100 protein-coding genes, 5 tRNA genes and 3 pseudogenes (2 of these 108 cut by a window edge) are annotated in these 112,574 nt (G+C 72.2%); 61 read left to right on the forward strand and 47 right to left on the reverse strand.

Annotation, left to right across the window (positions count from 1 at the left end; translation table 11 throughout):
* Positions 1 to 423 carry the 5' portion of a LacI family DNA-binding transcriptional regulator gene (locus ACIRQF_RS15620; protein ID WP_376627387.1) on the reverse strand. 684 nt of this gene lie to the left of the window's left edge, so 423 of the gene's 1,107 nt are visible here — the first part of the coding sequence; its start codon is at positions 421 to 423; its stop codon lies off the left edge, out of view.
* 426 nt (positions 424 to 849) lie between these two features.
* Between ACIRQF_RS15620 and hisC the strand changes: the two genes are divergently transcribed.
* Positions 850 to 1,938, forward strand: coding sequence for a histidinol-phosphate transaminase (hisC, locus tag ACIRQF_RS15625; RefSeq protein ID WP_382477422.1), 1,089 nt, complete (start codon positions 850 to 852; stop codon positions 1,936 to 1,938).
* A 100-nt stretch (positions 1,939 to 2,038) separates the two neighbouring features.
* Here the strand turns inward: hisC and ACIRQF_RS15630 are convergent, their stop codons facing one another.
* Positions 2,039 to 2,419, reverse strand: a complete 381-nt coding sequence (locus ACIRQF_RS15630) for a cyclophilin-like fold protein (protein WP_404092499.1) — start codon at positions 2,417 to 2,419, stop codon at positions 2,039 to 2,041.
* Between the two features lie 205 nt (positions 2,420 to 2,624).
* Between ACIRQF_RS15630 and ACIRQF_RS15635 the strand changes: the two genes are divergently transcribed.
* Genes ACIRQF_RS15635 through ACIRQF_RS15650 form a run of 4 tightly spaced genes read left to right on the forward strand, consistent with a single transcriptional unit; the run spans position 2,625 to position 10,696 of the window.
* Positions 2,625 to 4,130 (forward strand): cytochrome ubiquinol oxidase subunit I, encoded by a 1,506-nt coding sequence (locus ACIRQF_RS15635; RefSeq protein WP_404092501.1) that lies wholly within the window; start codon positions 2,625 to 2,627, stop codon positions 4,128 to 4,130.
* A gap of 18 nt (positions 4,131 to 4,148) precedes the next feature.
* Entirely contained in the window at positions 4,149 to 5,153 is a 1,005-nt protein-coding gene (gene cydB / locus ACIRQF_RS15640; protein WP_376627394.1) for a cytochrome d ubiquinol oxidase subunit II, read from the forward strand.
* Positions 5,154 to 5,211: 58 nt separating this feature from the next.
* Complete coding sequence (gene cydD / locus ACIRQF_RS15645) at positions 5,212 to 8,964, forward strand: thiol reductant ABC exporter subunit CydD (protein ID WP_404092505.1); 3,753 nt, start codon at positions 5,212 to 5,214, stop codon at positions 8,962 to 8,964.
* 19 nt (positions 8,965 to 8,983) lie between these two features.
* Entirely contained in the window at positions 8,984 to 10,696 is a 1,713-nt protein-coding gene (locus tag ACIRQF_RS15650) for a GAF domain-containing protein (protein WP_382477428.1), read from the forward strand.
* 207 nt (positions 10,697 to 10,903) lie between these two features.
* Here the strand turns inward: ACIRQF_RS15650 and ACIRQF_RS15655 are convergent, their stop codons facing one another.
* From ACIRQF_RS15655 to ACIRQF_RS15685, 7 genes are all read right to left on the reverse strand, one after another.
* On the reverse strand, positions 10,904 to 11,770 hold the full coding sequence (locus tag ACIRQF_RS15655) for a Cof-type HAD-IIB family hydrolase (RefSeq protein ID WP_404092508.1): 867 nt from the start codon (positions 11,768 to 11,770) through the stop codon (positions 10,904 to 10,906).
* 149 nt (positions 11,771 to 11,919) lie between these two features.
* Positions 11,920 to 12,822 (reverse strand): LLM class flavin-dependent oxidoreductase, encoded by a 903-nt coding sequence (locus ACIRQF_RS15660; RefSeq protein WP_376627402.1) that lies wholly within the window; start codon positions 12,820 to 12,822, stop codon positions 11,920 to 11,922.
* 46 nt (positions 12,823 to 12,868) lie between these two features.
* Positions 12,869 to 13,330: a hypothetical protein gene (locus tag ACIRQF_RS15665; RefSeq protein ID WP_404092511.1), complete on the reverse strand. Its 462-nt coding sequence runs from the start codon at positions 13,328 to 13,330 to the stop codon at positions 12,869 to 12,871.
* A gap of 95 nt (positions 13,331 to 13,425) precedes the next feature.
* Positions 13,426 to 13,971 (reverse strand): RNA 2'-phosphotransferase, encoded by a 546-nt coding sequence (locus ACIRQF_RS15670; protein WP_404092514.1) that lies wholly within the window; start codon positions 13,969 to 13,971, stop codon positions 13,426 to 13,428.
* 107 nt (positions 13,972 to 14,078) lie between these two features.
* A complete protein-coding gene (locus ACIRQF_RS15675) occupies positions 14,079 to 15,008 on the reverse strand; it encodes a MerR family transcriptional regulator (protein WP_404092516.1) in 930 nt (309 codons plus the stop codon).
* A gap of 97 nt (positions 15,009 to 15,105) precedes the next feature.
* Positions 15,106 to 16,887 carry an SDR family oxidoreductase gene (locus ACIRQF_RS15680; RefSeq protein ID WP_404092519.1) on the reverse strand — a complete coding sequence of 594 codons (1,782 nt, stop codon included), beginning with the start codon at positions 16,885 to 16,887 and terminating at the stop codon, positions 15,106 to 15,108.
* Complete coding sequence (locus ACIRQF_RS15685; RefSeq protein WP_382477440.1) at positions 16,884 to 17,750, reverse strand: M24 family metallopeptidase; 867 nt, start codon at positions 17,748 to 17,750, stop codon at positions 16,884 to 16,886. The genes ACIRQF_RS15680 and ACIRQF_RS15685 overlap by 4 nt, the downstream gene beginning before the upstream one ends.
* 231 nt (positions 17,751 to 17,981) lie before the next feature.
* On the opposite strand from ACIRQF_RS15685, the gene ACIRQF_RS15690 reads away from it, so the two are divergent.
* The 4 genes from ACIRQF_RS15690 to ACIRQF_RS15705 are packed head-to-tail and all read left to right on the forward strand — an operon-like array spanning position 17,982 to position 21,500.
* Complete coding sequence (locus ACIRQF_RS15690) at positions 17,982 to 18,947, forward strand: ABC transporter ATP-binding protein (protein WP_376627655.1); 966 nt, start codon at positions 17,982 to 17,984, stop codon at positions 18,945 to 18,947.
* Entirely contained in the window at positions 18,944 to 19,858 is a 915-nt protein-coding gene (locus tag ACIRQF_RS15695) for an ABC transporter permease (protein ID WP_382477443.1), read from the forward strand. Before ACIRQF_RS15690 ends, ACIRQF_RS15695 begins: the two co-directional genes overlap by 4 nt.
* Positions 19,855 to 20,766 (forward strand): ABC transporter ATP-binding protein, encoded by a 912-nt coding sequence (locus tag ACIRQF_RS15700; RefSeq protein WP_376627415.1) that lies wholly within the window; start codon positions 19,855 to 19,857, stop codon positions 20,764 to 20,766. The genes ACIRQF_RS15695 and ACIRQF_RS15700 overlap by 4 nt, the downstream gene beginning before the upstream one ends.
* Before the next feature lie 14 nt (positions 20,767 to 20,780).
* Positions 20,781 to 21,500 carry an ABC transporter permease gene (locus ACIRQF_RS15705; protein ID WP_376627417.1) on the forward strand — a complete coding sequence of 240 codons (720 nt, stop codon included), beginning with the start codon at positions 20,781 to 20,783 and terminating at the stop codon, positions 21,498 to 21,500.
* 34 nt (positions 21,501 to 21,534) lie between these two features.
* Here ACIRQF_RS15705 and ACIRQF_RS15710 read toward each other — a convergent pair whose 3' ends face one another.
* On the reverse strand, positions 21,535 to 22,725 hold the full coding sequence (locus ACIRQF_RS15710) for a CynX/NimT family MFS transporter (protein ID WP_404092879.1): 1,191 nt from the start codon (positions 22,723 to 22,725) through the stop codon (positions 21,535 to 21,537).
* Positions 22,726 to 22,904: 179 nt separating this feature from the next.
* A complete protein-coding gene (locus ACIRQF_RS15715; RefSeq protein ID WP_404092524.1) occupies positions 22,905 to 23,591 on the reverse strand; it encodes a FadR/GntR family transcriptional regulator in 687 nt (228 codons plus the stop codon).
* 135 nt (positions 23,592 to 23,726) lie between these two features.
* Between ACIRQF_RS15715 and lpdA the strand changes: the two genes are divergently transcribed.
* Together lpdA and ACIRQF_RS15725 are read left to right on the forward strand one after the other, a co-directional pair.
* On the forward strand, positions 23,727 to 25,130 hold the full coding sequence (gene lpdA / locus ACIRQF_RS15720; protein ID WP_382477447.1) for a dihydrolipoyl dehydrogenase: 1,404 nt from the start codon (positions 23,727 to 23,729) through the stop codon (positions 25,128 to 25,130).
* 127 nt (positions 25,131 to 25,257) lie between these two features.
* Positions 25,258 to 25,863, forward strand: coding sequence for a rhomboid-like protein (locus tag ACIRQF_RS15725; RefSeq protein ID WP_404092527.1), 606 nt, complete (start codon positions 25,258 to 25,260; stop codon positions 25,861 to 25,863).
* An 84-nt stretch (positions 25,864 to 25,947) separates the two neighbouring features.
* On the opposite strand, the gene ACIRQF_RS15730 is transcribed toward ACIRQF_RS15725, so the two are convergent.
* From ACIRQF_RS15730 to ACIRQF_RS15770, 9 genes are all read right to left on the reverse strand, one after another.
* Entirely contained in the window at positions 25,948 to 26,754 is an 807-nt protein-coding gene (locus ACIRQF_RS15730; protein ID WP_382477451.1) for an HAD family hydrolase, read from the reverse strand.
* Positions 26,751 to 28,040, reverse strand: a complete 1,290-nt coding sequence (serS, locus tag ACIRQF_RS15735) for a serine--tRNA ligase (RefSeq protein WP_376627426.1) — start codon at positions 28,038 to 28,040, stop codon at positions 26,751 to 26,753. The genes ACIRQF_RS15730 and serS overlap by 4 nt, the downstream gene beginning before the upstream one ends.
* A 618-nt stretch (positions 28,041 to 28,658) precedes the next feature.
* Complete coding sequence (pheA, locus tag ACIRQF_RS15740) at positions 28,659 to 29,594, reverse strand: prephenate dehydratase (protein ID WP_376627428.1); 936 nt, start codon at positions 29,592 to 29,594, stop codon at positions 28,659 to 28,661.
* A 41-nt stretch (positions 29,595 to 29,635) separates the two neighbouring features.
* Positions 29,636 to 30,922, reverse strand: coding sequence for an iron uptake transporter deferrochelatase/peroxidase subunit (gene efeB, locus ACIRQF_RS15745; protein WP_404092530.1), 1,287 nt, complete (start codon positions 30,920 to 30,922; stop codon positions 29,636 to 29,638).
* A gap of 4 nt (positions 30,923 to 30,926) precedes the next feature.
* Entirely contained in the window at positions 30,927 to 32,918 is a 1,992-nt protein-coding gene (locus ACIRQF_RS15750) for a copper resistance CopC/CopD family protein (protein ID WP_404092533.1), read from the reverse strand.
* Between the two features lie 24 nt (positions 32,919 to 32,942).
* The gene (locus tag ACIRQF_RS15755; protein WP_404092535.1) at positions 32,943 to 33,416 is read right to left on the reverse strand and encodes a copper chaperone PCu(A)C; all 474 of its coding nucleotides are present in this window, start codon (positions 33,414 to 33,416) and stop codon (positions 32,943 to 32,945) included.
* On the reverse strand, positions 33,413 to 34,126 hold the full coding sequence (locus tag ACIRQF_RS15760; RefSeq protein ID WP_376627435.1) for an SCO family protein: 714 nt from the start codon (positions 34,124 to 34,126) through the stop codon (positions 33,413 to 33,415). The genes ACIRQF_RS15755 and ACIRQF_RS15760 overlap by 4 nt, the downstream gene beginning before the upstream one ends.
* A gap of 42 nt (positions 34,127 to 34,168) precedes the next feature.
* Complete coding sequence (locus ACIRQF_RS15765) at positions 34,169 to 34,924, reverse strand: YcnI family protein (RefSeq protein WP_376627437.1); 756 nt, start codon at positions 34,922 to 34,924, stop codon at positions 34,169 to 34,171.
* A gap of 143 nt (positions 34,925 to 35,067) precedes the next feature.
* Positions 35,068 to 35,868, reverse strand: a complete 801-nt coding sequence (locus tag ACIRQF_RS15770) for a hypothetical protein (RefSeq protein WP_404092539.1) — start codon at positions 35,866 to 35,868, stop codon at positions 35,068 to 35,070.
* Between the two features lie 218 nt (positions 35,869 to 36,086).
* On the opposite strand from ACIRQF_RS15770, the gene ACIRQF_RS15775 reads away from it, so the two are divergent.
* Positions 36,087 to 36,527, forward strand: coding sequence for an ATP-binding protein (locus ACIRQF_RS15775; protein WP_376627441.1), 441 nt, complete (start codon positions 36,087 to 36,089; stop codon positions 36,525 to 36,527).
* A 73-nt stretch (positions 36,528 to 36,600) separates the two neighbouring features.
* Here the strand turns inward: ACIRQF_RS15775 and ACIRQF_RS15780 are convergent, their stop codons facing one another.
* Positions 36,601 to 38,070, reverse strand: a complete 1,470-nt coding sequence (locus tag ACIRQF_RS15780; RefSeq protein WP_404092541.1) for an aminopeptidase P family protein — start codon at positions 38,068 to 38,070, stop codon at positions 36,601 to 36,603.
* A 132-nt stretch (positions 38,071 to 38,202) separates the two neighbouring features.
* Positions 38,203 to 39,600 carry a PP2C family protein-serine/threonine phosphatase gene (locus tag ACIRQF_RS15785; protein ID WP_404092544.1) on the reverse strand — a complete coding sequence of 466 codons (1,398 nt, stop codon included), beginning with the start codon at positions 39,598 to 39,600 and terminating at the stop codon, positions 38,203 to 38,205.
* A gap of 493 nt (positions 39,601 to 40,093) precedes the next feature.
* Between ACIRQF_RS15785 and ACIRQF_RS15790 the strand changes: the two genes are divergently transcribed.
* Positions 40,094 to 40,948: a bifunctional DNA primase/polymerase gene (locus ACIRQF_RS15790; RefSeq protein ID WP_404092546.1), complete on the forward strand. Its 855-nt coding sequence runs from the start codon at positions 40,094 to 40,096 to the stop codon at positions 40,946 to 40,948.
* A 468-nt stretch (positions 40,949 to 41,416) separates the two neighbouring features.
* A complete protein-coding gene (locus tag ACIRQF_RS15795) occupies positions 41,417 to 41,776 on the forward strand; it encodes a hypothetical protein (RefSeq protein ID WP_382477465.1) in 360 nt (119 codons plus the stop codon).
* A 207-nt stretch (positions 41,777 to 41,983) separates the two neighbouring features.
* Here the strand turns inward: ACIRQF_RS15795 and ACIRQF_RS15800 are convergent, their stop codons facing one another.
* The 3 genes from ACIRQF_RS15800 to ACIRQF_RS15810 form a co-directional block, all read right to left on the reverse strand.
* Positions 41,984 to 42,970, reverse strand: coding sequence for a DUF5926 family protein (locus ACIRQF_RS15800; RefSeq protein WP_404092548.1), 987 nt, complete (start codon positions 42,968 to 42,970; stop codon positions 41,984 to 41,986).
* 348 nt (positions 42,971 to 43,318) lie between these two features.
* Positions 43,319 to 43,924 carry an ATP-binding protein gene (locus tag ACIRQF_RS15805; RefSeq protein WP_389750744.1) on the reverse strand — a complete coding sequence of 202 codons (606 nt, stop codon included), beginning with the start codon at positions 43,922 to 43,924 and terminating at the stop codon, positions 43,319 to 43,321.
* 73 nt (positions 43,925 to 43,997) lie between these two features.
* Positions 43,998 to 44,819 carry a glycerophosphodiester phosphodiesterase gene (locus tag ACIRQF_RS15810; RefSeq protein ID WP_404092551.1) on the reverse strand — a complete coding sequence of 274 codons (822 nt, stop codon included), beginning with the start codon at positions 44,817 to 44,819 and terminating at the stop codon, positions 43,998 to 44,000.
* Positions 44,820 to 44,967: 148 nt separating this feature from the next.
* Here ACIRQF_RS15810 and ACIRQF_RS15815 point away from each other — a divergent pair, with 148 nt between their 5' ends.
* Complete coding sequence (locus tag ACIRQF_RS15815) at positions 44,968 to 46,551, forward strand: trypsin-like peptidase domain-containing protein (protein WP_404092553.1); 1,584 nt, start codon at positions 44,968 to 44,970, stop codon at positions 46,549 to 46,551.
* 289 nt (positions 46,552 to 46,840) lie between these two features.
* Positions 46,841 to 46,925, forward strand: a tRNA-Ser gene (locus ACIRQF_RS15820).
* A 145-nt stretch (positions 46,926 to 47,070) separates the two neighbouring features.
* Here the strand turns inward: ACIRQF_RS15820 and ACIRQF_RS15825 are convergent.
* On the reverse strand, positions 47,071 to 47,415 hold the full coding sequence (locus ACIRQF_RS15825; protein ID WP_404092555.1) for a hypothetical protein: 345 nt from the start codon (positions 47,413 to 47,415) through the stop codon (positions 47,071 to 47,073).
* A 241-nt stretch (positions 47,416 to 47,656) separates the two neighbouring features.
* Between ACIRQF_RS15825 and ACIRQF_RS15830 the strand changes: the two genes are divergently transcribed.
* Together ACIRQF_RS15830 and ACIRQF_RS15835 are read left to right on the forward strand one after the other, a co-directional pair.
* Complete coding sequence (locus tag ACIRQF_RS15830) at positions 47,657 to 47,929, forward strand: hypothetical protein (protein ID WP_404092557.1); 273 nt, start codon at positions 47,657 to 47,659, stop codon at positions 47,927 to 47,929.
* 2,190 nt (positions 47,930 to 50,119) lie between these two features.
* Positions 50,120 to 50,205: transfer RNA gene (locus tag ACIRQF_RS15835), tRNA-Ser, on the forward strand.
* A gap of 148 nt (positions 50,206 to 50,353) precedes the next feature.
* Here the strand turns inward: ACIRQF_RS15835 and ACIRQF_RS15840 are convergent.
* Positions 50,354 to 50,800 (reverse strand): SCO4225 family membrane protein, encoded by a 447-nt coding sequence (locus tag ACIRQF_RS15840; protein WP_404092559.1) that lies wholly within the window; start codon positions 50,798 to 50,800, stop codon positions 50,354 to 50,356.
* 109 nt (positions 50,801 to 50,909) lie between these two features.
* On the reverse strand, positions 50,910 to 51,881 hold the full coding sequence (locus ACIRQF_RS15845; protein ID WP_404092561.1) for a bifunctional DNA primase/polymerase: 972 nt from the start codon (positions 51,879 to 51,881) through the stop codon (positions 50,910 to 50,912).
* Between the two features lie 364 nt (positions 51,882 to 52,245).
* Here ACIRQF_RS15845 and ACIRQF_RS15850 point away from each other — a divergent pair, with 364 nt between their 5' ends.
* The 9 genes from ACIRQF_RS15850 (at position 52,246) to ACIRQF_RS15890 (ending at position 62,135) form a co-directional block, all read left to right on the forward strand.
* Entirely contained in the window at positions 52,246 to 52,551 is a 306-nt protein-coding gene (locus ACIRQF_RS15850; RefSeq protein ID WP_376627462.1) for a hypothetical protein, read from the forward strand.
* A 405-nt stretch (positions 52,552 to 52,956) separates the two neighbouring features.
* A complete protein-coding gene (locus ACIRQF_RS15855) occupies positions 52,957 to 54,240 on the forward strand; it encodes an acyl-CoA dehydrogenase family protein (RefSeq protein WP_404092564.1) in 1,284 nt (427 codons plus the stop codon).
* A complete protein-coding gene (locus ACIRQF_RS15860) occupies positions 54,237 to 55,223 on the forward strand; it encodes a bifunctional MaoC family dehydratase N-terminal/OB-fold nucleic acid binding domain-containing protein (RefSeq protein WP_404092567.1) in 987 nt (328 codons plus the stop codon). Before ACIRQF_RS15855 ends, ACIRQF_RS15860 begins: the two co-directional genes overlap by 4 nt.
* Position 55,224: 1 nt before the next feature.
* Entirely contained in the window at positions 55,225 to 56,280 is a 1,056-nt protein-coding gene (locus tag ACIRQF_RS15865) for an acyl-CoA dehydrogenase family protein (RefSeq protein ID WP_376627467.1), read from the forward strand.
* The gene (locus tag ACIRQF_RS15870; RefSeq protein ID WP_404092571.1) at positions 56,277 to 56,693 is read left to right on the forward strand and encodes a MaoC family dehydratase; all 417 of its coding nucleotides are present in this window, start codon (positions 56,277 to 56,279) and stop codon (positions 56,691 to 56,693) included. Before ACIRQF_RS15865 ends, ACIRQF_RS15870 begins: the two co-directional genes overlap by 4 nt.
* Positions 56,690 to 57,856 (forward strand): lipid-transfer protein, encoded by a 1,167-nt coding sequence (locus ACIRQF_RS15875; RefSeq protein WP_404092573.1) that lies wholly within the window; start codon positions 56,690 to 56,692, stop codon positions 57,854 to 57,856. Before ACIRQF_RS15870 ends, ACIRQF_RS15875 begins: the two co-directional genes overlap by 4 nt.
* 571 nt (positions 57,857 to 58,427) lie before the next feature.
* Positions 58,428 to 59,273, forward strand: coding sequence for a DUF1906 domain-containing protein (locus ACIRQF_RS15880; RefSeq protein ID WP_404092575.1), 846 nt, complete (start codon positions 58,428 to 58,430; stop codon positions 59,271 to 59,273).
* 397 nt (positions 59,274 to 59,670) lie between these two features.
* A complete protein-coding gene (locus tag ACIRQF_RS15885; RefSeq protein WP_376627475.1) occupies positions 59,671 to 60,237 on the forward strand; it encodes a SigE family RNA polymerase sigma factor in 567 nt (188 codons plus the stop codon).
* 245 nt (positions 60,238 to 60,482) lie between these two features.
* Positions 60,483 to 62,135, forward strand: a complete 1,653-nt coding sequence (locus ACIRQF_RS15890) for a long-chain fatty acid--CoA ligase (RefSeq protein WP_376627477.1) — start codon at positions 60,483 to 60,485, stop codon at positions 62,133 to 62,135.
* Positions 62,136 to 62,407: 272 nt separating this feature from the next.
* Here the strand turns inward: ACIRQF_RS15890 and ACIRQF_RS15895 are convergent, their stop codons facing one another.
* Both ACIRQF_RS15895 and ACIRQF_RS15900 read right to left on the reverse strand, forming a co-directional pair.
* Entirely contained in the window at positions 62,408 to 66,526 is a 4,119-nt protein-coding gene (locus tag ACIRQF_RS15895) for a PAS domain-containing protein (RefSeq protein WP_404092577.1), read from the reverse strand.
* A gap of 331 nt (positions 66,527 to 66,857) precedes the next feature.
* Positions 66,858 to 67,280 carry an SSI family serine proteinase inhibitor gene (locus tag ACIRQF_RS15900; protein WP_376627481.1) on the reverse strand — a complete coding sequence of 141 codons (423 nt, stop codon included), beginning with the start codon at positions 67,278 to 67,280 and terminating at the stop codon, positions 66,858 to 66,860.
* 303 nt (positions 67,281 to 67,583) lie between these two features.
* Here ACIRQF_RS15900 and ACIRQF_RS15905 point away from each other — a divergent pair.
* From ACIRQF_RS15905 to ACIRQF_RS15915, 3 genes are all read left to right on the forward strand, one after another.
* Positions 67,584 to 67,677, forward strand: a tRNA-Ser gene (locus tag ACIRQF_RS15905).
* 298 nt (positions 67,678 to 67,975) lie between these two features.
* Positions 67,976 to 68,048, forward strand: a tRNA-Arg gene (locus tag ACIRQF_RS15910).
* A 177-nt stretch (positions 68,049 to 68,225) separates the two neighbouring features.
* Complete coding sequence (locus ACIRQF_RS15915) at positions 68,226 to 68,486, forward strand: hypothetical protein (RefSeq protein WP_404092580.1); 261 nt, start codon at positions 68,226 to 68,228, stop codon at positions 68,484 to 68,486.
* A 210-nt stretch (positions 68,487 to 68,696) separates the two neighbouring features.
* Here the strand turns inward: ACIRQF_RS15915 and ACIRQF_RS15920 are convergent, their stop codons facing one another.
* On the reverse strand, positions 68,697 to 69,593 hold the full coding sequence (locus ACIRQF_RS15920; RefSeq protein WP_404092582.1) for a hypothetical protein: 897 nt from the start codon (positions 69,591 to 69,593) through the stop codon (positions 68,697 to 68,699).
* A gap of 388 nt (positions 69,594 to 69,981) precedes the next feature.
* Here ACIRQF_RS15920 and ACIRQF_RS15925 point away from each other — a divergent pair, with 388 nt between their 5' ends.
* From ACIRQF_RS15925 to ACIRQF_RS15975, 11 genes are all read left to right on the forward strand, one after another.
* Positions 69,982 to 70,587, forward strand: coding sequence for a histone deacetylase (locus tag ACIRQF_RS15925; protein ID WP_404092585.1), 606 nt, complete (start codon positions 69,982 to 69,984; stop codon positions 70,585 to 70,587).
* 55 nt (positions 70,588 to 70,642) lie between these two features.
* A complete protein-coding gene (locus ACIRQF_RS15930) occupies positions 70,643 to 71,464 on the forward strand; it encodes a Bro-N domain-containing protein (RefSeq protein WP_404092587.1) in 822 nt (273 codons plus the stop codon).
* A 38-nt stretch (positions 71,465 to 71,502) separates the two neighbouring features.
* Positions 71,503 to 72,399, forward strand: coding sequence for a DUF2797 domain-containing protein (locus ACIRQF_RS15935; protein ID WP_404092590.1), 897 nt, complete (start codon positions 71,503 to 71,505; stop codon positions 72,397 to 72,399).
* A 157-nt stretch (positions 72,400 to 72,556) separates the two neighbouring features.
* Positions 72,557 to 72,892 (forward strand): antibiotic biosynthesis monooxygenase family protein, encoded by a 336-nt coding sequence (locus ACIRQF_RS15940; RefSeq protein ID WP_376627493.1) that lies wholly within the window; start codon positions 72,557 to 72,559, stop codon positions 72,890 to 72,892.
* A complete protein-coding gene (locus ACIRQF_RS15945) occupies positions 72,879 to 73,799 on the forward strand; it encodes an amidohydrolase family protein (RefSeq protein ID WP_404092594.1) in 921 nt (306 codons plus the stop codon). The genes ACIRQF_RS15940 and ACIRQF_RS15945 overlap by 14 nt, the downstream gene beginning before the upstream one ends.
* Before the next feature lie 200 nt (positions 73,800 to 73,999).
* Positions 74,000 to 74,737 carry a response regulator transcription factor gene (locus ACIRQF_RS15950; protein WP_376627497.1) on the forward strand — a complete coding sequence of 246 codons (738 nt, stop codon included), beginning with the start codon at positions 74,000 to 74,002 and terminating at the stop codon, positions 74,735 to 74,737.
* Positions 74,738 to 74,743: 6 nt separating this feature from the next.
* Positions 74,744 to 76,249 carry a sensor histidine kinase gene (locus ACIRQF_RS15955; RefSeq protein WP_404092597.1) on the forward strand — a complete coding sequence of 502 codons (1,506 nt, stop codon included), beginning with the start codon at positions 74,744 to 74,746 and terminating at the stop codon, positions 76,247 to 76,249.
* A 63-nt stretch (positions 76,250 to 76,312) separates the two neighbouring features.
* Entirely contained in the window at positions 76,313 to 77,578 is a 1,266-nt protein-coding gene (locus ACIRQF_RS15960; RefSeq protein WP_404092599.1) for a glycosyltransferase, read from the forward strand.
* Positions 77,575 to 79,827 carry an ArnT family glycosyltransferase gene (locus tag ACIRQF_RS15965; RefSeq protein ID WP_404092602.1) on the forward strand — a complete coding sequence of 751 codons (2,253 nt, stop codon included), beginning with the start codon at positions 77,575 to 77,577 and terminating at the stop codon, positions 79,825 to 79,827. The genes ACIRQF_RS15960 and ACIRQF_RS15965 overlap by 4 nt, the downstream gene beginning before the upstream one ends.
* Before the next feature lie 99 nt (positions 79,828 to 79,926).
* Complete coding sequence (locus tag ACIRQF_RS15970; protein ID WP_404092605.1) at positions 79,927 to 81,450, forward strand: MFS transporter; 1,524 nt, start codon at positions 79,927 to 79,929, stop codon at positions 81,448 to 81,450.
* 35 nt (positions 81,451 to 81,485) lie between these two features.
* Positions 81,486 to 82,295, forward strand: coding sequence for a TetR/AcrR family transcriptional regulator (locus ACIRQF_RS15975; protein WP_404092607.1), 810 nt, complete (start codon positions 81,486 to 81,488; stop codon positions 82,293 to 82,295).
* 119 nt (positions 82,296 to 82,414) lie between these two features.
* Here the strand turns inward: ACIRQF_RS15975 and ACIRQF_RS15980 are convergent, their stop codons facing one another.
* Together ACIRQF_RS15980 and ACIRQF_RS15985 are read right to left on the reverse strand one after the other, a co-directional pair.
* Entirely contained in the window at positions 82,415 to 84,034 is a 1,620-nt protein-coding gene (locus ACIRQF_RS15980; RefSeq protein WP_404092610.1) for an MDR family MFS transporter, read from the reverse strand.
* 42 nt (positions 84,035 to 84,076) lie between these two features.
* Positions 84,077 to 84,520: a MarR family winged helix-turn-helix transcriptional regulator gene (locus tag ACIRQF_RS15985; RefSeq protein WP_389759269.1), complete on the reverse strand. Its 444-nt coding sequence runs from the start codon at positions 84,518 to 84,520 to the stop codon at positions 84,077 to 84,079.
* 225 nt (positions 84,521 to 84,745) lie between these two features.
* On the opposite strand from ACIRQF_RS15985, the gene ACIRQF_RS15990 reads away from it, so the two are divergent.
* Together ACIRQF_RS15990 and ACIRQF_RS15995 are read left to right on the forward strand one after the other, a co-directional pair.
* On the forward strand, positions 84,746 to 84,982 hold the full coding sequence (locus ACIRQF_RS15990) for a hypothetical protein (RefSeq protein ID WP_376627512.1): 237 nt from the start codon (positions 84,746 to 84,748) through the stop codon (positions 84,980 to 84,982).
* A 256-nt stretch (positions 84,983 to 85,238) separates the two neighbouring features.
* On the forward strand, positions 85,239 to 86,465 hold the full coding sequence (locus ACIRQF_RS15995) for a glycosyltransferase (RefSeq protein ID WP_404092613.1): 1,227 nt from the start codon (positions 85,239 to 85,241) through the stop codon (positions 86,463 to 86,465).
* A 22-nt stretch (positions 86,466 to 86,487) separates the two neighbouring features.
* Here the strand turns inward: ACIRQF_RS15995 and ACIRQF_RS16000 are convergent, their stop codons facing one another.
* Entirely contained in the window at positions 86,488 to 87,084 is a 597-nt protein-coding gene (locus ACIRQF_RS16000) for a dihydrofolate reductase family protein (RefSeq protein ID WP_404092616.1), read from the reverse strand.
* Between the two features lie 228 nt (positions 87,085 to 87,312).
* On the opposite strand from ACIRQF_RS16000, the gene ACIRQF_RS16005 reads away from it, so the two are divergent.
* The 3 genes and pseudogenes from ACIRQF_RS16005 to ACIRQF_RS16015 form a co-directional block, all read left to right on the forward strand.
* The gene (locus tag ACIRQF_RS16005; RefSeq protein WP_404092619.1) at positions 87,313 to 87,654 is read left to right on the forward strand and encodes a DoxX family protein; all 342 of its coding nucleotides are present in this window, start codon (positions 87,313 to 87,315) and stop codon (positions 87,652 to 87,654) included.
* 242 nt (positions 87,655 to 87,896) lie between these two features.
* Positions 87,897 to 88,454: pseudogene (locus tag ACIRQF_RS16010) on the forward strand (TetR/AcrR family transcriptional regulator); the annotation flags it as partial.
* 135 nt (positions 88,455 to 88,589) lie between these two features.
* Positions 88,590 to 89,339 (forward strand): annotated as a pseudogene (locus tag ACIRQF_RS16015) (alpha/beta fold hydrolase); the annotation flags it as partial.
* On the opposite strand, the gene ACIRQF_RS16020 reads toward ACIRQF_RS16015, so the two are convergent.
* The 5 genes from ACIRQF_RS16020 to ACIRQF_RS16040 form a co-directional block, all read right to left on the reverse strand.
* On the reverse strand, positions 89,320 to 90,081 hold the full coding sequence (locus tag ACIRQF_RS16020; protein ID WP_404092622.1) for a hypothetical protein: 762 nt from the start codon (positions 90,079 to 90,081) through the stop codon (positions 89,320 to 89,322). The pseudogene ACIRQF_RS16015 and the gene ACIRQF_RS16020 overlap by 20 nt on opposite strands.
* A 166-nt stretch (positions 90,082 to 90,247) precedes the next feature.
* On the reverse strand, positions 90,248 to 91,234 hold the full coding sequence (locus ACIRQF_RS16025) for an RNA polymerase sigma factor SigF (RefSeq protein ID WP_382477525.1): 987 nt from the start codon (positions 91,232 to 91,234) through the stop codon (positions 90,248 to 90,250).
* Between the two features lie 236 nt (positions 91,235 to 91,470).
* Positions 91,471 to 92,316, reverse strand: coding sequence for an RNA polymerase sigma factor SigF (locus tag ACIRQF_RS16030; protein ID WP_365344202.1), 846 nt, complete (start codon positions 92,314 to 92,316; stop codon positions 91,471 to 91,473).
* A gap of 248 nt (positions 92,317 to 92,564) precedes the next feature.
* A complete protein-coding gene (locus ACIRQF_RS16035; protein WP_376627526.1) occupies positions 92,565 to 92,864 on the reverse strand; it encodes a Dabb family protein in 300 nt (99 codons plus the stop codon).
* A 29-nt stretch (positions 92,865 to 92,893) separates the two neighbouring features.
* On the reverse strand, positions 92,894 to 93,058 hold the full coding sequence (locus ACIRQF_RS16040; RefSeq protein ID WP_164986384.1) for a hypothetical protein: 165 nt from the start codon (positions 93,056 to 93,058) through the stop codon (positions 92,894 to 92,896).
* Between the two features lie 656 nt (positions 93,059 to 93,714).
* Here ACIRQF_RS16040 and ACIRQF_RS16045 point away from each other — a divergent pair.
* Positions 93,715 to 97,434, forward strand: coding sequence for a hypothetical protein (locus ACIRQF_RS16045; protein ID WP_404092626.1), 3,720 nt, complete (start codon positions 93,715 to 93,717; stop codon positions 97,432 to 97,434).
* A gap of 273 nt (positions 97,435 to 97,707) precedes the next feature.
* On the opposite strand, the gene ACIRQF_RS16050 is transcribed toward ACIRQF_RS16045, so the two are convergent.
* Together ACIRQF_RS16050 and ACIRQF_RS16055 are read right to left on the reverse strand one after the other, a co-directional pair.
* Positions 97,708 to 98,217: an AAA family ATPase gene (locus ACIRQF_RS16050; RefSeq protein WP_404092882.1), complete on the reverse strand. Its 510-nt coding sequence runs from the start codon at positions 98,215 to 98,217 to the stop codon at positions 97,708 to 97,710.
* A 29-nt stretch (positions 98,218 to 98,246) separates the two neighbouring features.
* Positions 98,247 to 99,002, reverse strand: coding sequence for a GntR family transcriptional regulator (locus ACIRQF_RS16055; RefSeq protein WP_404092628.1), 756 nt, complete (start codon positions 99,000 to 99,002; stop codon positions 98,247 to 98,249).
* A 462-nt stretch (positions 99,003 to 99,464) separates the two neighbouring features.
* Here ACIRQF_RS16055 and ACIRQF_RS16060 point away from each other — a divergent pair, with 462 nt between their 5' ends.
* The 13 genes and pseudogenes from ACIRQF_RS16060 to ACIRQF_RS16120 all read left to right on the forward strand — a co-directional run bounded on the left by ACIRQF_RS16060 (position 99,465) and on the right by ACIRQF_RS16120 (position 109,034).
* The gene (locus ACIRQF_RS16060; RefSeq protein WP_404092631.1) at positions 99,465 to 99,731 is read left to right on the forward strand and encodes a DUF6284 family protein; all 267 of its coding nucleotides are present in this window, start codon (positions 99,465 to 99,467) and stop codon (positions 99,729 to 99,731) included.
* Positions 99,728 to 100,027 (forward strand): hypothetical protein, encoded by a 300-nt coding sequence (locus tag ACIRQF_RS16065; protein WP_404092633.1) that lies wholly within the window; start codon positions 99,728 to 99,730, stop codon positions 100,025 to 100,027. The genes ACIRQF_RS16060 and ACIRQF_RS16065 overlap by 4 nt, the downstream gene beginning before the upstream one ends.
* Positions 100,027 to 100,293, forward strand: coding sequence for a hypothetical protein (locus ACIRQF_RS16070; protein WP_376636872.1), 267 nt, complete (start codon positions 100,027 to 100,029; stop codon positions 100,291 to 100,293). The genes ACIRQF_RS16065 and ACIRQF_RS16070 overlap by 1 nt, the downstream gene beginning before the upstream one ends.
* Positions 100,290 to 101,162, forward strand: coding sequence for a DUF2637 domain-containing protein (locus tag ACIRQF_RS16075; RefSeq protein WP_404092635.1), 873 nt, complete (start codon positions 100,290 to 100,292; stop codon positions 101,160 to 101,162). Before ACIRQF_RS16070 ends, ACIRQF_RS16075 begins: the two co-directional genes overlap by 4 nt.
* Positions 101,159 to 101,497 (forward strand): RRQRL motif-containing zinc-binding protein, encoded by a 339-nt coding sequence (locus ACIRQF_RS16080; RefSeq protein WP_404092637.1) that lies wholly within the window; start codon positions 101,159 to 101,161, stop codon positions 101,495 to 101,497. Before ACIRQF_RS16075 ends, ACIRQF_RS16080 begins: the two co-directional genes overlap by 4 nt.
* 20 nt (positions 101,498 to 101,517) lie before the next feature.
* A complete protein-coding gene (locus tag ACIRQF_RS16085) occupies positions 101,518 to 101,895 on the forward strand; it encodes a DUF6251 family protein (protein ID WP_404092640.1) in 378 nt (125 codons plus the stop codon).
* 78 nt (positions 101,896 to 101,973) lie between these two features.
* Entirely contained in the window at positions 101,974 to 102,183 is a 210-nt protein-coding gene (locus ACIRQF_RS16090) for a DUF6257 family protein (protein ID WP_404092642.1), read from the forward strand.
* Between the two features lie 80 nt (positions 102,184 to 102,263).
* Entirely contained in the window at positions 102,264 to 104,384 is a 2,121-nt protein-coding gene (locus ACIRQF_RS16095) for an FtsK/SpoIIIE domain-containing protein (RefSeq protein WP_404092644.1), read from the forward strand.
* 198 nt (positions 104,385 to 104,582) lie between these two features.
* Complete coding sequence (locus ACIRQF_RS16100) at positions 104,583 to 104,870, forward strand: hypothetical protein (protein ID WP_404092646.1); 288 nt, start codon at positions 104,583 to 104,585, stop codon at positions 104,868 to 104,870.
* Positions 104,871 to 104,955: 85 nt separating this feature from the next.
* Positions 104,956 to 105,912 (forward strand): bifunctional DNA primase/polymerase, encoded by a 957-nt coding sequence (locus ACIRQF_RS16105; protein ID WP_404092648.1) that lies wholly within the window; start codon positions 104,956 to 104,958, stop codon positions 105,910 to 105,912.
* A gap of 185 nt (positions 105,913 to 106,097) precedes the next feature.
* Positions 106,098 to 107,362 (forward strand): annotated as a pseudogene (locus tag ACIRQF_RS16110) (DUF3631 domain-containing protein).
* Positions 107,363 to 107,450: 88 nt separating this feature from the next.
* Positions 107,451 to 107,669 carry an excisionase family DNA-binding protein gene (locus ACIRQF_RS16115; protein WP_404092650.1) on the forward strand — a complete coding sequence of 73 codons (219 nt, stop codon included), beginning with the start codon at positions 107,451 to 107,453 and terminating at the stop codon, positions 107,667 to 107,669.
* An 87-nt stretch (positions 107,670 to 107,756) separates the two neighbouring features.
* On the forward strand, positions 107,757 to 109,034 hold the full coding sequence (locus ACIRQF_RS16120; protein WP_404092652.1) for a tyrosine-type recombinase/integrase: 1,278 nt from the start codon (positions 107,757 to 107,759) through the stop codon (positions 109,032 to 109,034).
* A gap of 65 nt (positions 109,035 to 109,099) precedes the next feature.
* On the opposite strand, the gene ACIRQF_RS16125 is transcribed toward ACIRQF_RS16120, so the two are convergent.
* From ACIRQF_RS16125 to ACIRQF_RS16140, 4 genes are all read right to left on the reverse strand, one after another.
* Positions 109,100 to 109,184, reverse strand: a tRNA-Ser gene (locus ACIRQF_RS16125).
* A gap of 56 nt (positions 109,185 to 109,240) precedes the next feature.
* Positions 109,241 to 109,669: a tRNA adenosine(34) deaminase TadA gene (gene tadA / locus ACIRQF_RS16130; RefSeq protein WP_376627659.1), complete on the reverse strand. Its 429-nt coding sequence runs from the start codon at positions 109,667 to 109,669 to the stop codon at positions 109,241 to 109,243.
* 68 nt (positions 109,670 to 109,737) lie between these two features.
* Positions 109,738 to 110,274, reverse strand: a complete 537-nt coding sequence (locus tag ACIRQF_RS16135; protein WP_376627532.1) for a hypothetical protein — start codon at positions 110,272 to 110,274, stop codon at positions 109,738 to 109,740.
* Positions 110,275 to 110,474: 200 nt separating this feature from the next.
* Positions 110,475 to 110,675 (reverse strand): hypothetical protein, encoded by a 201-nt coding sequence (locus ACIRQF_RS16140; RefSeq protein WP_376627534.1) that lies wholly within the window; start codon positions 110,673 to 110,675, stop codon positions 110,475 to 110,477.
* Positions 110,676 to 110,764: 89 nt separating this feature from the next.
* On the opposite strand from ACIRQF_RS16140, the gene upp reads away from it, so the two are divergent.
* Positions 110,765 to 111,400: a uracil phosphoribosyltransferase gene (gene upp / locus ACIRQF_RS16145; protein ID WP_389759258.1), complete on the forward strand. Its 636-nt coding sequence runs from the start codon at positions 110,765 to 110,767 to the stop codon at positions 111,398 to 111,400.
* A 56-nt stretch (positions 111,401 to 111,456) separates the two neighbouring features.
* Here the strand turns inward: upp and ACIRQF_RS16150 are convergent, their stop codons facing one another.
* Together ACIRQF_RS16150 and ACIRQF_RS16155 are read right to left on the reverse strand one after the other, a co-directional pair.
* On the reverse strand, positions 111,457 to 112,086 hold the full coding sequence (locus ACIRQF_RS16150; protein ID WP_404092655.1) for a LytR C-terminal domain-containing protein: 630 nt from the start codon (positions 112,084 to 112,086) through the stop codon (positions 111,457 to 111,459).
* Positions 112,087 to 112,324: 238 nt separating this feature from the next.
* Positions 112,325 to 112,574 carry the 3' portion of a type II toxin-antitoxin system VapB family antitoxin gene (locus tag ACIRQF_RS16155; protein ID WP_003949502.1) on the reverse strand. Its footprint extends 47 nt past the window's final position, so 250 of the gene's 297 nt are visible here — the last part of the coding sequence; its start codon lies off the right edge, out of view; its stop codon occupies positions 112,325 to 112,327.

Below are 112,574 nucleotides of genomic sequence, written 5' to 3' on the forward strand. Positions count from 1 at the left end.
GACGGTGCCGTCCAGGGCGACGTTCGACCAGACGTCGTGACGGGAGGTGGCGGGGAGGATGACGAGGGCGTAGCCGCGGGCGAGCGCGGCCGAGGTGGCGGCTCTGGCCATCTCCGCGAAGTACGCGAATTCGGTGAAGGTGAAAGGTTCATCCCCGTACGTCGTCACGGTCAGGCCGATGAGGCCCGACTTGCCGGTACGGAGCGTGCGGGCCGCGGCGGACGGGCGGTAGCCCAGCCGGTCTGCGACCTCGCGGACGTGACGGCGGGTGGCGTCCGGGAGCCGGCCCTTGCCGTTGAGCGCGTCGGAGACAGTCGTGATGGAGACTCCGGCGGCGGCGGCCACGTCCCGGATGCCCGCCCGGCCCTGCCGGCTTCCCCGGGTCTGTCCCCGGCTCACCTGGTGCTTCCCTGCTGCTGTCATGGCGAGCCGATAGTAGGGCGAGGGAGGTGGGTCGAGCCGGTCGCATATGCAGGCAGGGACAGGCACGTTTCTGCATGATCGTTAAGCCTCAACCGCCTTGGAAAACAAGAAAGTTCAGGTCACTTGCTTGGGACCAGGAGACCCAGGTGCCCATGCACCTGGCAAGTGGGCGAGGTCTCGAAGAGGTCTCAACTCACCTCTACGGGCGATGCGCGCCACGGCGCTCGCCACCGGCGCGCGCCACCCCGCCGCGCGCTCCCCCGCGAGGCGGCCGTCCGGGATCCGGTGATCACCCGGCCGCCGTCCGGGGCCCCCCCGGCCCTCCGGCGCCGTTGCCGCTCTGTTGTCCACAGGCCATTCGCAGGGGAGGCGAATCCTCATAAGGTGAGGAGTATTGGTGGCAAGGATCGTCGAGGAGGACACACTGTGAGCGAGACCAGCGGGACGAGCCCGAAGCTGCGCGCCGAGCTGGACGGCATCCCCACCTACAAGCCGGGCAAGCCGGCCGCCGCGGGGGGCCCGGTCGCCTTCAAGCTGTCCTCCAACGAGAACCCGTACCCGCCGCTGCCGGGCGTGATGGAGAGTGCGCTGGCCGCCGCCGGGAACTTCAACCGCTACCCCGACATGGCCTGCACAGGGCTGATGGAGGAGCTGGCCGACCGCTTCGGCGTGCCCGTCACGCACCTGGCGACGGGCACCGGCTCGGTGGGCGTGGCGCAGTCCCTGGTGCAGTCGACCGCCGGTCCCGGCGACGAGGTGATGTTCGCCTGGCGCTCCTTCGAGGCCTACCCGATCATCACGCAGATCAGCGGGGCGACCGCGGTGCAGGTGCCGCTGACCGACGGCGATGTGCACGACCTCGACGCCATGGCCGCGGCGATCACCGACCGGACCCGGCTGATCTTCGTCTGCAACCCCAACAACCCCACGGGCACCGCAGTGCGCCGTGCGGAGCTGGAGCGCTTCCTCGACCGGGTGCCCTCCGACATCCTGGTGGTGCTCGACGAGGCGTACCGGGAGTTCGTGCGCGACACCGAGATCCCGGACGGCATCGAGCTCTACCGCGACCGGCCGAACGTGGCGGTGCTGCGGACCTTCTCGAAGGCGTACGGGCTCGCCGGCCTGCGGGTGGGCTTCGCGGTCGCCCACGAGCCGGTGGCGGCGGCGCTGCGCAAGACGGCGGTCCCGTTCGGGGTGAGCCAGCTCGCGCAGGACGCGGCGGTGGCCTCGCTGCGGGCGGAGGACGAGCTGCTCGGGCGGGTCGGCTCGCTGGTGGCGGAGCGCGAGCGGGTCCATGCGGGGCTCGTGGCCCAGGGCTGGACCGTGCCGGACACCCAGGCGAACTTCGTCTGGCTGCGGCTCGGCGAGCGGACCATGGACTTCGCGGCGGAGTGCGAGCGGCACGGCGTCGTGGTCCGGCCGTTCGCGGGTGAGGGCGTGCGCGTCACGATCGGTGAGTGCGAGGCGAACGACCTGTTCCTCAAGGCGGCGGAGGGCTTCCGCAAGGGGAGCTGACCGGTAGGTGACGGTCGGCTGTCAGTCGGCACGTGACGGTCGGCGGTCACCCTCGGTCACGTGACGACCGGCGGTCAGTCGGTCACGTGACGGTCGACGGTCAGTCGGTCACGACTTCCACGCGGATCGGGTCGCCGTCCCTGACGGTGGCCAGGATCCGCGGGTCCCCGTCCAGCGCGCCCATGATGTTGCACGGGCTCGCGAGGCGCGGTTCGTCCCCGAGCGAGATCGGGGTGGGGCCGTAGGGGAGGGCGAGCGCGTCGCCCTCCGTCCAGAAGGCCACCGTGCCCGGTGCGACGACCTGACGGGCGTCGGCTTCGAGCGGCACGGAGACCGGAGTGTCGAAGTAGACCTCCTCGCCCCAGGTCCGGGCGGTGGAGGAGATCGGGAGAGCCCCCGCGAGCGCCTTGCTCGTGGGGGTTTCGTCGATCGTGGCCGTGGTGTGGCCGGCGGGCCAGGAGATTCGTATCCGAAGGGTCATGGCCCGGATTCAACAATATGTTGAAGGTCTTGGGAAGGGGTGACCTTCGGTAGGGGGACCCCCCGGCTGAAGGTACGGATTTCGTATGAGCCATAATGCTTGTGAATGTGAACGCGTTCACAAGCGTGTCCCTGTTTCTCCCTGAATGGGTGGGGCAAACGGGGCAAACTGCCCACGTGACCACGCGATGTAAGGAGAAGATGTCGTGGACCTAGCTCTTGCGCCGGAGACGCTGGCGCGCTGGCAGTTCGGCATCACCACCGTCTACCACTTCCTCTTCGTCCCGCTGACGATCTCCCTCGCGGCCCTCACTGCCGGGCTTCAGACGGCCTGGGTGCGCACGGAGAAGGAGAAGTACCTCAGGGCGACGAAGTTCTGGGGCAAGCTCTTCCTGATCAACATCGCGATGGGTGTCGTCACCGGCATCGTGCAGGAGTTCCAGTTCGGCATGAACTGGTCCGACTACTCGCGCTTCGTCGGCGACATCTTCGGCGCCCCGCTCGCCTTCGAGGCGCTGATCGCCTTCTTCTTCGAGTCCACGTTCATCGGGCTGTGGATCTTCGGCTGGGACAAGCTGCCCAAGAAGATCCACCTCGCCTGCATCTGGATGGTGTCGATCGGCACCATCCTGTCCGCGTACTTCATCCTCGCGGCCAACTCCTGGATGCAGCACCCGGTCGGCTACAAGATCAACGCCGAGCGGGGCCGGGCCGAACTCACCGACTTCTGGCTGGTGCTCACCCAGAACACCGCGCTCAACCAGTTCTTCCACACGATGACCGCGGCCTTCCTGGTCGGCGGCGCGTTCATGGTCGGCATCTCGGCCTTCCACCTGGCCCGCAAGCGGCATGTCTCCGTGATGCGGACCTCGCTGCGGCTCGGCCTGATCACCCTGATCATCGCGGGCCTCGGCACCGCGATCAGCGGCGACCTCCTCGGCAAGGTCATGTTCAAGCAGCAGCCCATGAAGATGGCCGCGGCGGAGGCGCTCTGGGATGGCGAGGCACCCGCCCCCTTCTCCGTCTTCGCCTATGGCGACGTCGAGAAGGGCCACAACTCCGTGGCCATAGAGATCCCCGGCCTGCTGTCCTTCCTCGCGAACGACGACTTCGACTCGTACGTGCCGGGCATCAACGACGTCAACAAGGCGGAGCAGGAGAAGTACGGCCCCGGTGACTACCGGCCGAACATCCCCGTCGCCTACTGGGGCTTCCGCTGGATGATCGGCTTCGGCATGGCGTCGCTGGCCGTCGGAGTCGTGGGTCTGTGGCTGACCCGCAAGAAGTTCATGCTGGCGCCCGGGCTGCGGACCGGTGAGGACGAGGTGCCGCATCTGGTCCTCTTCCGGAACAAGGCGCTCAGCCCCCGCCTGGGCAAGTGGTACTGGATCGTCGCCCTGTGGACGATGCTCTTCCCACTGATCGCCAACTCCTGGGGCTGGATCTTCACCGAGATGGGCCGTCAGCCGTGGGTCGTCTACGGCGTGCTGCGCACCCGTGACGCGGTCTCCCCCGGGACCTCCCAGGGCGAGGTGCTCACGTCGATGATCGTCTTCACGCTGCTCTACGCCGTCCTCGCCGTGATCGAGGTGAAGCTTCTGGTGAAGTACGTGAAGGCCGGCCCGCCCGAGCTCACCGAGGACGACCTCAATCCGCCCACCAAGATCGGCGGAGACCACGACGCCGACCGGCCCATGGCCTTCTCGTACTGAGGCTGAGGAGATCGAGGCATGGAACTCCACGACGTCTGGTTCGTACTCATCGCCGTCCTGTGGATCGGCTACTTCTTCCTGGAGGGCTTCGACTTCGGGGTCGGCGTCCTCACCAAGCTCCTCGCCCGGGGCCGGACCGAGAAGCGCGTGCTCATCAACACCATCGGCCCCGTCTGGGACGGCAACGAGGTGTGGCTGCTCACCGCGGGCGGTGCGACCTTCGCCGCCTTCCCCGAGTGGTACGCGACGCTCTTCTCCGGCTTCTACCTGCCGCTGCTGGTCATCCTGGTCTGCCTGATCATCCGCGGTGTCGCCTTCGAGTACCGCGCGAAGCGGCCCGAGGAGAACTGGCAGCGCAACTGGGAGCAGGCCATCTTCTGGACCTCGCTCGTCCCGGCGTTCCTGTGGGGCGTGGCCTTCGGCAACATCGTTCGCGGTGTGAAGATCGACGCGGACATGGAGTACGTCGGCAACCTCTGGGACCTGCTCAACCCGTACGCCCTGCTCGGCGGACTGGTCACGCTCAGCCTCTTCACCTTCCACGGTGCGGTGTTCGCGGCGCTCAAGACGGTCGGGGACATCCGTACCCGGGCCCGCGCGCTCGCGCTCAAGCTGGGTCTCGTCACGGCGGTCCTCGCGCTCGCCTTCCTCGGCTGGACCCAGGCGGACAACGGCGATGGCTGGAGCCTGGTCGCCCTGCTGGTCGCGGTCGTGGCCCTCGTCGGGGCGATCGGCGCGATCCGGATCGGGCGTGAGGGCTGGTCGTTCGCGCTGTCGGGCGTCACGGTCGCCGCCGCGGTGGCGATGCTGTTCCTGACGCTCTTCCCGAACGTCATGCCGTCCTCGCTCGACCCCGCGTGGAGCCTTACGGTGACCAACGCATCGTCGAGCCCGTACACGCTCAAGATCATGACGTGGTGTGCGGCGATCGCCACCCCGTTGGTGCTGCTCTACCAGAGCTGGACCTACTGGGTGTTCCGCAAGCGGATCGGCACGCAGCACATCGCCGACGCGGCTCACTAGGAAGCGGCCGACTCGCCGAGCTCATCAGCCGGCCCTCTGCCAGGGGAGCATGTTTCACGTGAAACCGATCGATCCGCGGCTCATGCGGTACGCCCAGGCCACCCGCTTCTTCCTCATGGCGGTGGTCGTCCTCGGCCTCGTCGGGGCGGCGCTGATCGTCGCCCAGGCGATGCTCATCGCCGAGGTCGTCGTGGGGGCCTTCCAGAAGGGCCTGTCGGTTTCCGGGCTCACCACGCCCCTGCTGCTGCTCGCCGGAGTGGCGGCGGGGCGGGGCCTCGTCTCCTGGCTCACCGAGCTCGCCGCGCACCGGGCGAGCGCGGCGGTCAAGTCCGAACTACGGGGCCGGCTGCTGGAGCGGGCCGCACGGCTCGGGCCGGGGTGGCTCAGTGGGCAGAAGGCCGGTTCGCTGGCCGCGCTCGCGACCCGGGGCGTGGACGCCCTGGACGACTACTTCGCCCGCTATCTGCCCCAGCTGGGGCTGGCGATCGTGGTGCCGGTGGCGGTGCTCGCCCGGATCGTCACCGAGGACTGGATCTCGGCCGCGATCATCGTGGTGACCCTGCCGCTCATCCCGGTCTTCATGATCCTCATCGGCTGGTACACCCAGGCCCGGATGGACCGGCAGTGGAAGCTGCTCTCTCGGCTCTCGGGCCACTTCCTCGACGTCGTCGCCGGGCTGCCCACCCTCAAGGTCTTCGGGCGGGCCAAGGCTCAGGCCGAGAACATCCGGTCGATCACCACCGAGTACCGAAGGGCGACGATGCGGACGCTGCGCATCGCGTTCCTCTCCTCCTTCGCCCTGGAGCTCCTGTCGACCCTGTCGGTCGCGCTCGTCGCGGTCACCATCGGCATGCGGCTCGTCCACGGCAGCCTCGACCTCTACACGGGGCTCGTGATCCTGGTCCTCGCCCCTGAGGCGTATCTGCCGCTGCGGCAGATCGGGACGCAGTACCACGCGGCGGCGGAGGGGCTCGCGGCCGCCGAGGAGATCTTCGAGGTCCTGGAGACGCCACTGCCGGCCGGTGGCACGGAACCGGTGCCCGTGTCCCTCCGCCTCGACCTCGACCGCGTGACGGTACGGCACCCCGGCCGCACCGAACCCGCCCTGGACGCCGCCACGATCACCGTGGAGCCCGGCGAGACGGTGGCCCTGATCGGGCCGAGCGGCGTCGGCAAGTCCACCCTGCTCGACGTGGTGCTCGGCTTCGTGACTCCGGAGGAGGGCGGCGTCCGCGTCGGCGGAGTGGACCTCGCCTCGCTCGACCTGGAGGAGTGGCGCTCCCGGATCGCCTGGGTGCCGCAGCGCCCCTACCTCTTCGCCGGCACGATCGCCGAGAACGTGCGTCTGGCCCGCCCCGACGCCTCCGACGACGCGGTGCGCCAGGCCCTTCGGGACGCGGGCGCCGACGACTTCGTCGCCGAGCTCCCTCAGGGCACGGACACCCTCCTCGGGGAGGACGGCGCCGGCCTCTCCGCAGGGCAGCGCCAGCGCCTCGCGCTGGCCCGCGCCTTCCTGGCCGACCGCCCGCTGCTCCTCCTGGACGAGCCCACCGCCGCCCTCGACGGCGAGACGGAGGCGGCCGTCGTCGCCGCCGTCCGCCGCCTGTCCGCAGGCCGCACCGTCCTGCTGGTCGTCCACCGCCCGGCGCTGCTCGCCGTCGCGGACCGGGTCGTACGGCTGGCCCCGGCGGGGCCGTCGGAGGAGACGGCCGGCAAGCCGTCGGAAATCCTGGACCGCCCGCACGTGGCCGGGCTCCTGGCCGACGGGACGCCGCTGCCGGCCTCGTCGCCGGAGCCGACCGGGTCCACCGGGGGCGTCGGCGCCGCAGGCACCGCTGTGGTCGCCGAGGACCTCACGGGCACCCCGGAACCGGCCGCCGGCCGCGCGCCGTCGGCGGCCGACAGCGTGACGCGGGGCGCTCCGGTTGCCTCGGGACAGGCTGCCGGGGGATCCGCCCACGGCGCCCCTTCGGGGCGGTCGACGTGGTCGGTCCTCCGACGCGTGCGGGGCATGGCCGGGGAGCTCAAGGGGCGGATGGGACTCGCTCTGCTGCTCGGCAGCCTCGCGCTGGGGTCGGCCGTGGGGCTCATGGCCGTATCCGGGTGGCTCATCTCGCGCGCCTCCGAACAGCCGCCCGTGCTCCATCTGATGGTCGCCGTCACCGCCACCCGGGCCTTCGGCATCGGGCGGGCCGTGTTCCGGTACGCCGAGCGGCTCGTCTCGCACGACGCCGTCCTGCGGATGCTCGCCGACCTGCGCGTCGCCGTCTACCGGCGCCTGGAGCGGATCGCGCCCGCCGGGCTGCGGCGTACCCGGCGCGGTGATCTGCTCGCGCGGCTGGTGCAGGACGTCGACGCCCTGCAGGACTACTGGCTGCGCTGGTCGCTGCCCGTCGGGGCGGCTGTCCTCGTGGGCGTCGGATCCGTGGGGTTCACCGCCTGGCTGCTGCCCGAGGCCGGGGCCGTGCTCGCCGCGGGGCTGCTTTTCGCCGGGGTCGTCGTTCCGCTGGCCGGCGGCACGCTCGCCCGGCGGGCCGAGCGGCAGCTCGCCCCCGCCCGCGGCGCGCTCACCACGACCGTCGTCGACCTGCTGAGAGGCTGCGCCGAACTCACCGTGGCCGGTGCCCTGAAGGGCCGCGTCGAGCGGGCCGCGGCGGCCGACCGTACCCTCACCGGCATCGCCTCCCGGCAGTCCGCCGCGAGCGCGCTCGGCGCCGGGCTCTCGGCGCTGGTCTGCGGCCTCACGGTCGCGGCCGCCGCGTTCGTGGGCGTGCAGGGCGTGCGGGACGGGCGCCTGGACGGTGTCGCGCTCGCCGTCGTCGTGCTGACCCCCCTGGCCGCCTTCGAGGCCGTCACCGGACTGCCGCTCGCCGTCCAGTACCGCCGGCGCGTGCGGCAGAGCGCCGAGCGGGTCTTCGAGGTGCTCGACGCTCCCGTGCCCGTGCACGAGCCGGTCACGCCCGCCACTCCCCCGGCGCACCCGTTCCCGCTGGAACTCGCCGGGCTCTCGGCGCGGCACGCCGAGCAGGACCGGCCCGCGCTCGCGGACTTCCGGCTGACCCTGGAGGCGGGACGCCGGGTCGCGGTGGTCGGTGCCTCCGGCTCCGGCAAGACGACCCTCGCGCAGGTGCTGCTGCGCTTCCTGGACGCCGAGTCCGGCACGTACCGGCTCGGCGGGGTGCCCGCCGGGGAGCTCGACGGGGACGCCGTACGCCGCTTCGTCGGCCTCTGCGCGCAGGACGCGCATCTCTTCGACAGCACCCTCCGCGAGAACCTCCGCCTCGCCCGGACCGGCGCGAGCGACGCCGAACTGCGCGAGGCGCTGCGCCGCGCCCGGCTCCTGGACTGGGTGGACGGACTTCCCGACGGCCTCGACACGCTCGTGGGCGAACACGGCTCGCGGCTCTCGGGCGGCCAGCGCCAGCGCCTGGCCCTCGCCCGGGCGTTCCTCGCCGACTTCCCCGTCCTCGTCCTCGACGAGCCGGCCGAGCACCTGGACCTGGCCACCGCCGACGCGCTCACCGACGACCTGCTGCGGGCCACCGAAGGCCGGACGACCGTCCTCATCACCCACCGCCTGCACGGCCTCGACGCCGTCGACGAGGTCGTGGTCCTGGACCGGGGCCGGAGCGTGCAGCGCGGCACGTACGCGGAGCTCGCGGCCGCCGACGGGCCGTTGCGGCGGATGCTGGAGCAGGAGCGGGCCACCGATCTGCTGCTGACGCCCGCGGACGCCGGCGCGGGCACGGGTGCGGGTGCGGGCGGCGTCGGCGAAGCAGCCACGGACCAGCCGACTTTTCTCGCCAAATAGGACTTACTAGGCTCATCCCATGACCGCCGCCGTGCCGGACGCCCCGGACCCGCTCGAAGCCGCCACCCAGGCCACCCGCAGCCTGCACGGCCTCTCCACCGAGCTCACCGCCCGCGTCCCGCAGCTCCTGGAGGCGATGCGCTCCGTCGGCACCGGCCTCGAACTGACCTCCACGCTCGACCGGATCTGCGAGACGGCGGCCGAGCTCGCCGACGCCCGCTACGCCGCGATCGGCGTCGTGGACGAAGAGGGCGACGGTCTCTCCGACTTCGTCACCTTCGGCGTGGCCGACGACATCGCCCGCCGCATCGGGCACCGGCCCGACGGGCACGCGGGGCTGCTCGGCGCGCTCATCCGGGAGCCCCAGACGATCCGGCTCGCCGACCTGTCGACCGATCCGCGCTCGGCCGGCTTCCCGCCCGGCCACCCGCCGATGCGCACCTTCCTCGGGGTGCCGATCCGGGTCCAGGGCGAGATCTTCGGCAACCTCTACCTCGCCGAGAAGAGCGGCGGCGTCGAGTTCAACGACTACGACGTCCACATGGTCCGGGTGCTCGCGACGGAGGCCGGGATCGCCATCGGCAACGCCCGCCTGTACGAGGCCGCCCGGCAGCGCGAACGGTGGATCGACGGCTCCGTCGCCGTCACCACGGCCCTGCTCTCCGGCGGCGACGCCGACGACGCGCTCACGGTCGTCGCCGAGCAGGCCCGCCGGCTCGCCGACGCCGCGGCGGGCATCGTGCTGCTGCCGGCCGAGGAGGGTGGTCTGGAGATCGTCGCCGTCTCCTCGACCCAGGTGAGCAAGTCGCTCGGCGTGGTGGTCCCGCCCGAGAGTCCGGTGGTGAAACTGCTGATGGAGGGCGAGGCGGTGTTCGTCGCGGACGCCTCCACGGACCCGCGGATGCTCAGCAGTCTGTCCGCGCAGTACGGGCCCGCGATGTTGCTGCCGCTGCAGAGCGGCGGGCGGGTGCTCGGCGCGCTCGCCACCCCGCGGGCGAGCGGGGCACGCCAGTTCACGGAGGCCGAGCGGACCCTGGCCACCCAGTTCGCCTCGCAGGCAGCGCTGGCCCTGATGATGGCGGAGGCGCAGCGGGACCGGGAGCGGCTCGCGGTCTTCGAGGACCGCGACCGGATCGCCCGTGACCTGCATGACCTGGTCATCCAGCGCCTGTTCGCCACCGGGATGATGCTGGAGAGCGCGCAACGGAAGTCGATCGTGCCCGCCGTGCAGGTGGGCGTCGGCAAGGCCGTCGACGAGCTTGACGTGACCATCCAGGAGATCCGGACGGCGATCTTCGCCCTCCAGCAGGGGCCGGCCGAGGCGCCGTCGGGTCTGCGTACGCGCGTGCTGCGGGAGATCAACATGGCGGCGGTGCCGCTCGGCTTCAAGCCCGCCCACCGCTTCGTGGGGGCGGTCGACGCGCTGGTCGGCGACCTCACCGGCAAGAACCTGATCGCCGCGCTGCGCGAGGCGCTCTCGAACGCCTTCCGGCACGCCGGGGCGACCCGGATCGACGTGGTCGTGGACGCGACCGTCTCCCTGCCCGACGGCACCCAGGGCGTGCGGCTCGCGGTCGCGGACGACGGCATCGGCCTTCCCGTCGGCGGCCGGCGCAGCGGCCTGCGCAACCTCGCCCGCCGCGCCGAGTCACTCGGCGGCGCGAGCTGGTGCGGCCCCGGTATCGGAGAGGACGGCGGCGGGACGACGGTGATCTGGGAGGCCCCGCTCTAGGGCGGAGCCGTGTCCTGTACGTCCTCCGTACGCGCTCGGCCGTGGACCTTACGCGCTGGACCCGGGGACCGTACGCGCTCGGCCGTGGACCGTGCGCGCTGGGCGGGGGACCGTGCGCGCTGGGCGGGGGACCGTGCGCGCTGGACCCGGGGACCGTACGCGCTGGGCCCGGGACCGTGCGCCCGGCCCGGCACCGTACGCCCCCGCTCAGACGTTCCGTACGGCTTCCGCCTCGGCGACGAGCTGCTCGATGATCACGGCCACGCCGTCCTCGTTGTTGCCGACGGTGCGGCCGGAAGCCGCGGCGATCACCTCGGGGTGCGCGTTGCCCATGGCGTACGAACGACCCGCCCAGCTGAGCATCTCGATGTCGTTCGGCATGTCACCGAAGGCCGCGACCTCCTCGGGCGCGATGCCGCGCTCGGCGCAGCAGAGGGCGAGCGTGGAGGCCTTCGAGACGCCGAGGCCGCTGATCTCGATGAGCGCGGTAGGGCTGGAGCGGGTGAAGGAGGCCAGGTCGCCCGCGGCCTCGCGGGCGGTGGCGAGGAAGACGTCGGGGTCGAGCTCCGGGTGCTGGGCGAGCAGCTTGATCACCGGGGCCGCGGCACCCGGCGCCTCCTCGAAGAGCAGCTTCTCGGCGGTGGCGACGGTCGCACCCGGGTCGAGGAAGAACGGCGGGTACTCCGGCTCGTAGTGGATGCCGGTGGTGAGCTCGACGGCGAAGGTGGTGCCGGGGGCGGCGGCGCGCAGCGCCCCGACGACCTCGAGGGCGACGGTCCGCTCCAGCGGGCGGACCTCCAGAAACGTTCCACCCGCGTGGAGGTCGACGACCGCGGCGCCGTTGGCGCAGATCGCGAGGCCGTGGCCGTGGACGTGGGCGCTGACGACGTCCATCCAGCGGGCCGGGCGGCCGGTGACGAAGAAGACCTCGATGCCCGCGCGCTCGGCGGCGGCGAGCGCCGCGATCGTCCGCTCGGAGACGGTCTTGTCGTCCCGCAGAAGGGTGCCGTCGAGGTCGGTGGCGATCAGGCGGACGGCCGGGGCTTCGGGGCGCGCGGAGTGGGGTGAGGTCACCGCACCATTCTTCCGCACAATCTGCACGGGCGTGCGAGGGGGCGCACATCTGAGTAGGGCGACGTGGCCCCTGGCGACGCCTCCGCCCCAGCCGTCCGACCGGTCGCCGGTCGCCTCCGGGGCGGAGGGTTCGCTCCGTGGGGCGGAGGTCAGCCCAGCTGCGCGAGCGTCTCCGTGACGATCTTCTCGAAGACGTCCCGGTCGGCGGCGAAGTCCGAGTCGGGGATCGGCCAGTGGATGACGATCTCGGTGAAGCCGAGCTCCTGGTGGCGGCCGGCGAAGTCGACGAAGCCGTCCACGGAGCCCAGGAGCGTGTTCTGCTCCGGGGTGAAGCCGGTGAGCAGGATCTTGTCCAGTTCCGCCACGTCCCGGCCGATCTCCGCGCAGGCCTTGCCGAGCTTCTCGATCTGGCCGCGCAGGGCGGCCAGGGACTGCTCCGGGGTGCCGTTCTCGTAGAGCTTCGGGTCGCCCGTGGTCACCCAGGCCTGCCCGTGGCGCGCCGCCAGCTTCAGGCCGCGCGGGCCGGTCGCGGCGACCGCGAACGGCAGCCGCGGCCGCTGCACACAGCCGGGGATGTTGCGGGCCTCGTCCGCGGTGTAGAAGGCGCCCTGCTGGGTGACGGCGTCCTCGGTGAGCAGCCGGTCGAGCAGCGGCACGAACTCGGCGAAGCGGTCGGCGCGCTCGCGCGGCGTCCAGGCCTCCTGGCCGAGCGCGGTGGCGTCGAAGCCGTTGCCGCCGGCGCCGATGCCGAGGGTGACGCGGCCGCCGGAGACGTCGTCCAGGGAGATGAGCTCCTTGGCGAGGGTCACCGGGTGCCGGAAGTTGGGGGAGGTGACGAGCGTGCCGAGGCGCATCCGCTCGGTCGCCGTGGCGGCGGCGGTGAGGGTGGGCAGGGCGCCGAACCAGGTGCGGTCGCGGAACGAGCGCCAGGACAGGTGGTCGTAGGTGTAGCCGGCGTGGAAGCCGAGCTGCTCGGCCCGCTGCCATGAGGCACGTCCGCCCTCGTGCCAGCGGTCGACGGGAAGGATCACGGTGCTGAGGCGCAAGGTCATACCGACGAGCGTACGTCCGTCGCGGGCGGCCCTGCGGCCCTGTGTGTCACCGCACGTTGCGCGAGAGCCAGGGGGTGAGGGTGTGGCGGAAGACGAGCTCCTTGTACGTCTCGTCGCCGGGCAGCGGGACGATCAGCCACCAGCCCGGGGGGAAGAAACGGCCCTTCACGTGGGCGAGGCCGCCGTGGACGGAGCGGACGAAGGCGGGAGCGGCGTCGCGGGGGACGTCGTCGAAGACGACCCCGTCGACGGTGATCTTCGCGTCGTCCTCGGGGAAGAGCTGGACGCTCACGGACGGGGAGCCGCCGAGTTCGACGTAGGCCTCGTGAGGAAGGGAGCCGTCCGGGTCCAGGACGGCGAGGGCGCCGGCGGAGGTGTGTCGGGAGGTGCGGTCCGCGCCGATGTCGTCGGTGACCGTCATCTCCAGGCCGAACTCCTGGGCGACCGTACGTATCGCCCTGACGGCCGCTTCGGTCGTGGGCAGGTGCGGGTGCTGGTGTCGTCCCATGGTCACGATCATGCCCCAGCCAGGATTCTGCCCGAAACCGGGCAGGTGGTAGGCCGGAGGACCAATCGGCCGGGGAAGCGGTCGGCGGAGGCCGGTCAGCCGGGGAAGCGGATGAACCGCGGGGGTACGGCGTCGGTGAGCCAGACGCCGTTGGCGCTGACGTGGAAGACGTGTCCGGCGCGGTGCATGGCGCCGGCGTCGACGCTCAGCACGACGGGGCGGCCGCGTCGGGCGCCGACCCGGGTGGCGGTCTCCCGGTCGGGGGAGAGGTGCACGTGGTGGCGGGCCATGGGGCGCAGGCCCTCGGACCGGATGGCCGGTAGGGCGGCCGCGACCGTGCCGTGGAACAGGTAGGCGGGCGGTTCGACGGCCGGCAGGTCGAGGTCCACCGGGACGGTGTGGCCCTGGCTGGCCCGGATGCGGGTGCCCTCGATCGCGAAGCGCTTCTTGTCGTTGGCGGCGACCACGTGGTCGAGCTCGGCGCGGGTGATCGGGAAGCCGTGGGCGGCGGCGGCTCTCAGGAGGGCGTCGATCTCGGTCCAGCCGTGCGGGTCGAGCACGAGCCCGATCCGTTCGGGCTGGTGGCGCAGGTGCTTCGAGAGGTACTTCGACACCTTCACGGTGCGTTTCTCGTCATTCATGAAGGCATTGAAGCCCCATGTTTGATCCACAGCCAAGTGGGTTTATCCACAGGCCATTTGGCGATTCTGTGGACAACGCCCTTCTCCACTCAGCCGACTTGGTAAATTCAACCGCTTTTAGCGGGATTTGAGGCAAGAGTATCCAATGTTCTTGTCTGTACTTCTCGTTCGGCGGCCGCCGTGACGAACGCCGCCACGTTCTCCGGGCCAACCAGATGCGCCACAGCCCGAATCGTGTCCGGGGGGAGCGCCACCGAACGGGGCTCGCGGTCGGCCGGCGGAGGTGCGTCGGGCGAGAGGTGGAACTGCAGATGGCGGGTGGCGAAGAGGCGCATCGCGCGCGCAAGTTCGGCGTCCACGGTCTGCTGCGCGAGCGGCCGGAGCCGTCGCACCAGGGTCGCCGCCTCCGCCGCATCCGCATCCGTCGGCGGCCTGTGCTCCAGATAGCGGGCGAAAACGTGCTCCGACGTGAACTCCAGGAAGCGGGCGGCGATGTGCTCGACCTGACCGCGAAGTTCCCTCAGGTGCCCGGTGATTGCCGCCAGCGGAACACCAGCCGCGTACAACTCGGCCGCCACCGCCAGTTCTTGCGGGCTCGGTACGAGGTACTCCTCGGCGTCCCGGTCCGGGATGCGTTCCAGGACCCCGAGCTCGATCGCGTCCCGCACCGCCTCCTCGTCCGGCTCGCCGCCGAAGCGCGCGTCCAGCTCGGCCCGTGAGATCCGGTCGGCCTCCTCGTCCGTCCACGGGCCGTCGACCTCGGCGACCAGGCCGAGCACCCCGCCGAGCCCGCGCCCGGCGTCCCAGGCCTCCAGGAGCTCCTTGATGGAGGCCAGGGTGTAGCCGCGGTCCAGCAGGTCCGCGATCTGTCGCAGCCGGGCGAGGTGCGCGTCCCCGTACACGTTCGACCGGCCGCGCCGCTCCGGTCGGGGCAGCAGGCCGCGGTCCTGGTAGGCGCGGATGGTCCGGACCGTGGCCCCGCTGTGATGGGCCAGATCCTCGATCCGGTACTCCGGCTGTGCTGACTGCTCGGACAAACCCGCTCCCACCGACCGTTCCCTCCACCCCGACGCCCAGGGCCCTGCTGCCAGGGATCGTACGACCGCCCCGCCCCGAGAGCCCCGCGAGGAGCCCCTACGCCGGCGGCTGCCAGCGCGCCAGCGCCCGCAGCGCCCCCGGGGCCAGCCGCGCCAGCAGATGCGCGCCCCGGGCCTCCGGCGTGACCGGGACCACGGCCTGGTCGTGCAGCACCGCGCGCAGGATCGCGTCCGCGACCTTCTCCGGCGGGTAGTTGCGCAGCCCGTAGAGCCGCGAGGCCTTCTTCTGGCGCCGCTTCTCCTCCGCCTCGTCCGTGACGCCGGCGAACCGTGCGGTCGCGGTGATGTTGGTGTTCACGATGCCCGGGCAGATCGCGGAGACCCCGATCCCCTGGTCCGCGAGCTCGGCCCGCAGGCACTCGCTCAGCATCAGCACCGCCGCCTTGGACGTGCTGTAGGCAGGCAGGGCGCGCGAGGGCTGGAAGGCCGCCGCGGACGCCGTGTTGACGATGTGGCCGCCCTGGCCGCGCTCGGTCATCTGTGCGCCGAAGACCCGGCAGCCGTGGATCACGCCCCACAGATTGACGTCGAGGACCCGCTTCCACTCCTCGCTCGTGGTCGCGAAGAAGGAGCCGGTCAGGCCGATCCCCGCATTGTTGACCAGCACGTCGACCACGCCGTACTCGCTCGCCACCTTCGCGGCCAGCTTCTCCATCGCCGACTCGTCGGCGACGTCGACGGTCTCGCCCCAGGCCTCGGGAGCCCCGATGAGCCGGGACATCTCCGCTGTACGGGCCGCGCCCTCGGCGTCCCGGTCCACCGCGATCACCCGGGCGCCCGCCTCGGCGAAGGCGAAGGCGGTGGCCCGGCCGATGCCGCTGGCCGCGCCGGTCACCAGGACCAGCTGGCCACCGAAGCGCTCCGCGTACTCCGGGCGCACCTCGCTCCTCGCCGTCTTCGGCGCCCTGGCCGCCGGGTCCTCGTTCGTCTCGACGAACTCGGTTATCCAGGCGGCCAGTTGATCGGGGCGGGTGCGCGGCACCCAGTGCTTGGCCGGCAGGGTCCGCCGGGTGAGGTCCGGCACCCAGTCGGCCAGGTCGTCGTAGAGCCGCTCGGACAGGAAGGCGTCGCCGGTCGGCGTGATCAGCTGCACGGGCGCGTGGGCGAAGGCATCGGCCCGCGGGCGGGAGAGCCGCGCCCGCACGTTGTCCCGGTAGAGCCACGCGCCGTGCGCCGCGTCGCCGGGCAGGGACGCCGTGGGGTAGTCGCCGGCCGGGACCCGCTCGAGCCGCTCCAGGATCTTCGGCCAGCGCCTGCCGAGCGGCCCGCGCCAGGCGAGCTCCGGCAGCACCGGGGTGTGCAGCATGTACACGTACCAGGACTTGGCGCCCTGGCCGAGGAGCTGACCGACCCGGCGCGGGGTGGGCCGGGCCATCCGGCTCTTGATCCAGTGTCCGAAGTGGTCGAGGGACGGGCCCGACATCGAGGTGAAGGAGGCGATCCGGCCCTCGGTGCGCGGGACCGTCACGAACTCCCAGGACTGCACCGAGCCCCAGTCATGGCCGACCAGGTGCACCGGGCGGTCCGGGCTGACCGCGTCCGCGACCGCCAGGAAGTCGTCGGTCAACTTCTCGAGCGTGAAACCGCCGCGCAGCGGGGCCGGTGCCGTCGACCGGCCGTGCCCCCGGATGTCGTACAGCACCACGTGGAACCGCTCGGCGAGCCGGGCCGCGACCTCCGACCAGACCTCCTTGGAGTCCGGATAACCGTGCACGAGCAGCACCGTCGGCCGGCCCTCGTCGCCCAGCTCGGCCACGCACAGCTCTATCCCGCCCGTACGGACCCAGCGCTCCCGCACCCCGTCGAGTCCCGCGATCATGCCGTCCCCTCCTCGTTCCAGCGCCGCACGTGCGGCAGGTCGTCGTCCAGCCAGAACGCGCTCTGCTCGGGGTCCCGGGAGTCGGTGACGACCAGGATCTCCTCGAACTTCGCGCCCGTGCCCCGGAATCCGAGGTGCGGCTCGACCGCCCACAGGCCCGGCACGGGCGGGTGGTCGGAGAACGTGTACGGCGACCACAGCGGAGACCAGCCGTCCCGGTGGCCGTGCAGGGCGTCGCTCGCCAGGCCCTTGAGGGACTGGGTGCCGAAGCCGAACAGGGTGGGCGCCCAGCGGCGCTCCTTCACCCGGTCGATCCTGTGGGCAATGACGCCGAAGGGATAGGCCCGGTGCCGGTTCGCGTACCCCTGGCGGACCATGAGCCGGTCCACGTCCTCGTAGATCTCCCGCAGTGTGCGGCGCTCCCGCACCTCGCGCAGGATCAGCTCGCGGTGCTCCCTGAGGTCGGCGAGCAGCTTGTCCTGGACGGGGTTGAGGCCGAGGGAGCCCGAGTAGCCGATGTCGGCCGTGTAGCCCTTGTAGACCGGGGCCATGTCCAGGATGAACGGCATCCCGGGCTCGAGGCGCCGGTTCGTCGGGAAGAACTGGAGGGGGATCTTGAAGTCGACGAAGGCGGTGCGGTCCCCGAACCAGGCGAAGGGCCGGTGGAACCAGTCCTTCACCCCGCGCTCGTACAGCCACTCCCGCTGCATCCGGGCCGCCTCGCGCTCGGTCACGCCCGGCTTGAGCTGTGCCGCGACGGCCTCCGCGCACGCGTACGAGAGCCGCTGCACCTCTCTGAACCCGCGGAGCTCCGCGGTGAGTTCGCGCGTCACCGCCGCGCCCGCCGTACCGACCGATGCCATGCCACCCCGCCCGTCCTGTGTGACCGTCCGGATGCGCTACGCGTCCGTAACTTGACATCGATGAATGTGACAATGCTCGGCGGCTGCGTCAAGGGGTGTGCACGGGCCTGTGGAAAACGAGACCTTGGTCGCTGCTCCCCCTACGGGCGTGTACGCCTGGAGTCGGACAAGAATCAAGCCGTTGGGCTGACGCTTGCCGTGACGCACGCCACTACCGTCGGAGGCGTGACTGTGATCGCCACCGAAAGCCTCAGCAAGCGGTTCCCCCGGGTGACCGCTCTCGACCGGCTCTCCCTGGACATCGGGCCCGGTGTGACCGGACTGGTGGGTGCCAACGGAGCCGGCAAGTCCACGATGATCAAGATCCTTCTTGGTCTGTCCCCGGCCACGGAGGGCCGCGCCGAAGTCCTCGGACTCGACGTGGCGACCTCCGGCGCCCAGATCCGCGAGCGCGTCGGCTACATGCCGGAGCACGACTGCCTGCCGCCCGACGTCTCGGCGACCGAGTTCGTCGTGCACATGGCGCGTATGTCGGGCCTGCCCGCGACCGCCGCCCGCGAACGGACCGCGGACACCCTGCGCCACGTCGGCCTGTACGAGGAGCGCTACCGCCCGATGGGCGGCTACTCGACCGGCATGAAGCAGCGCGTGAAGCTGGCGCAGGCCCTCGTCCACGACCCGCAGCTGGTGCTGCTCGACGAGCCGACCAACGGCCTCGACCCGGTCGGCCGTGACGACATGCTCGGCCTGATCCGGCGGGTGTGGACGGACTTCGGCATCTCGGTCCTCGTCACCTCGCACCTGCTCGGCGAGCTGGAGCGCACCTGCGACCACGTCGTCGTCATCGACGGCGGCCGGCTGCTCCGCTCCAGCTCCACCAGCGACTTCACCCGCAGCACCACGACCCTCGCGGTCGAGGTCACGGACTCGGACGCCCACCCCGACGGCACGGAGGCGCTCCGCGCCGCCCTCACCGCGGCGGGAATCACCCTGCACGCGGGTGTGGAGGACGGGCTGCCGGGCGCCGGTCACATCCTGCTCCTGGAGGCCGCCGGCGAGGACACCTACGACCTCGTCCGGGACACCGTCGCCGGCCTCGGCCTCGGTCTCGTCCGCATGGAGCAGCGCCGCCACCACATCGCCGAGGTCTTCAAGCCGCAGGCCGAGCAGCAGGAGGAGGAGGTGGCGGCGCGATGAGTTCCCCGACCCCCGACACCGTGCAGGGCCCCGAGGCCACGCAGATCCACAACATCGGCTACCGCGGCTACGACGGCCCGCGCCTCGGCCGCTCGTCCGCCCGCCGGGCGCTGTTCTCGCAGTCGCTGCGCGGCGCCTACGGACTCGGCCGCAGCGCCAAGTCCAAGGTGCTGCCGATGCTGCTGTTCGCGGTGATGTGCGTGCCCGCGCTGATCATCGTCGCGGTCGCCGTCGTCACCAAGTCCTCGAAGCTGTCGATCGAGTACACCCAGTACGCGATCTTCCTCCAGATGGTGATCGCGATCTTCGTGGCCGCCCAGGCCCCGCAGTCGGTCTCCCGCGACCTCAGGTTCCGGACCGTACCCCTCTACTTCGCCCGCCCGATCGAGCGCGTGGACTACGTGCTCGCCAAGTACGGGGCGATGGCCTCCGCGATGTTCGTCCTCACCGCCTCCCCGCTGCTGATCCTCTTCATCGGCTCGCTGCTCGCGAAGATGGACTTCGCCGAGCAGGCGCAGATGCTCGGCCAGGGCCTCGTCTCCGTGATGCTGCTCTCGCTGCTCTTCGGCGGCATCGGCCTCGTCATGGCGGCCCTCACCCCGCGCCGCGGCTTCGGCGTCGCCGCCGTCATCGCCACCCTGGTGATCTCCTACGGGGCGGTCTCCACCCTTCAGGGCATCGCCTACGGCACCGACAACGTCGGCGCCGTCAAGTGGATCGGCCTGTTCTCGCCGATCACCCTCATCGGCGGAGTGCAGGACGCCTTCCTCGGCGCGCCCACGGCCGCCCCCGGCGGGGAGGCCGCGGCACCCGGCACCGCGGTCGGCGTGGTCTACCTGCTGGTCGTCCTCGCACTCATCGCCGGCTCGTACGGTGTGCTGATGCGCCGCTACCGAAAGGTCGGGCTGTGACCTCGCTCAACATCGACCACGCCTCCCGCTGGTTCGGCAACGTGGTGGCCGTCAACGACGTCACCATGACCGTCGGCCCCGGCGTCACCGGTCTGCTCGGCCCCAACGGAGCAGGGAAATCCACCCTCATCAACATGATGGGCGGCTTCCTCGACCCCTCCACCGGCACCGTCACGCTCGACGGCGAGACGATCTGGCGCAACGAGTCGGTCTACAAGAAGATCGGCATCGTGCCCGAGCGGGAGGCGATGTACGACTTCCTCACCGGCCGGGAATTCGTGGTCGCCAACGCCGAGTTGCAGGGCCTGGGCGACAAGGAGGCCCAACGGGCCCTCGCCACGGTGGAGATGGAGTACGCCCAGGACCGCAAGATCGCCACGTACAGCAAGGGCATGCGGCAGCGCGTGAAGATGGCCTCGGCCCTCGTCCACGAACCGTCGGTGCTGCTGCTGGACGAGCCCTTCAACGGCATGGACCCGCGTCAGCGCATGCAGTTGATGGACCTGCTGCGCCGGATGGGCGCCGAGGGTCGCACGGTGCTGTTCTCCTCGCACATCCTCGAGGAGGTCGAGCAGCTCGCCTCGCACATCGAGGTGATCGTGGCCGGACGCCACGCCGCCTCCGGCGACTTCCGCCGCATCCGCCGACTGATGACCGACCGGCCGCACCGCTATCTCGTCCGCTCCAGTGACGACCGGGCCCTTGCGGCCGCGCTGATCGCCGACCCGTCGACGGCCGGCATCGAGGTCGACCACAAGGAGGGCGCCCTGCGCATCCAGGCCGTGGACTTCGGCCGGTTCACCGAGCTGCTGCCCAAGGTCGCCAAGGAGCGCGGCATCCGGCTCCTGACGGTCTCGCCCTCGGACGAGTCCCTCGAATCCGTCTTCTCGTATCTCGTAGCGGCCTGAAAGGAGCCTGACCGATGTACAACCCCACCGTCGCCCGGCTCACCTACCGGGCCCTCCTCGGCCGCCGGCGAGCGCTGATCCTCTTCGCTCTGCCCGCGATGCTGATCGTGATCGCCGTCGCCATCCGCATGTTCAACGGCGCCGACGACCAGGTCGCCGCCGACGTCCTGGGCGGCTTCGCGCTGGCCACGATGGTGCCGCTGATCGGCGTGATCGCCGGTACCGGTGCGATCGGCCCGGAGATCGACGACGGCTCGATCGTCTACCTCCTGGCCAAGCCGGTGAAGCGTCCGACGATCATCGTCACCAAGCTGTTCGTCGCGGTCGCCGTGACCATGGTCTTCTCCGCCGTACCCACCCTGATCGCCGGCTTCATCCTCAACGGCAACGGGCAGCAGGTCGCGGTCGCCTACACCGTGGCGGCCCTGGTGGCCTCCATCGCGTACAGCGCGCTGTTCCTGCTCCTGGGGACCGTCAGCCGGCACGCGGTCGTCATCGGCCTGGTCTACGCCCTCGTCTGGGAGGCCCTGTTCGGCTCCCTGATCGCGGGCGCCCGGACCCTCAGCGTCCAGCAGTGGGCGCTCGCCCTCGCCGAGAAGGTCACCGGCGACAGCCTCATCACCTCCGAGGTGGCCCTGCCGACCGCGGTGGTGCTGCTGCTCGCGGTGACCGTGGGGGCGACCTGGTTCGCGGGTCGCAAGCTGCGCACCATGACCCTCGCGGGCGAGGAGTAGCCCACCGGTTGCGGCCACCGGAGCCGTACGGGACTCAGACCGTACGGCTCCGGGCCGCGAGCAGACCCACGGCGAGCGCCGCCGCGCACACGCCGAGCACCGCGAGGATCGGCGGCGTCCAGGAGCCCGTCGCCTGGTGCAGGGCGCCGGCTGCCAACGGCCCCGCGGCGGCCATCAGATAGCCCACGGTCTGGGCCATCCCGGAGAGCCGGGAGGCGGTCACCGCGTCGCCCGAGCGCAGCACGATCAGGGTGAGCGCGAGACCCACCGCCCCGCCCTGGCCGACGCCGAGGAGTGCCGCCCACAGCCAGGCGCCCTGCACCGGGGCGCTCATGAGGCCGGCGTAGCCGGCCGCGACCAGGCTCGTCACCAGAACGATCAGCGGGCGCTGGCTCCGCATCCGGCCGGCCAGCAGCGGCACGGCGAAGGCACCCACCACCTGCAGCAGGTTGTTGAAGGCGAAGACGACACCCGCCTCCGACCGGCTCATCCCCTCGTCCGTGAAGATCGTGGGCATCCAGGCGATCAGGACGTACGTCCACAGCGACTGCAGCCCCATGAACAGGGTCACCTGCCAGGCGAGCGCCGACCGCCACACCGAACGGGCCGGCTCCGCCGGCCCCGCGGCCCGCACCTCGCGTCCCCTCCGGCCCCGGGCGATCAGCACCTGCGGCAACCAGGCGAGGGCGGCCACCGCCGCCAGCAGCGACCAGGAGCCGAGGGAGGCCTGCCAGCCGCCCAGCGCGCGTTCCAGGGGCACGGAGGAGGCGGCGACCAGCGTCGCGCCCGCGATCATCGCGCCCGTGTAGACCGAGGTCATCGACGCGGCCCGGTCCGGGAAGTCCCGCTTGATCAGGCCCGGCATCAGCACGTTCAGGAGGGCGATCGCCGTGCCGACCAGCACGCCGCCGCAGTAGAGAGCGGCCGCCGACGGCAGGACCCGCACCAGGATGCCGACCCCGAGCAGCAGCAGCGCCCCGAACAGCACCCGCTCGGCGCCGAGACGCCGCCCGAGCCAGGGCGCCACGAGCGCACCGAGGCCCAGGAACAGCACCGGCACCGATGTCACCAGGGAACTCGCCGCCGAGGACAGCCCGTAGCTCTCCGACAGCTCGCCCACCAGCGGCGACACGCTCGCGAGGGCGGCGCGCATGTTGAGGGAGGCCAGCACGATGCCGACCAGGAGCACCACCGGGTGCGCGAGCAGCGCCCGCCGGGCGGCCATGCCCGCGACGGGGGTCCGGACGGCGGCCTCCGCGTCCACCGGAGGCCTCGACGCGTACGTGGTCGACCCGTACGTGCCCGACTCGTGCCTGCCCGGTCCGGAGGTGCCCGGTCCGGACGGCCCCGGGGCGGCCGCCCGCGCTTCGGGCCGCCGCGTGTCGGGGGCCTTCGCGTCCGGGGTCACAGGGCCTCGCCCTCCCGCTCCAGTGCCGCGAGCGTCTCCATCGGCAGCCGCAGCAGCTCCCGAGCCCCCGCCTCCGCGGCCTCCGCGTCGCCCTTCTCGACGGCCACGACGACGGCCTCGTGCAGGTCGATGTCGACCGGCGGCATCTCCCGGTCGCCGAGCGCGTCCACGAGGACCTCGTGCACCTGGGCGGAGAAGAAGCGGTACACCTCGCGGAAGGCCGCGTTGTGCGTGGCCTCGACGACCGCGAGGTGGAAGGCCAGGTCGGCGTCCGCGTCCCGGTCGCCCTCCTCGCGGAGGGTCGTCAGCGCGGCCCGCAGCCGCAGCAGGTCGTGGGTGTCCCGCCGCACGGCGGCGAGCCGCGCCGCCTCGGCCTCCAGGGCGGCCCGCAGTTCCAGGACGTCCCGGGCGCCCGCGTGCCGTACGCCCTGGAGGACGGCGGCCGGGTCGGCAGTGGAGCGGACGAAGGTGCCGTTGCCCTGACGGGACTCCAGGAGCCCGGAGTGCACGAGGACCCGGACGGCCTCGCGGACGGTGTTGCGGCCGACGCCGAGCAGCTGGGCGAGCTCGTGCTCGGTGGGGATGCGGTCGCCGACCGTCCACTCGCCCTCGGCGAGCTGCGCCCGCAGCTGCGCCACCACGGAATCCACCAGCGAGGTCCGCCCCGCCGCCTTCAGTGCCATCGAAAACCCCTATTCGCCCGGTTGCCCAGTCATCCTACAAGTGAGCTCCCTCGCCTCCCCGGCCCGGCCGCAGCGACCGGACTACTGTGGGCTCGTACGTGTGCCGAACACCCTCATCACCCTCGGGAGTCAGTCATGTCAGACCGCTTCGACGTCGTCGTACTCGGAGCTGGCCCCGGCGGCTACGTCGCCGCCATCCGCGCCGCCCAGCTGGGCAAGCGGGTCGCGGTCGTCGAGGAGAAGTACTGGGGCGGTGTCTGCCTGAACGTCGGCTGCATCCCCACCAAGGCGCTGCTGCGCAACGCCGAGCTGGCCCACATCTTCAACCACGAGGCCAAGACCTTCGGCATCAAGGTCGACGGCACGGTCTCCTTCGACTACGGCGAGGCGTTCCGCCGCAGCCGCACGGTCGCGGACGGCCGCGTCAAGGGCGTCCACTTCCTGATGAAGAAGAACGGCATCACCGAGTTCGACGGCCGGGGCACCTTCCTCGACGCGAACACCCTCCAGGTGAACAAGGCCGACGGCACCGCGCAGACCATCACCTTCGACAGCTGCATCATCGCCACCGGCGCGACCCCGCGACTGCTGCCCGGCACCGCGCTGAGCGACCGCGTCGTCTCGTACGAGCAGCAGATCCTCGCCGAGGACGCCCCGCAGTCGATCATCATCGCCGGCGCCGGCGCGATCGGCATCGAGTTCGCCTACGTGCTGAACAACTACGGCACCAAGGTCACCATCGTCGAGTTCCTCGACCGCATGGCCCCCCTGGAGGACGAGGAGGTGTCCAAGGAGCTCGCGAAGCAGTACCGCAAGCTCGGCATCGACGTCCTCACCTCCACCCGTGTCGAGGCCATCGACGAGTCCGGCCCGCAGGTCCGGGTCACGGTCACCGGCAAGGACGGCGCGAGCAAGGTGCTGGAGGCCGACAAGGTCCTGCAGGCCATCGGTTTCGCCCCGAACGTCTCCGGCTACGGCCTGGAGAACACCGGTGTCGCGCTGACCGAGCGCGGCGCGATCGACGTCGACGGCCGCTGCCGCACCTCCGTGCCGCACATCTACGCCATCGGTGACGTCACCGCCAAGCTGATGCTCGCGCACACCGCCGAGGCCATGGGTGTCATCGCCGCCGAGACCATCGCGGACGCCGAGACGATGGAACTCGACTACCCGATGATCCCGCGCGCCACCTACTGCCAGCCGCAGATCGCGAGCTTCGGCTACACCGAGGCGCAGGCCCGCGAGAAGGGCTACGACGTCAAGGTCGCGAAGTTCCCCTTCATGGCGAACGGCAAGGCGCACGGCCTGGGCGACTCCACCGGCTTCGTGAAGATCGTCGCCGACGCCAAGTACGGCGAGATCATCGGCGCCCACCTCATCGGGCCCGACGTCACGGAGCTCCTCCCCGAGCTCACCCTGGCGCAGCAGTGGGACCTGACGGTGCACGAGGTCGCGCGCAACGTCCACGCGCACCCGACCCTCGGTGAGGCCGTCAAGGAAGCCATCCACGGCATCGCCGGACACATGATCAATTTCTGAGTCCGGAACCGTTTCGGGGGTTCTTCTCAGGTTTCCCCCACAAAGGGGTGATAGGCACAGAGATGTGCCGAGCGAATCCCCTTCTCATGCGCCGGGTGGCGAACCGTCCCGACCGATCAGGTCGTGGGTGCGTTCGTCACCCGGTACGCATGTCTGGCTGGCGATCATCACGATCACCAGCCTGGTCATCGCGCTCTCCTCGGAGGGACTCGAGCACTATCTGCTGAACCGCAGCAGCAGCAATCTCTACGAGCTCTCCCGCCATCCGATGCGGGCCCTGCTCGGCAGCGCCTTCTGGATCGAGAACCCGGCGAGCCTGCCCTTCTACGCGGTGCTCTTCGAGCTGTTCCACGCGCCGGTGGAGCGCTGGCTCGGCACCGTGAAATGGCTGGCCGTCGTCACCACCGCGCACGTCGCGGCCACCCTCATCAGCCAGAACGTGGTGCTGGCGGCGATCCAGGACCACGACGTGCCGCGCAGCATGGCGCATGTCGTCGACATCGGGGTGAGCTACGGCCTGGCCGCTTCGGCCGGCATCCTGACCTACCGGCTGCCCCGTCCCTGGCGCTGGCCGTATCTCGTGGGCGCGGTGGCCTTCTTCGCCGTGCCGATGGTCACCGACCACACGTACACGGACCTGGGGCATGCGGTGTCGCTGCTGATCGGGCTGGCCTTCTGGCCGATCACCCGGAGAAAACCGCTGGTGGGGCCGACGAGGCCGGGAGCACACTAGAGGAACGAGAGCGGGGCGGCCGCTTCGAGCGCGCGGAGGCGAACCGCGCGGGCCGCCCCGCTTCCTCGTGCCGAGCAGGTGCTTCTAGTTCTGGAGCAGGCGCTCCAGGACGACGGCGATGCCGTCCTCCTCATTGGATCCGGTGACCTCGTCGGCCACCGCCTTCAGCTCCTCGTGCGCGTTGGCCATGGCCACGCCGTGGGCCGCCCAGCCGAACATGGGGATGTCGTTGGGCATGTCACCGAAGGCGATCGTCTCCGCGGCCTTCACACCGAGCCGGCGGGCGGCCAGCGAGAGACCGGTCGCCTTGCTGAGACCCAGCGGAACGACCTCGACGATCCCGGGGCCGGCCATGACGACGTCGACGAGGCCGCCGACCGTCTCCCGGGCGACGCGGGTCAGCTGGTCGTCGGTGAGCGTCGGGTGCTGCACGTAGAGCTTGGTCAGCGGCGCCGCCCACAGCTCCGTGGGGTCCTCGTACGGGACGTACGGCAGCGGCCCCTCCTGGACCCGGTAGCCGGGGCCGATCAGGACCTCGCCCTCCAGGCCGTCGCGGCTGGCGGCCACGGCCAGCGGACCGACCTCCGCCTCGATCTTGGAGAGGGCGAGCCCGGCGAGCTGCCGGTCGAGGGTCAGGGAGGTCAGCAGCCGGTGCTCGCCGGCGTGGTAGACCTGCGCGCCCTGACCGCAGACCGCGAGTCCCTCGTAGCCGAGGTCGTCGAGGATGTGCCGGGTCCAGGGCACGGCCCGCCCGGTCACGACGATGTGCGCGGCCCCCGCCGCCGTGGCGGCGGTGAGGGCGTCCCGCGTACGGGCGGAGATGGACTCGTCGGCCCGCAGCAGAGTGCCGTCGAGGTCCGTCGCGACCAGGCGGTAGGGGAACGGGCTCACTTGGAGATCGGCTCCAGGACCTCACGGCCGCCGAGGTAGGGGCGCAGCACCTCGGGCACCCGCACCGAACCGTCGGCCAGCTGGTGGTTCTCCAGGATCGCCACGATGGTGCGCGGGACGGCGCACAGCGTGCCGTTCAGCGTGGCCAGCGGCTGCACCGTCTTCTTGCCGTCCTTCTCCTCGCGCATGCGCACGGAGAGGCGGCGGGCCTGGAAGCCGTCGCAGTTGGAGGCGGAGGTCAGCTCGCGGTACTTGCCCTGGGTCGGGATCCAGGCCTCGCAGTCGAACTTGCGCGAGGCGGAGGAGCCCAGGTCGCCGGTGGCGACGTCGATCACCTGGAACGGCAGCTCCAGGGAGGTCAGCCACTGCTTCTCCCAGTCCAGGAGGCGCTTGTGCTCGGCCTCGGCGTCCTCCGGAGCGACGTACGAGAACATCTCGACCTTGTCGAACTGGTGGACGCGGAAGATGCCGCGGGTGTCCTTGCCGTACGTGCCGGCCTCGCGACGGAAGCACGGCGAGAAGCCGGCGTACCGCAGCGGCAGCTTGTCGGCCTCGATGATCTCGTCCATGTGGTACGCGGCGAGGGGGACCTCGGAGGTGCCGACCAGGTAGTAGTCGTCCTTCTCCAGGTGGTACACGTTCTCGGCGGCCTGGCCGAGGAAGCCGGTGCCCTCCATGGCGCGCGGGCGGACCAGCGCCGGGGTGAGCATCGGGATGAAGCCGGCCTCGGTGGCCTGCGCGATCGCCGCGTTGACCAGGGCGAGCTCCAGAAGCGCGCCGACGCCGGTCAGGTAGTAGAAGCGCGAGCCGGAGACCTTGGCGCCGCGCTCGACGTCGATGGCGCCCAGCGCCTCGCCGAGCTCCAGGTGGTCCTTGGGCTCGAAGCCCTCGGCCGCGAAGTCGCGGATGGTGCCGTGCGTCTCGAGGACGACGAAGTCCTCCTCGCCGCCGACCGGCACGTCCTCGTGGACGATGTTGCCCAGCTGGAGCAGCAGCGCGCGGGCCGTCTCGTCGGCCTCGTTCTGCTCTGCCTCGGCGGCCTTGACGTCGGTCTTGAGCTGCTCGGCCTTCTGCAGGAGCGTGGCACGCTCCTCCGGGGAGGCCTTGGGGATCAGCTTGCCGAGCGCCTTCTGCTCGGAGCGGAGTTCGTCGAAGCGGACGCCGGACGACCTGCGCCGCTCATCGGCGGAGAGCAGGGCGTCGACGAGGGCGACGTCCTCTCCACGGGCGCGCTGGGAGGCGCGAACACGGTCGGGGTCCTCACGGAGCAGGCGAAGGTCAATCACCCCACCAGGCTACCGGTGTCACTGGGAGCGGCCCTACTCGATATGGCAATGCGTGGCACTTTGACCGAATTGCTTTATTTTCCCGGTATTTTCCGGTCCCGGGTTTCTCCACAGCAATGCCCAGCGAGGGTGAGTTATCCACAGGCTGTGCGAAAGATCTGTGGACGAGAGGGGTCGACGATCTTCATCGTCATTTTCCCACTCCTTCGAGTGGGAATTGCTCGCTCCAAAGAGTGGCACGTCGGAATGGGGATGACAGTGATTTGTCGACCACGCTCCGCGACCTTGTCGACTTGTCCCCAGGTCGAGAAGCGCGCCTGTGGATAACTTCTGTGGGTAACCGAAAAGTATGCAGGTAGGACCGGTGGTCCGGACCTGTGGACGAAGCGCCGCACGCAGACGGCTGCCGGAACCCGGGAGCCAGGCGGGAGTCGCACCCGGATGCAGGGCAGGAGCCAGGCCCGGGAGGCGGACACAAGGAGGGCCCCGAAGGCCGACACCAGCAAGGCGCCCGGAAGCCGGACACGAGTAAAGGGCCCGGGAGGCAGGCCGGAGCCGGCCCCGCGGGCCCTGTGTCAGGCCGAGGGGCCCGGAGTCACGCCGGAGTCGTGCCGGAGGTCAGGCCCGGCCGTCCTGGACCCGCGCCAGCCAGTCGGAAGCGTCGGTGAACTCGGCGTCCGACGTGCCCCGGCGCAGCGGCCGTACGTCCTCGCGCGAGGCACCCGCCCGCGGGTACGAGCCGAGGAAGCGCACATTCGGGCAGATCCGCTTCAGGCCCATCAGCGCCTCGCCGACCCGCCGGTCCGCGATGTGCCCCTCCGCGTCGACGGCGAAGCAGTAATTGCCGATGCCCGCGCCCGTGGGCCGGGACTGGATCAGCATCAGGTTCACCCCGCGCACGGCGAATTCCTGGAGAAGCTCCAGCAGGGCGCCGGGGTGGTCGTCGCCCAGCCACAGCACGACCGAGGTCTTGTCCGCGCCCGTCGGCGCCGCGGGCCGGGCCGGCCGGCCCACGAGCACGAAGCGCGTCTCCGCGTTCTCGGCGTCGTGGATCTCCGTGACGAGGGCCTCCAGGCCGTACGTCGCCGCCGCGAACTCGCCCGCGAAGGCCGCGTCGAAGCGGCCCTCCTGGACGAGGCGTGCCCCGTCCGCGTTGGACGCGGCCGACTCCCACACCGCGTCCGGCAGATGCGCCCGCATCCAGTTCCGGACCTGCGGCTGGGCGACCGGGTGGCCCGTGACCGTCTTGATCTCCGACAGCTTGGTCCCGGGCCGTACGAGCAGCGCGAAGGCGATCGGCAGCAGCACCTCGCGGTAGATCATCAGCGGCTCGCCCGAGGCCAGCTCGTCGAGGGTCGCGGTCACCCCGCCCTCGACCGAGTTCTCGATCGGCACCAGGGCCGCCGCCGCCTCGCCGTTCCGCACGGCGTCGAGCGCCGCCGGGACCGAGACCATCGGCACGAGCTCCCGCGTCGCGGCCTCGGGCAGCGTACGCAGCGCGGCCTCCGTGAAGGTGCCTTCGGGACCGAGATACGTATACCGGGTGGCTGACATACGGTCACCCTAACGGCCTGGTGCCCCGGGCGGGCTCCCGTTCACGACTCGAGCAGGCGCTGCCCCACGTACTCGCCCTCCGCCGCCCCACCGGGCGCCGCGAAGAGGCCGCTCGCCTCGTGCCGGACGAACGGCGACAGGGCGTCGCCGCGATCGAGCTTGCGCTGCACGGGGACGAAGCCGCGCAGCGGATCCGCCTGCCAGCAGATGAAGAGGAGCCCCGCGTCCGGGGTCCCGTCGCTCGCGATCCCGTCGTGGAAGGAGAAGGGCCGCCGCAGCATCGCCGCCCCGCCGTTCTGTTCGGGGGCGGAGATCCGGGCGTGGGCGTTGTCGGGGATGACGGCCCTGCCGTCCGGGCCGATCTTGTTCAGATCCGGCTCGGTCGTCTCGGTCCCGCCGGTCAGCGGCGCACCGTCCGCCTTCCGCCGCCCGATCACCTTCTCCTGCTTGTCCAGGGACAGCTTCTCCCAGTCGTCGAGCAGCATCCGGATCCGGCGCACGACCGCGTACGAGCCGCCCGCCATCCAGTCCTGGGCGCCGGACGCGCCCTGCGGAACGAAGATCCGCCGGTCGAAGTCGGGCTCCGAGGGCTTCGGATTCCCGGTGCCGTCGACCTGGCCCATGAGGTTCCGGGCCGTCATCGGCTTGGCCGTGGCCCCGGCGGACCGGTTGAAGCCGTTCATCTGCCAGCGCACGCGGGCCGCGTCGCCCGCGTCCTTCTGGAGCGCGCGCAGCGCGTGGAACGCGACGAGCGCGTCGTCCGCGCCGATCTGCACCCACAGATCACCCTCCGAGCGCTTCGGGTCGAGGGCGTCGGAGGAGAAGGCCGGCAGCGGGTCCAGCTGCGTCGGGCGGCGGGCGGCGAGCCCGGTGCGGTCGAAGAAGGTACGCCCGAAGCCGAAGGTCACCGTCAGGGACGAGGGTCCGGCGTCGAGGGCGATGCCGGTGTCGGCGGTCGTGGGCCTGCCCGCCATCATCGCGTTCGCGGTGGCCGACCAGCGGCGCAGGAGCGCGGCGGCCTCCTTGCGGCCCGCGCCCGGGACGAGGTCGAAGGCGACCAGGTGCCCCCGCGACTGAAGTGGAGTGGTGATCCCCGCTTGATGTTTCCCGTGAAACATCACCTCGGTCGCACCGACCGCGGTGAGGGCGGGGGACCCGCCCGAGCCGGAACCGGTGGAGTCGCCCGACACCGCTGCGGAGATCCCGGCCCCGCCGGCCGCGCCGATCACCAGACCGGCCGCGCCCGCCGCACCGACGGTGCCGAGGACGCGCCGCCGGGAGATCTCGAGGTTGTCGTTGCTCGCGGAATTGCTTGCAGCCTTGCTCACGGGTTCAGCCGATCTTCACGTTCTTCTCGATGGTGGTCTGGTCGATGTCGGAGGTGCGGACCGTCACCTGCATCAGCCACTCGCCCGGCATCGGGAGCTGGACCCCGTTGGCGCTCCAGTGTCCGGTCTGGATCCGGTCGGGCAGCACCGGCAGCGGGCCGATGTCCTTCTCCTTGAGGGTGAAGGCGACCTTGATCTCGGGGACGTCCAGCGGGCGTCCGTTGGGCCGCAGCACATAGATGTGGAGCGCGTTGGCGCCGGTGCGGCCGGGATCGAGGGTGAGCTGCACGGTGCCCTTGCCGTCCCCGCCCCCGGTGTCGAAGGGGATGCGGACGTCGATCGGACGGTCGGGAACGGCGGCGGCGCCGGCGGTGGCCCGCCCCTTGCCGGTCTCCTCCTCCGTGCGGGCGGGCTCGGTCGAGGTCAGGACGGTCGTCACGGCGAGCAGCACGACCGCGACGGCGGCCTCGGTGAGCACCGAACGGCGCAGCCCGGCCCGCTCGGGGTCGGCGTCCCGCGTCTTCTTCCGCAGCGCGGTGGCGACGGCGGCCCGCTGCCGCGCGAGCTGCTCGGCCCGCTCGGGATCGCCCCCGTCGCCCCCATCGGCCTCCCGGGCCTCGCCCGCTTCCCGGACGTCGCCGTCGCCGGCGCCGTCGTCGTCGGCTGCCCGGGCTTCCCCGGCCTCCTCCGCGACCCCCTCCAAGGCCTCCTCGGCGACCTCCTCCGAGACCTCCGCGTCCCCCACCGCCGTCGCCGGTTCGGCCAGCCGACGCACCCAGCGCCGCGACACCCAGCCGATCCCCACGAGGACGGCGACCAGGCCGACCTTGACCAGCAGCAGCTGCCCGTACCGGGTGTCCGTGAGGGCCGACCAGGTGCCGACCTGACGCCAGGACTGGTAGATCCCGGTGGCCGCCAGGACGACGACCGAGCCGAAGGCCACCTTCGAGTAGCGCTCGACCGCCGACCGCCCGACCGACGGGGCCCGGTAGAGGGCGACGAGCAGGGCCGTGAGCCCGCCGAGCCAGGCCGCGACGGCCAGCAGGTGCAGGATGTCGACCGGCATGGCGATGCCGGGCTGGAGCCCGGTCGAGGCGTGCTCGGCGAGCGCCCAGGTGCCGGCGATGCCGGCGGCGACGACGGTGCCGCCGAGGGCGAGCCCGAACGTCAGGTCCTTGTGCTCCTTCTCGTCCGTCCGCCGGGCGTAGGCGCCGAAGAGGACGGCCACGAAGAGCGCCGCCGCGCCGAGCAGCAGCAGCCGTGAGGAGAGCGCGGCCCCCGTCTTCGTCTGCAGGACGGCCTGGAGCCCGCCCAGATCGAAGACGTCGCCCAGCTTCCCGGTCTTCGTGTACGGGTGGCGGAGCAGCAGCAGTGCCAGCGTGGCGGCGGTCAGCGTCAGCCAGCCCCGGACCACGAGTCGCTGCACCGGGCGCACGGCCGCACCCCGGGGCCAGCAGACCAGGACGAAGGCGCCGCCGCCGACGAGCACGACGAATCCGGCGTACGAGAGGTAGCGCGCGATCCCGTACAGCGCGCCGACGAGTCCGCCGCCGACCGCCGAGTCGGGGAGGGCGACGGAGGTCTTGGAGGGCGCGCCGACGGAGAAGGTGAAGGCGCCGGCGACCGGGTGGCTGTCGGCGGAGACGGTCTGCCAGGCCACCGTGTAGGTGCCGTCGGGCAGGCCGGGCAGCAGCGCGACCCCGTAGCGGACGACGGATCCGCTGCACAGGTCGCGGATCTCCCCGGTGTCGACTCGCTTCCCCGCCGGGTCGAGGACCCGGATGGAGTCGCCGCTCATGGCGACCTGTTCGGAGAAGGTGAGGTTGACCTCCTTGGGGGCGGTGGCGACCACCGCCCCGTCCTGCGGGTCACTGCCGGTCAGCGCCGCGTGCGCGGACGCGGTGCCCGCGGTGGCGAGCAGCGTGCCGAGGAGCGCGGCGGCGACGAGCAGCAGCCGGGTGAGGGCCGGCCCGAGGCGCGGGGCGGTGGGCGTCATGGGTGTGTCACTCCCTCAAAGAGCTCAGTGCTGCTTGGGGTTGTGGTTGGGCGCTTCGACGGGGAGGTCGACCTTGATGGGGTCGGACTTCTCGAAGTGCAGCTCGACGGAGACCTTCTCGCCCTGCTTCGGCTTGCCCTTCAGCTCCATGAACATGATGTGGTTGCCACCGCGTTCGAGCTTGAGGTCGCCGTTCGCCGGGATGTCGAAGGACTTCACCTGCTGCATCTTCTGGTTCTTCGTCTCGTGCAGCGTGACGTCGTCGGAGAGACCGCTGGTGACGGAGGTGAGCCTGTCGGCGGTGTCACCGCTGTTGGTGATGGTGAGGAAGCCGCCGGCCATGTCCATCACGGGCTGCGGCATGAAGGCGCCGCTCACCTTGAGTTCGGGCTTGCCGGACTTCGCGGAGTCGGACGAGCCGTCGGACGAGCAGCCCGTGAGCGCGAGGGTGGCGGCGAGCGCCACGGTGGCGGACAGGGCGGTGGTGCGGCGGTTCACGGGTTCTCCCCCTTGATGAGCTTCGGCAGGTCCTTGGCGTAGGCGTCGGCGGTGGTGTCCTCGCCGTACAGGACGTAGCCCTGGTCGGTCGTCGGCGAGAAGGCGATCACCTGGGCGCCGTGCATGGACACGACGTCGCCGTTCTTCTCCTTCTTCGGCGGGTCGATCCCGATGCCGATCGAGCGGGCACCGGCCTGGATCGCCGCGAAGTCGCCGGTGAGACCGACGAACGAGGGGTCGCCGGCGGCCGGCAGCCACTTGCCGAGCTCGGCGGCCGTGTCGCGCTCGGGGTCGGTAGTGACGAAGACGACCTGGAGCTTGTCCTGGTCCGCCTTGGGGAGCTGCTTGCGCGCGATGGCGATGTTGCTCATCGTCAGCGGGCAGACGTCCGGGCAGTGCGTGTAGCCGAAGTAGATCAGCGTCGGCTTGCCCTTGGTCTGCTCGCGCAGGTCGTACTTCCTGCCCTTGGTGTCCGTGAGGACCAGGTCGGGCTTGGTGAACGGCCGGTCGAGAACGGTCGCGGCCTTGGTGTTGTCGGAGCCGCCGGAAACCTCGGCGACCGGCGCGTTCGTGCCGCCGGACGCCGGGTCGTCACCGCCGCCGAGACCGACGGCGGCCGTGATGCCGATCGCCGCCACGATCGCGACAGCGGCGACGATCAGCGGGGCACGGCGGCCGGGACGGCCGCCGTCCTTCGTGTTGTCGGGCATGGTGTGTCTTTCGGTCTTGCTGATGAGGGTGGGGAGAGGGCGTCAGGCCGAGCGGCGGCGACCGGCCAGGACGCCGAAGGCGATGCCGGCGAGGCCGACGAGGATGCCGACGACGCCGAGCACCCGGGCCGCGCTGTCGGTCGAGGAGGCGGCGGCCTCCTCGTGCTCGCCGCCCTTGTCGTCGTGCCCGGCCTTGTCACCGGCCTTGTCGTCGGCGGGCGCGGCCGCGCCGCCGTGGTGGTCGGCGGAGGCGGCGGAGAGCTTCAGGACCGGCGCGGGGTTCTCGGGCTCGGCGGCGCCGTCCTTGGGCTCCTCGATCCAGCGCACGACCTCGTTGTTGTCGTAGGTCTGGACGGCCTTCAGGACGAGCTTGTCGGTGTCCTCGGGCAGCTGGCCCAGGGAGAGCGGGAACTGCTGGAACTGGCCGGGGCCGATCTTCGAACCGGCCGCGGTCCAGGTGACCTTGGCGACGGCCTCGTTGATCTTCTTGCCGTGCAGCTCCAGCGGCTTGGCGAGCTTCGCCTTGGTGACCTCGACCTTCCAGCCGGGCACCGGCTGCGGCATCACGGAGGCCAGCGGGTGGTCGGTCGGGAAGTTGACCTCGACCTTGACCGTGGAGGCGTTGTCGCGCTCGTTCGGCACCTTCACGTTGACGGTGGCGTAGCCGCCCTTGGCGGCCTCGCCCTGCGGCTGCACGCTCACGTGCGCGAAGGCGGTGCCCGACAGCAGCAGGACGGAGGAGGCGGCGACGCCACCGGCGAGGGCGGCACGGGTGAGGAACGTACGGGAAACGCTCATGGCAGAAACACTCCAGCTCGGAGGCGAGGTGCGGAAGACATCCGCAGGACAGGGTGTGGCGCGGACCGCACGGTCCCGGACGGATCCGAGGGCGCGCGAAGGGCCGCGGACCCGCTCACCGACAGGGGGTGCGGCGGTCCGCGTCAGGCTGCGAGGACGCAGGGGGCGGCCGGCGGGCCGCGCCTGATCACCGTGTGCTGAAGTGCCTCGGCCACCGGCGGCGGCGAGGGGGCGGAGGCCGTACGGGAGGGGCCGCGCGGTCCGGTGGCCGGAGCGCCCGGCAGTCCGGCGAGCAGGGCCCGTACGAGGGAGAGAGCGGCGCGCAGCGAGCGCACGAGCGCGCACTCGGCGAGCTCGACGGCGCCCTGCGCGGACAGCGCGACGAGCCGCCGGAGGGCGAGGTCGCCGCGGCGCAGCAGCCAGCCGGTGGCGAGCGCGGCCAGCAGGTGGCCGAGCAGCATCGGGAGGCTCGGCACGAGTTCGGCGGTCCGGGCCGTGGCGGTCGCCGCGTCCGTCATGCCGGGCATGTGGTGGTGCGCCCCGGCCGTGGCGGACGCGGGCGCGAGACCGGCGTCGCCGACGATCCGGGCCGCGTCGGAGGGGCTCATCGTGGCCGTGCCGCGGCCGCAGACCAGCTTGGCGGCGAGCCGGAGCAGGGTCTCGTCGGCCCGCGTACCGAGGGCCAGCGGACGCTGCCCGAGCCCGAACAGGACGTGCAGGCCGAGCTGTCCGGCCGTCAGCGCGCCGACGATGGCGGGCAGTGAACGCTCCCGCCCCGAGAACAGCACCGTGACGCCGAAGACGCCGAGGAAGCCGGCGACCACCGACCACAGGGAGATCCCCGCGCAGGCGGCCAGCGCGTGCCCGAGCGCGGACAGCACGACACAGACCGCGGTGAAGACCGCGGCCCTCAGCATGCGTGGCGCGAGCGCGGGGGCAGACATGGCGGGCCCATCATCGCACCAGGCCCGGGCCTCCCATGCGGCAGGTCCGGAAGATCACTCTTGGGCGACTTCGGGGCGACATACACCGGCCTGGTGGTCCGCGCATCCGCCGAACGAGGGCTCTCGGTGCCCTCGGGGGCTTATGGACCACCTCGTCCGGCAATACGTATCGGTATGTCGTGCCGCAGCATGTCGAGCCGCAGCCAGGAGGCTGGAGCATGAGCATCTGGTGGTCCCTCCATCTGCGGCGCGAGGCTGCGAGCGTGCCGCTCGCCCGGCGGCTGCTGCTCGGCACGATGGAGACGGCGGGCGTGGACCCGGACGTCTCCTACGAGCTGTCGGTCGCCCTCACGGAGGCCTGCGCGAACGCGGTGGAGCACGGCGGGGCCCTGGGCCGCGGCGAGTCCTCCGAGGCGTACCGGGTCACCGCCTATCTCGACGGCGAGACCTGTCGCATCGAGGTGGCGGACTCGGGCCCGGGCTTCTCCGGGCAGTCGCCGCCGCCCGCCACGGCGGACGCGGAGAGCGGCCGGGGGCTGCGGCTGATCGAGGAGCTCTCGGACCACGTCCACTTCGGGCGTACCGGACGGGGCGGCGCACTCGTCAGCTTCGACAAGATCATCAAATGGCGCCCGGACGCGCCGCTGGCGCTGACCTAGGGCCCCTAGGCACCGCCCGGAGACGGCACGGGCCCCCACCGACGCCGTCGGTGGGGGCCCGTCACCCGGTGGGTCAGCCCTTCAGGCCGGCCATCCACGCCTCGACCTCGTCGGAGCGGCGCGGCAGCGCCTCCGAGAGGTTCCGGTTGCCGGACTCGGTGACGAGGATGTCGTCCTCGATCCGGACGCCGATGCCCCGGTACTCCTCCGGCACCGTCAGGTCGTCGGCCTGGAAGTAGAGCCCGGGCTCGACGGTCAGGCACATGCCCGGCTCCAGCGTGGTGTCGACGTACGCCTCGGTGCGCGCGGCGGCGCAGTCGTGGACGTCCATGCCGAGCATGTGGCCGGTGCCGTGCAGGGTCCAGCGGCGCTGGAGGCCCAGCTCCAGGACGCGCGCGACCGGGCCATCGACGAGACCCCACTCGACGAGCTTCTCGGCGAGCACGCGCTGGGCGGCGTCGTGGAAGTCGCGGTAGGCGGCGCCGGGCTTCACCGCGGCGATACCGGCCTCCTGCGCCTCGTAGACGGCGTCGTAGATCTTGCGCTGGACGTCCGTGAACCGGCCGTTGATCGGCAGGGTGCGGGTGACGTCGGCGGTGTAGAGCTCGGTGGTCTCCACGCCGGCGTCGAGCAGCAGCAGGTCGCCGGAGCGGACCGGGCCGTCGTTGCGGACCCAGTGCAGGGTGCAGGCGTGCGGGCCGGCGGCGGCGATGGTGCCGTAGCCGACGTCGTTGCCCTCGACGCGGGCGCGCAGGAAGAAGGTGCCCTCGATGTAGCGCTCGCTGGTGGCCTCGGCCTTGTCGAGGACCTTGACGACGTCCTCGAAACCGCGGGCGGTGGAGTCGCAGGCCTTCTGCAGCTCGGCGACCTCGAACGCGTCCTTCACGAGGCGGGCCTCGGACAGGAAGACCCGCAGCTCCTCGTCGCGCTCGGCGGTGACCTTGTCGGCGAGGGCGGCCTCGATGCCGGCGTCGTGGCCGCGCACGGCGCGGACCGGGCCGGTGGCCTCCTTCAGCCGCTCGGGCAGCTCGCGGACGTCCTTCGCCGGGATGCCGAGCAGCTGCTCCGCCTCGGTGAGGGAGTGGCGGCGGCCGACCCACAGCTCGCCCATGCCGTCGAGCCAGAACTCGCCGTTCTCGCGGTCGGAGCGGGGTAGCAGGTAGATCGTGGCCCGGTGGCCGTCCTTGACGGGCTCCAGGACGAGCACGCCGTCGTGCGTCTGGTCGCCGGTCAGGTACGCGTACTCGGTGGAGGCCCGGAAGGCGTACTCGGTGTCGTTCGACCGGGTCTTCAGGTTGCCGGCCGGGATCACCAGGCGCTCGCCCGGGAAGCGGGCGGACAGCGCGGCGCGCCGGTCGGCGGTGTGGGCGGCCTGCGCGATCGGCGTCAGCCCGTGCAGCTCGGTGTCGGCCCAGCCGGACTTCATGTTCTCGGCGAGCTCGTCGGAGACGCCCTGGTACAGGCCGTTCTTGCGCTGCTTGATCGCCTGCTCTTCGGACTCCTCCGGGGTCTCCGGGTGCTCCGTCGTGAGCTCATCGGCCACGGGTCTGCCTCCTTGGGGTACGACACTGAACCTTCACCATCGTACGGTCGTGCGGAAGGGTCCCAGAGGCGGAAGACCCATTACCGCCGGGTCACCGGGGTGCGGGCGTGGCCCTTCTCACGTGGGCCCGGCTCACTCGAAGCGGGCGGCCAGCAGGACCACGTCCTCGCCCTCGGCGGCGGGGTCGTCGAGCCCGTCCGGCAGTACGGTCCGCAGGACGTGGTCGGCGACCGCGCCCGGATCGCTCCGGTCGGCCGGGGGCACGCTCGCCGCGGCGGCGTGCAGCCGCGCGAAGGCCCGGTCCATCGGATCGCCGGTGCGGCGCAGCAGCCCGTCGGTGTACAGCAGCACCGTTTCTCCGGGGGCGGGCGCCAGCTCGACGCTGGGCGCCTCCCAGCAGGACAGCATGCCGAGCGGGGCGGAGAGCGAGGTCTCCACGTACTCGGTCCGGTGCTCGCCGATGACCAGCGGCGGGGTGTGGCCGGCCCCCGCGAGCACGATCCGGCGCTCGGCGGGCTCGCAGTAGGCGAAGAGCGCGGTCGCGGAGCGGGCGGGTTCGGTGATGCGGAGCAGCAGTTCCAGGTCGGAGAGGACGGCGACCGGGTCCTCGCCCTCCATCACGGCGTACGCGCGCAGCGAGGCGCGCAGCCGGCCCATGGCGGCCAGGGCGCTCGGCCCGCTTCCGGTGACGGAGCCGACGGCGAGCCCGAGGGCGCCCTCGGGCAGCGGCAGCGCGTCGTACCAGTCGCCGCCGCCCCGGGGGCCGGTGCGGTGCCGGGCGGCCAGCTGGACGCCGGGGACCCGGGGGAGCCGGCTCGGCAGCAGCTCCTCGGCGACCGTCGTGACCTGGGTGCGGGCGCGCTCGACCTCCAGGAGGCGGGCCAGGTGCTCCGTGGCGAAGCGGCCGTAGAGGCCGACGAGGTGGCGCTGGCGTTCGGCGGGCTCGGCGGGCTCGTCGTAGAGCCAGACGACGGCGCCGAGCTTCCCGGCCTTCTCCGTGGCGAGCGGCAGGGCGTAGCTGGCGGCGTAGCCGAGGCGGGCGGCGACCTCGCGGTGGCGCGGGTCGAGGTCCTCCTCGGAGCGCAGGTCGGGGTGGGCGACGGGCCGGGGCAGGGTGCCCTCGGACAGCGGGTCGAGTCCGTCGAGGATCCGCCCGTACGAGGTGACGCTGCGCGGCACGGTCTCGATGGTGCCGAGTTCGGCGTGGGCGAGCCCGAGACCGACGGTGTTGGAGGGGCCGAGGCCGTCGGCGGGTTCGAGGACGGCCATGCCGCGGCGGGCCCCGACGAGGGCGGCGCCGGCGCTCAGCACCTCGTGGAGGGCGTCGTCGAGCGCGTCGGTCCTGATCAGGGACTCGGTGAGCTCGTGGAGGAGGGTGAGGTCGGAGACCCAGCCGGCGAGGCGGTCCTGGAGGTGCCCGCCGACGGACGGCATCGAGGGGAGCGGCGCGCCGATCGGTGCCGCAGTGTGCGGGGGAGGAGGAACAGTGGAATCGATTCCGGCCACTTTCGGCGCGCGCGGTGTACTCATGGCACTCGGCTTTCCGACCTGCGCGTTTCCTGCAATAGCATCGCAAACCCCCAAGGTCGTTCTGCGCCGCTATCCATCGATCCACATCTACACGCACATGTAGATCGATGTCCAGCATTGTCACTGTGGGACTTCTGGTGTCCGAGAGATGCGACGAGAGGGTTGAAGACTCGGGGAAGTTGGCTGAAAATTGCCCCCGGTGTGCACCATTTGCGGTCGACTGGCGTCGTTTGAAAGCGCGTCATTTTGAGCGTGACGGGTACGTAATCGGTGACGGGCAGGGGCAGTTGAAGACGCCCCTGGGAACGGACGCGGAACCCGGGCGTCCGCCTTGCCGCAGGACGCACCCTTACCCCCGAGTGGCGGGGAACATGTCTCCTTCCGGAGCGCCCGCGAGCTCGTACGCGCTGAGATGCACAGCGATACGCACGGTGAAGATATCTGCACGTAGTGTGATGTGGATTCGGCGTTCAACGGAAAGGAACGAGCGCTCATGCGCGAGATCCTCGGAAGGCGACGCAGGCTCCGGTTCCGGCGCGGGAAGCGCGAGGCGGGCACGGGCGGGGTCGACCCCGGCACGAAGGCCGGTATGACCCGGCTCGACGCGGCACTCCTGTGCGCCACCGAATGGGACTGGCCCGTCCTGCCCGGCGTAGGGCTCCGGGCGGCGCCGACACCGCCCGGAACTCCCCGGGCCGGCACGCCGGCCGGCTGGCGCGCGGCCGCCGAACGGGCCCTGGGGGCCTGGGTCGGCGGAGCGCGGTCGGCGGGCCCGCGGGCCGACGGCTCACGGGACGCGGGCGCGCCCGCACCGGCCGTCCCCGCCTGCGCGTGTCCCGACCCCGAATGCGTCGTGCCCGGCGCGCACCCCTTCGATCCCGGCCTGCTCGCCGCCACCACCGACGCCCGCATGATCCGCTGGTGGTGGAGCAGCCGTCCCGAGGCCCCGATCCTGCTGGCCACCGGCGGCCGCGCACCCTGCGCGGTCAGCCTCCCCGCCCTCGCCGGTGTCCGGGCGCTCGCCGCGCTCGACGCCCAGGGCATGCGACTCGGACCGGTCGTGGCCACACCCACCCGCTGGGCGATCCTCGTCGCCCCCTACGCCCTCGAACGCCTCGGCGAGCTGCTCCACGCGAAGGACGGCGTGCCCGCTTCGCTGCGCTTCCACGGCGAGGGGGGCTATCTGCCGCTGCCTCCCTCCACCACCGGGACCGGTCAGGTCCGCTGGGAACGCGCGCCGCTGGAAGGCTCGGCGCGGCCGTGGCTGCCGGACGTGGAGGCGGTCGTGGACGCGCTGGTGGAGGCGAGCACCAGCATGCCGGGTGGCGGCAGCAGGCTCGCCTACTGAGCCTCCCGCGCAGGGCCTCACCCGAACGGGTGCGGAACACCCCGACATCCAGGGGAAACGGCCGCGCGGGCGGTCGGCGGGCCGCCGGCCGCGGATATCTTCGCCGGAGGATCCGTTGCGGAGAAGCAGGTGGGCCGACGTATGGGGCGCATGAGTCCGGGGAAGCTCCGTGGTCTGGGGCTCGGGGCCGCCGTGGTGATCGCCGTACTGGTACCGATCGCGGCCTCGGCGGGCCCGTCCGGGAATCCGGCCGGATCCGGCGGCTCCGCCGGTCCCCGGAGCGCCGGGAGGACGGGAACCGCGGGGACGTCCGCGGACGGGAAGCCCGAGGGGCTGCTCGGCGGCCTCGGAGTGGGCGCCACCCCCAAGCCCTCCGCGGCCTCTGGCGGGCCCTCCGGGGCCTCCGGCGGGTCGGCCGGTGAGGGTTCCGCCGCGTCGCCTGGTGGGCTCCCGCGTCCGAACGGGTCCTTGGCGGACTCCGCCACGCACTGCGGTCCCGAACTCGCCTCGCCCGACGGTGTGGAGGCGCAGACCTGTGTGGTGACCGAGGGTGCCGACGCGTGGGCGCGTACGTACTACCGGAACGCGACGGGGCAGGCGGTCGACGCCGTGCTCACCCTGATGGCCCCGGGCGGGCGGACCGTACAGGTGCGGTGCGCGGTCGAGGCGCGGGACGAACCCGGGATGTGCGAGACGCCGAAGGAGCGGATCCGGGGCGCGGCCGGGGAGTATTCGGCGGTGGCGGAATTCGCCGGAGCGGGCGAGGGGGACGACACACCACTGCTGCTGCGCTCGGGGAGCAACGGCGCGGAGACGGAAGGTAGTTGAAGCTTCTCCCGGCTCCGGGCACGAAAACGCCCGATCGCTGGCGACGGGGGATGCACCAGCGACCGGGCTTCCAGAACGGTAACAAGAGATCTGCCGTTCGCAAATTCGATCTCGGTTATTCGGACAGGGATTTAGCCCCCCGACCGAGGGGTTGTGGCGGACATCACCGACTGGTCGGTCTGTCAGTCACCGATACCGCCCGGGGTATCAGCTGAGCGTCACCTGACGGTTGGTGAGACCGCCGCGCGCCCGGCGCTCCTCGACGGTGAGCGGGGCGTCGCCGGCGAGGGCCCCGGCGAGCCGCTCGGCGAACTCGGCGGCGGGCTTCTCGCAGTCCTCCGCGGTCATCGTGGTCGGCAGGTCCCACACCGGAACCATCAGGCCGTGCGCCCGGAACGAGCCGACGAGACGGGTGTCGGGGCCGAGCGAGGAGGTGCCGGCGGCCTGCAGCCGGGCCAGCGCGTCCAGCAGCTTCTCCTCCGGGTACGGCATGACCCAGCGCAGGTGGTTCTTGTCCGGGGTCTCGCACCAGTAGGAGGAGTCGACGCTCGTCAGCTTGACGGTGGGGATGGCGGCGGCGTTGGCGCGCTCCAGCGAGGCGGCGACCTCGGGGTTGGAATTGTCCGAGGACTCCGGAATCCAGAATTCGAAACCGGTGTGCACGACCGGCGCGAAATCGCTGTCCGCGTCGAGCAGGTCCTGCAGTCGCGGCCCCTCGGCCGACACCCGCCGGGGCGCGACCGGGGTGCCGGGCTCGGCCACCAGGGCGCGCTCCAGGGTGTCCGCGAGGTCGCGGGCCAGGTCGCCGGAGGACGAGTCGTTCTGCAGCGCGAGCAGCACGGAGCCGTCGTCGCGGCGCAGCGCCGGCCAGGCCATCGGCAGCACGGTCGCGAGCGTCACGGACGGCACGCCGTCGGGGAGCCCGCCCTTGAGGGTGAGCGGAACGGTCGCGGCGGGCACCAGCTCGCGCAGCGCGACCCAGTCGCACTCGCCCGGCAGGCCCTCGAAGGGGCGCTGGACGAGCTCGGTGACGGCGTGTGCCGCGGCCCGTCCGTGACACGCCTTGTAGCGGCGGCCCGAACCGCAGGGGCACGGCTCGCGCGCGCCGACGACCGGGATCTCCCCGCTCGTGACCTGTGCCTGGTCGGCCTTGCCGGCCTTGCCGGGCTTCGTCTGGGGGCGCTTCTTGGCCATGGTGTGGCTTTCTCCCGATCGCGGCGGTGCTGTGTCGGCGCGAGCCTAGCCGGAGCTCGATCCGCATGCCGGGAGGCCGGGAGGGTGGGACAGGGGGCGTCTCCGGGTACGCCGGGGTGCTCCGGCCCGGGGGGGTCCCGTGTGACTCCCCCGGGATCCGGGCCGGGGGTGTCCCGTGTGCCCCCGGGGTCCGGGCCGGGGGAGTCCCGTGTGACTCCCCGGGGTCCGGGCGCCGGAGGAGTCCCGTGTGCCCCCGGGATCCGGGCCGGGGGTGTCCCATGTGACTCCCCCGGGATCCGGGCCGGAGGAGTCCCGTGTGACTCCCCGAGCCCTGACCGCGCCGGTCCGTCATTCCAGGTCGTCGTACGCGTCGAGGAAGTCGAGGCCGGAGCCGCCGCCGACCCGGGCCGCGAAGTCCTCGCGGCGATGGCCCTCGGTGACGACCACCCACACCGTGACCTCGCCCGTCGCACTGTCCCGTACGCCCCAGTCCTGTGCCAGCGCGCTGATGATGTTCAGCCCGCGACCGCCGTGCGCGGTCACCGACGGTGTGGCGGGAACGGGTCTGGTGGGACCACCGCCGTCCGTCACCTCGACCGTCAGACCGCCGGCCCTGTCGATGCTCCAGGCCGCCCGTACGTCGCCGTCGCCGACCTCCACGTCGCGGCCGAGCGGCCTGCCGTGCCGACAGGCGTTGCTCAGCAGTTCCGAAAGGATCAGTACCGCGTCGTCGACGACCGATTCGGCCATCCCGTTGCGGTGGAGCTGCTCCCGCATCCGGTGTCGCGCCTCGCCCACGCCCGCAGGGCCATGGGGTACGGCCATGCTCGACGACGTGGGCACCTCCTGTGCCACCACCAACGCCACCCCCGAGACCTCCTTTGCCCCACGCCACGTGGTGAATGCCCCAATGGCCTGGACCGGAAACCGGCCAGTACGACTCCGGTGACGCACTCGTGACGATCGCGTACGTCCCGAACGCGCCGGTGCACACCCCCCACCCCCGTTGTGGGTGGGGCAGAGGGGGTTAAAGGCGGCCCAACTGGGACAGCACCTGCTTGGGCCGGTTCGTGATGATCGCGTTCACGCCGAGCCGCTCGCAGAGTTCGACGTCCTCCGCCTCGTCCACGGTCCACACGTGGACCTGGTGGCCGTTCTTCTGGAGCCGGAGGATCACCGCGGGGTGGTGGCGCACGATCCGGATCGACGGACCGGCGATCCGCGCGCCGGCCGGGAGCCGCCCGTCGCGCAGGCGCGGGCTCACGAACTGGGAGAGGGAGACCGTCGGCAGGGTCGGCGCGGCCGCGGCGATGCGGTGCAGCGAGCGCGCCGAGAAGCTCATGACGCGTACGGGGGAGTCCTCGGGCGCGGTGGGCGCGGCGAGCCCGAACCGCTCCAGGAGCTGGAGCAGCTTCTCCTCCACCTGCCCGGCCCAGCGGGTGGGGTGCTTGGTCTCGATGGCCAGCTCGATCCGGCGCCCGGCGTCGGCGACGAGCCCCAGGAGGCGTTCGAGGGTGAGGACCGAGGTGGCCTCGGGATCACGCCAGTCCGGAACCTCGCCGGCCTCCTCGCGTCCCTTCCAGGTGCCGAAGTCGAGGGCGGCGAGATCGGCGAGCTCCAGGGCGGACACGGCCCCGCGCCCGTTGGAGGTGCGATTGACGCGCCGGTCGTGGACGCACACGAGGTGCCCGTCGGCGGTGAGCCGGACATCGCACTCCAGGGCGTCGGCCCCGTCCTCGATGGCCTTCACGTAGGCGGCAAGGGTGTGCTCGGGGGCGTCCTCGGAGGCTCCGCGGTGGGCGACCACCTGGATCGGGAGAGGGTCCGGCTGCTGCGGTGCGTGGGTCACCGCGTCATGGTACGGCTGTCCGTTATGCACCTATATAAAGAAGAGGGTGCGGACGCACAGCTCCGGCTTACAGTGGCCTGACGCGCTGTGGGAAAAGCTGGGCACAGCGACCGTGCAGTCTTGTGGACAGGGAACTGAGGAGAGAGCTGTGAGCACCGAGAACGAGGGCGCGGAGGTTCCGGCGGACCGGAGCGCCCCGTCCACCCCTCCCGCGACTCCTCCCGCTCCGCCCGCCACGACGGAGCGGAAGGCCGGGCAGGCGGCGGAACCGGGGGAGCGGGCCGAGGCGGCGCAGGAGCCGGTGACGGAGCCCGTTCCGAGGGCGCAGGAGTCGGTGCCCCCGGCCCAGGAGGCGCCGGAGGCCCCCGAGACGACGCCGCTGCCGGTGACCCCTCCGGCGGAGCCCCGGACGGCACCCGCGCAGCCGGTCCAGGACCCGGCAGCGGACCGGACCCCTGCGGCACATTCCGCGCACGCTCCGGCGGCTCCGGCGCAGTCCCCCTACGCGGCCCCCTCCCCCGCGGGCTCCGCGGCGGGCGGCTGGCCGCCCGCCCCGCCCGTGGCCCCGGCCTGGGGCGCCGCGGCGCAGCCGGCACCCACCGGCCCGCGCAAGCGCACGGGCGGCCTGGTCGCGGCGGTGCTGGCCGCGGCACTGGTCGCCGGTGGCGTCGGCGGGGGCATCGGCTACTGGGCGGCGTCCCAGCGCGACGAGAACGCGACGAGCTCGACGACGGTCTCCTCCGGCGACTCCCCGGCCTCGTTCAAGCGCGATCCGGGCACGGTGGCGGCGGTGGCCGCGAAGGCGCTGCCCAGCGTGGTGACCATCCAGGCGAAGTCGGGCGGCACGGACGGCGAGGGCGGCACGGGCACCGGCTTCGTCTACGACAAGGAAGGCCACATCGTCACGAACAACCACGTGGTGGCCTCGGCGGCGGAGGGCGGCACGCTCTCCGCGACGTTCTCGAACGGCAAGACGTACGACGCGGAGGTCATCGGCCGGGCCGAGGGCTACGACGTGGCCGTACTGAAGCTGAAGAACGCCCCCTCGGACCTGGCCCCGCTGCCCCTGGGCGACTCGAACCAGGTGGCGGTGGGCGACTCGACGATCGCGATCGGGGCGCCGTTCGGCCTGTCCAACACGGTCACGACGGGCATCATCAGCGCCAAGAACCGCCCGGTGGCGTCCGGCGACGGCGGCAGCGGCAAGAACTCGTACATGAGCGCCCTGCAGACGGACGCGTCGATCAACCCGGGCAACTCGGGCGGCCCGCTGCTCGACGCGAACGGCGCCGTGATCGGCATCAACTCGGCGATCCAGTCCACCGGCAGCGGCTTCGGACAGACGCAGGCCGGCTCGATCGGCCTCGGCTTCGCCATCCCGGTCAACCAGGCGAAGAACGTCGCCGAGCAGCTGATCAAGACGGGCAAGCCGGTCTACCCGGTCATCGGCGCCACGGTGAACATGCAGGACAAGGGCGAGGGCGCGACCATCGCGGAGCAGGGCTCCGGCGGCACGCCGTCCGTCACCCCGAACGGCCCCGCGGCCAAGGCGGGTCTGAAGGCCGGCGACGTGATCACCGGCTTCGACGACCACCAGATCGACAGCGGCCCGACCCTCATCAGCGAGATCTGGACCCACAAGCCCGGCGACTCGGTCAAGGTCACCTACGAGCGGGGCGGCAAGACGTCCACGGCCACGGTCACCCTCGGCGAGCGCACCGGCGACAGCTGAGCCGACCTGCCCCGTCGGCCGTCGGCACGGCGCGGTCCTTCAGCGGCGTCGGCCGTCGGCACGGCGGTCCTTCGGTGGCGTCGACCGTGCGACGGCCGTCGGCCTCGGCCGGCGGTCCGGCGGCCGCGCCGCCCACTTCCGGCGGCCCGTCGACCGGCTCCCCCCGCACCAGAGGGCCGTCACCGACGAGGCCGCGGCGTACGGGACCACCCCACTGATCACGCGCCACTCCCCGACCGCCCACCCGGTAGGCTGTAGCCGCTCCGCACCCCAAACGGTCCGGGGCGAGGGTGGGTTGCCCGAGCGGCCTAAGGGAACGGTCTTGAAAACCGTCGTGGCGAGAGTCACCGTGGGTTCAAATCCCACACCCACCGCTTGCAGGTCAGAGAAGCAGCAGGTCAGAGGGCGGGCCCCGGATTCCGGGGCCCGCCCTCTGTGCTCACCCTGTCTCACCCCGGATCGGCTGTATCCCGGTGCTGACCAGTGCGTGTGGGCCATGTGTGGGCCAGGATCGGCAACTCAGCTGCAGTTGAGTCCCTTCTCGATGAGCGCGTTCGCGCGGGACTGCTGCCCTTTGAGGATCTTGGCGTAGAAGCGGAAGAGCACGGTGAGGCTGTGCCCTGCCCGCTGCGCGACCTCCACGGGGTCCACCCCGGAGTTGATCCACAGGGACACCCCTGCATGGCGGAGCGAGTACGGTACGTCCGCGAGAGGCGTCTTCACTTCCTTCGCAGACAGGGCCTTGAGACGGGCCGCGTCCCAGAGGGCGCAGTACTCCGTGGAGCGGATGCGTCCGCCCTCGGTGGCCCGGAAGAGCCGGCCGTCGTCCGCCACCCCGTGCCGCGCCTTGTGCTCTCGGAGCATTGCCGTGAGCACGGGCGGGATGGGGACCGATCGGGTGGCGGTCCGGGCTCGGCGCTTGAGCCCTCGCTGGTCGTACGACTTCCCGTCGTCGGTCCACCCCGAGCCGACCTCGGGGCGGCTGCCAGCGAGAATGAGCTCTCCCCACCCGGTCTTCGGGAGCGTGCAGTCGCCCGCGCGTAAGGCCGCGATCTCCGAGGGCCGCATAGCGGCGTAGCAGAGGCGACCGAAGAAAGCGGCTAGGATGCTCGCCGCGCACGCTGGCCTGTCGTACGGCCGCGATGAGGGCGGCGGCCTGCTCCGGGTTGGGCACGTATCGGAAGTCGACCTCGTCATCCCGCACCGGCGCTGTCCAGTCCACCCGGCCCAGCGGATTGGCCGGGAGGATCATACGTTCGACGGCATACCGCAGCGTGTTGCTCAGCACCATGCGCTTACGGTTCACGGTGTTGTCGGCGGCTGGCTTCACACTCAACGTCTTGGCGATGGCGTCCAGCGCCGCGCGCAGTCGGTCTGACCGGGCGACTTCCGTCATCTTGTACGTGTTCGAAGTGATCCACGTCAGTGCCGCAGCGACGTCGGCCGGCGGCTGTTCGACCTCGTGGCGCAGGCGCAACTTCCCTGCCTGATCCTGTACCGCGCGAAAGGCCCATCCATACAGCGTCTTCCGAAGGAGGGCGGGTTCCGGGGCCCCACGCGTGCTGGATACGAAGGCAGGCGTGACCGTGGCCAGAGTCTCGGCGATGCTTGGCCGCTGCCTTCGGCCACTTCATCAGCACGTATGCGGTGGCGTGCTCGAACCAGGTGGGAGTGGTCGAGTTGCTGGCTCTTCCGGCAGCGACGCCAGTAGCCGAGCACACCCGCACTGGGTACGACGTGGACGGCAAGCCCCTGCGTTGCATGGTCACCATCCTCCCTGGAGATAGGTACAAGATCCTCTATGAAGTCGACACCGACTAAGTTTCTCCGCCCCGTGAGGGCGGAGGATGTACCGGCGCTGATGGCGCTCCGAACCGAGGCTGAGTCGTGGCTCGGAACTAAGGGGACCGACGAGTGGAGCGATCCCGAAACCGGGACCAAAGCGATCACGAAATGGCGTGCCTCGATCGATGAGGGGCGAACCTGGGTCGTGCAGGGCGCGGCTGGCACCATCCTCGCGACCTTGAGCCGGGGGCCTGTGGACCGAGACTTCTGGACGGACGGCGACTGCCCAGAGACATGCGCATCGACACCTGGCGCACCAACACGGGGATCCACTCGTACTACGAGCGGATTGGTTTCGCGCATGTGTGAACCGAAGCCCCCGCGCATCGCCTGTCAGGATGGCTCGCCCAACGTCCGGTCCACACCCTGAGTCTTCCTGAGGCGCCTGGTCGTGGGGCGGCCAATCCGAGATCGGCCGGGTCAGAGGACTGTTCCGAGCCCTCGCTAGCCGTTGCTCGTAGCGCACTAATCAGTGCGCTACGGTGGAGGACATGGTGTGCAGTTTCGACTGTTGGCCACCAACGCGATCGGGCCCGACCGGCGGCAATCCGGTCAGGCCCTCGCGGTGCAGTACCGAGCCCGGCCGTCTACCTCTCGGCCGGGCTTACTGCTGCCCGGCACGGCCGTCTCAGATTCGTCATGCTGCAGGCTGCACCAATTGCAACATCAAGGCGATGATCGCCACGAGCAGTCCCAGCGCTCCCAGACCTACCTGCCACTTCTCCGGGCCGGTCCACTTCCTGCTGCGTTTGCCCATGTCAGGACTCACCACCGTTGCACCTCCTGTTCCGTCAACTCCCTTGACTGTCAAGGGATATCCGCCGGACCTGCGAAAGGTACGACGAGCCGTTAGGGAACTGGAGGAGCGCTGCCCATCCTACGTACACCTACGACACTCGCTGCGCCTCCGGGGCGAAAGGTGCGGAAGTCGTGGCACCAGCCCCCGTGTCCTCAGCGGCTGACGGATCGACCTTCCAGAAGTGATGCAAGGTCATATAGCGGTGGTATCTGGGACTTAAGTGCTGCGTCTACGCGCATAGGGGGTGTAGCGGAGCTAGAGGTTCCAAATTACATCCCGTGACGAGCTGAGGTTTTTCTCCCCCACAGGCTGTGCCCAATAAAAGCGCAGGTCAATGGGGTATTCAATCGTGCGGCGCGTCTTGTCCACACCTCTGTCCCCAGATTCGTGCACAACTTTCGAGCACTTACCCACAAAGATCGCTTAGTTCGCCCACAGGGCCTGTGGATAACCAGATTGGTGTGTGCCTGACTGACTGTCACCATGTGCGCATGGGTGGCGTGGTCGCATAAGAAAGCGGCCCCCGGTGCAACGGGAGCCGCCTGACCTCGCTCGTCTCAAGGAGAGAAGTCAGCTATGACAGTACCCAGCATGGGTAAGCCGCCAACATCAGGGGATCCTGCGGATGCCCTCCTCCAGCCGTCGGACGTTGCACCGGCGAGACCCCGGCGGGCCATCTACTGGGTTTGCGTAGCGGCGGGCACGGCCGCCCTGGCGGCTGCTATCTACTTCATGCCCTCCGTGGCTACGCCGCTGAGCACAGCCGCCGGCGTGACTGCCATCGTGGTCCCGGTGCTGGAGTCGCGGCGTTCTGGCTCGAAGAAACTGAGAGATCGCCATCCGGAGGTGTAACGCCGCCAGTGTCTTTGTGGGCCATGTGTGGGCCAGGATGGGCCATAACCCCTTGGGTCCCCGTGAAAGAGCAGCTCAGGGCGCGAGCCTGACTGTGCTGTGAACGGTCTTGAAAACCGTCGTGGCGCGAGTCACCGTGGGTTCAAATCCCACACCCACCGCTTGCAGGTCAGAGAAGCAGCAGGTCAGAGGGCGGGCACCCGGCAAGGGTGCCCGCCCTCTCCGCTCGTCCCGGCTCTACTCGACGCACCCGTGTCCCGCAGTCGACCAGCGCGTACGGGCCGGCCGTGGGTCGGGATCACGGTGTCAGACCTGCGCACTCCTGGCGCCGCGCCGGCGCGCCACGTAGCGGAGCAGGGCCCAGATCGCCGCCGCGTTGACGAGGGCGCTGGCCAGGACCGCGGCGTAGAAGCCGAATCCGTCCCACACCGAGGGATCGGCGGCCACGGAAGTGTCCGGTACCCAGTCCGCGGGGCGCGGGTCGGACTCCGAGGGGTAGTCCGTGGGCAGCTTCGTGGGCGGCTGAGAGCCGTAGTGGGGATGGGGGTCCGTGGCAGGGGCCGAGTCCAAGGCGTCCGCCGCGGGTCCGAAGAACGTCAACAGCAGGAAGCTGACCGGCGCCGTGGCCAGGATCGGCCAGACTCCGAAGAACCCGCTGTCCCGGCCGACCGCGAGGTAGACCAGCATCGCGACCACCAGTGCCAGATACGCGTTGGGCACCCACATCTCAGCCTTGGACCAGCGCCGCACCATGTCGTTCCCCGTTTCTGTTCCGCTTCGTTCGACCTGCGCCCAGTCTCGAAGCCGCCGAGGACCGCCACCTGAGTACGCCTACTCATCCTGATCGGCCCTGCGTACCTGGTCAGAGGGGGTGAGTGCCCGGGTGGCCGTTGGCGTGGGGCGGCCGTCCGCCGCCTCGGTTCGCCGGGGTCGCTCTCGCCGTGATCGCCGCCGCCGACGCGAGGGTCGCCTCGATCTCCTGCTCCCCGAGGCCCGTGTCCAGCGCCGCCGTCGTGAGGGCGGTGAGGAGCGGGGTGTCGGGGCCGTTCTCGTAGGCGCGGCACGCGGCCCAGAAGAGGCGGGTGTTGCGCTGGCCGCGTGGGGAGGCGGCCACGAAGCGGACCAGGCCCTGGCCGCCGGCGGACGGGCCGGAGGCCGGTGGGCGGTCCTGGTCCGGGTGACCCCGGGGCTCCGGTGGGGGCGCTGGGGTCAGCAGGGACAAAAGGGCCGGAGGGCAGGGGGCCGGTGAGAGGTCGGCCGTGCCCGGTGCCAGGCGGTAGGTGCCGCGTGGCGTGACCGAGCCCGGGCCGACCAGATAGCCGCCCGCGCCCCGGATGTCGACGCCGGGAGCCAGCCGGCTCGCCGAGTTCGGGATCACGGTGTCCGGCGGGCCGGTCAGCCAGAGGTGCCGGCCGCCGCCCGGGGTGAGCACAGTGACCGTCGGCGGGACGGTGAAGCCATGTCCTCGCGCGAGCGCCGCCAGCGCGGCCACCCCGTCCGTCCCGGCGTGCTCCCCGTCGCCCTCCCGTACGTCCAGGTCCACCCCGATGAGACGGTGCGGCGGGCGCCCGCAGGCGATCCCGTACCCGGTCGCCCACGGAGCCGCGGCGAAGAGGGCCCGTACGTCCGCCGGGTCCGTCGTGGCGTCGTAGACGCCGTGCCCGGGCCGGCCGCACTCGCCGCGGCAGGGCACCGGCCGGCGCTCGCCCCGGTGCGGCGAGCGCAGGGCGGGGAGCTTGGTGCGGGACAGCGGAATGACGGGAAGCCCGCGCTCCGCGGCGGTCAGGGCGTGCGCGAGGGCCAGGGCGGCGGTCTGCCGGGCAGAAGCGGCCATGCGCTTATTTTCGTACACAAGTTCGAGCTTGGAAAGGGGGCGGCCCTGAACTTCGGAAGGGAGGAGCGGAGGGGCGGATCGGCCGAAAAACTGGCGAAACGCTTCCCCTCTTGCCCCGTCCGGTCCCCCGGCGGCCGACCGGTCGCGACACGCCTGAGCTGCGGCTTTGTGGAGGTCGAGGTGGTTTATCGACTTGTCCTCACGCTTGAGGGGGAATCATCCGCTCCGGGGTGGTTCGCCGGGGATTCGGTGGGCAACTCTGGTCTCGCGACGTCGAGCACAACGACTGAGGCGGTCGGCCAACTGCCTTGGATTCATGCGTAGTTCAGAGCTTCGAGCTTCATCGGTTCCCGGAGGAACAGACATGGCAAGCATCCGTACCGCCCGCGTTCTCGCCGCTGCCGCCGCCCTGCCCCTCACCGCCGCGCTCTTCGCCGGGGTGGCCCAGGCCGACAACGGTGGTTTCGCGAACGACGGATCGAATGCGAGCGTCGCCACGATCATCGGCAGCGGTGTCGCCGGCGACAACAACGGCAACTCGACCACGACGCAGCAGGTGGCGACCGGATCCGGCGCCTCCAACCAGAACAGCACCGCGAGCGTGAACGGCTCTGCCTTCACGCGCATCGACCAGAGCAACGCGGTGGTCAACTTCTTTCCGTGGTGGTAGCCGGCCCGACGGGGGGATGTCCGCGGGGTGAACGACGGCCCGTGCGGCGGTACTTCGGTACCGGCGCACGGGCCGCCCCGCTGTCCGGCGGCGCTTCGGCGCGCCGTCGGACCCGCGCCGTCCGCCGGTCATCGTCCGGCGCGCTTCGGGTGGTCGGGCCGATCGCCCGTCGCCGGCCCCTCCGGTCCGCCGCCCTCTCCCTGCCCGGACCCCGCAACTCCGGTGCCGAACCGCCTCCCGTCCGGTGACGTCGTCCGCCTCCCGTCCGGTGACGTCGGCCGCCTGCCGTCCGGTGACCTTGACGGCCTCCCGTCCCGTGACCTTGACAGCCCGCATTGATCTGACGGACAGTCAGAAACCTTACGTGGCAGTCCTGGCAGTCCCGCCCCGACGAGAGGCGTCGCCGTGCACCTCGCCCCGACCGAACGGCAGCTGCGGCTGCGCGCCGAGCTGCGCGCGTACTTCCGCGACCTGATGCCGGAAGGGCCCCCGCCGCCCACCGACGCCGCCGCGCAGCGCGCGCTCCTGCGGCGGATCGGCGGCGACGGCGTGCTGGGGCTCGGCTGGCCCGAGGAGTACGGCGGGCAGGGACGCGGCCCGGACGAGCAGTTCGTCTTCTTCGACGAGGCCTACCGCGCCGGCGCCCCCGTCTCGATGGTGACCCTCAACACCGTCGGCCCGACCCTGATGAAGTACGGCACGGAGGCGCAGAAGGCCTTCTTCCTGCCCCGTATCCTCCGCGGCGAGACCGTCTTCGCGATCGGCTACAGCGAGCCCGAGGCCGGCACCGACCTGGCCTCCCTCCGCACGAAGGCCGTACGCACCGCGGACGGCGACCCGCCGCGCTATGGGGACGCCCCGGCGGACACCCGTGACGGGGGCGCTCCAGGGGGTGTCCGAGGAGACGCGGCCCCGGGCGACGCAGCCGACGGCGCACACGGCGGCGGCGACTGGCTCGTCGACGGTCAGAAGGTCTTCACCTCCAACGCCCACAACGCCGACTGGATCTGGCTCGCCTGTCGCACCGACCCCGACGCCCCCCGCCACCGCGGCATCTCGATCATCCTCGTCCCCACCGACGCGCCCGGCTTCTCCTGGACGCCCATCGAGACCGTCGGCGGACTGATGACCACGGCCACCTACTACGACTCCGTACGCGTCCCCGCGGGACATCTCGTCGGGCCCGAGAACGGCGGCTGGGGCCTCATCACCAACCAGCTCAACCACGAGCGGGTCGCGCTCGCCGCGATCGGGATGCAGGCCGAGGACTTCTACGCGGCCGCGCTCCGCGGCGCCCGTACACCCGATCCGGTGACGGGGAAGCGGCGGATTGACGAGCCGTGGATCCGGATCCGGGCTGCCGAGGCGCATGCCCGTCTGGCGGCAACGCGCCTGCTCAACTGGCGTTTGGTGGGGGACGTGGAGGCGGGCGGACCGGCCCCCGGCGACGCGAGCGGAGTGAAGTTCGCGGGAACCGAATCGGCGGTCGAGGTGTATCGAATGTGTCAGGAGATCGCGGGCGGGACCGGACTCGTCCGAGCGGGCTCGCCGGGAGCGTTCGACGGCGGCGAGCTCGAGCGGATGAACCGGGCCGCCCAGATCAACACCTTCGGGGGAGGGGTGAGCGAGGTGCAGCGCGAGATCGTCGCGACGATGCGGCTCGGCATGAAGGGGAGGGGGCGCCGATGAGCCCCGAGCGGAGCGACCTGTCGACCGACCCGTCGGGCGACCTGCTGTACGAGCGGCTGCGGACGTACGAGGGAAGGTCCGCGTCCCGTGCCGCCGTCGGCAAGGACCCGGTCAACGAGCCCATGATCCGGCACTGGTGCGAGGCCATGGGCGACGTCCACCCGGCCTACCGCGGCCCGGCGGCCGTCGCGCCGCCCACCATGCTCCAGGCATGGACCATGGGCGGCCTGTCCGGCCACCCCGACCGCTCCGGCGCGTACGAGGAGCTGTCGGCGCTCCTCGACGAGGCCGGATTCACGTCGATCGTCGCCACGGACTGCGAGCAGGAGTATCTGCGGCCGCTGCGCCCGGGCGACGAGATCACCTTCGCCAACGTCATCGAGTCCGTCTCGCCGCGCAAGACCACCAAGCTCGGCACCGGGCACTTCATCACCACCCGCATGGACGTGCGGGCCGGCGGCGAGCTCGCCGGCACCCATCGCTTCCGCGTCCTCAAGTACGCCCCCGCGGCCAGGGCCCCGAAGGCGCAGCAGGCCGCCGCGCCGCGCCGGCCACGGCCCGTGATCAACCGCGACAACGCCGGATTCTGGGAGGGCGTGGCCGGGCACCGGCTGCTGATCCAGCGCTGCGGCGGCTGCGCGACCCTCCGCTTCCCCTGGCTGCCCGGGTGCAACGCGTGCGGCTCGCGCGACTGGGACACGGTGGAGGCGAGCGGTGAGGGCAGCGTCTACTCGTACGTGGTGATGCACCACCCGCCCTTCCCCGCCTTCACGGTGTCCGATCCCGCGGCCGACACGGCGGGGCCCTACGCGGTCGGGCTCGTCGAACTCGTCGAGGGCGTGCGGATGATCAGCAACGTCGTCGGGGTCCCGTACGACAAGGTGCGGATCGGGATGCCGGTCCGGCTGGAGTTCCTGCGGGTGGACGAGGAGCTCGAACTCCCCGTGTTCCGCGCGGAGACGGGCGCCGGAGGGGAGGGCTGACATGGACTTCACCCCCACCGAGGAGCAGCAGGCCGCCCGCGAGCTCGCCGCCCGGATCTTCGGCGACCTCGCCACCCACGAGCGGCTCGCCGCTTCGGGGACCGGCGGCGACGCCGAACTGTGGAAGGCGCTGTGCGCCGCCGGCCTCCCCGAGGCCGTCGAGGAGACGGGACTCCTCGGCCTCGTCCTCCTCGCCGAGGAACAAGGGCGCACGACGGCGCAGGTCCCCTTCACGGCCGGCTGTGTGTACGGACTGCTCGCCGTCGCCCGGCACGGTACGGAGGAGCAGCGCGCCCGGCTGCTGCCCGGGCTCAGGGACGGAACGACGGTGGTCACCGGCGCCTTCCCGGCCACCGAGGGCCAGGGAGCCGTACGGGCGGCGGCCGGCGGCCGGCTCACCGGCAGCGTCCCGTGGGTGCCCTGGCTGAGGGAGGCCACCCACGTCCTGGTGCCGGACGAGCACCGGGTCCTGTGGCTGGTGCGCACGGCGGACGCAGGCCCGGCGGAACCGGTCGAGCTCACGGCCCCGTGGTCCGCCGGGCGCCTCGTCCTCGACGGGACACCGGGCGAGCGCCTCGGCGCGGCGGGGGACCCGCAGGGGGCGGCGTACGCGGACGTCCTCGCCGCCGCCCGGATCGCCTTCGCCGGACTGCAGGCGGGGGTCTGCGCCGGCTCGCTGGCGCGCGCGGTCGCGTACACCTCCGTACGGGAGCAGTTCGGGCGGCCGCTGTCCTCGAACCAGGCGGTGCAGCTGAGAGCGGCGGACGCGTACATGGACACGGAGTCGATCCGGGTCACGGCGTACGAGGCGGCCTGGCGCTACGACCAGGCCCTGCCGGCGGCCGAGCACGCCCTGACGGCCGCGTGGTGGGCCTCCGAGGCGGGCAAACGGGTCGTGCACGCCGGCCAGCACCTGCACGGCGGCATGGGCGCGGACCTGGACCACCCCGTCCACCGGCACTTCCTCTGGGGCCGTCAGCTCGACGCGTATCTCGGCTGCGGCACCGAACTCCTCGCCGAACTGGGCGATCTGCTCGCGAAGGGAGAGGCAGCATGACCGCGACCGGAGAGCCCGTGCGAACGGGAGACGAGCTGGCACCGCTCGTGGTGCCGATCACCCGCACCCTGATCGTCGCCGGGGCCGTCGCCTCCCGGGACTACCAGGACGTGCACCACGACGCCGAGCTGGCCCGGGAGAAGGGCTCCCCGGACATCTTCATGAACATCCTCACCACCAACGGCCTCGTCGGGCGCTACATCACCGACCACTTCGGCCCCCGGGCCGAGCTCCGCAGGGTCGCCATCCGGCTCGGCGCCCCCAACTACCCCGGAGACACGATGACGTTGACCGGCACGGTCACGGAGGTCGACGGCGGAACGGTCCAGGTGCGGGTGATCGGGGCCAACGGCCTCGGCCACCACGTGACCGGTACGGTCACCGTCGCGCTGCAGGGGGAGGAGGAGCGATGAGCGTCCGCACCCGGGACTCGCTCGGCGGCCGGGCAGCCATCGCCGGGATCGGCGCCACCGACTTCTCCAAGGACTCGGGCCGCAGCGAGCTCACCCTCGCCGTCGAGGCCGTGCGCGCGGCGCTCGACGACGCGGGGCTCGTCCCCGCCGACGTCGACGGCATGGTCACGTTCACGATGGACACCAGCCCGGAGATCACCGTCGCGCAGGCGGCCGGCATGGGCGAGCTGTCCTTCTTCTCCCGCGTCCACTACGGGGGCGGCGCCGCCTGCGCCACCGTCCAGCAGGCCGCCCTCGCGGTCGCCACCGGGGTCGCCGAGGTCGTCGTCTGCTACCGGGCGTTCAACGAGCGCTCGGGGCGCCGGTTCGGCTCCGGGGTGCAGCAGCGCGAGCCGTCCGCCGAGGGCGCGGCGCTCGGCTGGCAGCTGCCCTTCGGGCTGCTCACGCCGGCCTCGTGGGTCGCCATGATCGCCCAGCGCTATCTGCACACCTACGGGCTGACCCCGGACGCCTTCGGCCATGTCGCCGTCACCGACCGGCGCCATGCGGCCACCAACCCGGCCGCGCACTTCTACGGCAAGCCGATCACCCTCGACGACCACGCCGCGTCCCGCTGGATCGCCGAGCCGCTGCGGCTGCTCGACTGCTGCCAGGAGACCGACGGCGGCCAGGCGATCGTCGTCACCTCCACCGAGCGCGCCCGCGACCTGCGCCGCCCGCCCGCCGTGATCGAGGCCGCCGCACAGGGCGCGGGACGCAACCAGGAGGCGATGACCAGCTTCTACCGGGACGGGCTCACCGGGCTGCCGGAGATGGGCGTGGTGGCCCGTCAGCTGTGGCGCACGTCGGGGCTCGCGCCCGGGGACATCGACGTCGGCATCCTCTACGACCACTTCACCCCGTTCGTGCTGATGCAGCTGGAGGAGTTCGGCTTCTGCGGGAAGGGCGAGGCCGCCGACTTCGTGGCGGCGGACGCACTGCCGCTGAACACCCACGGGGGCCAGCTGGGCGAGGCGTATCTGCACGGCATGAACGGGATCGCGGAGGCGGTCCGGCAACTGCGCGGCACGTCGGTGAACCAGATACCCGGGGCGGCCCGGACGCTGGTCACCGCGGGCACCGGGGTTCCCACGTCCGGGTTGATCCTGGGCACGGACGGCTGAGGAGACGGCCCCAGCGGTGGCCGTGCGGGGCGGGGCGCTTTTCACTCACGCCATGAGGAACACCCCACCGCACCACCCCCGCGCGACCGGCGACCCCGGCACGCCGGACCGCCCCGCCGCCGGCGGCCGCGCCGCGACGGACCACCCTGACGTGGCTGAGGGCCACGGAAATACAGACCCCTGCGGCCCGCCGGCGGACCTGGGAGGGCCCGGTCACCCCGGCGCGACCGTCGGCCCCGGCCCGACCGGCGACCGTGGCGCTTCGGCGGGTCTCGGCTCGACTGCCGACCCCGCCGACCCCGCCGACCCCGCCGAGCTGGCTGACCCCGGCGCCCCTGGCGAGTTTGGCGACCCCGCCGACCCCGGCTACCGGGCCGACCCCGGCGGAACCGACTCCGGCGGGACCGACGGTCCGGGCGCGCTCGACCATCCCCCGGCGACCGGCGATCCACTGGAGGTCCAGGGGCCTCCCGGAGCCCACGCCCGGCCGCTCGGCGAAGCCCCTGCTCACCAGGCTCGCGTGGCCCCTGCCTCTCGGCCGGGTGGAGCGCCCGTCCGTCGGCTTCGTGGCGTGCCTGTCCTGCTGGCCGCTGCCGTCGCGTTCGGGGCGGTGGTCGTCGGGCTGCTCGTCTGGCCGGCCCGTGAGAACCAGGCGCCGGCGCCGGTGCCCGCGGCGGCCCCTGGAGCCCCGGCGCTCCAGTACTTCTCCGGGCGGGCGTTCGACACGTGCGAGGCGCCGTCGGCGGCCGTGATGCGGGCGTGGCGGGATTCGCCGTACCAGGCCGTCGGGGTGTACTTCGGGGGGCGGGGCCGGGGCTGCCCGGTGCAGCGGGAGCTGACGCCCGATTGGGTGGCCTCGATGCACGAGCTGGGCTGGCGGATGCTGCCCCTGTTCGTGGGGTCGCAGGCGCCGTGCGTGATCGCCGAGGCGAAGCGGCGGTACGCCATCGGCCGCACGCCCGGCCCCCAGGGCACCCAGGAGGCCGGGGATGCGGTGCGGGCGGCGCGGGCCCTCGGGTTCGGCGAGGGGAGTCCGCTCTACCTGGACATCGAGGCGTACCGGACCGACGACTCCGGCTGCAACGCGACCACCGTGAGCTTCGTCCGGGCGTGGAGCCGGGAGGTGCGCCGCCTCGGCTACGTACCCGGCTTCTACAGCAGCGCGGACAGCGGGATCCGGCAGCTGGAGCGGGAGCGGCGGGCGGGGACGGAGGACCTGCCGTCCGTGGTCTGGTTCGCGCGCTGGCAGGGCGCCCCGGCACTCGACACCGAGAGCGAGCTGGACCCGGAGGCCTGGCAGCCGCACGCCAGGATCCACCAGTACGCGGGCAACGTCACGGAGACGTACGGCGGCCGGCGGATGACGATCGACCGCAGCGCCGTCGACGCCCCCGTCGCCCGGATCGGAGGGGCGTAGCCCCGTCCCACCGTGCTCCGGCGGGGAAGGGCGTAGCCCCGCGCGGCCGTGCTCCGGCCCCGCCCGGCTGTGTTCCGGCGCCGCTCGGACACCGCTCCGGTGCCGCCCCGGATACCGCCTGCCGCGTCGCCCGGACGCCGCCCGGCCGTGCTCCGGCCCCGCCCGCCGTGCTCCTGCACCGCCCGGACACCGCTCCGGCGCCGCTCGGACACCGCCTGCCGCGACGCCCGGACACCGCCCCGGCGTCGTCGGGACGCCGCCCTGACCCTGACGCGAGGCCCACTGCTCCTCCACCTTCAGGAGGTGCAGAAATCCCCACCCCTACAACCTGAGGGGGATTGCGGTTCGGGACTTGGGGCCGATCCCCGGGACGGTAGCCCGCTCATAGCGTGGAGGCATGACTCCGGCACCCTCTGGTCCCGTCTGCGCCGGCGCCTCAAAGGCCGCCAACGGCCGGGCCCCGTTCGCCTCGTACCCGTCGTTCACCTCGTACGTGCGGGCCCGTGGCCCCGTCCTCCTGCGCACCGCGCGCTCGCTGACCGCGAACCCGTCGGACGCCGAGGACCTGCTCCAGACCGCGCTCGCCAAGACCTTCATGGCCTGGGAGCGCATCGAGGACCACCGTGCCCTGGACGGGTACGTCCGTCGGGCGCTGCTGAACACCCGTACGTCGCAGTGGCGCAAGCGCAAGGTCGACGAGTTCGCCTGCGAGGAACTGCCGGAGCCGGTCGGCCTCCCGGAACCGGACCCGGCGGAGCGGCAGGTGCTGCACGACGCGATGTGGCGTGCGGTGATGAAGCTCCCGGACCGCCAGCGGGCGATGGTCGTCCTCAGGTATTACGAGGACCTCAGCGAGGCGCAGACCGCCGAGGTGCTCGGCGTCTCCGTCGGGACGGTCAAGAGCGCCGTCTCCCGTGCCCTGGGCAAGCTCCGCGAGGATCCGGAGCTGTCGCCCGTACGGTGACCCCTTTCATGCCCCGCCGCGCCCCCCTCCCACGGGGCGTGCAGCGGTCCGTGACCGAGGATTCTCGGCGTCGAATGGGTGACCTGGTGGGGCTTCCGGCCCGGCATGGCGGGGGTTACCCTCAGTTACGCCAGTAATCACTGGCAATTGGATACTCTCGGGTAGTGACATACCGCCTGGTACGCGCGCAGAATCTCCACACCCCCACATCACCTACTGCCGCGTAGCGCCCCCGGGAGGACGCCGTGCTGAGCACCATGCAGGACGTACCACTGACCGTGACCCGCATCCTTGAGCACGGGATGACGATCCACGGGAAGTCGACCATCACCACCTGGACCGGTGAGGCCGAGCCGCAGCGCCGCACCTTCGCGGAGGCGGGCGCCCGGGCGGGACAGCTGGCCAACGCCCTGCGCGACGAACTGGGGGTCACCGCCGACGAGCGCGTGGCGACCCTGATGTGGAACAACGCCGAGCACGTCGAGGCGTACTTCGCGATCCCCGCTATGGGCGCGGTCATCCACACCCTGAACCTCCGGCTGCCCGCCGAGCAGCTGGCCTGGATCGTCAACCACGCCGCCGACCGCGTGGTCCTCGTCAACGGTTCCCTGCTCCCCCTCCTCGCCCCGCTGCTGCCGCACCTGCCGACCGTCGAGCACGTCGTCGTCACCGGCCCCGGCGACCGCTCCGTCCTGGAGGGCGCCACGCCGCGCGTGCACGACTACGAGGAGCTCATCGCCGGCCGCCCGACCACGTACGACTGGCCCGAGCTGGACGAACGTACGGCCGCCGCCATGTGCTACACCTCCGGCACCACCGGCGACCCCAAGGGCGTCGTCTACTCCCACCGTTCCATCTACCTGCACAGCATGCAGGTCAACATGGCCGAGTCGATGGGGCTCACCGACAAGGACAAGACCCTCGTCGTCGTCCCGCAGTTCCACGTGCTCGCGTGGGGTCTGCCGCACGCCACCTTCATGACCGGCATCAGCATGCTCATGCCGGATCGTTTCCTCCAGCCGGCCCCGCTCGCCGAGATGATCGAGAGCGAGAAGCCGACCCACGCCGCCGCCGTCCCCACCATCTGGCAGGGACTGCTCGCCGAGGTGCTCGCCCGCCCCCGCGACCTCACCTCCATGGCCCAGGTCACCATCGGCGGCGCCGCCTGCCCGCCCTCCCTCATGGAGGCGTACGACAAGCTCGGCGTCCGGCTCTGTCACGCCTGGGGCATGACGGAGACCTCCCCGCTCGGCACCATGGCCCACCCGCCGGCCGGTCTGACCGCCGAGGAGGAGTGGCCGTACCGCGTCACCCAGGGCCGCTTCCCGACGAGCGTCGAGGCCCGGCTGGTCGGCCCCGCCGGCGAGATCCTGCCCTGGGACGGCGAGTCGGCGGGCGAGCTGGAGGTCCGGGGCAACTGGATCGCCGGGGCGTACTACGGCGGTGCCACGGGCGAGGCCTTCCGCCCCGAGGACAAGTTCAGCGCGGACGGCTGGCTCAAGACGGGCGACGTCGGTGTCATCAGCGCCGACGGCTACCTGACCCTCACCGACCGGGCCAAGGACGTCATCAAGTCCGGTGGCGAGTGGATCTCCTCCGTCGAGCTGGAGAACGCCCTCATGGGTCACCCGGCCGTCGCCGAGGCCGCCGTCGTCGCCGTCCCCGACGAGAAGTGGGGCGAGCGTCCGCTCGCGACCGTCGTCCTCAAGGAGGGCGCGACCACGGACTACGAGGAGCTGCGCGCCTTCCTCGCCACCGAGGGCGGCATCGCCCGATGGCAGCTCCCGGAGCGCTGGGCGATCGTACCGACGGTCCCGAAGACGAGCGTGGGCAAGTTCGACAAGAAGGTGATCCGCAAGCAGTACGCGGAGGGCGAGCTGGACGTCACCCAGCTCTGATCCCGCTCGACGGCGGGCCCGCTCCACGGCGGGCCCGCTCCACGGCGGGCCCGCTCCACGGCTGCCCCGCCCGAGGGGCCGCCTCCGTCGCGAGGCGAATACTGCGCCTCAAGTCCTCGATTCCGCCTCAAGGCCTCGATTTCGCCTCAAGGCGTCGAGTCCGCCTCAAGGCGTCGACTCCGCCCCGAGGCGTCGACTCCGCCCGCCTCAAGGCGACCTGCCTCAAGGCGACCGCCTTGAGGCGCCCCGCGGCACCAACCGGCCCTTCGGGGCTAGTTGGTGCCGATCTTCGCGAGCAGGTCGACGATCCGGGCCTGCACCTCGGTGCTGGTGGACCGCTCGGCGAGGAAGAGCACCGTCTCGCCCGAGGCCAGCGTCGGCAGCTCGGCCTCGTCGAGGTCGGACGAGGTGTAGACGACCAGCGGGGTGCGGTTCAACTGCCCGTTCGCGCGCAGCCAGTCGATGATCCCGGCCCGGCGGCGGCGCACCTGCATCAGGTCCATCACCACCAGGTTCGGGCGCGTCTCCTGGGCCAGCGCGACGGCCTCGGTGTCGGTCGCCGCCCGGGCCACCACCATCCCGCGTCGCTCCAGGGTCGCCGCGAGCGCCTGCGCGATGTCGTCGTGCTCCTCGATGAGCAGCACGCGCGAGGGGTGCTGCTCGCTGTCGCGCGGCGCGAGCGCCTTCAACAGGACGGCCGGATCGGCGCCGTACGCCGCCTCCCGCGTCGCCTGCCCGAGCCCGGCCGCGAGCAGCACCGGCACCTCGGCGGCGACGGCCGCCTGGCGCAGGGACTGGAGCGCGGTACGGGTGATGGGCCCGGTCAGCGGGTCGACGAAGAGCGCGGCCGGGAAGGCGGCGATCTGCGCGTCGACCTCCTCGCGGGAGTGCACGATCACCGGCCGGTAGCCGCGGTCGCTCAGCGCCTGCTGCGTGGCCACGTCCGGCGCGGGCCAGACGAGCAGCCGGCGCGGGTTGTCCAGCGGCTCCGGGGGCAGTTCGTCGTCGACGGGCTGCGGCAGCGGCTGGTTCGAGACCTCCACCGCACCGCCGGGACCGTCCAGCGGCTCCGGGCCCTCCGCCGACCCCTCGGCGGGCGCCCCTATGGCGTAGGCACGCCCCTCGGGCGCGGGAGGCGGCGCCAACGTCGGCCCCAGCTTGGGAGCGGCGGGCACGGGGGCGGGCACCGACTGCGCCGGCACCTCCACCCGCGCCTGCGAGGGGGACAGCGGCTGTGACGGGGACAGCGGCTGCGACGGGGTCGGCACCTGCGACCCGGGCTGAGGCCTGGACTGCGGCTGCGGATCCGGCTGCGCCTTGGCGACGACCTCGGGCACCGCGGGCCGGCCCTCCTCCGCCGGGTTGCCGAGCTTGCGCCGGCGGCCGGACGGGGAGACGGGAGTCCCGCCGGGCGGAGTGGCCACGGCCGCGGGCTGGACGAAGGGCACGCCCTGACCGAGCGTCCGCACGCTGAAGGCACGCCCCTGCGTGGCGTCCTTCCGAACGGGCGGGGCCGCGGGAGCGGGCGCGGCCGGGGGCGCGGCCTGCTTCGGTGCCGCAGCGGCCGGCATCTCGGGCGGCAGGGGTACGGACCCGGTACCCGTCCCCCGGGTGGTCGGCGCCGGGGCAGGAGCGGCCGGTGCGGGCAACGGGTGCGGCTGCGGCGGCGTGTGCTCGTCCTCCGGCAGCGCCCGTACGGCCTCGTGCCGCTGCTCGTCGCCGGGACGGGTGTCGGGAACGTCCTCGCGGTCGGCCTCGGCCGGCCCCAGCGCGAACGGCGTACGCGGTCCCGCCTCCGCGGCGGCCGCCCGCTCCTGCGCGGCGGCCAGGGCGCGCCGCCGGCGCCCGGTGGGCTGCGGCGCGGCCGCCTCCTCCGACGCGACGGCGGGCAGTGCGGGTGCGGGTGCCGGCGCGAGGGCGGGGGCGGCGAACTCGGCCGGGACGCCCTGCGGCGGCACGGTGTCGCCGAGCGCAGGGCGGGGCTGGGCGCTCTCGGCGGCGGTCACGACGGAGCCCTCGGCGGGCCGGCCGCGGCGCCGACCGGTGCCGGTCGGGGCGGAGGCGTCGGCCCCCGCGCTCTGGGCGGGGATCAGCTCGGCCGGGGACCCGGGCGTGCCGGCGGGCGGCGTGTGGTCCGTACGGCCACGGCGCCGACCGGTCGGCTCGGGCAGGGGGCCGCCCTCGGGCATCAGAGGGCTCTCCAGGAACGCGTCCGTGGACGCCGCCCGTCGGGCCCGCCGGCGTCCGCCGCCGGCGGCCAGGGCGGCACCGCCGAGGCTCGCGTCGGCGGGCGAGGACTGCGCGGGAAGCCCGGGCACGCCGGTTCCGGCGGACGAGGGCTGCGGGGGTACGGGCTGCGCGGGCGCCCCGGGTACGGGCTGTGCGGGCGCCCCGGGTACGGGCTGCGCGGGTACGGGCGCGGCCGGCCCGACCGCCGGAGCCTCCCCCTGCGCCGAGCCGTTCGGCCCCCCGGGTCCGGGCGCGGGCAGGGCGAGCCCGCCCTGGGTGTGCGTGGTCCGGGCGGGGTGGTTCTGCGCGCCGGGCGCTGGCAGCACGAGGCCGCCCTGGGCGTGGGTGGTCCGCCCGGCGTCGTCCCGCGCCTGCGGACCCGGCCCCAGGGCGAGTCCGGAGTGCGCGGGCTCGAGTCCCTGATGCCCGGGCAGCGCTCCGCGCGCCGGCTCGAGGGCGTGCTGCTCGCCCGCTCCCGGGGCGGGCGCGTCCTGCGCGGGCGCCGGGACGGTCCCCCGCCCGGCGCCGATCGGGACCTCGACGACGTAGGCGCCGCCGGCCGTGCCCGGCACCTCGTGCGTCTGCACCACGCCGCCGTGCGCGGCGACGATCCCGCGGACGACCGGCTGGTGGACGGGGTCGCCGCCCGTGTAGGGGCCGCGGACCTCGATCCGTACGACGTCACCGCGCTGGGCGGCCGCGACGACGATCGTGGAGTCGGTGTAGCCGCCGGACTGCGGGGCCTTGCTCTTGCCGGTCGCGTCGACGCCGGCGACATCGGCGACGAGGTGCGAGATCGCGGTGGTGAGTCGCGCCGGGTCGACCTCGGCCTCGATCGGCGGCGCGTGGACGGCGAACTGGGCCCGGCCGGGACCGATGAGCTCGACGGAGCCGTCGATGCCCGCCGTGACGATGGCGTCGAGCAGGACGACCCGCTTGTCCAGCTCCTCCGCGCCCGCGTCGAGCCGCTGGTAGCCGAGGACGTTGTCGACCAGTGTGGTCATCCGGGCGTAGCCGGCGGCGAGGTGGTGGAGGACCTGGTTGGCCTCGGGCCACAGCTGCCCCGCGTCGTCGGCGGCGAGGGCGCTCAGTTCGGCGCGCAGCTCGTCGAGGGGCCCGCGGAGCGACTCGCCGAGCACGGCGGTCAGCTGCTCGTGCCGGGCGCCCAGGGCGGCGGCCCGCTGCCTCTCCTCGGCGAGCTCGTTCTCGTACCGCTCCTTCTGCTGCTCCAGCTCGGTGGTGAGCCGTTCGGTGCGGTCGGCGAGCTCGGCGTGGTGCGCCTCCGTGAGCCGGGCGACCTCGGAGCGGTGTGTGTCCGTGAGTTCGGCGAGCTCGGCGGCGTGGGCCTCGACCAGCTGCTCGTGCGGCCGGCGGTCGGTGAAGGTCATGACGGCGCCGACGAGCTGGTCCCCGTCCCGCACCGGCGCGGTGGTGAGGTCGACCGGGACCCGGTCGCCGTTCTTCGCCCAGAGCACCTGCCCGCGGACCCGGTGCTTGCGGCCCGACCTGAGGGTGTCCGCGAGCGGCGACTCCTCGTAGGGGAAGGGCTCGCCGTCGGCGCGCTTGGGGAGGATCAGCTCGTGCAGCTCGGCGCCGCCGAGCTCGCCGGCGCGGTAGCCGAGGATCTGCGCGAAGGCGGGGTTCACGAGGACGACCCGGCCGTCGGTGTCCGTGCCGACGACTCCCTCGGAGGCGGCGCGCAGGATCATCTCGGTCTGGCGCTGGGAGCGGGCGAGTTCGGCCTCGGTGTCGAGGGTGCCGGTGAGGTCACGGACGACGAGCATGAGCAGCTCGTCGCCGGTGTAGCCGCTGTACGAGTCGTACGCCTCGCGCCCGTCCTCGAGGCTGGCGCTGGTGACCTCGACCGGGAACTCGCTGCCGTCGGTGCGGCGGGCCATCATCCGGGTCGGCCGGGTGCGGCCCCGGTCGTCGGTGCCCTCAGGACGCCGCATCGAACCCGGGATGAGGCGGGAGTCGAAGTCCGGCAGGAGATCGAGCAGCCCGCGACCGACGAGCGCGGTGCCGGGGGTCTCGAACATGCCGAGGGCGATGGTGTTGGCGTTGACGACGGTGCCGTTGCAGTTCACGAGCACGAGGCCGTCGGGGAGGGCGTCGAGTATGGCTGCGAGGCGAGCAGCGCCTCGGGATGGCCTGCTGCTCACGAGACGCTTCCTCCCTGAACCCACTGCACTTGCCTGCAGCCCTTGCCTGGTGCCTAGTGGCCTGCGGGCCCCATCTTGCCCCTCGGGTCGCGGCCTGTCACGGAGGGAGTCTAAGGGAGGCAGACGCTCCGCCCAGGGACATGGGGTGGAGGTTCCGTGCCCGGCCCGCCGCCCGGCCGGGTGCCCGCTCGACACCGGGCCCGGTGTCCTGCCTGGTGTCCGTTCCTGGCGTCCGCGCCTGGCGTCCTGCTCGGACGGCTCGCCGCCCCGTCCCGCCGGCCCGGCCCGGCGCCGTGTTCCGCCGCCGGGTCCGGAGCCCTGCCGAAGGGGCTCAGCCCGTGACGCGGGGGAGAACCGGGCGGAGGTTCTCCCAGCGGTCGATCTCGCAGCCGTTGGCGCGGGAGAAGCCGGCGTCGATCGAGCGGCCCTGCCAGCGGCCGGTGATGCGGGCAGTGGCCGGGCCGCCGTACTGCTGGGTGCACATCTGGTCGGCGGGCACGGGCGCGAAGGGATCGCCGCCGTCCTTGGCGAGCTGCCCGAGCCGCTTGCAGGCGTTCTCGGCGGCGGGGTGGGTGCCGCCGGGCGTGCCGTCGCACTTCAGCTCGAACGTCCCGTCGGCCTCGGTGTGCCCGGTCCGCTCGATGCTCACGGTCAGGGAGTCGGGCGTGGAGAGGAGCGGCAGCGGGGGCAGGGACCCGAACCCGACGGCGGAGGCGGCGGTGGCGAGGCTCGCGAGAAGAAGGGGGCGCAGCATGACGTACTCCCGTTGTGGTGCGGTGCGTGGAGGCGCGCGGGGTGGTGCCGGGGGTGGTGAAGGGGAACCGGCTGTCCGTTCCCCCTCACTAACGCTCCGGACTCCGCTCCGTTGCGCAACGGGGAATGCGCCGGGTGGGGGCCCTCCGGCGGGCCGCCCGGGGCCGCGGGCGCGGGGCGCGCGGGAAGGGCTTGGCCTTTGCCCTCGGCCCCGGGGTCCTAGTACGGTGATAAGCGATTGGTGGCGCAAGGCTCGTCTGTGTCATCATCTGCACGCACCATCCGCGTACGCGCGCGGTGCGAAGGAGGCGTCGCCTAGTCCGGTCTATGGCGCCGCACTGCTAATGCGGTTTGGGTCTTAAAGCCCATCGAGGGTTCAAATCCCTCCGCCTCCGCCAACCCGAAGCCCCGGTCGTCCCGACCGGGGCTTCGGTCGTTCCCGGCCCCGCCGGGGTGATCACCGGACCCCGGCCCCCACGGGGTGTGACCCCGGTCTCTTTTCCCGCATTTCCCCCGCCACCACCCCCTCGGCGAGCCCCCGCCCGCCCCGCCTCCGTTCGCCATCCTGGGGGCGTTTTCGCAGGTCACAAGGGGTGTGGTCAATGGATTTCACATGACGGCGGCAGTCATGTAATGTTCTTCCTGTCGCCGCGAGCGGGCCGAAAGGCCGGGGAGCGGAGGCGGAAAACAAAACAAGCACTCGTAGCTTAACGGATAGAGCATCTGACTACGGATCAGAAGGTTGCAGGTTCGAATCCTGCCGAGTGCACAGAGACAAGAGGCCCGGACGAGAGTCCGGGCCTCTTGCGTTGTGGGGTCGTTGCATTCCCGGCCGGTCGGCCCTCTGTCCCCGGGAGACCTCTCGGCTCGCCCGCGGGCGGACTGGCATCATCCACGAAGGACCGCTGGTCACGGCGGCATTCAAGGGAGGGGGCCGGCTGTGTTCGTGGGGATCGCGCTGTTCGTACTGGGGCTGGCGGGCATGGTGTGGGGGGCTCGGTTCCTCTTCAACGTCCGTGGCGCGGCGGACAAGGCCGCGGCGCGGCGCAACGACGTCAGGGCCGTGACGGCAGCGCGGACGCTGGACATGGGGCTCACGGAACCGTCGCGGTTCGGCGCCTGGTTCTTCCGGCTCGTGGGCGGCATCGCCTTTCTCGGCTCGCCCGTGATCGCGCTCGCGGGCCTGGCCGTCGCCACGCTCGAATGACGGTTCGCCCCGCACGGTCCAGGGGGCCTGGCGTGTACACGGAGTTCGGAAGCCCCCGGGATCATCCTGGGGGCTTCCGAACTTGTGGGCGTACGGCACGGTTCGGGGCGACGGGCCGGGCCCGGCTGGTCTGTTGACGGTGCGGCAGGCGGTCGGCCCGGCCCGGCCCGGCCGACCGGGCGGGATTCGTCCGGTCAGGCCCGGCCGGGGTCATCCCTGTTTCGCCGGGTCGACCCCGTAGAGGATGGCGGCCGCCGCGGCCTGGGGCGCGTTGCAGGACTCCTGTTCGTCGGCGGGGGCGGCCCACAGCGGGATCAGCCGGGACGCGGTGGGTGCGGAGTCCATGCGCAGGTAGTGGCAGGCGCCGTTGATCCGCAGGGCGAGGGCGTAGACGCCGTCGGCGGCGGCCTCGCCGGTGACCGCGCGTACCGTGTCCCGGGCGCCGACCAGGCGCATGTCCTTCAGGAAGGCGACGGCGCCCTCCGGGGTGTGCGCGTAACCCGAGGTCGGCGTCTGCCGGTAGGCGGACGTGCCGGTGGGCCGCTGCGCGAGCAGCACGCCCATCTGCGCCGCGAGGCTGCCGGGCCTGCCGTCGGTCCGTGCGGTCGGACAGGCCGTGCCGGACTGCTTCACGCTGTGCGTGCCGGTGGCGAAGGTGTAGCGGTAGCAACGGACCGGATAGGCGTCCGCGGCGACGGTCTCCGTGCCGGCCGGCGGTACCAGGCCCAGCATCACCTCCGCCGTGTGGACCACGCCGGCGGCCCGGCTCCGCTCGGTCCCGACGCTCAGCAGCACCCCGCCGTGTGCCTCGACGTGGGCGACGAGCGTGCCCGCGGTGAACTGCCCCCCGTAGGTCCTGCCCCCCGAGTAGAAGCCCGCGTGCAGGTCTCCGCGCAGGTCCTCGGCGATCCCCGCGGCCTGGGCGTCGACCGCGGACGTGTCCGGGGCGGTGGTCCGCTGGTGGAGCAAGGTGCCCGCCACTCCCGTGGCACCGGCGACGAGCGCGGTGACGGCGAACGGCAGGATCCGCACCCCGGCGCCGCGTCTCCGCTCCTGCCCGGCACCGGACCGCTGGTCCGGTCGGGCTCCGGCAACCGGCGTCGTCATGTCTTTCCCCCTCGGCTGGAAGTCTCCGGATTCGGGCCCCCTCCCGATGCGCTCACGTCGTATCGCTTCCCAAGGCTGCTCGCGCTGTCGTGCGGGACCGGCGGGAGCCGACGGCCATCATGACGGCAAGAGGCGGCCTCCGGTCTCACCCCGGCCCACCCCGGGCCCACCCGGTCGCCGCCGAACTGCCGGTGATCTCGCCCATCGCGCCGATCCGGGTGGTCCCGGTGGCCCGGTGGCCCGGTGGTCCCGGCCATCCCGGTGGTCGCAGTGATCGCGGGCGCTCCGGTATCCCAGCGATCCGCGACCCGTATCCGCCCCGCCCTCCGTCCGTGAGCGGTCCGTGACGCGGCCGACGGGAGGCGTCGCAGCCGGTAGCGTCGGCCGCATGGACGTCTGGTATGCCGCGTACGGTGCCAATACGGACAGCGCCCGGCTCGCGCGGTACCTGCTCCGGTGCCGGGACCGTGCCGCGCCCGTCGCGTCCCGGGGCGTCGTCCTCGGCGGTGCCCTGTACTTCGCGACCGAGTCGCCCGTGTGGGGCGGCGGACGCGGGTTCTACGACCCCGACGCGTCCGGCCGCGTGCTCGCACGGGCGCACCTCGTCACGGCGGGGCAGTTCTCCGACATCGCCGCCCTGGAGATGTACCGGGAACCCGACGCCGATCTCGATCTCTCCGGGGCCCTGGCCGCCGGGCGGGCCGAGCTCGGGCCGGGGCGGTACGAGACGGTGGTCCGCGCCGGGGACGTCGACGGCGTTCCGCTGCTCACCTTCACCGCGCCCTGGGCGATGGACGACGTGGAGCTCCTGGCGCCGGCCGAGGCGTATCTCCGCTGCATCGGCGGGGGGTTGCGTGCCGCCGGGCGGTGGGGCGCGGCGGAGGTCGCCGGTTATCTCGCCCGGTGCCCGGGGGTCCTCGGTCACCGGGGGGCCGCCGAGGTGCTCGCCCTCATCGGTGACTCGAACACCACACGTTCGGGTGAACCGGGCTGATTTCCATGTCAGTTGAATATGCCCTCGGCCTAGCGTGCAGATGGAGGTGATGCCGATGAACGCCATCGACATCGACGACTTCGTGTACGCCGCCACGGGAGCGCGGCTGCGAAGGCTCACCTTGCCGGACGGGACGCACTGGTTCCCCGCCGTGGACGTGGCCCGTCAGCTCGGGCACAGCAGCGCCCGGCAGGCCCTCCGCGCGTACGTCGGGGACGCGCTGCACACGACGCTCGGCGAGCTTCCGGTCGACCTGGCCCCGGCTCCCGGGACCAGGGGTCTCAAGAAGTCGACGCGGATGGTCTGTCTCGAAGGCGTCGTGCAGCTCGTCAACGCGTCCCGCAGGGCCGAGGCCGCGCCGTTCAAGGAGTGGGTCGCCCAGGTCGTCGCCGACGTGCAGCGCGACGGGGCCCACCGGCTCGATCCGTCCCCCGTCGGCGCCACCGGCTTCCTCCTCCCGCAGCAGCTCCTCGACGCGCTCGTACGCCTGGAGGAGAGCAGCCTGCGGCTCGACGAGGAGGGCTGCCGGGCACTGCGGGAGGCCGGGCGCGAGCTGCACAGGATCGCCGCCTCCCTGGAGCGGCTGGCCGTTCCCGTCCAGCGTTCCGGGCCCGCGCTCACCCCGCAGCAGCTCCTCGACTCCTGGCGCGAGCGCAACGTCGTCGAGAGCGCCGACGTCCACGCCGTCGCCGCCTACCTCGCGCCCGCCCTCGTCCGGGGCGGCGTCCGCTACCGCCTGGAGGAGGTGGCCCGTCGCACCGGGCTCACCGCCGAGCGGGTCCGCGACTGCGTCCGGGTCCTCGTCGAGCGCGGCTGCATGCGGCACGCGGGCGGCGTGGCCGGCGCCGACGGGGGGCTGTTGTACGTGCTGCCCTGACCTCGGTCGATGTCAGCGGTCCGTACGACACTGGACGCATGGTGTGGCGGAGTGCCGGGATGTCGTGGCGTGGCGGGGTGCCGGCGCTGCGGTGGGAGGGCGGTCGGGTCAGCCCGCTCGCGTACGGGCGGGACATCGCCTTCCGCGCGGTCGGCGAGCGGTGCTGTCCGGGCGCCCGGGGGAATCCCTGCCCCCTGACCGCCGTGGTGTCCGGACGCAGCACCGGCGGGCGGTGCGCCGAGTGCGCGCGGCTCGACCGGGCGCACTCCGTCGCCGCGGACACCGTCGCCGACGACCCCCGGCCCTACCGGGTGTATCTGGCCTGGTTCGGGCCCGGAATGGTCAAGGTGGGGATCACCGGGGAGGAGCGCGGCGACGCCCGTCTGCTCGAACAGGGTGCCGTCGCCTTCAGCTGGCTCGGGCGGGGGCCGCTGATGGCCGCGCGGCGGACCGAGGAGGTGCTCCGGCACGCGCTGGCCGTGCCCGACCGCATCCCGTACGCCCGCAAGCGGGCCGTCCGGCACGCCCTGCCGCCCGCCGCCGAACGGGCCGCCGGGGTCGCCGACGTGTACGGACGGGCCGTCGGCGTCCCCGCCTGGGCCGAGACCCTGCACGCCCTGCCCTGCCAGGTGCACGATCACGTCGACGTCTTCCGGCTGGAGGCGCTGGCCGGCCACCGCTCCGCGTCCGAGCTCGTCGTGACCGAGTGCGTCGACGGCGGGGTCCTCGCGGGCCGGCTGATCGCCGCCGCGGGACCCGATCTGCATCTCCTGGGCCCCGACGGGCGGCTTCTGGTCCTCGACACGCGGCTCCTGTCCGGGTGGGAGCTGGTGGCCGTACCGGCCGCCGACCGCGCGGTCAGCGTGCCCGTGACCGCACCGGGGCCGGCGACCCCGGCCCCCGGCCCCGGGGACGAGCAGGAGGCGCTGTTCTGAAGGGCCGGGCGGGGCGAGACCGGCCGACCGGGTCCGCCGCGGGCCGACCGGCGCACGCGCGTGCCGAAGGGCGCCGGAAGTGCCGAACCGTAAAGTCTTGGATCCCTTCGGGCGGCATCCATGGACACCGTGAGCACCGCCCCCGCAGGGTGATCACATGACCCAGAACCTGGTGGGCGGCTTCGAACCGCCCTACTACACCGCTGTCTTCACCTCGATCCGGCCCGACGACCCCGAGGGCTACGCGGAGACCGGCGACCGTATGCAGGAGCTCGTCCAGGACGTCCCCGGCTATCTCGGCTACGAGTCCGCCCGCACCCCCGGCGGCATCGGCATAACCGTCGCCTACTTCCGCGACCTGGAGGGGCTCGACGCCTGGCGGCGGCACCCCGAGCACATGGCCGCCAAGGAGTACGGGCGCGAGCACTGGTACGAGAGCTACCGCGTGCACATCGGCAAGGTCGAGCGGACGTACGGCCATGACCGGGACTGAGCCGCCCGCTCCCGCCGCGTCCGGGGAGGCCGAGGCCATCCGGGGCTTCGCCCGCCGGCTCGGCCTCCCGGGGCTGGTCGACGTCCACACCCACTTCATGCCCCGCAACGTCCTCGACAAGGTCTGGGCGTACTTCGACTCCGCCGGCCCCCTCACCGGCGTCGAGTGGCCCATCACCTACCGCGAGGAGGAGGGCCGCCGGGTCGCCCTGCTGCGCGACTTCGGGGTGCTCGCGTTCACGTCGATGCTCTACCCGCACAAGGCGGGCATGGCGGAGTGGCTCGACGACTGGGCCGCCGACTTCGCCGCGCGCACGCCCGACTGCCTCCACACCGCGACCTTCTTCCCCGAGCCCGGTGCTCCCGGCTACGTCCGGCGGGCGCTCGACCGCGGGGCCCGGGTCTTCAAGGTGCACCTCCAGGTCGGCGGCTTCGACCCGAACGACCCGCTGCTCGACGACGTGTGGGAGGTGGTCGAGGAGGCCGGCACGCCCGTCGTCGTCCACTGCGGCTCCGGGCCCGCGCCCGGCGCGTTCACCGGGCCGGGGCCGGTCGGGCGGCTGCTCGCCCGGCACCCGAGGCTGCGGCTGGTCGTCGCGCACCTGGGCATGCCCGAGTACGGGGAGTTCCTCGACCTCGCGGACCGGTACGAGGGCGTCCACCTCGACACCACCATGGCGTTCACCGACTTCAGCGAGCGTCTCGCGCCCTTCCCGGGCGACGAGCTCAAGCGGCTGCAGGGGCTCGGCGACCGGATCCTGCTCGGCTCCGACTTCCCCAACATCCCCTATCCGTACGTCCACCAGCTCGACGCCCTCGAACGGCTCGGACTCGGGGACGACTGGCTGCGGGCCGTCTGCCACGACAACGCGGCCCGGCTCTTCGAGCTGCCCCACCGGTCGCCCTAGGGGCCCTTCGCCCCGCCCTCGGGCAGGTCGTGTCCGGGCCCCGCCCCGGACCCGTCGTGTCCGCGCCCCGGCCCCGGCCAGGTCGTGTCCGCGCCCCGCCCCCGGGCAGGTCGTGTCCGCGCCCCGCCCTCCGGTCTTTCTCAGGGAATTCACAGGGAAGCGAAAGACGCGTCTCAGGCGGTCCGGGAACCGTGACGCGTATGACTGCGACCACTCCCCGCTCGCGTACCGATCTGCTGCGTGCCGACGGCTCCGCCGTCCGGGTCCTCGTCGTCGACGACGAGGCCTCGCTCGCCGAGCTGCTCTCGATGGCCCTGCGCTACGAGGGCTGGCAGGTGCACAGCGCGGGCGACGGGGCCGGGGCGCTGCGCACCGCGCGTGACTTCCGGCCCGACGCCGTGGTGCTCGACATGATGCTGCCCGACATGGACGGACTCTCCGTCCTCGGGCGGCTGCGGCGCGAACTGCCGGACGTACCGGTGCTGTTCCTCACGGCCAAGGACGCCGTCGAGGACCGGATCGCGGGGCTCACGGCGGGCGGCGACGACTACGTCACCAAGCCCTTCAGCCTGGAGGAGGTGGTGGCCCGGCTGCGCGGGCTCATCCGCCGGTCCGGGGCCGCGCAGGCGCGCGCCGAGTCGTTGCTCACCGTCGGGGACCTCACGCTCGACGAGGACAGCCACGAGGTGACCCGGGACGGTGTGTCCATCCACCTCACCGCGACCGAGTTCGAGCTGTTGCGCTTCCTCATGCGCAACCCGCGCCGGGTGCTCAGCAAGGCGCAGATCCTCGACCGGGTCTGGTCGTACGACTTCGGCGGCCAGGCCAACGTCGTCGAGCTCTACATCTCGTACCTGCGGCGGAAGATCGACGCCGGGCGCAGCCCCATGATCCACACCCGGCGGGGGGCCGGCTATCTCATCAAGCCGGGGGAGTAGTCCGCCGTGCGCCTTCCCCAAGGGCGCCGGGGCGGACGCCCCTGGTCGCTGCGGACCCGGCTGGTCGTCTCCGCCGTCGCACTGATCGCCGTCGTCTGCGCGGTCATCGGGACGGTGACGACGATCGCCTTCCGGTCCTATCTCCACGACCAGGCGGACGCGCGGCTGCAGGAGGTCGCCCACCGGGCGGCCGGCCCGCCGCACGACGCCGTCGTGCCGTCGCCGTCGCCCGGCGGCTTCGACACGCCCCTGGGCTTCGTCATAGGTCCCGGCGCGCCGCTCGGGACGGTCGGTGCGCGCGTGGTGGACGGGGCGGTGACCTCGGCCGACGTGTCCGTGCCGCCGCCGGAGGGGGTGTACGGGCCGAAGTACCGGACGGATCCGCTGGATGCCGCGCAGACCACCGCCCTCGGCGGTGTGTCCCGGGACGGCGAGCCGCACACCGTGTCGCTGCCCGGCGGGCTCGGCGACTACCGGGTCCAGTACGCCACCGGCAGGAACGGCGACTACTTCATCGGCATCCCGCTGTCCGAGGTCCAGGACGCCCTGTCCACCCTGGTCGTCGTCGAGCTGAGCGTCACCGGCGCGGGTCTCGTCGCCGCCTCGCTCGCCGGGACGGTGCTGGTGGGGGTCGCCCTGCGGCCGCTGCGCCGCGTGGCCGCGACCGCCGCGCAGGTGGCCCGGCTGCCGCTGCACAGCGGCGAGGTGGCGCTCGACCACCGGGTGCCGGAGGCGCAGGCCGATCCGCGGACGGAGGTCGGGCAGGTCGGCGCGGCCATCAACCGCATGCTGGACCACGTGCATTCGGCGCTCGACGCCCGGCAGCAGAGCGAGACGCGGGTGCGGCAGTTCGTCGCGGACGCCAGCCACGAGCTGCGCACCCCGCTCGCCTCGATCCGGGGGTACGCGGAGCTGACCCGGCGGGGCCGGGAGGCGTGCGGTCCCGACACCCGGCACGCCCTCGGGCGCATCGAGTCCGAGGCGACCCGGATGACGGGACTGGTGGAGGACCTGCTGCTGCTCGCGCGGCTCGACACCGGACGCCCGCTCTCGTACGAGAGCACCGATCTCTCCCTGCTCGTCGTGGACGCCCTCTCCGACGCCCGCGCGGCCGGGCCCGCGCACCGCTGGCGGCTCGAACTCCCGGACGGGGACGCCGCGGTGAAGATCCCCGCCGACGGCGCCCGGCTGCACCAGGTGCTCGTCAACCTGCTCGCCAACGCCCGCACCCACACCCCGCCGGGCACGACCGTCACCGCCCGGGTCCGTACGGCGCCGGGCCATGCCCTCGTCGAGGTCGAGGACGACGGGCCCGGCATCCCGGGCGAGCTGCTGCCGTCCGTCTTCGAGCGGTTCGCCCGCGGCGACGCCTCGCGGTCCCGGCACGCGGGCAGCACCGGGCTCGGGCTCGCGATCGTCCGGGCCGTCACGCTCGCCCACGGCGGCGAGGAGACCGTTTCCAGTGCGCCCGGCCGCACCCTGTTCGCCGTGCGCCTGCCGCGGCAGCGCTGACTCACAGGCAGGGCACAGGCTCACCACACCGGTGTGACAGCGGGCCCGGCGAGGGTCGAGGACATGCAAACGACAGTGTCCGCCGAAACCCTTCCCGCCCGGGAGCACCTCCCCGTGGGCGCGGCCGGCCGGCCCGTCCTCGACGTGGTGATCCCCGTCTACAACGAGGAGAGGGACCTGGAGCGGTGCGTGCTGCGGCTCCACGAGCACCTCCACCGCACCTTCCCGTACGCCTTCCGCATCACCGTCGCCGACAACGCCTCCACCGACGCCACTCCGGAGGTGGCCCATGCGCTCGCCGCCCGGCTGCCGGACGCCGTGCGCCTCGTACGCCTCGAGGAGAAGGGCCGCGGCCGGGCGCTGCGGACCGTGTGGTCGGCGTCGGAGGCGCCGGTCCTCGCGTACATGGACGTGGATCTGTCCACCGACCTCAACGCGCTGCTGCCGCTCGTCGCGCCGCTCATCTCGGGCCACTCCGACCTGGCGATCGGCTCGCGGCTCGCCCGTTCCTCCCGGGTGGTGCGCGGGCCGAAGCGGGAGCTCATCTCACGCGCCTACAACCTGATCCTGCGCGGCTCGCTCGCCGCCCGCTTCTCGGACGCCCAGTGCGGCTTCAAGGCGATCCGGCGGGAGGTCGCCGAGCGGCTGCTGCCGATGGTCGAGGACACGGGCTGGTTCTTCGACACCGAGATGCTGGTGCTCGCCGAGCGGGCCGGGCTGCGCATCCACGAGGTGCCGGTCGACTGGGTCGACGACCCCGACTCGACCGTCCACATCGTGCGGACCGCCACCGACGACCTGAAGGGCGTGTGGCGGGTGGGCCGGGCCCTGGCGACCGGCTCGCTGCCGCTCGACCGTCTCGCCCGGCCCTTCGGGGACGACCCGCGCGACCGTGAACTCAGCGGTGTGCCGGGCGGCCTGGCCCGTCAGCTGGTCGGCTTCTGCGTGGTCGGGGCGCTGTCGACGCTCTTCTACCTCGCCCTCTACTCCCTCTTCCGGCTCGGTGTCGGCCCGCAACTCGCCAACGCAGGCGCCCTGGTGGTCTCCGCCGTCGCCAACACGGCCGCCAACCGCCGGCTCACCTTCGGCGTACGGGGCCGGGACCGGGCCGCCCGGCACCAGGCGCAGGGCCTGGTCGTCTTCGGCATCGGCCTGGCGCTGACCAGCGGTTCGCTGGCCGCGCTCGGTGCCGCGACGGGTGATCCGGCGCACTCGACCGAGCTCGCCGTGCTGATCGTCGCCAACCTCGCCGCGACCGTCGTGCGTTTCCTCCTGTTCCGGCTCTGGGTCTTCCCGGAGCGCGCCACTGCCCCAAGGACCTCTCGATGACCTCCCCGAACTCGCTCGTACGGCGCCTCTGGCGCGGGCGGCCCGAGGACGCGCCCTGGGTGCGGCCCGCCTTCTACGGACTGCTTCTCGCCACCACCGCCCTCTACCTCTGGAACCTGAGCGCGAGCGGCTACGCCAACTCCTTCTACTCCGCGGCCGTCCAGGCCGGCAGCCAGAGCTGGAAGGCCTTCTTCTTCGGCTCGCTCGACGCGGCGAACGCCATCACCGTCGACAAGCCGCCGGCCGCCCTGTGGCCGATGGCCCTGTCCGTGCGCCTCTTCGGTCTGGGCTCCTGGCAGATTCTGGTGCCCGAGGTGCTGATGGGGGTCGCCACGGTCGGCGTCCTGTACGCGGCCGTCCGGCGCCGCTTCGGCGCGGGCGCCGGCCTGGTCGCGGGCGCGGTCCTCGCGCTCACTCCGGTGGCCGCGCTGATGTTCCGCTTCAACAACCCGGACGCGCTGCTCGCCCTGCTCATGACCGTCGCGGTCTACTGCGTGCTGCGCGCCCTGGAGCTGGACGGGGGTGCGGCGCGCTGGCTGGTGTGGGCCGGGGTCGCGCTCGGTTTCGCCTTCCTGGCGAAGACCCTGCAGGCCTTCCTGATCCTGCCGGTGCTCGCGCTCGTGTACGTGGTGTGCGCGCCGGGCGGCCTGGCGCGGCGCTTCGGCCGGCTCGGCCTGGGCGGGCTGGCGCTCGTCGGGTCGGCGGGCTGGTGGGTGGCCCTGGTCGAACTGTGGCCGGCGTCCTCGCGTCCGTACGTCGGGGGCTCGCAGAACAACAGCTTCCTGGAGCTGACCTTCGGCTACAACGGCCTCGGCCGGCTCAACGGCGACGAGGTGGGCAGCGTCGGTGGCGGCGGGCGTGGCGGGACGGGCGGTGAGCTGCCGGGCGGCATGCGGCTGCCCACCGGCGCCGAGTTCGCGGGCGGCCCGGGCGCTCCCGGCGGTGGTGGCCGCGGGGGCGGCGGCTGGGGCGAGACGGGTCTGACCCGCATGTTCGGCGATCAGGTCGGCGGCCAGATCTCCTGGCTGCTCCCGGCCGCGCTGCTGCTGCTCGTGGCCGGTCTCGTGGTGACCTGGCGGGCCTCGCGCACGGACACGGCGCGCGCGGCGTTCCTGGTGTGGGGCGGCTCGCTGCTGATGACGACGGGCGTCTTCAGCTTCATGGCCGGCATCTTCCACGAGTACTACACGGTGGCCATGGCCCCGTACGTCGCGGCGCTGATCGGCATGGGCGCGGCGGTGCTGTGGGAGGAGCGGAGCCGTCTCCTCGCCTCGGCGGCCCTCGCCGCGACCGTCGCGGTGACGGCGGTGTGGGGCTGGGTGCTGCTCGGCCGGACGCCCGACTGGCAGCCGTGGCTGCGCTGGGCGGTCCTGGTCGCGGGCTGCGCGGCGGCGCTCGCACTGCTGCTCGCGGGCCGGGTCGACCGCCGGCTCGGTCTGGCGGCGGCGGGCCTGGGCCTCGCGGCCGGCCTCGCGGGCCCCTTCGCGTACACCCTGGCGACGCTCTCCGACGGCCACCAGGGCTCGATCGTCACGGCGGGCCCGGCGGGCGCGGCCCGGGGCGGATTCGGCGGCGGCCGGGGGATGCCCGCCGGCTTCGGCGAGGGCCGGATGTTCGGCCAGGGTCAGGGTCAGGACGGCCAGGGGCAGGGGCAGGGCCAGGACGGTCAGGGCCAGGACGGTCAGGGGCAGGACGGTCAGGGTCAGGGCCAGGGCCAGGGCGTGCCGCAGGGGCAGCTTCCCGGCGGCGGACAGGGCATGCCACAGGGGCAGTTCCCGGGCGGCGGACAGGGCGTGCCACAGGGTCAGTTCCCGGGCGGCGGTCAGGTCCCGGGTGGTCAGGGCGCGGGCCAGGCGCCCGGCGAGGGCCGGGGCGGCGGAACCGGCGGCATGGGCGGTCTCCTCAACGGCGCGGAGGTCGGTGCGGAGGCCGAGCGGATGCTGCTCGCGGACGCCGGCGACTACACCTGGGTCGCCGCCGCCATCGGCGCCCAGAACGCGGCCAGCTACCAGCTCGCCACGGAGAAGCCCGTGATGGCGATCGGCGGCTTCAACGGCAGTGACCCGTCGCCGACCCTCGCGCAGTTCAAGCAGTACGTGGCCGAGGGGAAGATCCACTACTTCATCGCCTCCGGCGGCATGGGCGGCGGCATGGGTGGCAGCAGCTCGATCACGTCCTGGGTGGAGGACACCTTCGAGAAGGTGACCGTCGACGGCGCCACCTTCTACGACCTCACGAGCAGGAAGTAAGGGGCCCCGAGAGCACCCACCGGAAAACTCCTATACGGCGTACGGGAGCTCCTGTACGGTGTACGAGCATTCGCCTCGTACACCGTATAAGGAGTTCCCATGACGGCGACGACCGCCGCGAACGAACGGGCCGCCACCGGCGGCCACCCGCAGCGCTGGCTGATCCTCGGCGTCATCTGCCTCGCCCAGCTCACCGTGCTGCTCGACAACACCGTGCTCAGCGTCGCCATCCCCTCGCTGACCACCGAGCTCCACGCGTCCACCAGCGACATCCAGTGGATGATCAACGCCTACTCGCTCGTCCAGTCCGGCCTGCTGCTCACCGCGGGCAACGCCGCGGACCGCTACGGCCGCAAGAAGCTCCTGGCTGTCGGCCTCGCGCTCTTCGGCCTCGGCTCGCTCACCGCCGGACTCGCCGACTCCACCGGGCAGCTGATCGCCGCCCGCGCGGGCATGGGCGTCGGCGGGGCGCTCCTGATGACGACGACCCTCGCCGTCGTCATGCAGATCTTCGACGACTCCCAGCGGGTCAAGGCGATCGCCATCTGGGCCACCATCAGCTCCCTCGGTTTCGCCGCGGGCCCGCTGATCGGCGGCGTGATCCTCGACCACTTCTGGTGGGGGATGATCTTCCTGGTCAACATCCCGGTCGCCGCCATCGGTCTGGTCGCCGTCCTCAAGCTGGTCCCGGAGTCCAAGAACCCGCAGGGCGACCGCCCCGACCTGCTCGGCGCGCTGCTCTCCACGATCGGCATGTCCTCGGTCGTCTACGCGATCATCACCGGCCCCGAGCACGGCTGGACCTCGGCGCAGGTCCTGGTCCCGGCCGCGCTCGGCCTCGTGGTCCTGGCCGGCTTCGTCCTGTGGGAGCTGCGCATCCCGTACCCGATGCTCGACATGCACTTCTTCCGCAACCAGAAGTTCGTGGGCGCCGTCGCCGGTGCGATCCTGGTCATGCTCGGCATGGGCGGCTCGCTCTTCCTGCTCACCCAGCACCTGCAGTTCGTCCTGGGCTACGAGCCGCTGGAGGCGGGTCTGCGGATGGCGCCGCTGGCGCTGACGATCGTCGTCCTGAACCTGTCCGGCATAGGTCCGAAGCTCGTCATGAAGATCGGTACGCCCCTGTCCGTCGCCCTCGGCCTCGGCCTTGTCGCCGGCGGTCTCACCTCGATCGCCCTGCTCGGCGGCGGCTCCGACGGCACGTACGGCGGCATGCTGCTCGGCCTGGTCCTGATGGGCGCGGGCATCGCGCTCTCCAACCCGGCCATGGCCAACGCGATCATGAGCGCGATCCCGCCGGAGAAGGCCGGCGTCGGCGCGGGCGTCAACGGCACGCTCGCCGAGTTCGGCAACGGCCTCGGCGTCGCGATCCTCGGCGCCGTCCTCAACGCCCGGTTCGCCGCCCTCGTCACCGTCACCGCGACCTCCCTCCCGGCCGCCCTGGCCGCGGCGGGCACGGACGCCGAGCGCCGGCAGATCTCCGACGCCTTCGCCTCCGGCCTCCAGACCAGCCAGCTGGTCGGCGCGGTGGCCGTCTTCGCCGGCGGACTCCTGGCGGCCTTCCTGCTGAAGCGGGCGGAACGCGCCGAGGAGGGGGCGAAGCAGCACGAGATGGCTGCCTAGCATGGTCCCGGACCGATGACAGACGGAGGCGCGCGATGGTCAAGGCAGCCGACAGGGCCGAGAACCCGGCGCGTTCCAGCGTCTGGCTGGAGAACCGGGCCGCCCGCAGCGGGGGCGGCCCGGCCGGTCTCGACCGGGAGCGGATCGTCGCCACGGCGGTGAGGATGCTCGACGAGGAGGGCCTGTCCAAGCTCTCGATGCGCAAGCTCGCGAGCGAGCTGAACGTCACCGCGATGTCCCTGTACTGGTACGTGGACACCAAGGACGACATCATCGAGTACGCCGTCGACAGCTGTTACGGGGAGGTCGACCTCGACGCGGTCGTGGCCGCCGGGGGCTGGCGGGAACGGATCCGGCTGCTCGCCCTGGAGTACCGCCGGATGCTGGTGCGCCACCCGTGGATGTCGGCGTGCGCCGGCCAGTACCTGAACATCGGTCCGCACTCGATCGCCGTGGGCTCCTCGATGCAGGAGGCGATCCGGGACACCGGACTGCCGATCTCCCGCCAGCCGAGCGCGATGTCGGCCGTCTTCCAGTTCGTTTACGGCTACGGGACGATCGAGGGCCAGTTCGGCCGGGTGGCCCAGCAGGCGGGGATGTCGCAGGACGACTTCTACCTGGACTCCCTGAAGGCCTTCCGCGAGGACGAGCAGTTCGCGACCGCCCTGGAGGGCATGAACGACCTGCTCGACGAGCGGCAGTCGCACGGCAGCGTCGACGAGATCTGGGACCGCGACTTCGACTACGCGCTGGACGTCCTGGTCGCCGGCATCGAGGTCATGGTCGCCCGCCACGCCGGCGAGGCGGAAGCGCAGGAGCCGCCCCCGGAGCCCGGGCCGGCGTGACGCGGCGGCGGTCCGTTCCCCGACCGCGGACATGACGGAGCGGCGGGCCGTCCCCTGCCCGCCGCTCCGCATTCCACCCGGCCGCGCCTCCGCTCGAAGCGCGGCCGGGAGCTATTTCGTCAGGCCTTCACGGCCTGCTCGTCCTCCGCCTTCACGGCCTGACCGTCGTCCGCCTTCACGGTGTTGCTCTTCAGCGCGACCTCCTTGATGAACAGCGTCACCAGGAAGGCGAGCAGCGCGAAGGGCGCCGAGTAGAGGAAGACGTCGCCGACGCCGTGGCCGTACGCGCTCTCCATGACCGTGCGGATCGGGGCGGGCAGCTTGTCCATGTCGGGGATGCCGCCACCGCCGCCCTGGCCCATGGCCGCCGCGGCCTTCGGGCCGAGCTCGGCCAGGCCGTCCTTGACGTAGTCGGTGACCCGGTGGGCCATGACCGCGCCGAGCGCCGAGACACCGATCGCGCCGCCCAGGGAGCGGAAGAAGGTGACGACGGAGGAGGCGGCGCCGAGGTCGGCGGGGGCCACCTGGTTCTGGGTGCAGAGGACCAGGTTCTGCATCATCATGCCGAGGCCGAGGCCGAGGACCGCCATGAAGATCGCGATGTGCCAGTACGCCGTGTCGTAGCGGATGGTGCCGAGCAGACCGAGACCGCCGGCCGCGAGGGCGCCGCCGCTGACCAGCCAGGCCTTCCAGCGGCCGGTCTTGGTGATGATCATGCCGGAGACCGTCGAGGAGACGAACAGGCCGCCGATCATCGGGATGGTGAGGACACCGGACATCGTCGGCGACTCGTTGCGGGCCAGCTGGAAGTACTGGCTGAAGAAGACCGTGCCGGCGAACATCGCGACACCGACGAAGAGCGAGGCCGTCGAGGCGAGCGCGATGGTGCGGTTGCGGAAGAGGCGCAGCGGGATGATCGGCTCGGCGGCCTTGGACTCGACCAGGACGAAGATCGCGCCGAGCGCGATCGAGCCGCCCACCATGACGGCGGTCTGCCAGGACATCCAGTCGTACTTGTCGCCGGCGAAGGTGACCCAGACGAGGAGCAGGGAGACGGCGGCGCTGATGAAGAAGGCGCCGGCCCAGTCGACCTTGACCTCGCGCTTCACGACGGGGAGCTTGAGGGTCTTCTGCAGGACGAGCAGCGCGATGAGCGCGAAGGGCACGCCGACGTAGAAGCACCAGCGCCAGCCGAGCCAGTCGGTGTCGGTGATGACGCCGCCGAGCAGCGGGCCGCCGACGGTGGCGACGGCGAAGACGGCGCCGAGGTAGCCGCTGTAGCGGCCGCGCTCACGCGGGGCGATCATCGCGGCGAGGATGATCTGGGAGAGGGCGGTGAGACCGCCGACGCCGATGCCCTGGACGACGCGGCAGGCGATGAGCATGCCGGTGTTCTGCGAGAGACCGGCGACGACCGAGCCCGCGACGTAGATGACCAGGGCTATCTGGACCAGCAGCTTCTTGGAGAACAGGTCCGCGAGCTTGCCCCACAGCGGGGTGGTCGCCGTCATCGAGAGGAGGGCGGCGGTGACGACCCAGGTGTAGGCGGACTGGCCGCCGCCGAGGTCGCTGATGATCTGGGGGAGGGCGTTGGAGACGATCGTCGAGGACAGGATGGCGACGAACATGCCGAGCAGGAGCCCGGACAGCGCCTCCATGATCTGCCGGTGCGTCATCGGGGCACCGGGGGTGTCGGTGCTGCCTTCCCGAGCACCTGTGGCAGGCGCGGTGGTAGCCATGGATTTCCTTTTCGTGAAGTCTGCTGTGTGAAGCGGCGTCGGTCAGGCGTGCGGGGCCCGGCAGTCCCCGAAGGAGTCGCGGAGGCGGCCGAGCAGGACGGTGAGCAGTGCGACGTCGTCGTCGGACCACTCCCTGAGGTGGCGGGTGAAGGCTTCGGTGACCCGGCGGTCGAGCTCGTCGAGCATCCCGTGGCCGTCGGTCGTGAGCCGCAGGATCCGGGAGCGCCGGTCGTCCGGGTCGGGCAGCCGCTCGATCCAGCCGTGCTCCACGGTGTGGGCCACGTGCCGGCTGCACACGGACATGTCGACGGCCATCAACTCGGCCAGCCGGCTCATCCGCATGTCGCCGTGGTGGTGGACGAGGCTGAGCACGGCGGCCGCGCCGCCCTGGCAGTGGGCGGGCAGCACGCGGGCGACGCCGCGCTTCACGGCGCCGATGGCGCTCACCGCTCGGGCGAGGTCCTCGTACCGGTTCCGCGTCTCCATCGAGCTCCCCCAACATCTTGTTGCTTAGGGCAACGATAGAGATGGATGGTTGCTTCAGGCAAACTAAATCGGTCAAAGCGCGCTAAAGAATCGGTAAAGCGGGCCGGAGGACGCCCCTTCGGGGGGTGGGGAGAAGTGGCCGGCGGGGAGGGAAGGTGCAGGTCCAGGGCAGGGGACATGACCAGGGCTTGGGGCGGCGAGCCCGACTTCGCTAGGGTCCGGGCCATGGCACACAACCCCCAAGCACCGTACGGCCAGGGCGCCCAGGGCCCCGAGGGCTCCTACGACCCCGCCGGCAGCACCCAGATGTTCCGCGCCTTCGTCGACGAGGGCACCCCGCAGCGACAGCAGCACCAGCACCAGGCCGCCGCGCCGTCCTCCGGCCCCCGCGTCGGCCTGATCGTCGGCGTGATCGTCGCGATCGCCGTCCTGGCGGGCGTGGCCTGGCTGGCGCTGGGCTGATCCGGCGCGCGACCGGCGGAGCCGCACTCCTGAGGGGGCGGTCGTGACGTGGCCCCTCGGGGTCCCGGCGCGGCCGCCCTCATCGCTGTCCGTACGATCGCTGTCCGTACGAGGGAGGCGGACCTTCTGCCCCCTTCTCGGGGCGGACCCGCCCTCTCCATGATCAACTGAGCGGGCCGTGGGGGCCTGCGGCACGACCCGGTCCTGCCGCGGAATCGCCCCCGAAGCCGGAACACGAAGTCATGGGGGTCGTGAGATGCGGGTGCTGTTGCTGTCGTACGGGTCGCGCGGGGACGTCGAGCCGATGGTCGGACTCGCGCTGCGGCTGCGGGAACGGGGCGTGGAGGCGCAGGTCTGCGCGCCCCCCGACTTCACGGAGCTCCTGGAGGGCGCCGGCCTGTCCCTGGTGCCGCTCGGGCGGTCGCTCAAGGAGATGGCGACCGAGGCCGTGACGGGGGCGGCGAAGCCGCAGAAGCCACTGAGCATGTCCGAGCGGGCGGCGCAGATGATCGCGACGACGTACGAGGCGGTCTTCGCGGTCGCCGAGGGGTACGACGCGGTCGTGGCGACCGGCCTGGTCCCGGCCGCGGCCGCCGCACGGGCCGTCGCCGACCGGCTCGGCATCCCCTACCGCTTCGTCTCCTACTTCCCGACCTACCTGCCCTCGCCGCACCACCCGCCGCTCGCGTGGCCGGGCACGCTCCCGGCGGACGTCACGGACAACCGGGTGCTGTGGGAGCGGAACGCCGAGCTCATGAACGAGCTGTTCGGCGAGCCGGTCAACGCCCACCGGGCCTCGATCGGCCTGCCGCCCGTCGACGACGTCCGCGCCCATGTCTTCACCGACCGCCCGTGGCTGGCGGCGGACCCGACCCTCGCCCCGTGGCTCCGGCCCGCCGACCTCGACGTGGCGCAGACCGGCGTGTGGATCCGGCCGGACGAGCGTCCGCTCCCGGCCGATCTGGAGGCGTTCCTGGCGGCCGGCACCCCGCCGGTGTTCGTGGGCTTCGGCAGCATGCCCGTACGCGACGCGGAGGACGTCGCCCGGGCGGCGGTCGAGGCGGTCCGCGCGCAGGGCCACCGGGTCCTGCTCTCGCGCGGCTGGGCCGGTCTGGCGCCGACGGACGAGGGCGACGACTGCTTCGCCGTCGGCGAGGTCAATCAGCAGGCCCTGTTCGGCCGGGTGGCCGCCGTCGTGCACCACGGCGGCGCGGGCACGACCACCACGGCCGCCCGCGCGGGCGCACCGCAGGTCGTGGTGCCGCAGATGGCGGACCAGCCGTACTGGGCGGGCCGGGTGGCCGAGCTGGGCATCGGCGCGGCCCACGAGGGCCCGTCCCTCACCGCCGCGTCCCTCTCGGCCGCGCTCGCGACGGCCCTGACCCCCGAGACGCGCGCCCGCGCGAAGGGCGTGGCCGACGCGATCCGCACGGACGGGACGACGGTGGCGGCGGAGCTGCTGCGCGCCGCGACCGGCGCGTGAGGCGCCGCCCCGCCAGGACGGCTCAGCCTTCGGCGCGTGCGTAGGTGAGGAACACCGCGCCGCTCTTGAGGACCGTGTGGTCCGTGAGCGTCCAGGTGCGCGGGTCGAAGGCGGCCTTGCGGGAGAAGAGCGGGATCCCGTTCCCGATGGTCAGCGGGCCGACCTTGAGGATCAGCGTGTCGATCTCGGCGTAGAGCGAGCCGGTGAGCTCGGCGCCGCCGATCAGCCAGATGTCCTTGCCCTCCTGCTGCTTGAGCTCGCGGACGACCGCCACGGGGTCGTCCGCGACCAGTTCGACGGCCGGGTCGGGGCTCTCGGTCAGCGTCCGGGAGAACACCAGGTGCCGCAGGTGCGGGTAGGCGTCGGTGATTCCGGCCGCGAGCCCGATCTCGTAGCTGCGGCGTCCCTCCAGCACCGTGTCGAAGTGCGTGCCCTCCGCGGTGACGTTCAGGGCCTGCCGGGCCATGACGGGCAGCGTCTCCGGATACTCGGCCACGAGGTGCTGGATGTAGTCCTCCGATATGGGCCAGAAGCCGTCGGGGCCGGTGGGGTCGGCGCCGTCCGGTCCCGCGATGAACCCATCGAGAGTGGTGGCGATGTAGTGAACGAGCTTGCGCATGCCGGAACCTTCCGTGTCTCACTCCGTCGTGGTGCGGCTACCCGGCGGGGGCGGCGAAGCCACGGAATGATCATGGCAGCCCTCCGCCCCGCCCGGGCAGGGAGCGTCCGACGATCCCGTCTCGGGCACGGAGAAAAACCTCGGCCGCGTTGTCACACGTTCCCGTGGAGCGGTGTCAGTGCAGTGAAGCCGTCAACGCGACGGCAACCACCCGAAGGGGAGCCCGAGATGTCCACCACCGCCATCGTCGTCACCGCCGTCGCCGCCTTCATGGCCGGCTTCTCCGGGGTGTCGGTCTTCGTCCGCGCCAAGTTCGTCGTCGAGCCGCTCGCCGAGTACGGCGTCCCGCGCCGCATCTGGAACCTGCTCGGCGCCGCCAAGCTGGCCGGCGCGATCGGCCTCCTCGTCGGCTACGCCGTCCCGGCGGTCGGCATCGCCGCCGCGATCGGCCTGGTCCTGTACTTCGCCGGCGCGGTGATCACCGTGATCCGCGCCCGCGCCTACGCGCACGCCCCGTTCCCGTTGATCTACATGGCCCCGGCGGTCGCCGTCCTGGTCCTGGCGGCGTGACGATTCACAGGCTGTGGACGATGCACAGGCTGTGGATGAATCACGGGCTGTGGACGAATCACGGGCTGTGGACGACCCGCCCCCGAGCGGAACGCACGAAGACGGCTGCGGGGCCCTCCGGGGCCCTGCCGTGGGGCCCCGCCGTCACTGAAGGGAGTGTGCGAGCCCCGGGAAAAGGGAATGCGCGCACTTCCTAGGACGGCTAGCTTCCTTCCTAGAGCCACTAGGAAGGAGTTACGGGCATGGTCCGTGCCGGCATCACCGTCGACCGTCTCGTCCAGGCCGCCGCCGAGCTGGCCGACGAGGGCGGGCTCGACCAGGTCACCGTGTCGGCGCTCGCCCGCCGCTTCGGGGTGAAGGACGCGAGTCTCTACTCGCACATCAGGAACCTGCGCGACCTGCGGGTCAGGCTCGCGCTGTTCGCCTCCGGCGAGATGAACGAGGCCATCGGCGCCGCCGTGGCCGGCCGGTCCGGCAAGGACGCGCTCGTCGCCTTCGCGGACGCCTACCGCGACTACGCACTGGCCCACCCCGGCCGCTACGCGGCCACCCAGCAGCGGATCGAGCTCGACGAGGTCGCCGACACCGCCGTCTTCCGGCGCAGCGTCGAGCTCACCTACGGGATGCTCCGCGGCTACGGCCTGGTCGAACCGGAGCTCACCGACGCCGGACGCCTGCTCCGCAGCACCTTCCACGGCTACATCCACATCGAGCTGAGCGGCGGCTTCGCCCACGCGCGGCCGGTCGCCGCGTCCTGGGCGCGCTCGCTCGACGCCCTGCACCGCACGCTGGAGAACTGGGGGGAACGCATGAGGGACACCGACGTCACTGGCATCACAGGCCTGACGGGCCTCACGGCCGTCACCGTCGGCACGGTGAAGGTGCCGGGGGCCACCCTGCACCACGAGGTGCGCGGGCGCGGGCCCGTCCTGCTGCTCGTGCCGGGCGGTGCCGGGGACGCCGGGCTGTTCGCGGGGATGGCGGACCTGCTCGCGGACGCGGGGCACACCGTGGTCTCGTACGACCAGCGCGGCCTCTCGCGCAGCCCGCTCGACGGGCCGCCCGCCGACCAGCGGGTGCCCGAGTGGGGCGCCGACGCCCTCGCCGTCCTGGACGCGGTCTCCCCGGACGAGCCCGCCTACGTCTTCGGCAGCAGCTCGGGTGCCATCGTGGCCCTGGCCCTGCTCGCCGCCCGCCCCGACCGGGTGCGCCGCCTCGTCGCCCACGAACCGCCCCTGGTGGAGCTGCTCGCCGACCCCGCCCCGTACCGCGAGCACTTCGCCGAGGTGCGCGAGCTGCACCGGACCCAGGGCCTCGGGCCCGCGATGGTCCGCTTCTCCGAGACGCCGGACGGCCGGAAGCCGGAGCGGCAGCACGGTGAACTGCCCGCCTCGGTCCGGCCGATGGCCGCGCGCATGGCCGCCAACATGCCGGTCTTCCTGGAGCACGTCCTGTGCCCCTTCTCCTCCTCCGCCCCCGACCTCGACGGGCTGCGGGCCGCCGCCGGCAAGCTGGTCCTCGGCGTCGGCCGGGAGTCCGCGGACCAGGAGGCGCTGGCCGGACCGTCCCGGCGGATCGCGGAGCTGACCGGGGCGGCGCTCGTCGAGTTCCCCGGCGGACACCTGGGCTGTGTCGAGCGCCCCGAGGAGTTCGCGGAGTTCCTGCTCACCGCCATGCGGCGGTGACCTCGCGGGTGTCCACGTGCATGCCGAGCGGCACCCGCCAGGAGTCCACGCACACCGCGTAGGTGCGGGTCTGCGTCGTCCCTGCCGCGATCGGCGCGGGCAGCGGCTGACTCGACCTGAGGGTCGCCCAGTCGACCCCGAGCGCTCCGATGACGTGAGTGGCGAAGGAGACCGTGCCCGAACGGACCGCGGTACCACCGGTGTTGCGGAAGGTCACGGTGACGTTCTCGCACCAGCGCTGCTCGGCGTCGGTGAGCACCGGCGCGGACAGCGTGAGCGCGGCGGGCGCCGGGGGCTTCGTGGACGGCGAGGGAGTGGTGGGCGGGGTCGTGGGCGTCGGTGCCGGGCCCGGCGGCCTCGTGGGCGTCACGGCCGGGGCCGTGGGCCGTCCCGGGGTACGGGACGGCGGTGTGCCCGGTACGGGTGGCGGCGCGGTGGCCGTACCGCCGGGCACCGTGCCCGTGCGCGCTCCCGTTCCCGTGTCCGTACCGGTGGCGCCCGGCGGTCTCGGGGACGGGGACGACGTGCTGGAGGTGAGTCCCGGGTCGGTCGTGGGTGCCGGGTCCAGGGGGACCAGGGTGACCTTTCCCGACGGCGGGACCGCGCCCTTGGGAGAGGAGCCGGCGCCGACCGCCGCGTACCCCTCGCCGTCGCCGCCCGTGCCGCACGCGGTCAGCGCTCCGCCGAGGCAGAGCGCGACCACCACGAGTCCCGGTCGCTTCCTTCGCCGCATGACCGCCATGGCGTGCAGTGTGACTGACGGTATGTCAGGAAGGAAGTGGAACAGGCGAATTCAGTCCACGGGTGAGCCGGGAGGCCAACCCCGGAAGTCGGCCCCAGGGGTCTGCTCGGAAGCCAGCCCCGGGGCCGGCCCTGGAGGCCGGCATCCGTCGGCGATCCGTCGGCGATCAGTCGGCGATCAGGCCCTCGCGCAGCTGGGCCAGCGTCCGGGTGAGCAGCCGGGAGACGTGCATCTGGGAGATGCCGACCTCCTCGCCGATCTGCGACTGGGTCATGTTCGCGAAGAAGCGGAGCATGATGATCTGCCGCTCGCGGGGCGGGAGTTTGGCGAGCAGCGGCTTGAGCGACTCGCGGTACTCGACGCCTTCCAGAGCCGTGTCCTCGTAGCCGAGGCGGTCCGCCAGCGAGCCCTCGCCGCCGTCGTCCTCGGGGGAGGGGGAGTCGAGCGAGGAGGCGGTGTACGCGTTGCCGACGGCGAGGCCGTCGACCACGTCCTCCTCCGACACCCCCAGCACCGCGGCGAGTTCGGGCACGGTCGGCGAGCGGTCGAGCTTCTGGGCGAGCTCGTCGCTGGCCTTGGTGAGGGCCAGGCGGAGCTCCTGGAGGCGGCGCGGCACGCGCACGGACCAGGAGGTGTCACGGAAGAAGCGCTTGATCTCACCGACGACGGTCGGCATCGCGAACGTGGGGAACTCCACGCCGCGTTCGCAGTCGAAGCGGTCGATCGCCTTGATCAGGCCGATGGTGCCGACCTGGACGATGTCCTCCATCGGCTCGTTGCGGGAGCGGAAGCGGGCCGCCGCGTAGCGCACGAGGGGGAGGTTGAGCTGGATGAGGGTGTCGCGGACGTAGGTCCGCTCGGGGCTGTCCGCGGAGACGCCCTCCTCGTCCAGGGCGCGCAGGCGCAGGAAGAGGGAGCGGGAGAGGGTGCGGGTGTCGATGGCCTCCGGCGTGACGGCCGGCGGGGCGACGAGCGTCTCGTCGGGCTCCGGGGCCGGGGCCGTCGCGGTGGCCGTGGTGCTGACCGTCGACGTCTCCGTGGCCGTGGCGTCGACGGCCGTCGGCGCCGTCTTCTGTGCGGGCACGGGCGTCTGCATGGACGCGGGCATGGGCGTGAGCGTGAGCACCTTCGAGCTGCCCTGTTCTGCGGACATGCCACCCCCTTTGAGGTCGCGGACGGTCGTGGCGGCCACGACCATCTGAGGAACGCAGCCTCCACCTGAATACCGGAGGCGAGGCTGTGGCAAACGCGGTTTCTGCAGAATGTCACATGTCGGCAACACGCTGTAGTGACTTGTCGACATGACGGCGGTGAATATCCGCAGGAAACAAGGGGTGTGCGGCATTTGGCATGCCGAGAAACTGCTCCGAAACGGTCTACCCGTTCCAGTTACGCCTCGATCCGATTTGCGGATCTCAAGCGGGCGAAGCTCCGGGCGAGGAGCCTTGACACATGCATCTGCGAGACGCCGAGTTCCTGGCTGATCTGAGATTGCGTCAAGTTGCTGTAGTAGCGCAACATCAGGATCCGCTGCTCGCGCTCGGGCAGCTGGACGAGCAGGTGGCGGACGAGGTCGCGGTGCTCGACGCCGGCGAGCGCCGGGTCCTCGTAGCCGAGCCGGTCGAGCAGGCCGGGCAGGCCGTCGCCCTCCTGGGCGGCCTCCAGCGAGGTGGCGTGGTACGAGCGGCCGGCCTCGATGCAGGCGAGCACCTCGTCCTCGCCGATCTTGAGGCGCTCGGCGATCTCGGCGGTGGTGGGCGAGCGGCCGTGGGCGGTGGTGAGGTCCTCGGTGGCGCCGTTGACCTGGACCCACAGCTCGTGGAGCCGGCGCGGGACGTGCACGGTGCGGACGTTGTCGCGGAAGTAGCGCTTGATCTCGCCGACGACGGTCGGCATGGCGAAGGTCGGGAACTGGACGCCGCGGTCGGGGTCGAAGCGGTCGATGGCGTTGATCAGGCCGATGGTGCCGACCTGGACGACGTCCTCCATCGGCTCGTTCCGGCTGCGGAAGCGGGCGGCGGCGTACCGCACGAGCGGCAGGTTGGCCTCGATCAGGGCCCCGCGAACGCGGTGGTGCTCGGGGCTGCCCGGCTCCAGGTTCTTGAGCTGCCCGAAGAGCACCTGGGTCAGGGCGCGGGTGTCGGCGCCGCGGGTGCTCTGCGGCCGAGGGCGCGGGGTGTCCGGGGCCCCGGCCTCGTTCTGGGGCGGGACTTGAGGCGCTGCACTGGCCGGCACGTTCACGCCACCCCTTCATGTCAACATCGGTCGACTCATCCGTCAAAAGCGGTCATAGCATCACAAGACATGTCCACTGTGTGCAAGCACCGTATAAGCACGTGTTGAAGGCGCGTTGGGCGGGTACAAACTCGGGCCCCCCGCCGATGGACGGCGAGGGGCCCGGAGGATGAAGGGGCGCGGGACGCCGGCTGCGGCCCCGCCGGGTGGGGCGGGGTGCGGCCGGGGGAGGGGGCGGCCGGTCGGGCTCAGCCCTCGAAGGCGTAGTCGGCGATCACCCAGGTCGCGAACTCGCGCCACTGGGCGACGCCCGCCTGGTGTGCCGGGTGGTCCAGGTAGCGCTGGAGCGCGGCGGTGTCCTCGACGGCGGAGTTGATCGCGAAGTCGTACGCGATCGGGCGGTCGGTGATGTTCCAGTCGCACTCCCAGAACTTCACCTCCGGGATCTGCGAACCGAGGGCGCGGAAGGCCTCGACGCCCGCGACCACGCGCGGCTCGTCGCGCTGCACACCGTCGTTGAGCTTGAAGAGGACCAGATGGCGGATCACGGCGTTACTCCCGGTAGTCCTGGGTCGTCCTAGTTGACGAGCTCGGTCATGAACTGGCCGACGCCTTGAGCGGCGCTCGATATGCCCTCGAACCCTACCTGGACGAGATCCGCCGCCCGGGCCGGGGAAGTGATGATCGTGTACAGAACAAAAACCACCACCGCATAGAGCGCGATCTTCTTCGCCTGCGCCATTCGCCTGCCCTCCCCTGGCCTCGTAACCCCCTCGGTCGCGCGAGTCTAACCGAGCCTTTATGGACCAAGGGCCCGGCGATCGGGGTCTTTTGCCGCCCTCCGAAAGGGTGACGGGGAGCGCAGGATGGATGGTGAGCCCGGCGGATCTGGCAGGAATCCGCGGGGCCGTGGAACCGGCCCTCACTGCGGGGTCCACGCCGCGCGCTTCCCCCTGACTGCGGCGTCGGACTTGCAGGACCGGTTCTCATCGGGGGGAGCGGCTTGTCCCCCCGATGCCGCTCCCCCCGCCCCTCCCTCCCGTGTCCGACTCCTCCGGTCCTCCCCCTGTGCCCGCCCCCCGGCCCCTCCCTCCCGTGCTCGAACCCTCCGCCCCCCGAACCCTCCCCATCGTTCGCGCCCCTTCTCGGCCCGGCGGTCCGAGGCCCCACCCCTTCCTCCTCCCCCTCCCCTCCCTCCTTCGATCCGAGGCGCCGGACTCCCTCCCCGGCCCGCTCCCTCGCGCCTCCCCCTCCCCCTTCGCGCTCCTCCTCCCTCCCTCGTCCTCCTCCCCGACCCCCTCCACGACCCCTTGACGCCCCCTTCATCCATGGCATGCGCATGGCTACGCTTCGCGTCTGTGACGCACGTGAAGGACGTTCCCGAAGGGGGTCCGAGTGGTGAGCACGGCGGACGACGACGGCGAGGGCTGGAGCGAGGAGGCGGACGAGGAGGAACCCTCCTCGCGCTCCTACGCCTCCGGACGTGACATGTACGTCGCCGAGCAGGGCGACGTCCACCTCTACATCGAGAACCCCGAGGGCGACCGCGAGCACCGCACGGTCGGCCCGGTCACCGACGACTGCCCGTACCCCGGCCTCGCGCCCTTCACCGCGGGCCAGGCCGACCGCTTCCACGGCCGCCGCCGCCTCCTCACCGAACTCGGCGAACGGCTGGCCGACTGCCACGCCGACCACAGGCCCCTCGTCGTCGTCGCCCCCTCCGGCGCCGGCAAGACCTCCCTGCTCCAGGCGGGCCTCTCGCAGGACCTCGACCGCGGCAGGATCCCCGTACCCGGCTCGCGCCACTGGCCCCGCCTCCTGCTCACCCCCACCGCCCACCCCCTGCGCGAGCTCACCACCCGCCTCGCCGAACTGGCGGGGGAGACGGACCCTACGGCCGACTGGTGGACCACCGACCGGGCCGGCTTCGCGGACCGGCTGCGGCGGACGGCGGGCGGGTCCGGACGGGTGCTCGTCGTGGTGGACCAGGCGGAGGAGCTCTTCACGCTGTGCGCGGACGAGGAGGAGCGGCGGGCGTTCGTGAAGGTCCTGGAGTGGCTGGCGGACGGGGCCGTGGCGCTGGTGGTCCTCGCCCTGCGCGCCGACTTCTACGCCCGCTGCGCGGAACTTCCCTGGCTGCGGGCCGCCGTGCAGAACAACCAGCTCCTGCTTCCCCCGATGACCCGGGACGAACTCCTCGACGCGATCCGCCTCCCGGCCAGAGCGGCCGGGCTACGGCTGGAACCGGGCCTCGCCGAGGTCCTGGTCGCCGACTTCGGCGCCACCCACGGCTTCGCCGAGCCCGGCGCGCTGCCGCTCCTCGCCCACGCCCTGCGCGCCACCTGGCAGAACCGCCAGGGCAGGCTCCTCACCGTCGCCGGCTACACCGGCACCGGCGGCGTCGCCCACGCCCTGGGCAACAGCGCGGACCGGGTCCACGATCAGCTCGACCCGGCAGGCCGGCGCATCGCCAGACGCCTCTTCCTCGGCATGGTCAACATCGGCGAGGACACGGCCGACAGCCGCCGCCGGATCCGCCGCGACCACCTTCTGGCGTCCTTCCCGGACAAGGCGGCCGCGGAGGCCGTCCTCGCCGCCTTCACCGGGAAGCGGCTCCTCGTCCAGGAACGGGACACCGTCTCCCTCACCCACGAGGCCCTGCTGAGCGCCTGGCCGCTGCTGCACGGCTGGATCAACGACGACCGCCCGCGCAACCTCGTCCTCCAGGACCTCGACACGGCGGCCCGCGCCTGGAACGCCACGGGCCGCGAGCCGGACGCGCTCCACCGCGGCAAGCCGCTGGACCGGGCCCTCGCCGCGGCCGCGGACCCGTCCGAGGAGGACCCGCTCCGCCGCGCCTTCCTGGACGCGTCCCTGCTCCTCCGCAAGCGGGTGGTCCGCGGCAGGCGGAGGATCGTCGCGGTCCTCACCGCCCTCGCCCTCGTCGCCTCCGTCACGACCCTCCTGGCCCTCCGCTCCCACGACTCGGCCCAGGCGGAACAGCGGGCGGCACTGGCGGCCCGGATCACGACCCAGGCGGACGACCTGCGGACCGCCGATCCGGCGCTCGCCGCCCGGCTCGACCTGGTGGCGCACCGGCTGGCGCCGCGGCCGGCCACGACGACGAATCTGCTGGTGGACGCGAACACGGTCATGACGGGCCGCCTCAACGGCTTTCGCCGCCTGGTCGTGGACACGGCGTACCGCCCGGACGGCCGAGTGCTCGCAGCCCTGGACACCGGCGGGGTGATCCGGCTGTGGGATATCGACGACCCGGCCCGGCCGGAGGAGCTGGGAAAGCCGATCGAGGCCGGAGGGCTGCCGCTCCGGATCTCCTTCAGCCCGAACGGCCGCCTTCTCGCCGCGAGCCGGATGGGCGCGACCGCCGTGCTGTGGAACGTGACCGACCCCGCCCGCCCCGTCCCCGTCGACCTGCCCCTCGGTGCCGGGGAGCGCGGGGGAAACCTGGTCGCCTTCGCCCCCGACGGACGCACCCTCGTCGGCAGCGGTGCCACAGGCCGGATGCTGGCGTGGAGCCTCGCCGATCCGGTACGCCCCGTGTTGCTGCCCGGGGCTCCCACGCGCTCGGCCGGTGCTCCGTACGCCTTCGGCCCGGACGGCCGCACCCTCGCGGGCACGAGCGGCGACCGCACCGTGCGGATCTGGGACCTCGCCCACCCGGACCGCGCACCGGCACGGCTCGAACCGCCGGACGCGCGGGCCGAGGGATACCGCATCGCCTACCGCCCGGACGGGCGGTACCTCGCCCTCTCCAACGACACCAAGGTGTGGGTGTGGGACCTCACGGACCCTGCCCGCCCGCGGCGTCTTCCCTACTACTTGCCGGCGAACGGCTCCGCCACCACCTCCCTGGCCTTCAGCCGGGACGGACGCACCCTCGTCGTCGCCGACGGGTCCAGGACCGTACGCCTGTGGAACCTCAGCGACCCGGACGCGCCGAGGTCCCGGCCCTCCCTCCCTACGCCCTCGGGCGCTGTGCGGGGACTGGCGTTCGCCCCGGACGGGCGCACCCTGGTCGGCGGCACCGACACCGGCCCGGTCATGGTCTGGCATCTGCCGGACGCCGCGCTTCCCGCCGCTGCGGACGACACCCGCGCGCTCGCCTTCGCCCCGGACGGGAGGTGGCTCGCCACCGGCGGCCGGGGCGGCGCCGTCCGGCTGTGGAGTCTTGCCGACCGTGCCGGCCCGCGGGTCCTCGGCACGTTGTCCGCCGGTACAGGAGAGGTGACTGCTCTGGCCTTCGGGTCGGACGGCCGCACCCTGGCCGCGGCCACGTTGGACGTCCGGGACGGTCGGGTCAGCCGCTGGGACATCAGCGACCCCGGCCGCCCGCGCCGGCTCCTCGAACGCGCCACGGCACGGGACAGCCCTTCGGCAGCCCTCGGCCCGGACGGCCGCACCGCCGTCGTGCGCGGTTCCCTCGGCGTGGAGGTGTGGGGTCTCGCCGGTCCGGAAGGGGCGGCCGCAGCCGCCGACCGGCCCCTGAAGACCGGTGAGGGCGGGGTCGGCTCACTGGCCGTCAGCTCCGAAGGGCGCATCGTCGGTGTCGGCCACGACGACGGCGACTTCTCGCTGTGGGTCGGCACGGGGCCGGCGCCCGTCACGCGGGTGCCCGGGAGCCTTCCGGACATGCTGGCCCCTCAGGTCCTGGCCCTGTCCCCGGACGGCCGCGCGCTCGCCAAGGCCGATCAGGGCAGGCTCACCACGTGGGATCTCGCCGACCCGGCCCGCCCGGTCGCCCGCGGCGCGGTCACGGGAAGCAGCGACGTGATGGCACTGGCCTTCGCCGCGCGCGGCGACGTGCTCGCGGTGGGGGACGCAGACGGCACGGTCCGCCTCACCGACCCGGCGGGCGCCGGAGCCCTCAGCCGCCCTCTTTCGGCCGGCAGCGGTCGGATCACCGCCCTCGCGTTCGCCCCCGACGGCCGGACACTCGCCGCAGCGGGCGAGGCGCAGCCCGTCCGCCTCTGGTCCACCGACCCCGATGCCGCCGCCCGTTGGATCTGCCGTGTCACCGGCAACGTCCTCACTCCGGCCCAATGGGCCCAGTACGTCCCCGGATTGCCCTACGACCCGCCCTGCAAGGACCGGCCCTGAGCGCATGAAAAAACCTCCCCGACTCGCGTTTCCGCAGGTCGGGGAGGTTTTCTGGCGGTAGCGGAGGGATTTGAACCCTCGGTGAGTTTCCCCACACTCGCTTTCGAGGTCTGTTCGTACTGGTCGGGGGGCCATTCAGGCTCGTTCACCCTCGTTCATCCCCGCCCGGTCGCTGCCCGAGTGAACCAATCTGAACCCCTCCGGACGGGGGTGAATGAGACGGAAATTGAGACGGAGGCCTGCCCGCTGACCTGCACGTCTGCCGCTCAATCGTCAGGGGTGGGACGCGTCCAGGGCCGCGATCACGACACCAGGGTCGCCGTCGTACATCAGATGCGGTTCGTCAGCCTCCGGAGGGACGAACCGCGTGCGGTACCGCTGTAGGTCGCTCTCAGAGAAGTAGATCGAGTTCGGGTCGTTGGCGTGGAACTCGTTGCGCTGCCTGACTCGGGCCCAAAGTTCATCATGGCTGGCTGCCAGGTAAACGAGTACCGGGGTCGCGCCTGCATCGGTGGCGATCTCTCGCCACTTCGCCCGGTCCTCTGGAGTCCAGAAGCCATGGTCGACGACGACATCGTGACCCGCCTTGAGCTGTTCACGGAGTTCGACCGCCACGTCTTCCAGCACCGGCCGTTCGAGGGTCGGAAAGATCCCCCGGGGAAAGTCCACCCCATAGACGCCATGACGGCGGAACATTTCTTCGTCCGGGCACAGCCGCACGAAGCCGCGAGCTGTGAGCGCGCGAGAGAGGGTGGTCTTGCCCGAGCCGGGAAGCCCAGCCATCAGGACGCAGCGCGGCGGTTGATCGAGCGTCACGAGACCTCCGATTCTGTGCGCCATGTCCGGCCCGGTCCTCCAAGGTCGACGCCGTACTCCACGATGCTGCCCTCGCTGTCGACGAACTTTGCGGTCATCACGACCACGGGTTCCGCCGGCAAGTTGCCAGGTTCCAGTTCCAGGAGCCGGGCGTATTCGGGCGTCAGCAGCGAGGCTGAGGCGGTGTCGATTCGGTGGCTGATCGGGTGGCCGGTCGCCTGGGCGATGAGCTGGAGGGAGGTTCCCCCTGTCAGTCGCTCACTCGTAGCTAGCTGAGGAATCAGCATGCCGTACCGGGCCGGAATCCACGACGTGCTGTGAGCGACGATGCCGTGCCGGTCCCTGTAGACACGGCTACGGCGGATGACGTCGGCGCCGGGCGGGATATCCAGCGCTTGTGCCACTTCGGCGGGGGCGGGCACGACGGTGGCCTGGTGCGAGTCGGATCGTTCGCCGTCTCCCCAGCTAGACCCTGTGCGACGCCCCCGGTCCTGACGCTGTGACCCCGAGGACATCGGGGCCGGCGCGTCCAAGACCTCAGTGCCGATGCCGTGGATGCCTCGAACAAGACCGTCGTTGCGCAGCTTGCGCAGCGCCTTCTCCGCAGTCGCGGTGCTGACCTTCCACTCTTCCGAGAGGTTCTTGATGCTCGGCAAGAGGGTCCCGGGCTGAAGCTGACCGGACGCAATCAGCTCCGTGTAGTGGGCGGCAATCCTCGCGTACGGCGCCCGATTGTCGGCCTGGCCTGCCATGTCGCTCACTCCCTGTCGGTGACTTGCCTGCGGTTCCCTAGCTTACCGCTTGACACCGCAGGGAACCCTAGGGAACCTTAGGGACGTGCCCGCCGGTCGGTTCAACCGATCGGAGGGTGCAGGACCTCAATGCGCCCTGATGCAGGGGCCATTCGAGGTCAAGGGGCCCGGGATAGAGCGGGCCGAGGGCGCCCGGGTCCTGGTCATTAACCGGAGGGCTTAGACCGAAAGGTCACGTCTCCATATGCCTTGGGTTCGCACCCGGAGGAGACATCTGCACGACTGCACATGCTCCGCAGTGCTTGTGGCTGCGGCCGATTGCCTCCCCCGCCCGTCCGGTCCCTCCCGGGGCCGTACGGGCGGGGTTGTAGGGAGCCGGATGGTTCCAAACGGCGTGAGCCCCCGGTGCGGGAACACCGGGGGCTCTGTTCGGGCCGTTCCTGTCTGGAAGGAACACACCCAATGAAGTCCATCGCTGCACTTCAGGCCGTTGTTACGGCCGTCCCGTTCGACGGTGAGCCGTCGGACGCGGAGCTGGACGCGATCGAGCAGGAGCTTCCGCTGATCCTGGCGGAGGTCGACCTGCTCGACGCGCAGATCATGACCATCGACCGCCCGGCCACCGAGCTGGACCACCAGCGCATCCGCCGGGCCCACAACCGGGTCATGGCGGCCCGCCGGGACCTGACCAACCGCGCCGGCCTGGCGCAGGCGGGCGGTGCCGCATGAGCGAGAACACCGAGCTGCGCGGCGACGTCACGGAGCTGCTGGGAGCGATCGCGGACGCCCTGGACCTCCCGGTCCCGTCGATCCGCGAGGGCGACGACCACAAGTTCCAGCGGCTGCTCGTCGACCGTGCGACGAACGTGTGGGTGGCCGTCTCGGTCCTGCTCCAGCAGCCGGGCTCCGGGGCGCTGGAGGACACCACCGCGTACGTCCGCCGCCACACGGCGGACCACCCCGTCACCTACACCCCGTTCGAGCCCAGCGGGCAGGGCCGCCCCGGCACTGGGGTGGTGGCCTGATGGGTCTGCGCGACAAGGTCCGCGATTACGCGATCCGCAACATGACTGACCCGGACGGCACGCCGAACCTGGCGCGCCGTGCCACGCAGGCCTCGGCCGGCCTCGCCGACATCGCGGCCGACCATTCCACGGTCGCCGCCGCCGGGATCTCTCTTCTGGGCGCGGCGGCCGTCGCGGCCGAGGGTGCGCTGAGCGTCTACGTCTATCCGCCCGGCGACTACGCCACCTTCACTGAGGAGCCGAAGAAGCGGGGGTGGTTCCGGTGAACCGCACCGGAAAGGCCCTGCTCGTCCTCGCCCTGGTCGCCGTGGTCGGGATGGCGTTCCGCGTCTCGTGGAACGCGCTGCGGGACGTGGCGACCGCCGTCGGCGCGGACCAGACCGGGGCGACGCTCTACCCGTTAGTGGTCGACGGCCTCATGGCCCTGGCCCTGGTCGCCACCCTGGTGCTGACCGACCGAGCGGACAAGCGGTTCGCGCTGCGTGTCCTCGCCGCCTACACCGCCGCCTCGCTGGTGCTGAACTTCGTGCACGGTCTGGTGCCGGAGCTTCATGGCCGATCGGTCGACTGGACGCGGCTGGCCGAGTGGGATGCGGTGAACTGGGTGCTCGTCCTGCTCGCCACGTCGCTGCCGGTCGGGTCGATCTACTTCGGCTCCGATCTGGTCGCCAAGGTTCTCCACCACCAATCGATCGACCCCGCGAATGTGGAGGAATCGGCGCAGATCGACGCGGAACGGTCTACCCCTGACCTCGTGGAAGTCACCCCGGAGCCGCTTCCGGCGCTGGTCGAGCGGGTGGCCGACGAGTGGCCCGAGCAGGTCGATTCCGCGACCGGCAAGGTGCCGATCGATCGGGTTGTGGTGCGGGCGGTGGCGGCCGAGCAGTCGGCCCCGCGCCGGGCGACCGGTCGGGTGCCGGACGCGGCACGATCGACCCGCCCCCGCCGTACGGCCGAGGAACTTTTGTCCGAGGCGCGTCGGGTGACGGAGTCTTGGCCGGTCGATCAGTTGACCGCCGAGGGCATCCGCAAGGCTCTGCGCACGTCCCCCGACAAGGCACGGACGCTCCGCGACACTCTGCGGGCCGAGCGCGCCGCTGCCCCGGCGCCTGAGCCGGTCGGGGCCGTTTCGTGAGCGGAATCCCGTCCTACCCGTGGCGGCTCGCTCCGGAGGGGTTGGCGACGTTCCGGCAGCTTCGGGCGCGCGGTCTGCGCCCGGGTGGTCAGGACGTCGCCGCTCAGCTCGAACGGCCCCGCCGCCGTGGCGGCCCGCTCGTCGCCTACCTCTACCGCATCAACCGGGCCAAACCCGTCCGCCCGATGACCCCGGCCAAGCGGGCGGCTCTGGCCCGGGCGAACGCAGCCCGCAGGGTCTGCCCCGAGTGCCGCCGCGACGCGGGATACCGCATTCCGCCCTCGCTCGGCATGTGCACCGCCTGCGCCTACCCCGACACCTCTACCGCCGCCTGAACGGCACCGAGGAGAGGACCATGAACAGCCTTCCTGAGCCGGTCCGGGTCGTTCAGCTCCCGGACGGCACCTATACCTACGCCGACCACCTGCCCGCGCTCCACCAGGCGGCCGCGCCGCAGGTCATCCACCAGCACATCCACCAGGCCCCGCCGGACCGGACGGTGCAGCGCATCGCGCTCGGCTCGGGTGTGGGCGCTGGTGCGGTCGCGGCCGGGGTCTACTTCGGCCCGCTGCTCGTCGGTGCGCTGACCGCGATGGCCGCGAACCTGGCCTTGCTCGCGTTCCTCGCCGCCGTCCTGTCCTGGGGCGTGGTCACCGTCGTCCGCAGCATCGGCGGCACCGACGGCACGAACGCCGCCAAGACCCTGGCCAGGGCCCGCAAGCGCCGTCGCTGACGCCTGCCTGTTCGCCCCGTCCACCGGGTCGGGGCGGGTGGGGAGTCGGGACAGCCCCGGCCCCGGAAGGGACGTGTCGTGGCCAGCAAGAAGAACGAGCAGCAGGACCCGAACTACCCCCAGCTCACCGTCGGCGAGAACGCGCGGATCGCGTGGAACGTCGCCCGGATGGCCAAGCGCTGCATGGCCGGTGAGAACGCCGACCGCTCCGACCTGGAGCGCAACGTCAACCGCATCCTCGACCGCGCCCACAAGCGGGCCGAGAAGAACGCCAAGAAGGGCAAGTAGCGGTGCCCCGGGGCGGCCGACAGCCGCCAAGCATCACCGGCCGCCCCGGGCCTGCCTCCGAGCAGCAGGAGAAGACCAGCATGACCGAGAACGTCGTCCCCCTGTTCAAGAACCCCACCGAACAGCCCACGGAAGTACCGGCGCCGCTCACGGTCGTGCCGGAACCCGCCCCGGCCAAGCCGGTGCGGGTGTGGAAGCGCGCTGGTCGGACCGTCGTCCGCGCGGCCCGGCACGACCGCACCCGCACCGCCGGCCGCGCCATGGTCCGGCACACCTCCTACGTCCTGGGCGGCACCCGGATCGTCACCCGTCGGGCGTGGGACGGGCGGACCGGCGCCCGTTACGAACGCATGCTCCGCGCGGCGGAGGCGGCCGGGAACTACGAAGCCGCGGGGGACTGGGAGGAGCGGCTGCACCGCTTCCGCACGGAGCGGCACAAGCGGCGCATGGACCTGCTCGCCTCCCCTGAAAAGGTCGTGAAGGGCGCCGCGTTCGGCGTCGGAGGCGGCATAGGAGCGCTGATCGCCATCGGTATCGCCCTGGCCATCGCCAACGGCGAGATCAGCGACGTGGTCACCCCGCTCATGGCCGTCATCAAGCTGATCCGGCTGCTCGTCGTCATCGTCCAGGTCGTGTGGGGCCCGGCCATGGTCATCGGGCCGTGGCTCGCCCTCGCGGCCGTGTGGGCGGTCGGCCGGCAGCGGGGCGCCGCCCCGCAGTGGACCCTCCCCGCCGGGAAGCGCAGCGATGACGCGGGGGCGCCGATCACCCCCTCCATCGTGGTCACCGCCCTGCGCGACCTCGGCGTGGCACCGCTGACCCGGGCCATCAAGGAGATGGGCGACGCGGGCGCCGCGATGCTCGGCCCGATCCGGATCGCCGGATGCGGTGTCGAGGTCGACGTCACTCTCCCGTCCGGAGTGTCGACGCTGGATGTGCAGAACCGGCGCCGGAAGCTCGCGGAGAACCTCTCCCGCCACGAGCACGAAGTGTTCATCACCATCCCCACCGCCGCCCGCACGGTGCGGCTGTGGATCGCCGATTCCGGCGCCCTGGACGAGCCGATCGGCCCGTCCCCTCTCGTCACCGACGAGACCATGACCGCCAACTACAAGACCGGCAAGGCACCGTGGGGCCAGGACCTGCGTGGCGATGCGGCCATGCTCAGCCTGTTCCAGCGGATGCTCCTGATCACGGGTCTGTCGAACCAGGGCAAGACCGCCGCCCTGCGGGCGCTCGTCCTGTGGCTCGCCCTCGACAAGACCGTCGAGTTCCGGATCGCCGACCTCAAGGGCGTCGGGGACTGGGGCATGTTCGACGGCCTCGCCACCGTCCTCATCCAGGGCCCGACCGACGAACACGTCATCGACGCCACCGAGATGCTCGAAGGTGGCGTGGAGGAGATGGAGCGGCGCATCCAGGCTCCGCCCGGCACGAAGTTCCCGCCGCTCATCCTCATCGTCGATGAGGCGCAGGTCGCGTTCATGTGCCCGGCCGTCGACGACAACAGGCGCCAGTACGGCGGTTCAAAGGCCACGTCCCGGTACTTCATGGCCGCCCGGAAAATCCACAACCAGGGCCGGGCTGTGGACGTGCTGCTGTGGGAGGGCACGCAGGACCCGACCGACCAGAACCTGCCCAAGCTCGTCCGTGAGGGTGCCCACACCCGCATCTCCCTCGCCCTCGGCACCGAATCCCAGGCCCGCATGGCACTCGGGGACAAGGCCGTCGACGGCGGGGCCGCCCCGCACCTGCTGCGCCAGGGCCTGGACAAGGGCACCGTGGTCGTGGCGTCGGACGGCATCACCATCCCGGCCGGGCAGGCGTCCATCACGGTGCGGACCCACTACATCGATACCGACACCGCCCACGCCATCGCCGACCGGGCCAAGGCCCTGCGCGACGGGGTCACCACCCTGTCCGCCGTTGAGCAGCCGGCCACCGTGGTGGACCCGCTCGCCGACATCGCCGACGTGCTCGGTGACAAGCCCCGCATGCTCACCCAGGAAGTCCTGCAGCGGCTCGCCCAGAAGAACCCGGGCGAGTACCGCGAGTGGACGTTCGCCGACCTTCGTCAGGTCCTGGAGGCGGCCGACGCGGCACCCCGCAAGTCCGACGGCCGCATGGTCGTCGACGGCCTCCGAGTCGCCCACGCGCTCGCCCAGCGTGACACCGACGGCCCCGACACCGCCGCCCGCTGACAGGGAGGCGTCAGGGAGACAGGGAGAACTCCCTAACCCCCTCCCTGACCCGCCTCCCTGGCCCTGACCAGCACAGACACCCATCCAGGGAGGCAGGGAAGCAGCCCAGGTCAGCGCCCCGAAACCCCCTCCAGGGCGCTGTTCCGGCGCACCCTTGCCTCCCTCCCTGCCTCGAACCGTCGATCACGAGGAGTGACATTGCTCAGGTTGCGTCTGCGGGTGCGTGAGTGGTCCCGCCGCATGCTGATCCTCACCGACACGCCTCGCCCCCGCTGCCCCGATTGCGGGGGCGAGGGCGGGCAGAACCGCGACTACGGCGACTACGACACCGGCGAGTACGCCGGCACCGAGTGGGACCCATGCCACTGCTGGGACGAGGACCGGTCCTGGGTTCTCCTCCCGCTCCCCAAGCCCCCGCGCCGCCGTCGGCCCGACGCCGACCCGTGGGGGACGTCCAGCGGCTACAGCGATGAGCCGCCGTTCTAGCCAACGCCAAGGGCGGCCCGCCATCTCGCCAAAGACCGGGCCGCCCTCATCTCCAGATCCCAACAGACCAGTGGAGGTCTCCAGCATGACCCAACCCGCCGTCATCCGGCGAGAGCCCGACGGGTTACCGTCCATCGATCTGCCCGGGCTCGACCTGCTCGCCCACGCCGTCGCGGCGGCCGAGCGCGGGTGGCACGTCTTCCCGCTCCGCCCCCGCGACAAGCGGCCCGCCGGCCACGCGCAGGCCCGCTGCCCCGGCACCGGCCGCTGCGCGAACGGCCACCGCACCCCCGAGCAGCGCGCCACCACAGACCCCGACCTGCTCGCCGCCGCCTGGACCCACGCCCCGTACAACGTCGGGATCGCGACCGGCCCGTCCGGGCTGCTCGTGGTCGACCTCGACACCCTCAAGCCGACAGACGAAGAAGGAACGCCTGACGGCGTGACTTGCTTCGAAGCGCTCTGCGAGCGCGCCCGACAGGCCGTCCCCACCACCTTCCGGGTGCGGACCGCACGCGGCGGGCAGCACCTGTACTTCGCCCAACCCGAAGGGACGCGGCTCGGCTGCACGGCCGGACGCCTCGGCAAGCACATCGACACCCGGGGCTGGGGCGGGTACGTCGTCGCCCCCGGCAGCCACACCCCGGACGGCGCCTACACGGTGCTGGACAGCATCAGCCCCATCCCGCTGCCCGCATGGCTCGCCGATGCGCTCACGGCCCGCCCCAAGCCCGTCAGGCACGTGCCGGTGCCGCTGACCGCTACGGGATCCCGGTACGCGAAAGCGGCCCTGGACAACGAGGTGCGGAACGTCGCCCACGCCGCAGACGGCACCCGCAACAACACGTTGCTCAGGGCCGCGAGGGCCCTGGGTCGGCTCGTCGCGTCTGGCGACCTGACCCGCGTGGAGGTCGAGCAGGCTCTTAGTAGCGCGGCGGCGGGCAACGCTACCGAGTCGCAGCGCTACTACGACGACGTCATCGCCCGGGGCCTGGACTGGTCGATCGCCCACAACCCTGCCGACGGCCGGAGGGCGGCATGAACAACCCCCTCCCCGAAGCCTCTAAGAGCCCTCTCCGACCCAGCCCCGCCGAGGACGCCGAACAGCCTCCGCAGGAGCCGGGGGTGGGCGCTCCGAAGGGCGTCGCCGAAGGCGTCCTGTCTAGCCCTGACCCGCAGCAGACCGACCAGACCACGCACGTTCCCACCCGGAAGGAGGGGTGCCGCGTGAACGCGCAGCAGCCCATCGACGGCTCCGCCCTGCTCACCGACGTCGAGACATTCCACCGCCGATTCAACGTCTTTCCCCGTGAGGCCGCCTACGTCGCCGTGGTCCTGTGGGACGCCCACGCCCACCTGGTCGACTGCTTCGAGACCACGCCCCGTATCGCGTTCCTCTCCCCGGAGCCCGGATCCGGCAAGTCCCGCGCACTGGAGATCATCGAGCTGCTGACCCCCCGCGCGATCAGCACCGTCTCAGCTTCCGCCAACGCCCTCTACCGGCTCGTCGGCTCCTCCGAGGGACTGCCCACCGTCCTGTTCGACGAGGTCGACACCATCTTCGGCCCCAAGGCCAACACCGATGAGGCCCTGCGCGGGTTCCTGAACGCCGGATACCGGCGGATCGGCGGCGCCCTGCGCTGCGTTGGTGAGGGCTCGCAGCAGAACGCGCAGGTCTTCGACTCCTACTGCGCCGTCGCCATGGCCGGGCTCGGCTCGCTGCCGGACACGGTCCTGTCCCGCTCCGTCATCGTCCGCATGCGCCGCAAGGCCCGCAACGAGAAAGCCGAGCCCTACCGGCAGCGCATCCACATGAAGCAGGGCCACGCCCTGCGGGACCGGCTCGCCGAGTGGGCCGACCAGGTACGCGACCGGGTGAGCGAAGCATGGCCCGAGATGCCCGAGGGAGTCACCGACCGACCCGCCGACGTGTGGGAACCCCTGCTCGCCGTCGCGGACGCGGCCGGCGGGGACTGGCCCGAACGGGCCCGCGCCGCCTGCGTGGAACTGGTCAACGCGTCCCAGGTCGACGACAAGGGCAGCATCGGAATCCGGCTCCTGACCGACCTGCGCGACCAGGTCATGATCGGCATCGACCGCCTGCCGACCATGGCCATCATCGACCGGCTCAACTCCCTGGACGACTCCCCGTGGGCCGACATGGGCGGCCGGCCGCTCGACTCCCGGGGCCTGTCCAAGATGCTCCGCGAGTACATGACCGTGGACAACACGCCCATCGTCGCCCGCAACATCCGCACCGCCGGCGGGGTCCTCAAGGGGTACTACGCCGCCGACCTCACCGACGCGTGGGCCCGCTACTGCGCGCCCTCCACCTCCGAGTAGGCGCTACATCCGCTACATCCGCTACACGCCAGGTCAGACCGGGTGCGGCTGTAGCGGATCACCCCCGATGTAGCGGCTACATGCCCAGTCCCGAACCGGCGCGTAGCCGCTACACGACACCCCATCCGCTACACAAAAACCGCCCCTGACCTGCGATGTAGCGGATGTAGCGGATGTAGCGGACTTCCCAGAAGGGGGCTAGGAAAGCTCCCACGCACTACGCCAAAGGAGCACCGCATGGACGCGGCCCTTTCCGAAGTGACCGTTGATTCCACGCTCGTTCTGCTCACTGTCGAGGAGGCCGCCCGCCGACTCCGCGTGGGCCGCACCACCTGCTTCAGCCTCATCCGGACCGGAAAGCTGGAGTCCCTGATGGTCGGCGGACTCCGACGGGTCCCGGCCGACGCCCCCGCCGCCTACGTCGCCCGACTCCGCACGGAGCAGCGCGCGGCCTGACTCGCTCACCCCTCACCGGAGCGCCGCCCCAAGCCGGAGGTGGCGCTCCGGTCGTTTCGCACCCACTTCACCTGAAGGAGTCCGCTAGTGGCGGAAGAGAAGAAGCGCACCCGTCAGCCCAACGGCCGCAGCTCTATCTATCAGGGCAACGACGGCAAGTGGCACGGTCGCGTGACGGTCGGCATTCGTGACGACGGCAAGCCTGACCGTCGGCATGTTGAGCGCAAGACTCGCGCCGAAGCGACGGCCGCTGTGCGCGAGCTGGAGAAGCAGCGCGACACCGGCGCGATGCGCAAGGCGGGCCGTGTCTGGACGGTCAAGACGTGGCTGACTCACTGGGTCGACACCATCGCCCCGCTCGCCGTCAACGAGAACACGATGGTGGGTTACGGCGTGGCGGTCAGGACGCACCTGATTCCCGCGTTGGGCGCTCACCGGCTCGACAAGCTCGGGCCCGAGCACATCGAGCGTTTCTACGGACGGATGCAGGCGGATGGCCGCCGCGCCGGCACGATCCACCAGATCCACCGCACGTTCCGTACCGCGCTCAATGAGGCGGTCCGGCGCGGTCATCTCGCGCGCAATCCGGTGCAGCTTGCCAAGGCACCCCGGGTGAGCGAGGAGGAGATCGAGCCGTACACCGTCGATGAGGTGAAGCGGCTTCTGCGGGCCGCCGAGGACCGCCGCAACTCGGCTCGCTGGGCCGTCGCCCTCGCGCTCGGACTGCGTCAGGGTGAGGCCCTCGGGCTGAAGTGGACGGACGTGGACACCGAGCGAGGGGTTCTGATGGTGCGTCGGAGCCGTCGCCGGCCGCGCTACGCCCACGGGTGCGGCGACACCTGCGGCCGGAAGGCGGGGTACTGCCCGCAGCGTCAGCGCACGAACCCTGAGACGGCCGACACGAAGTCGCGGGCCGGGCGCCGGGCGGTAGGCCTGCCGGCTCAGCTCGTGGACCTGCTGAGGGCCCACCGGGTGAAGCAGGACGCCGAACGGGCTACGGCGGGGGACAAGTGGGCCGACGAGGGGTGGCTGTTCGCCACGCCGGACGGGCGCGGTACCCCGCCCCGGACCGACTACGACGACTGGAAGGAGCTTCTGGCCGACGCGAAGGTCAGGGACGGGCGCCTGCATGACGCCCGGCACACTGCGGCAACGGTCCTGCTGATCCTCGGAGTCTCCGAGCGCGCCGTCATGGGGCTGATGGGGTGGTCCACCACGGCCATGGCCGCGCGATACCAGCACATGGTCGACACGGTGCGGACGGACGTGGCCCGGCAGGTCGACGGGCTCATCTGGCAGGCGGACGCGGCCAGGTCCGGTGAGGACGACGACGGGGCCGACGGGGCGCTCGTGCCGGCCAACTGAGACGGAAACTGAGACGGAGATGAGTGAAGGGCCCGGTTCTGAGAACCGGGCCCTTCATCTACCAGCGGTAGCGGAGGGATTTGAACCCTCGGTGAGTTTCCCCACACTCGCTTTCGAGGCGAGCTCCTTCGGCCGCTCGGACACGCTACCGAGAGAGAGCTTAGCCCAAAGGTGCCCGTGGACTGAAATCCATCTCCCGTCGCAGCTCAGCGGTCCCGGAAGAAGCTGGTCAGCTGGGCCGAGCACTCCCGCTCCAGGACGCCCTGGATCACCTCGGGGCGGTGGTTGAGGCGCCGGTCGCGGACCAGGTCCCAGAGGGAGCCGGTCGCGCCCGCCTTCTCGTCCCACGCGCCGAACACCACCCGTTCGACCCGCGCCTGGACGAGCGCCCCCGCGCACATCACGCACGGTTCGAGCGTCACGACGAGCGTGCAGCCGGCGAGTCGCCATTCGCCGGTGGCCGCCGCGGCCCGGCGCAGGGCCAGGATCTCGGCGTGGGCGGTCGGATCGCCGACGGCCTCGCGTTCGTTGTGGCCGGTGGCGAGGACCGCGCCCTCGGGGGAGAGCACGACCGCGCCGACCGGTACGTCACCGGCCGACGCGGCCAGGTCTGCCTCGGCGAGGGCGCGCCGCATGGGGTCCCGCCAGGGGTCCCGTACGGGATCGGCGCCCGCGACCGGGCCGGGTGCTGCGAGCGGCGGCACTAGCGCACGGCCTCCAGGATCTCGCTCGCGCCGATCGCCTCCGCGATCTCCCCGAGGGCGTCTCCCGACTCGAGGTCGAGCAGCTCCCGCTCGGTCACGCCGAGGTCCGCCAGGATCCGCCCGTCGCCGAGCGGCCCCGCCGGGAGCACCTTGCCGTCCGTGTCGTCCGCCGCGTCGTCGGCCTCCGCCTCCGGCTCACCGTCCTCGGTGCCGTCCAGGTCCAGTTCGTCGAGCGCGCTGATGTCCGGGTCGTCGTCGCCGCCGAGCAGTTCCGAGGTGAGGATCTCCCCGTAGGAGGAGCGGGCCGCGACCGTCGCGTTCGAGACGAAGACCCGGGGGTCGTCCTCGCCGTCGACGCGCACGATGCCGAACCACGCCTCCTCCTGCTCGATGAAGACGATCACCGTTTCCCCGTCGTCGGCTGCGGACTCCCGGGCCAGATCGGCCAGGTCCGCCAGCGTCTCCACGTTGTCGAGCTCCGTATCGCTCGCTTCCCACCCGTCTTCGGTGCGCGCGAGCAGTGCGGCGAAGTACACCTGACTCTCCCACTGATCAGAGGTGTGATGATCCGGCGGCGCGCTCCTGATGCCCCGCCCAATCGGCATCGTGACAGAAAGCTCGGCTTCAGGAGAGGTCTTCGGCTCTTGCGTCGTGCATCAGTCTGAACGTCACCGCGATCGGGCGGGCGTGCGACCCCGGCGCACGGAGGGGGCGCACGGCCCCGCCGTCCCGGGGCTCACCACCGGAAGGTCCGCATGCGCATCGCCTGTCGCATCCGGGCCGCCCGGGCGCGCCGCGGCTGGACGCGGTCGCGCAGCGCCTTGGCCTCGTTCAGTTCGCGCAGGAACTGTGCGCGGCGCCTGCGGCGCTCCGCGTCGGTCTCCTGGCGGGGCTCCTCGGGAGCCTTGCCGCCGCGCTTGTTCTCCAGGTCGGGCATAGGCGACACCACCCCATCGCTGGGTTCCCTGTGCCCCCCACCTTCCCTCGCTGGCGTGGGTTGATGCCAGTCCCGGCTACTGTTGGGGCATGCGTCTCCACGTCGTCGATCACCCGCTGGTCGCCCACAAGCTCACCACGCTGCGCGACAAGCGCACGGACTCCCCGACCTTCCGCCGGCTCGCCGACGAGCTGGTCACCCTGCTCGCCTACGAGGCGACCAGGGAGGTGCGGACCGAGCAGGTCGACATCGAGACCCCGGTGACGCCGACGACCGGTGTGAAGCTGTCCTACCCGCGTCCGCTGGTGGTGCCGATCCTGCGGGCCGGTCTGGGCATGCTGGACGGCATGGTGCGGCTGCTGCCCACGGCCGAGGTCGGTTTCCTCGGCATGATCCGCAACGAGGAGACGCTGGAGGCGTCGACCTACGCGACGCGGATGCCGGAGGACCTGTCCGGCCGCCAGGTGTACGTCCTGGACCCGATGCTCGCCACCGGCGGCACGCTCGTCGCGGCGATCCAGGAGCTGATCAAGCGCGGCGCGGACGACGTGACCGCGGTCGTACTGCTCGCCGCCCCGGAGGGCGTCGAGGTTATGGAGCGCGAGCTGGCGGGCACGCCGGTGACCGTCGTGACGGCCTCGGTGGACGAGCGTCTCAACGAGAACGGCTACATCGTGCCGGGCCTCGGCGACGCGGGCGACCGCATGTACGGCGCCGCCGAGTAGGCACGTGGTAGCCGTATAGGACCCGGATTCCGGTCGAAGCCGGTACCGGGCCGCTCTCAGCAGCGGCCCGGTACCGGCTTCGGCTTGTTGAGCGCGACCAGCGCCGCGTCCGCCACGGCCTTCGGGTCGAGCGTCTTGAAGGCCGTGCCGATGATCAGGTCGACGTCCGCCGTGGTGCGGGTGTCGACCTTGGTCGTCGTGCCCTTCAGTTGGGTACCGACGACCGAGAACGTGCCCTTGACGGCCCCGGGGGCGCCGAGCAGCAGCCCGATGCCGGTGACCTTCTTGTCGTAGGCGGCGGGCGCGTTGCCGACCTTGCCGATGGCGAAGCCGCGTTTCTTCAGCTCGTCCGCGGTCGTCTTCGCGAGGCCGCTGCGCGGGGTCGCGTTGTAGACGTTGACCGTGATCTGGGCGGGCTTGGGCAGCGCGGCCGCAGCGGGCTGCGGGCTCGGCGTGGCGGCGGGCTTGCAGTCGGCCTGCTTGCCGGCGGTCGTCTTCGTCTCGCCGTCGCCGGAGAAGACGTCGACGAGCTGCAACGTCCCCCAGCCGGCCGCGCCGAGCACGAGCACGGCGGCCGCCGCCCCGAGGACGATCCTGCGCCGGCGGTGGGGGCGGCGCATACGGGGATAGACATCTCCCGTGATGCGGTACTTTCCGCCCATTCCGGGGGGAGTGAGCATGCTCATGAACGCAGCGTAATGCGGCCCGCCGGGGATGCCTACTGGATGATCATGTGATCGCGTCCGGATGGGCGTGAACTGGCCCCGAAAGGATCAGTGGGGAGGGCCCGCGGTGGCTCGCGGTGGCCCGCGGAGGCCCGGGGAGGCCCGCGGTGGCCCGGAGAGGCCCGCGGGGCCCGAGGACGCCCCCGGGAGGGTGCTCCGGTGCGGGCCCGGCGGCCGGGCCGGTCGGGGCGGGTGCGGGTCAGTCCAGTTCGAGCACGCGTGCGTGCAGCACCTGGCGCTGCTGGAGCGCGGCGCGGACCGCGCGGTGCAGCCCGTCCTCCAGGTAGAGATCGCCGCGCCACTTCACGACGTGCGCGAAGAGGTCGCCGTAGAACGTCGAGTCCTCGGCGAGCAGCGTCTCCAGGTCCAGCTGGCCCTTGGTGGTCACCAGCTGATCGAGGCGGACCGGGCGGGGTGCCACGTCCGCCCACTGCCGGGTGCTTTCCCGG

Source organism: Streptomyces sp. NPDC101191 (assembly GCF_044767915.1).
GTDB lineage: Bacteria > Actinomycetota > Actinomycetes > Streptomycetales > Streptomycetaceae > Streptomyces.

Bases quoted from the DNA above. Each gene is read 5' to 3' on its own strand.
- ACIRQF_RS15975 (WP_404092607.1), top strand. From the start codon at position 81,486: ATGGTCAAGGCAGCCGACAGGGCCGAGAACCCGGCGCGTTCCAGCGTC.
- ACIRQF_RS15850 (WP_376627462.1), top strand. From the start codon at position 52,246: ATGGCAAGCATCCGTACCGCCCGCGTTCTCGCCGCTGCCGCCGCCCTG.
- ACIRQF_RS15990 (WP_376627512.1), top strand. From the start codon at position 84,746: ATGGCACACAACCCCCAAGCACCGTACGGCCAGGGCGCCCAGGGCCCC.
- ACIRQF_RS16005 (WP_404092619.1), top strand. From the start codon at position 87,313: ATGTCCACCACCGCCATCGTCGTCACCGCCGTCGCCGCCTTCATGGCC.
- ACIRQF_RS16055 (WP_404092628.1), bottom strand. From the start codon at position 99,002: ATGGCAGGCCAGGCCGACAATCGGGCGCCGTACGCGAGGATTGCCGCC.
- ACIRQF_RS15765 (WP_376627437.1), bottom strand. From the start codon at position 34,924: ATGAGCGTTTCCCGTACGTTCCTCACCCGTGCCGCCCTCGCCGGTGGC.
- ACIRQF_RS15965 (WP_404092602.1), top strand. From the start codon at position 77,575: ATGACCTCCCCGAACTCGCTCGTACGGCGCCTCTGGCGCGGGCGGCCC.
- ACIRQF_RS15770 (WP_404092539.1), bottom strand. From the start codon at position 35,868: ATGTCTGCCCCCGCGCTCGCGCCACGCATGCTGAGGGCCGCGGTCTTC.
- pheA (WP_376627428.1), bottom strand. From the start codon at position 29,594: ATGTCAGCCACCCGGTATACGTATCTCGGTCCCGAAGGCACCTTCACG.
- upp (WP_389759258.1), top strand. From the start codon at position 110,765: ATGCGTCTCCACGTCGTCGATCACCCGCTGGTCGCCCACAAGCTCACC.
- ACIRQF_RS15970 (WP_404092605.1), top strand. From the start codon at position 79,927: ATGACGGCGACGACCGCCGCGAACGAACGGGCCGCCACCGGCGGCCAC.
- ACIRQF_RS15920 (WP_404092582.1), bottom strand. From the start codon at position 69,593: ATGACGACGCCGGTTGCCGGAGCCCGACCGGACCAGCGGTCCGGTGCC.
- ACIRQF_RS16095 (WP_404092644.1), top strand. From the start codon at position 102,264: ATGACCGAGAACGTCGTCCCCCTGTTCAAGAACCCCACCGAACAGCCC.
- ACIRQF_RS15865 (WP_376627467.1), top strand. From the start codon at position 55,225: ATGGACTTCACCCCCACCGAGGAGCAGCAGGCCGCCCGCGAGCTCGCC.
- ACIRQF_RS16105 (WP_404092648.1), top strand. From the start codon at position 104,956: ATGACCCAACCCGCCGTCATCCGGCGAGAGCCCGACGGGTTACCGTCC.
- ACIRQF_RS15995 (WP_404092613.1), top strand. From the start codon at position 85,239: ATGCGGGTGCTGTTGCTGTCGTACGGGTCGCGCGGGGACGTCGAGCCG.
- ACIRQF_RS16065 (WP_404092633.1), top strand. From the start codon at position 99,728: ATGAGCGAGAACACCGAGCTGCGCGGCGACGTCACGGAGCTGCTGGGA.
- lpdA (WP_382477447.1), top strand. From the start codon at position 23,727: ATGTCAGACCGCTTCGACGTCGTCGTACTCGGAGCTGGCCCCGGCGGC.
- ACIRQF_RS15870 (WP_404092571.1), top strand. From the start codon at position 56,277: ATGACCGCGACCGGAGAGCCCGTGCGAACGGGAGACGAGCTGGCACCG.
- ACIRQF_RS16020 (WP_404092622.1), bottom strand. From the start codon at position 90,081: ATGGCGGTCATGCGGCGAAGGAAGCGACCGGGACTCGTGGTGGTCGCG.
- ACIRQF_RS15960 (WP_404092599.1), top strand. From the start codon at position 76,313: ATGCAAACGACAGTGTCCGCCGAAACCCTTCCCGCCCGGGAGCACCTC.
- ACIRQF_RS15930 (WP_404092587.1), top strand. From the start codon at position 70,643: ATGAACGCCATCGACATCGACGACTTCGTGTACGCCGCCACGGGAGCG.
- ACIRQF_RS16140 (WP_376627534.1), bottom strand. From the start codon at position 110,675: ATGCCCGACCTGGAGAACAAGCGCGGCGGCAAGGCTCCCGAGGAGCCC.
- ACIRQF_RS16085 (WP_404092640.1), top strand. From the start codon at position 101,518: ATGAACAGCCTTCCTGAGCCGGTCCGGGTCGTTCAGCTCCCGGACGGC.
- ACIRQF_RS15750 (WP_404092533.1), bottom strand. From the start codon at position 32,918: ATGACGCCCACCGCCCCGCGCCTCGGGCCGGCCCTCACCCGGCTGCTG.
- ACIRQF_RS15875 (WP_404092573.1), top strand. From the start codon at position 56,690: ATGAGCGTCCGCACCCGGGACTCGCTCGGCGGCCGGGCAGCCATCGCC.
- tadA (WP_376627659.1), bottom strand. From the start codon at position 109,669: ATGCGGCGCGCCCTCGCCGAGGCAGACCTGGCCGCGTCGGCCGGTGAC.
- ACIRQF_RS15925 (WP_404092585.1), top strand. From the start codon at position 69,982: ATGGACGTCTGGTATGCCGCGTACGGTGCCAATACGGACAGCGCCCGG.
- ACIRQF_RS15760 (WP_376627435.1), bottom strand. From the start codon at position 34,126: ATGCCCGACAACACGAAGGACGGCGGCCGTCCCGGCCGCCGTGCCCCG.
- ACIRQF_RS15680 (WP_404092519.1), bottom strand. From the start codon at position 16,887: ATGATCGCGGGACTCGACGGGGTGCGGGAGCGCTGGGTCCGTACGGGC.
- ACIRQF_RS15790 (WP_404092546.1), top strand. From the start codon at position 40,094: ATGCGCGAGATCCTCGGAAGGCGACGCAGGCTCCGGTTCCGGCGCGGG.
- cydB (WP_376627394.1), top strand. From the start codon at position 4,149: ATGGAACTCCACGACGTCTGGTTCGTACTCATCGCCGTCCTGTGGATC.
- ACIRQF_RS16060 (WP_404092631.1), top strand. From the start codon at position 99,465: ATGAAGTCCATCGCTGCACTTCAGGCCGTTGTTACGGCCGTCCCGTTC.
- ACIRQF_RS15685 (WP_382477440.1), bottom strand. From the start codon at position 17,750: ATGGCATCGGTCGGTACGGCGGGCGCGGCGGTGACGCGCGAACTCACC.
- ACIRQF_RS15830 (WP_404092557.1), top strand. From the start codon at position 47,657: ATGCTCGCCGCGCACGCTGGCCTGTCGTACGGCCGCGATGAGGGCGGC.
- ACIRQF_RS15825 (WP_404092555.1), bottom strand. From the start codon at position 47,415: ATGCTCCGAGAGCACAAGGCGCGGCACGGGGTGGCGGACGACGGCCGG.
- ACIRQF_RS15840 (WP_404092559.1), bottom strand. From the start codon at position 50,800: ATGGTGCGGCGCTGGTCCAAGGCTGAGATGTGGGTGCCCAACGCGTAT.
- ACIRQF_RS15665 (WP_404092511.1), bottom strand. From the start codon at position 13,330: ATGGGACGACACCAGCACCCGCACCTGCCCACGACCGAAGCGGCCGTC.
- ACIRQF_RS15845 (WP_404092561.1), bottom strand. From the start codon at position 51,881: ATGGCCGCTTCTGCCCGGCAGACCGCCGCCCTGGCCCTCGCGCACGCC.
- ACIRQF_RS16115 (WP_404092650.1), top strand. From the start codon at position 107,451: ATGGACGCGGCCCTTTCCGAAGTGACCGTTGATTCCACGCTCGTTCTG.
- ACIRQF_RS15630 (WP_404092499.1), bottom strand. From the start codon at position 2,419: ATGACCCTTCGGATACGAATCTCCTGGCCCGCCGGCCACACCACGGCC.
- ACIRQF_RS15860 (WP_404092567.1), top strand. From the start codon at position 54,237: ATGAGCCCCGAGCGGAGCGACCTGTCGACCGACCCGTCGGGCGACCTG.
- ACIRQF_RS15715 (WP_404092524.1), bottom strand. From the start codon at position 23,591: ATGGCACTGAAGGCGGCGGGGCGGACCTCGCTGGTGGATTCCGTGGTG.
- ACIRQF_RS15785 (WP_404092544.1), bottom strand. From the start codon at position 39,600: ATGAGTACACCGCGCGCGCCGAAAGTGGCCGGAATCGATTCCACTGTT.
- ACIRQF_RS16070 (WP_376636872.1), top strand. From the start codon at position 100,027: ATGGGTCTGCGCGACAAGGTCCGCGATTACGCGATCCGCAACATGACT.
- ACIRQF_RS15775 (WP_376627441.1), top strand. From the start codon at position 36,087: ATGAGCATCTGGTGGTCCCTCCATCTGCGGCGCGAGGCTGCGAGCGTG.
- ACIRQF_RS16050 (WP_404092882.1), bottom strand. From the start codon at position 98,217: ATGGCTGGGCTTCCCGGCTCGGGCAAGACCACCCTCTCTCGCGCGCTC.
- ACIRQF_RS15900 (WP_376627481.1), bottom strand. From the start codon at position 67,280: ATGCTGCGCCCCCTTCTTCTCGCGAGCCTCGCCACCGCCGCCTCCGCC.
- ACIRQF_RS15940 (WP_376627493.1), top strand. From the start codon at position 72,557: ATGACCCAGAACCTGGTGGGCGGCTTCGAACCGCCCTACTACACCGCT.
- ACIRQF_RS15695 (WP_382477443.1), top strand. From the start codon at position 18,944: ATGAGTTCCCCGACCCCCGACACCGTGCAGGGCCCCGAGGCCACGCAG.
- ACIRQF_RS15935 (WP_404092590.1), top strand. From the start codon at position 71,503: ATGGTGTGGCGGAGTGCCGGGATGTCGTGGCGTGGCGGGGTGCCGGCG.
- ACIRQF_RS15650 (WP_382477428.1), top strand. From the start codon at position 8,984: ATGACCGCCGCCGTGCCGGACGCCCCGGACCCGCTCGAAGCCGCCACC.
- ACIRQF_RS16025 (WP_382477525.1), bottom strand. From the start codon at position 91,234: ATGTCCGCAGAACAGGGCAGCTCGAAGGTGCTCACGCTCACGCCCATG.
- ACIRQF_RS15660 (WP_376627402.1), bottom strand. From the start codon at position 12,822: ATGACCTTGCGCCTCAGCACCGTGATCCTTCCCGTCGACCGCTGGCAC.
- ACIRQF_RS15945 (WP_404092594.1), top strand. From the start codon at position 72,879: ATGACCGGGACTGAGCCGCCCGCTCCCGCCGCGTCCGGGGAGGCCGAG.
- ACIRQF_RS15885 (WP_376627475.1), top strand. From the start codon at position 59,671: ATGACTCCGGCACCCTCTGGTCCCGTCTGCGCCGGCGCCTCAAAGGCC.
- ACIRQF_RS15670 (WP_404092514.1), bottom strand. From the start codon at position 13,971: ATGAATGACGAGAAACGCACCGTGAAGGTGTCGAAGTACCTCTCGAAG.
- ACIRQF_RS16150 (WP_404092655.1), bottom strand. From the start codon at position 112,086: ATGAGCATGCTCACTCCCCCCGGAATGGGCGGAAAGTACCGCATCACG.
- ACIRQF_RS15710 (WP_404092879.1), bottom strand. From the start codon at position 22,725: ATGGCCGCCCGGCGGGCGCTGCTCGCGCACCCGGTGGTGCTCCTGGTC.
- ACIRQF_RS16040 (WP_164986384.1), bottom strand. From the start codon at position 93,058: ATGGCGCAGGCGAAGAAGATCGCGCTCTATGCGGTGGTGGTTTTTGTT.
- ACIRQF_RS15950 (WP_376627497.1), top strand. From the start codon at position 74,000: ATGACTGCGACCACTCCCCGCTCGCGTACCGATCTGCTGCGTGCCGAC.
- ACIRQF_RS15985 (WP_389759269.1), bottom strand. From the start codon at position 84,520: ATGGAGACGCGGAACCGGTACGAGGACCTCGCCCGAGCGGTGAGCGCC.
- ACIRQF_RS15980 (WP_404092610.1), bottom strand. From the start codon at position 84,034: ATGGCTACCACCGCGCCTGCCACAGGTGCTCGGGAAGGCAGCACCGAC.
- ACIRQF_RS15800 (WP_404092548.1), bottom strand. From the start codon at position 42,970: ATGGCCAAGAAGCGCCCCCAGACGAAGCCCGGCAAGGCCGGCAAGGCC.
- ACIRQF_RS16000 (WP_404092616.1), bottom strand. From the start codon at position 87,084: ATGCGCAAGCTCGTTCACTACATCGCCACCACTCTCGATGGGTTCATC.
- ACIRQF_RS15705 (WP_376627417.1), top strand. From the start codon at position 20,781: ATGTACAACCCCACCGTCGCCCGGCTCACCTACCGGGCCCTCCTCGGC.